At 48.5% G+C, this 115,343-nt stretch carries 94 protein-coding genes (2 of these 94 cut by a window edge); 61 read left to right on the top strand and 33 right to left on the bottom strand.

All coding sequences use genetic code 11. The features are described from left to right. Positions 1–890: the 3' end of a methyl-accepting chemotaxis protein gene (locus JQX58_RS04925; RefSeq protein ID WP_204145683.1), read on the top strand. It extends 1,144 nt beyond the left edge of the window; only the last 890 of its 2,034 coding nucleotides appear in the window; its start codon lies off the left edge, out of view; the stop codon is at positions 888–890. Between the two features lie 7 nt (positions 891–897). On the opposite strand, the gene JQX58_RS04920 is transcribed toward JQX58_RS04925, so the two are convergent. The 3 genes from JQX58_RS04920 to JQX58_RS04910 all read right to left on the bottom strand — a co-directional run bounded on the left by JQX58_RS04920 (position 898) and on the right by JQX58_RS04910 (position 3,491). After that, entirely contained in the window at positions 898–1,794 is an 897-nt protein-coding gene (locus JQX58_RS04920; RefSeq protein WP_204145682.1) for a LysR family transcriptional regulator, read from the bottom strand. Between the two features lie 115 nt (positions 1,795–1,909). Beyond that, positions 1,910–2,263, bottom strand: a complete 354-nt coding sequence (locus JQX58_RS04915) for a cyclophilin-like fold protein (protein ID WP_204145681.1) — start codon at positions 2,261–2,263, stop codon at positions 1,910–1,912. Between the two features lie 37 nt (positions 2,264–2,300). Next, on the bottom strand, positions 2,301–3,491 hold the full coding sequence (locus JQX58_RS04910; RefSeq protein ID WP_204145680.1) for an MFS transporter: 1,191 nt from the start codon (positions 3,489–3,491) through the stop codon (positions 2,301–2,303). 377 nt (positions 3,492–3,868) lie between these two features. Here JQX58_RS04910 and JQX58_RS04905 point away from each other — a divergent pair, with 377 nt between their 5' ends. From JQX58_RS04905 to JQX58_RS04895, 3 genes are all read left to right on the top strand, one after another. Next, positions 3,869–4,630 (top strand): SDR family NAD(P)-dependent oxidoreductase, encoded by a 762-nt coding sequence (locus JQX58_RS04905; protein WP_204145679.1) that lies wholly within the window; start codon positions 3,869–3,871, stop codon positions 4,628–4,630. Next, positions 4,611–7,067, top strand: a complete 2,457-nt coding sequence (locus JQX58_RS15520) for a glycoside hydrolase family 3 C-terminal domain-containing protein (RefSeq protein WP_338040672.1) — start codon at positions 4,611–4,613, stop codon at positions 7,065–7,067. Before JQX58_RS04905 ends, JQX58_RS15520 begins: the two co-directional genes overlap by 20 nt. A gap of 158 nt (positions 7,068–7,225) precedes the next feature. Further along, positions 7,226–8,437, top strand: a complete 1,212-nt coding sequence (locus JQX58_RS04895; protein ID WP_204145677.1) for an MFS transporter — start codon at positions 7,226–7,228, stop codon at positions 8,435–8,437. Positions 8,438–8,493: 56 nt separating this feature from the next. Here the strand turns inward: JQX58_RS04895 and JQX58_RS04890 are convergent, their stop codons facing one another. Further along, positions 8,494–9,414, bottom strand: coding sequence for an AraC family transcriptional regulator (locus tag JQX58_RS04890; RefSeq protein WP_204145676.1), 921 nt, complete (start codon positions 9,412–9,414; stop codon positions 8,494–8,496). Between the two features lie 352 nt (positions 9,415–9,766). On the opposite strand from JQX58_RS04890, the gene JQX58_RS04885 reads away from it, so the two are divergent. From JQX58_RS04885 to JQX58_RS04875, 3 genes are all read left to right on the top strand, one after another. Then, on the top strand, positions 9,767–10,720 hold the full coding sequence (locus JQX58_RS04885; protein ID WP_204145675.1) for an alpha/beta hydrolase: 954 nt from the start codon (positions 9,767–9,769) through the stop codon (positions 10,718–10,720). 186 nt (positions 10,721–10,906) lie between these two features. Continuing rightward, a complete protein-coding gene (locus JQX58_RS04880) occupies positions 10,907–11,659 on the top strand; it encodes a carboxymuconolactone decarboxylase family protein (protein ID WP_204145674.1) in 753 nt (250 codons plus the stop codon). 53 nt (positions 11,660–11,712) lie between these two features. Then, positions 11,713–12,177, top strand: a complete 465-nt coding sequence (locus JQX58_RS04875) for a (R)-mandelonitrile lyase (RefSeq protein ID WP_239090142.1) — start codon at positions 11,713–11,715, stop codon at positions 12,175–12,177. A gap of 158 nt (positions 12,178–12,335) precedes the next feature. Here JQX58_RS04875 and JQX58_RS04870 read toward each other — a convergent pair whose 3' ends face one another. Together JQX58_RS04870 and JQX58_RS04865 are read right to left on the bottom strand one after the other, a co-directional pair. Then, positions 12,336–15,380, bottom strand: a complete 3,045-nt coding sequence (locus JQX58_RS04870; RefSeq protein WP_204145673.1) for an efflux RND transporter permease subunit — start codon at positions 15,378–15,380, stop codon at positions 12,336–12,338. A 2-nt stretch (positions 15,381–15,382) separates the two neighbouring features. Continuing rightward, positions 15,383–16,516, bottom strand: coding sequence for an efflux RND transporter periplasmic adaptor subunit (locus JQX58_RS04865; protein WP_204145672.1), 1,134 nt, complete (start codon positions 16,514–16,516; stop codon positions 15,383–15,385). Positions 16,517–16,744: 228 nt separating this feature from the next. Between JQX58_RS04865 and soxR the strand changes: the two genes are divergently transcribed. From soxR to katG, 3 genes are all read left to right on the top strand, one after another. Next, positions 16,745–17,200 (top strand): redox-sensitive transcriptional activator SoxR, encoded by a 456-nt coding sequence (gene soxR / locus JQX58_RS04860; RefSeq protein WP_204145671.1) that lies wholly within the window; start codon positions 16,745–16,747, stop codon positions 17,198–17,200. A 94-nt stretch (positions 17,201–17,294) separates the two neighbouring features. Continuing rightward, entirely contained in the window at positions 17,295–18,395 is a 1,101-nt protein-coding gene (locus tag JQX58_RS04855) for an MBL fold metallo-hydrolase (RefSeq protein ID WP_204145670.1), read from the top strand. A gap of 330 nt (positions 18,396–18,725) precedes the next feature. Further along, on the top strand, positions 18,726–20,912 hold the full coding sequence (gene katG, locus JQX58_RS04850) for a catalase/peroxidase HPI (protein ID WP_204145669.1): 2,187 nt from the start codon (positions 18,726–18,728) through the stop codon (positions 20,910–20,912). 81 nt (positions 20,913–20,993) lie between these two features. On the opposite strand, the gene JQX58_RS15625 is transcribed toward katG, so the two are convergent. Next, positions 20,994–22,298, bottom strand: coding sequence for a methyl-accepting chemotaxis protein (locus JQX58_RS15625; RefSeq protein ID WP_204145668.1), 1,305 nt, complete (start codon positions 22,296–22,298; stop codon positions 20,994–20,996). A 402-nt stretch (positions 22,299–22,700) separates the two neighbouring features. On the opposite strand from JQX58_RS15625, the gene JQX58_RS04840 reads away from it, so the two are divergent. Next, positions 22,701–22,973: a hypothetical protein gene (locus JQX58_RS04840; RefSeq protein ID WP_204145667.1), complete on the top strand. Its 273-nt coding sequence runs from the start codon at positions 22,701–22,703 to the stop codon at positions 22,971–22,973. 70 nt (positions 22,974–23,043) lie between these two features. Here the strand turns inward: JQX58_RS04840 and JQX58_RS04835 are convergent, their stop codons facing one another. The 6 genes from JQX58_RS04835 to JQX58_RS04810 all read right to left on the bottom strand — a co-directional run bounded on the left by JQX58_RS04835 (position 23,044) and on the right by JQX58_RS04810 (position 31,032). Further along, complete coding sequence (locus JQX58_RS04835; protein ID WP_204145666.1) at positions 23,044–25,326, bottom strand: bifunctional diguanylate cyclase/phosphodiesterase; 2,283 nt, start codon at positions 25,324–25,326, stop codon at positions 23,044–23,046. Between the two features lie 115 nt (positions 25,327–25,441). Then, on the bottom strand, positions 25,442–26,557 hold the full coding sequence (locus JQX58_RS04830; RefSeq protein WP_204145665.1) for a DUF1513 domain-containing protein: 1,116 nt from the start codon (positions 26,555–26,557) through the stop codon (positions 25,442–25,444). Positions 26,558–26,560: 3 nt separating this feature from the next. Then, a complete protein-coding gene (locus JQX58_RS04825) occupies positions 26,561–27,616 on the bottom strand; it encodes an imelysin family protein (RefSeq protein ID WP_204145664.1) in 1,056 nt (351 codons plus the stop codon). Then, positions 27,616–28,962, bottom strand: a complete 1,347-nt coding sequence (locus tag JQX58_RS04820; RefSeq protein WP_204145663.1) for a di-heme oxidoreductase family protein — start codon at positions 28,960–28,962, stop codon at positions 27,616–27,618. Before JQX58_RS04820 ends, JQX58_RS04825 begins: the two co-directional genes overlap by 1 nt. Positions 28,963–29,028: 66 nt before the next feature. Next, entirely contained in the window at positions 29,029–30,324 is a 1,296-nt protein-coding gene (locus JQX58_RS04815) for an imelysin family protein (RefSeq protein ID WP_204145662.1), read from the bottom strand. A 132-nt stretch (positions 30,325–30,456) separates the two neighbouring features. Continuing rightward, positions 30,457–31,032 carry a hypothetical protein gene (locus JQX58_RS04810; protein ID WP_204145661.1) on the bottom strand — a complete coding sequence of 192 codons (576 nt, stop codon included), beginning with the start codon at positions 31,030–31,032 and terminating at the stop codon, positions 30,457–30,459. Positions 31,033–31,331: 299 nt separating this feature from the next. Here JQX58_RS04810 and JQX58_RS04805 point away from each other — a divergent pair, with 299 nt between their 5' ends. From JQX58_RS04805 to JQX58_RS04780, 6 genes are all read left to right on the top strand, one after another. Continuing rightward, complete coding sequence (locus JQX58_RS04805) at positions 31,332–32,516, top strand: BaiN/RdsA family NAD(P)/FAD-dependent oxidoreductase (RefSeq protein ID WP_204145660.1); 1,185 nt, start codon at positions 31,332–31,334, stop codon at positions 32,514–32,516. Between the two features lie 164 nt (positions 32,517–32,680). Further along, positions 32,681–36,193, top strand: a complete 3,513-nt coding sequence (gene hsdR, locus JQX58_RS04800; RefSeq protein ID WP_204145659.1) for a type I restriction-modification system endonuclease — start codon at positions 32,681–32,683, stop codon at positions 36,191–36,193. Between the two features lie 228 nt (positions 36,194–36,421). Next, the gene (locus tag JQX58_RS04795) at positions 36,422–36,649 is read left to right on the top strand and encodes a hypothetical protein (RefSeq protein ID WP_204145658.1); all 228 of its coding nucleotides are present in this window, start codon (positions 36,422–36,424) and stop codon (positions 36,647–36,649) included. Beyond that, entirely contained in the window at positions 36,646–38,220 is a 1,575-nt protein-coding gene (locus tag JQX58_RS04790; RefSeq protein WP_204145657.1) for a class I SAM-dependent DNA methyltransferase, read from the top strand. Before JQX58_RS04795 ends, JQX58_RS04790 begins: the two co-directional genes overlap by 4 nt. Then, positions 38,220–39,557, top strand: a complete 1,338-nt coding sequence (locus JQX58_RS04785) for a restriction endonuclease subunit S (RefSeq protein ID WP_204145656.1) — start codon at positions 38,220–38,222, stop codon at positions 39,555–39,557. The genes JQX58_RS04790 and JQX58_RS04785 overlap by 1 nt, the downstream gene beginning before the upstream one ends. 215 nt (positions 39,558–39,772) lie before the next feature. After that, positions 39,773–45,076, top strand: coding sequence for a DUF4011 domain-containing protein (locus tag JQX58_RS04780; protein WP_204145655.1), 5,304 nt, complete (start codon positions 39,773–39,775; stop codon positions 45,074–45,076). 70 nt (positions 45,077–45,146) lie between these two features. On the opposite strand, the gene JQX58_RS04775 is transcribed toward JQX58_RS04780, so the two are convergent. Together JQX58_RS04775 and JQX58_RS04770 are read right to left on the bottom strand one after the other, a co-directional pair. Further along, positions 45,147–45,938: a hypothetical protein gene (locus JQX58_RS04775; protein WP_204145654.1), complete on the bottom strand. Its 792-nt coding sequence runs from the start codon at positions 45,936–45,938 to the stop codon at positions 45,147–45,149. A gap of 183 nt (positions 45,939–46,121) precedes the next feature. Beyond that, positions 46,122–47,351 carry a hypothetical protein gene (locus tag JQX58_RS04770; protein WP_204145653.1) on the bottom strand — a complete coding sequence of 410 codons (1,230 nt, stop codon included), beginning with the start codon at positions 47,349–47,351 and terminating at the stop codon, positions 46,122–46,124. Positions 47,352–47,688: 337 nt separating this feature from the next. Here JQX58_RS04770 and JQX58_RS04765 point away from each other — a divergent pair, with 337 nt between their 5' ends. Further along, complete coding sequence (locus JQX58_RS04765; RefSeq protein WP_204145652.1) at positions 47,689–50,529, top strand: aconitate hydratase; 2,841 nt, start codon at positions 47,689–47,691, stop codon at positions 50,527–50,529. Between the two features lie 97 nt (positions 50,530–50,626). Continuing rightward, positions 50,627–51,151, top strand: a complete 525-nt coding sequence (gene gloA / locus JQX58_RS04760) for a lactoylglutathione lyase (RefSeq protein ID WP_204145651.1) — start codon at positions 50,627–50,629, stop codon at positions 51,149–51,151. Between the two features lie 89 nt (positions 51,152–51,240). On the opposite strand, the gene JQX58_RS04755 is transcribed toward gloA, so the two are convergent. From JQX58_RS04755 to JQX58_RS04740, 4 genes are all read right to left on the bottom strand, one after another. After that, complete coding sequence (locus JQX58_RS04755) at positions 51,241–53,112, bottom strand: diguanylate cyclase (RefSeq protein ID WP_204145650.1); 1,872 nt, start codon at positions 53,110–53,112, stop codon at positions 51,241–51,243. Positions 53,113–53,337: 225 nt separating this feature from the next. Further along, the gene (locus JQX58_RS04750) at positions 53,338–54,606 is read right to left on the bottom strand and encodes a sensor domain-containing diguanylate cyclase (protein ID WP_204145649.1); all 1,269 of its coding nucleotides are present in this window, start codon (positions 54,604–54,606) and stop codon (positions 53,338–53,340) included. Positions 54,607–54,804: 198 nt separating this feature from the next. After that, positions 54,805–56,106 carry an SLC13 family permease gene (locus JQX58_RS04745; protein WP_239090141.1) on the bottom strand — a complete coding sequence of 434 codons (1,302 nt, stop codon included), beginning with the start codon at positions 56,104–56,106 and terminating at the stop codon, positions 54,805–54,807. 35 nt (positions 56,107–56,141) lie between these two features. Beyond that, a complete protein-coding gene (locus JQX58_RS04740) occupies positions 56,142–56,960 on the bottom strand; it encodes an amidohydrolase family protein (protein WP_204145648.1) in 819 nt (272 codons plus the stop codon). 163 nt (positions 56,961–57,123) lie between these two features. On the opposite strand from JQX58_RS04740, the gene JQX58_RS04735 reads away from it, so the two are divergent. Then, positions 57,124–57,858 carry a GntR family transcriptional regulator gene (locus JQX58_RS04735; protein ID WP_204145647.1) on the top strand — a complete coding sequence of 245 codons (735 nt, stop codon included), beginning with the start codon at positions 57,124–57,126 and terminating at the stop codon, positions 57,856–57,858. Here the strand turns inward: JQX58_RS04735 and arsB are convergent, their stop codons facing one another. Further along, positions 57,859–58,875: an ACR3 family arsenite efflux transporter gene (gene arsB, locus JQX58_RS04730; protein ID WP_204145646.1), complete on the bottom strand. Its 1,017-nt coding sequence runs from the start codon at positions 58,873–58,875 to the stop codon at positions 57,859–57,861. Positions 58,876–59,039: 164 nt separating this feature from the next. Between arsB and umuD the strand changes: the two genes are divergently transcribed. After that, on the top strand, positions 59,040–59,483 hold the full coding sequence (gene umuD, locus JQX58_RS04725) for a translesion error-prone DNA polymerase V autoproteolytic subunit (protein WP_204145645.1): 444 nt from the start codon (positions 59,040–59,042) through the stop codon (positions 59,481–59,483). Then, the gene (gene umuC / locus JQX58_RS04720) at positions 59,480–60,751 is read left to right on the top strand and encodes a translesion error-prone DNA polymerase V subunit UmuC (protein WP_239090140.1); all 1,272 of its coding nucleotides are present in this window, start codon (positions 59,480–59,482) and stop codon (positions 60,749–60,751) included. The genes umuD and umuC overlap by 4 nt, the downstream gene beginning before the upstream one ends. A gap of 3 nt (positions 60,752–60,754) precedes the next feature. On the opposite strand, the gene JQX58_RS04715 is transcribed toward umuC, so the two are convergent. Continuing rightward, on the bottom strand, positions 60,755–61,531 hold the full coding sequence (locus JQX58_RS04715; RefSeq protein ID WP_204145644.1) for an SDR family oxidoreductase: 777 nt from the start codon (positions 61,529–61,531) through the stop codon (positions 60,755–60,757). Between the two features lie 269 nt (positions 61,532–61,800). Here JQX58_RS04715 and JQX58_RS04710 point away from each other — a divergent pair, with 269 nt between their 5' ends. The 10 genes from JQX58_RS04710 (at position 61,801) to JQX58_RS04665 (ending at position 72,491) form a co-directional block, all read left to right on the top strand. Beyond that, positions 61,801–62,805 (top strand): ABC transporter permease, encoded by a 1,005-nt coding sequence (locus JQX58_RS04710; protein ID WP_204145643.1) that lies wholly within the window; start codon positions 61,801–61,803, stop codon positions 62,803–62,805. 75 nt (positions 62,806–62,880) lie between these two features. Continuing rightward, entirely contained in the window at positions 62,881–63,813 is a 933-nt protein-coding gene (locus tag JQX58_RS04705; RefSeq protein ID WP_204145642.1) for a sugar ABC transporter substrate-binding protein, read from the top strand. A gap of 54 nt (positions 63,814–63,867) precedes the next feature. Next, positions 63,868–65,361 carry a sugar ABC transporter ATP-binding protein gene (locus JQX58_RS04700; protein ID WP_204145641.1) on the top strand — a complete coding sequence of 498 codons (1,494 nt, stop codon included), beginning with the start codon at positions 63,868–63,870 and terminating at the stop codon, positions 65,359–65,361. Between the two features lie 53 nt (positions 65,362–65,414). Beyond that, positions 65,415–66,203, top strand: coding sequence for an SDR family oxidoreductase (locus JQX58_RS04695; protein ID WP_204145640.1), 789 nt, complete (start codon positions 65,415–65,417; stop codon positions 66,201–66,203). A gap of 143 nt (positions 66,204–66,346) precedes the next feature. Further along, positions 66,347–67,177 (top strand): transketolase, encoded by an 831-nt coding sequence (locus JQX58_RS04690; protein ID WP_204145639.1) that lies wholly within the window; start codon positions 66,347–66,349, stop codon positions 67,175–67,177. Further along, on the top strand, positions 67,170–68,111 hold the full coding sequence (locus tag JQX58_RS04685; protein WP_204145638.1) for a transketolase family protein: 942 nt from the start codon (positions 67,170–67,172) through the stop codon (positions 68,109–68,111). The genes JQX58_RS04690 and JQX58_RS04685 overlap by 8 nt, the downstream gene beginning before the upstream one ends. A gap of 21 nt (positions 68,112–68,132) precedes the next feature. Next, on the top strand, positions 68,133–69,611 hold the full coding sequence (locus tag JQX58_RS04680; RefSeq protein ID WP_204145637.1) for an FGGY family carbohydrate kinase: 1,479 nt from the start codon (positions 68,133–68,135) through the stop codon (positions 69,609–69,611). A gap of 47 nt (positions 69,612–69,658) precedes the next feature. Continuing rightward, positions 69,659–70,306, top strand: a complete 648-nt coding sequence (locus JQX58_RS04675) for an HAD family hydrolase (RefSeq protein WP_204145636.1) — start codon at positions 69,659–69,661, stop codon at positions 70,304–70,306. 141 nt (positions 70,307–70,447) lie between these two features. Continuing rightward, positions 70,448–71,395, top strand: a complete 948-nt coding sequence (locus tag JQX58_RS04670; RefSeq protein WP_204145635.1) for a sugar-binding transcriptional regulator — start codon at positions 70,448–70,450, stop codon at positions 71,393–71,395. Between the two features lie 79 nt (positions 71,396–71,474). Next, on the top strand, positions 71,475–72,491 hold the full coding sequence (locus tag JQX58_RS04665) for a lipoate--protein ligase (protein ID WP_204145634.1): 1,017 nt from the start codon (positions 71,475–71,477) through the stop codon (positions 72,489–72,491). A gap of 53 nt (positions 72,492–72,544) precedes the next feature. Here the strand turns inward: JQX58_RS04665 and JQX58_RS04660 are convergent, their stop codons facing one another. Next, positions 72,545–73,708, bottom strand: a complete 1,164-nt coding sequence (locus JQX58_RS04660; RefSeq protein WP_204145633.1) for an alpha-hydroxy acid oxidase — start codon at positions 73,706–73,708, stop codon at positions 72,545–72,547. A gap of 123 nt (positions 73,709–73,831) precedes the next feature. On the opposite strand from JQX58_RS04660, the gene JQX58_RS04655 reads away from it, so the two are divergent. From JQX58_RS04655 to JQX58_RS04615, 9 genes are all read left to right on the top strand, one after another. Continuing rightward, a complete protein-coding gene (locus tag JQX58_RS04655) occupies positions 73,832–74,458 on the top strand; it encodes a DUF6933 domain-containing protein (protein ID WP_204145632.1) in 627 nt (208 codons plus the stop codon). A 220-nt stretch (positions 74,459–74,678) separates the two neighbouring features. Beyond that, positions 74,679–74,927 carry a hypothetical protein gene (locus tag JQX58_RS04650; RefSeq protein ID WP_204145631.1) on the top strand — a complete coding sequence of 83 codons (249 nt, stop codon included), beginning with the start codon at positions 74,679–74,681 and terminating at the stop codon, positions 74,925–74,927. An 86-nt stretch (positions 74,928–75,013) separates the two neighbouring features. Continuing rightward, positions 75,014–75,250: a hypothetical protein gene (locus tag JQX58_RS04645; protein ID WP_204145630.1), complete on the top strand. Its 237-nt coding sequence runs from the start codon at positions 75,014–75,016 to the stop codon at positions 75,248–75,250. Positions 75,251–75,266: 16 nt separating this feature from the next. Continuing rightward, on the top strand, positions 75,267–75,698 hold the full coding sequence (locus JQX58_RS04640; RefSeq protein ID WP_204145629.1) for a hypothetical protein: 432 nt from the start codon (positions 75,267–75,269) through the stop codon (positions 75,696–75,698). 70 nt (positions 75,699–75,768) lie between these two features. Beyond that, entirely contained in the window at positions 75,769–77,067 is a 1,299-nt protein-coding gene (locus tag JQX58_RS04635; RefSeq protein ID WP_204145628.1) for a TolC family protein, read from the top strand. Then, complete coding sequence (locus JQX58_RS04630) at positions 77,064–78,581, top strand: efflux RND transporter periplasmic adaptor subunit (RefSeq protein WP_204145627.1); 1,518 nt, start codon at positions 77,064–77,066, stop codon at positions 78,579–78,581. Before JQX58_RS04635 ends, JQX58_RS04630 begins: the two co-directional genes overlap by 4 nt. Before the next feature lie 9 nt (positions 78,582–78,590). Next, the gene (locus JQX58_RS04625) at positions 78,591–81,716 is read left to right on the top strand and encodes an efflux RND transporter permease subunit (RefSeq protein ID WP_204145626.1); all 3,126 of its coding nucleotides are present in this window, start codon (positions 78,591–78,593) and stop codon (positions 81,714–81,716) included. 62 nt (positions 81,717–81,778) lie between these two features. Further along, a complete protein-coding gene (locus JQX58_RS04620) occupies positions 81,779–82,198 on the top strand; it encodes a copper resistance CopC family protein (protein ID WP_239090139.1) in 420 nt (139 codons plus the stop codon). A gap of 90 nt (positions 82,199–82,288) precedes the next feature. Further along, a complete protein-coding gene (locus JQX58_RS04615; protein ID WP_204145625.1) occupies positions 82,289–82,849 on the top strand; it encodes an LOG family protein in 561 nt (186 codons plus the stop codon). Between the two features lie 69 nt (positions 82,850–82,918). On the opposite strand, the gene JQX58_RS04610 is transcribed toward JQX58_RS04615, so the two are convergent. Beyond that, entirely contained in the window at positions 82,919–84,790 is a 1,872-nt protein-coding gene (locus JQX58_RS04610) for a methyl-accepting chemotaxis protein (protein WP_204145624.1), read from the bottom strand. A 354-nt stretch (positions 84,791–85,144) separates the two neighbouring features. Here JQX58_RS04610 and upp point away from each other — a divergent pair, with 354 nt between their 5' ends. Together upp and JQX58_RS04600 are read left to right on the top strand one after the other, a co-directional pair. Further along, positions 85,145–85,771, top strand: a complete 627-nt coding sequence (gene upp, locus JQX58_RS04605) for a uracil phosphoribosyltransferase (protein WP_204145623.1) — start codon at positions 85,145–85,147, stop codon at positions 85,769–85,771. A 19-nt stretch (positions 85,772–85,790) separates the two neighbouring features. Next, positions 85,791–87,098 carry a uracil-xanthine permease family protein gene (locus tag JQX58_RS04600; protein ID WP_239090138.1) on the top strand — a complete coding sequence of 436 codons (1,308 nt, stop codon included), beginning with the start codon at positions 85,791–85,793 and terminating at the stop codon, positions 87,096–87,098. Between the two features lie 44 nt (positions 87,099–87,142). Here JQX58_RS04600 and JQX58_RS04595 read toward each other — a convergent pair whose 3' ends face one another. From JQX58_RS04595 to JQX58_RS04580, 4 genes are all read right to left on the bottom strand, one after another. Further along, on the bottom strand, positions 87,143–87,610 hold the full coding sequence (locus JQX58_RS04595) for a phosphatase domain-containing protein (protein WP_204145622.1): 468 nt from the start codon (positions 87,608–87,610) through the stop codon (positions 87,143–87,145). 177 nt (positions 87,611–87,787) lie between these two features. Continuing rightward, entirely contained in the window at positions 87,788–88,393 is a 606-nt protein-coding gene (locus JQX58_RS04590; RefSeq protein WP_204145621.1) for an OmpA family protein, read from the bottom strand. Positions 88,394–88,513: 120 nt separating this feature from the next. Then, complete coding sequence (locus JQX58_RS04585) at positions 88,514–88,936, bottom strand: VOC family protein (RefSeq protein WP_204145620.1); 423 nt, start codon at positions 88,934–88,936, stop codon at positions 88,514–88,516. A gap of 88 nt (positions 88,937–89,024) precedes the next feature. Further along, the gene (locus tag JQX58_RS04580; protein WP_204145619.1) at positions 89,025–89,348 is read right to left on the bottom strand and encodes a hypothetical protein; all 324 of its coding nucleotides are present in this window, start codon (positions 89,346–89,348) and stop codon (positions 89,025–89,027) included. Between the two features lie 77 nt (positions 89,349–89,425). On the opposite strand from JQX58_RS04580, the gene JQX58_RS04575 reads away from it, so the two are divergent. Further along, positions 89,426–90,454, top strand: a complete 1,029-nt coding sequence (locus JQX58_RS04575) for a nucleoid-associated protein (RefSeq protein WP_204145618.1) — start codon at positions 89,426–89,428, stop codon at positions 90,452–90,454. Here the strand turns inward: JQX58_RS04575 and JQX58_RS04570 are convergent. Both JQX58_RS04570 and JQX58_RS04565 read right to left on the bottom strand, forming a co-directional pair. Beyond that, positions 90,440–91,087, bottom strand: coding sequence for an HAD family hydrolase (locus JQX58_RS04570; protein ID WP_204145617.1), 648 nt, complete (start codon positions 91,085–91,087; stop codon positions 90,440–90,442). The genes JQX58_RS04575 and JQX58_RS04570 overlap by 15 nt on opposite strands. Before the next feature lie 128 nt (positions 91,088–91,215). Further along, positions 91,216–91,476 carry a hypothetical protein gene (locus JQX58_RS04565; RefSeq protein ID WP_204145616.1) on the bottom strand — a complete coding sequence of 87 codons (261 nt, stop codon included), beginning with the start codon at positions 91,474–91,476 and terminating at the stop codon, positions 91,216–91,218. Positions 91,477–91,602: 126 nt separating this feature from the next. On the opposite strand from JQX58_RS04565, the gene JQX58_RS04560 reads away from it, so the two are divergent. Further along, positions 91,603–92,079 (top strand): DUF2947 family protein, encoded by a 477-nt coding sequence (locus JQX58_RS04560; RefSeq protein WP_204145615.1) that lies wholly within the window; start codon positions 91,603–91,605, stop codon positions 92,077–92,079. Positions 92,080–92,083: 4 nt separating this feature from the next. Here JQX58_RS04560 and JQX58_RS04555 read toward each other — a convergent pair whose 3' ends face one another. Together JQX58_RS04555 and JQX58_RS04550 are read right to left on the bottom strand one after the other, a co-directional pair. Next, entirely contained in the window at positions 92,084–92,359 is a 276-nt protein-coding gene (locus JQX58_RS04555; RefSeq protein ID WP_204145614.1) for a hypothetical protein, read from the bottom strand. 107 nt (positions 92,360–92,466) lie between these two features. Next, positions 92,467–93,174, bottom strand: coding sequence for a tRNA-uridine aminocarboxypropyltransferase (locus JQX58_RS04550; RefSeq protein ID WP_204145613.1), 708 nt, complete (start codon positions 93,172–93,174; stop codon positions 92,467–92,469). Positions 93,175–93,375: 201 nt separating this feature from the next. On the opposite strand from JQX58_RS04550, the gene JQX58_RS04545 reads away from it, so the two are divergent. Continuing rightward, positions 93,376–94,143 carry a DUF1499 domain-containing protein gene (locus JQX58_RS04545; RefSeq protein WP_204145612.1) on the top strand — a complete coding sequence of 256 codons (768 nt, stop codon included), beginning with the start codon at positions 93,376–93,378 and terminating at the stop codon, positions 94,141–94,143. 70 nt (positions 94,144–94,213) lie between these two features. Then, positions 94,214–94,801: a TetR family transcriptional regulator gene (locus JQX58_RS04540; RefSeq protein ID WP_204145611.1), complete on the top strand. Its 588-nt coding sequence runs from the start codon at positions 94,214–94,216 to the stop codon at positions 94,799–94,801. A 4-nt stretch (positions 94,802–94,805) separates the two neighbouring features. Here JQX58_RS04540 and radD read toward each other — a convergent pair whose 3' ends face one another. Beyond that, a complete protein-coding gene (gene radD / locus JQX58_RS04535) occupies positions 94,806–96,545 on the bottom strand; it encodes a DNA repair helicase RadD (RefSeq protein ID WP_204145610.1) in 1,740 nt (579 codons plus the stop codon). An 83-nt stretch (positions 96,546–96,628) separates the two neighbouring features. On the opposite strand from radD, the gene JQX58_RS04530 reads away from it, so the two are divergent. The 10 genes from JQX58_RS04530 to JQX58_RS04485 all read left to right on the top strand — a co-directional run bounded on the left by JQX58_RS04530 (position 96,629) and on the right by JQX58_RS04485 (position 106,235). Beyond that, positions 96,629–97,282 carry a 2OG-Fe(II) oxygenase gene (locus JQX58_RS04530; RefSeq protein WP_204145609.1) on the top strand — a complete coding sequence of 218 codons (654 nt, stop codon included), beginning with the start codon at positions 96,629–96,631 and terminating at the stop codon, positions 97,280–97,282. A gap of 91 nt (positions 97,283–97,373) precedes the next feature. After that, complete coding sequence (gene trhO / locus JQX58_RS04525) at positions 97,374–98,357, top strand: oxygen-dependent tRNA uridine(34) hydroxylase TrhO (RefSeq protein WP_204145608.1); 984 nt, start codon at positions 97,374–97,376, stop codon at positions 98,355–98,357. Between the two features lie 190 nt (positions 98,358–98,547). After that, on the top strand, positions 98,548–100,644 hold the full coding sequence (dnaX, locus tag JQX58_RS04520) for a DNA polymerase III subunit gamma/tau (protein WP_204145607.1): 2,097 nt from the start codon (positions 98,548–98,550) through the stop codon (positions 100,642–100,644). 20 nt (positions 100,645–100,664) lie between these two features. Continuing rightward, complete coding sequence (locus tag JQX58_RS04515; RefSeq protein WP_204145606.1) at positions 100,665–100,991, top strand: YbaB/EbfC family nucleoid-associated protein; 327 nt, start codon at positions 100,665–100,667, stop codon at positions 100,989–100,991. Between the two features lie 9 nt (positions 100,992–101,000). Continuing rightward, complete coding sequence (recR, locus tag JQX58_RS04510) at positions 101,001–101,594, top strand: recombination mediator RecR (protein ID WP_204145605.1); 594 nt, start codon at positions 101,001–101,003, stop codon at positions 101,592–101,594. A gap of 1 nt (position 101,595) precedes the next feature. Then, the gene (gene rnd / locus JQX58_RS04505; RefSeq protein WP_204145604.1) at positions 101,596–102,735 is read left to right on the top strand and encodes a ribonuclease D; all 1,140 of its coding nucleotides are present in this window, start codon (positions 101,596–101,598) and stop codon (positions 102,733–102,735) included. Between the two features lie 25 nt (positions 102,736–102,760). Continuing rightward, complete coding sequence (locus JQX58_RS04500; RefSeq protein ID WP_204145603.1) at positions 102,761–103,051, top strand: YcgL domain-containing protein; 291 nt, start codon at positions 102,761–102,763, stop codon at positions 103,049–103,051. Beyond that, positions 103,051–103,530, top strand: coding sequence for a YcgN family cysteine cluster protein (locus JQX58_RS04495; RefSeq protein WP_204145602.1), 480 nt, complete (start codon positions 103,051–103,053; stop codon positions 103,528–103,530). The genes JQX58_RS04500 and JQX58_RS04495 overlap by 1 nt, the downstream gene beginning before the upstream one ends. 46 nt (positions 103,531–103,576) lie before the next feature. Further along, a complete protein-coding gene (locus JQX58_RS04490) occupies positions 103,577–105,448 on the top strand; it encodes a vWA domain-containing protein (RefSeq protein WP_204145601.1) in 1,872 nt (623 codons plus the stop codon). After that, a complete protein-coding gene (locus JQX58_RS04485; protein ID WP_204145600.1) occupies positions 105,441–106,235 on the top strand; it encodes a class II glutamine amidotransferase in 795 nt (264 codons plus the stop codon). Before JQX58_RS04490 ends, JQX58_RS04485 begins: the two co-directional genes overlap by 8 nt. Positions 106,236–106,261: 26 nt before the next feature. Here JQX58_RS04485 and cysK read toward each other — a convergent pair whose 3' ends face one another. Continuing rightward, positions 106,262–107,227, bottom strand: a complete 966-nt coding sequence (cysK, locus tag JQX58_RS04480; RefSeq protein ID WP_204145599.1) for a cysteine synthase A — start codon at positions 107,225–107,227, stop codon at positions 106,262–106,264. A 240-nt stretch (positions 107,228–107,467) separates the two neighbouring features. On the opposite strand from cysK, the gene hrpA reads away from it, so the two are divergent. The 4 genes in view from hrpA to JQX58_RS04460 are tightly spaced (at most 26 nt apart) and all read left to right on the top strand, a layout consistent with a single transcriptional unit that may run on beyond the window. Next, positions 107,468–111,376, top strand: a complete 3,909-nt coding sequence (gene hrpA, locus JQX58_RS04475; RefSeq protein WP_204145598.1) for an ATP-dependent RNA helicase HrpA — start codon at positions 107,468–107,470, stop codon at positions 111,374–111,376. A 19-nt stretch (positions 111,377–111,395) separates the two neighbouring features. Then, entirely contained in the window at positions 111,396–112,229 is an 834-nt protein-coding gene (locus JQX58_RS04470) for an MlaA family lipoprotein (RefSeq protein WP_204145597.1), read from the top strand. 26 nt (positions 112,230–112,255) lie between these two features. Continuing rightward, complete coding sequence (locus JQX58_RS04465; RefSeq protein ID WP_204145596.1) at positions 112,256–113,296, top strand: extracellular solute-binding protein; 1,041 nt, start codon at positions 112,256–112,258, stop codon at positions 113,294–113,296. Continuing rightward, on the top strand, positions 113,283–115,343 hold the 5' portion of the coding sequence (locus JQX58_RS04460) for a putative bifunctional diguanylate cyclase/phosphodiesterase (protein ID WP_204145595.1). The gene runs 270 nt beyond the window's last position; 2,061 of the gene's 2,331 nt are visible here — the first part of the coding sequence; the start codon lies at positions 113,283–113,285; its stop codon lies beyond the right edge, outside the window. Before JQX58_RS04465 ends, JQX58_RS04460 begins: the two co-directional genes overlap by 14 nt.

Here is a 115,343-nt window from a genome sequence, read left to right as displayed (position 1 = left end):
GTGACTTGGCTCACGAGTTTGATGACTTTGTAGAAAAACTGCGCGGTATGATAGCCAGTATTCGCGTGCAATCTGAGGCGCTAGGCGGCACCACAACAGAGCTTAAGTCCGCATCAGATCAGACCAAAGATATAACGCAATCCTTGGTGACGTCGTCTGAGTTTATTGTCAGTGCAGGGCATGAGATGAACATGTCCAATCAGGAAATGGCGAGTGTCGCCACCAATACCGCACAAGAAGCGGCCGATTCTAATAGGCTGACCCAAAACGGTATTCAAGCGGTCAATGCTTCGCATCGTGCTGTATCAGCGCTGGTAAGCGAAATCGAAAATTCCCTCAATCATTCCCGTGAACTGGAGAAAAGTTCGGAAGCAATCGCTTCTGTCTTGGAAGTGATTCGTAATATTGCTGAACAAACCAATTTGTTGGCGCTCAATGCGGCCATTGAGGCGGCACGCGCGGGTGAGCAGGGGCGTGGTTTCGCCGTCGTGGCCGATGAGGTGCGCACCTTGGCAACGCGAACTCAAGACAGCACCGATGAAATCGAAACCATGATCAGTCAGCTCAACACCAGCGTGAAGGCGTCTTCTGCGTCTACGCAAAGTAGCCGTGATAATGCTCTGACAACCTCAGAGAACTTTGATCAAGTGATCAGTATCTTTGATGCTTTGCATGAATCCTTTGCCAAAGTGGAAGGTATGGCCGCCCAGACGGCCCAAGCGACTAATGAGCAGTCGCAAGTGGCCAATGATATCAACGAAAGCCTAGTGTCACTCAAACATCAAACCGATGCGGTGCAAACGGTTTCCACCACGATCAACCAGCAGTCCAAGAAAGTGTCTGAGCTGTATCAAGCACTTCAGTCACATGTTGGCAGTTTCAAAGTCTAAGAGCGAACTATGGTGATTGGTGTCTTAGGGCATCAATCACAATATCAAACGCTGGCGATGAGCGCATGCGATTCGGGAAGTATAAATGGTAGCCGGTAAACGGCGGACACCAATCCTGTAGTACTCGTACTAATTTGCCCTCGGCAAAATCTTGCGCAAAGATATCTTCTGGCAAAAAGGCGATACCAAAATCGGCCAAAGCAGCGCGGCGTATTTGCTCAACGCTGTTGAAAGTCATCTGGCCATCCACGTTGACGTTTAACGAACGATCGCCTTTTTCGAACTCCCAAGCGTAGAGTCCACCATAGGTAGGTAGACGCAGATTAATACACTGATGCTCGAGTAAATCATGGGGCTCTTTAGGTTTGCCGTGTTGAGCAAAATATTGTGGCGTCGCTGCAGCCGCCATGCTGATGTCGGGACCAATACGAATGGCGATCATATCGTTGGCAATGGCTTCTCCAAAGCGCACCCCAGCGTCAAAACGGCGCTCGACGATGTCGGTAAAGCCGTAATCGACACACAGCTCAATGCGGATATCAGGGTACTGACGTAACATCGGTTCAAGTTTTGGCCAGAGTAGCGAATCAATTGCGTGGTCACTAGAGGAAATACGAATAGTGCCCGCAGGCTTGTCGCGCAATTCACTTAGAGAAGAAATTTCGGCATCGATTTCTTCAAAGCGTGGCGCAATCTTTGTCAATAAACGTTCGCCTGCTTCAGTAAGGGATACACTGCGAGTAGTGCGTGTTAACAAGCGAATCCCAAGGCGCTTTTCTAAGCCTTTTACCGTATGACTTAATGCGGATTGAGTTATGCCAAGGTGTGCTGCAGCGCGAGTAAAACTGCTGGCTTTAGCGACTTCTATAAAGGCAATCAGTTCGTTGTAATTTTCTCTCGACATAAATGAATTCTCCACATTAATGTGGTGTTTTTATCAATTCAGTCTAATAAGTACAACGATATTAAAAGGAATAAACAAGACTCTTACAGAAGAGTCTTGTGAAGGGGCGGTCTGATTACGAGGCCTTGCGGATCGTCACTGGGATATCCCCAGCCGCATTAAGCAACTCAAGTCCTTCGTGGACTTGGCCCAAAGAGACAAGGCCGCTAGCAAACTTGAAGTCTTTGATAAAATAGGCAAGGTTGCCCCAAGGGGCGTAGTAGGTTAAATCGCCGGCCTGAGCTGCGACACCTAGAGGCTCACCCTTAGTGTTGAGTTTGCTTGGCAAATCACTTACTTTTTCGATCCCTGCATAATCGCCTAAGGTCAATTCAAGAGGCAATAGCTGGTAAAAATCCTTGGCTGCCGCGCTATTGTCGTGCAATGTAGCACGAATGGTTTGCTCTGCCACATCAATTAAAATCTTCATAAGGTCTCCTACAGCAAATGGGAATATTAAGTCCTAATTAGGCATATGCTCGTTTACGGGTTTGATGGCGCAGCCCCAAGATTACAATAAGACAACCCACTGCCGCCAATACGCCATAGGCGCACGCAATTTCAAGTAAGGTAAAATGACTTGAAAACTGTCCCGCGAGCAGAGTCGGAACCGCGGCTCCAGTGTAAGAAGTAAAATAAATAATGGAAAACGCACCGGCTCTTTGCTCGGTAGTCAGCTCAGCCACCATCGAACGAATACTGCCCGTTAAAATGGCCCCTTGAGCGGTACCGGCTAACACACTGGCAAGCAGAAATGCGCTTAATGTACCGAGTTTCAAGGACAACAGTAATCCTCCTAGGCACAAGGTAAACGCCAACATACCAAATACTTGTACTTGGCGAGGTTTGAAACGACCAGCAATAGAAGCCCCGATAAAGCTGGGTGCCATCACCGACGCAAATACCAATGCCGCCGCCACGGCGCTATCAGAATGCAATTGTTCACGTGCCATCGCTGGGCCAAAGGCCTGGAAGAACCCACCTAGCGCCCAAGTGCAGACAAACGTGACTGCGGCAATCGGGAAGGCCTTACGTGCAGGTTCTGGCAATGCAATGTCAGGTTTGAGCGATTGCACAACGCCGGATACACGCTCAACGGTTTCTTTGCCAAATGCCACCATCAACATGATCAGTGCCATCAAACCAATGGTGATAAAAAATGGAATATGTCGAGGATCACCCGTATGGTCCACTAGCAAACCAGAGCCCACGCCGCCGATGGTTAGTCCTGTCATCGGACCGCAACCCACGATAGCCGGTGCCACCCATTTGGGGATGCGATCTGAGGTATCCACGATCCAAGAAGCCACTGCCGAGGACGCTAAGCCACAAGAAAGGCCTTGGAAGAAACGCCCAATAAGCAATGGCGTTGCATCATGGATAAACAGCATCGAAGCACAGCCGATGATCCCAAGTAGTAACGCAAACAGTGTGGTCCAGCGACGGCCCCAGTGATTGGACAGGCGCCCCAAGATCATCAGTGATGTAAGTGCTCCGACGAAGTAGACCACAGAGCTTAGCGAGAGGTCTTGGTAAGTCAGACCGTCTACTTCTCGGTATAAACCATATAAGGGAATAGGCGTCGCTGAGGCGATAAATAGAGCGATTAAAGCCAGGCTGCTGCCGACAAATGAATAGACCGATGCTGATGATTTCATGGTGAGATCCTTAACAAATTGCTCCCTAGACGATGACAAAAATGGCTTCTTTAGGTCACAGCGGGACACTGGCGCTTCTAGGGTTAAGTGAGCCATTGTAGGAAGGTCAGCCTTTTAGGCAATGTCATAAACGCCATAGGTCTGATGAGTCATATTCATCAATCAATTTTGTGACATTTGCTTGTTCACTTTAAATATTGAAATTTCATTAATTAACAATAGCTTACAGGCTCTTCTGATAGGCGTTAAAAATCTTCTTGGCCCTTTCTTGCATAAAGCTAGGGATTAAGGAAGTTTGCTCAGGTTATAAGCCCGCCCGCACTATGATAGAAAATTAGGTCTATTTGAACATGAAGACTTAAACCTAGGAGGCTGATATGGCTCACGATTTTACAAACCACGTTGCACTAGTGACAGGTGGCGCATCCGGTATGGGGTTGGCGACAGCCAAAGCCTTTGCAGAGTCTGGTGCTGCGGTAGCGGTTGCGGATATTAATGGTGAGGCGGCGCAAAAAGTCGCGGATGAATTAGTAGCCAATGGTCACCGTGCGATCGCCATCGAGTGTGACGTGACGGATGAAATGGCGGTCAAAGCCATGGTTGAGAAAACCGTTGCCACTTATGGTCGCCTCGATGCAGCGTTTAACAATGCTGGGGTACAGTCCATCGCCACCGAAACGGCCGATCTTGAGTCTCAAGAATTTGATCGCGTGCTGGATATCAACCTTAAAGGGCTATGGAGCTGCATGAAATATGAGCTTCAAGTGATGCGCGAGCAGGGCAGTGGCGCCATCGTTAACTGTTCATCGCTGGGCGGCTTTGTGGGCGTACCGGGGCGTGGTGCTTACCATGCAGCGAAACATGGCGTGCTAGGACTGACTAAAACCGCAGCGCTTGAGTACGCCGACCAAGGCATCCGTATCAACGCTGTCTGCCCTGGCATCATTGATACACCGATGGTCGCCGGTATGAAAACCGAAGAAACGGAAGCCATGGATTTACTAATGCAGCAAGTGCCTGCGCGCCGCTTAGGTACCGCCGAAGAAATCGCGGATCCAGTGCTTTGGTTATGTGGACCTGGCTCTACCTTTGTGATGGGTCATGCACTAGCGGTCGACGGTGGCTACACCGTACGCTAATTCACCCAACTCAGTAACACATTCACAGGAAAAGGAGAGCATGATGCAAACTGAACAAATTGCCGAGCTATTGGCAGAGCTAACCAATGAAGAAAAAGCCCAACTGTGTGCAGGTAAAGACTTCTGGAGTCTGCACGGTATCGAACGCTTGGGCTTACCATCGATCATGATGACAGATGGGCCTCATGGACTGCGCAAGCAAACCGGCGCAGGCGATCATGTGGGCTTAAATGGTTCAGTGCCTGCGACTTGCTTTCCGACCGCGTCGGCCACCGCTGCGACTTGGAATCCTGCGCTTATTAAGAAAATGGGGCAGGCCCTTGGAGCAGAATGTCGCGCGCAAAATGTGTCTGTGTTACTGGGGCCGGGGACCAACCTCAAGCGCCATCCTTTGGGAGGTCGTAATTTTGAATACTTTTCAGAGGATCCACGCTTGGGAGCGGATTTTTCCTCAGCATGGATTGACGGCGTACAAAGCCAACAGGTTGGTGCCAGTTTAAAGCACTTTGCGGTTAACAACCATGAATCTGGTCGTATGACCGTCGACGCCATTATTGATGAACGCACTTTACGTGAACTGTATTTACCTGCCTTCGAGCAGGCTATTAAAGCCAGTCAACCGTGGACCGTGATGTGTTCATACAACAAAATCAACGGCACTTATGCGGCAGAACATAAGCAATTGCTACAGGATATTTTGGTGGATGAATGGGGATTTGATGGCATTGTGGTCACCGATTGGGGGGCCAACAATGATCGTGTGGCAGGCTTAAATGCGGGACAAACCCTAGAAATGCCAGGCTCGGGCGAGCGTCATCAGCAGCAAATCTTAGCGGCCCTTGAGCATGGTGAGTTATCGCAAGAGGCATTAGATTTTGCCGTTTCAAGGCTGCTTGGGCTGTATTTGAAAGCGCAGCAAGCACTTGAAGCCAAGGCCCCTAAAGTGGATCTTGAAGCGCATCATAAGCTTGCACGCCAAGTGGCAGAAGAGGCGTGTGTATTACTTAAAAATGACGCCCAGCTATTGCCTGCTAAAACTGGTCAAAAGGTTGCCGTGATTGGTGCTCTGGCTGAGCAAACCCGTTATCAAGGGGCAGGTAGCTCGAAAATCAATCCGTCGCAGCTAGAGCAACCCTTAGAGCAAATCCAGGCACGCTTTGGCGCCGACCAAGTCAGTTTTGCTCCTGGCTATGCTTTAGACGATCAAGCCGATCAAGCGGCTATTGATGAGGCCGTTGCGCTCGCTGAAGCAGCAGAGGTTGTCTTTGTTTTCGCTGGTCTCACGCCTCGCTACGAATCGGAAGGCTTTGACCGTGAGCACCTCAATTTGCCGCAAAATCAATTAGATTTAATTGAAGCTCTCGCTGCAGAACATCACAAAGTTGTGGTCATTTTGCAAAATGGTGCGCCCGTGGCGATGCCATTCGCCGAGTCAGTGGGCGCTATTTTAGAGAGTTATTTAGGTGGTCAAGCGGGAGCCTCTGCGGTCACCGCTATACTGGCTGGGGATGTGAATCCGAGTGGTAAGCTGGCCGAGACATTTCCATTAGCGTTAGAGGATATTCCAAGCACGCCGTATTTCCCGGGGAATGGTCGACAAGTTCAGTATCGTGAAGCTATTTGGGTGGGCTATCGTTACTTTGATAGCGCCGATGAGCCAGTATTATTCCCATTTGGGCACGGCTTATCTTATGCCGAATTTGAGTATTCTGATTTATCTGTCGAAGTACTTACCACACAAGCCCAAGTCGATCAGCCTCTGGTAAAGGTCAGTTTCACCTTGACCAATACTTCAACAGTCGCTGGCGCAGAAACGGCGCAAATCTATATCGGTCAATCTAAACCCAGTGTGCCAAGGCCGAAAAAGTCGTTAGCTGGCTATGAAAAAGTCTGGTTAGAGCCTAGTGAAAGTAAACAGGTAGAGATTCTGCTGGATGGTCGTGCCTTTGCTTATTGGGATGTAACTGAACACAACTGGAAGATTGAGCAAGATGGTTATCAGATCATGCTTGCGTCGTCTGTGGCGGATGTCCGGCTTAAGCAGTCGGTCATTCTAGCGACTGGCGTGACCAATCCAGCCGCCAAAGCCGCCTTAGCGCCTTATTTTACCCCTAGAAATGGCGACTTTGATGAAGCCGCTTTTACTGCTTTATTAGGGCACGGCATTCCTCAAGAAACTCCCATTCAGCCTTATGGTATGAATTCAACGGTGGCAGATATCGCTAATACAACGGTTGGCAAAGAGGTCTATACGCACTTATTAGAAGCTTTTGGCGCCATGATGGGAGGAGACCAAAACAGCGGTGCTGCAGAAGCGGACCGGCTGATGGCCGAGGCCATGGTAAAAGACATGCCATTGCGTAACTTGGCGGTCTTTACGCCCAATTTATACAACGAAAATGATGTGATGGCTTTGATCAATCGCCTAAATCAATAATCCTAGATGCAGCCTTTATCACCAAAAGGCTGCATTTTTTAAATAAAGAGCATTAGGCAATGATTTAGGAGTCTATGGTTCTACTCTTGCGCGTTTGTCTGCTTCAATAGGCGCCCTCTAAGAGACCTTAATTAGACAAATCATAACAGGACTAGGAAATGTCAGAATTTAATGAAACTCAGGGTGCCGCCGCACCAGAGGTGAGCGCCAACTGGAGCGGTGTCTTTGCCATGACGCTGTGTGCATTTTTGATGGTGGCCGCAGAGTTTATGCCGGTCAGTTTGCTGACGCCAATGGCCGCTGAGCTGATGGTGACCGAAGGTGCAGTAGGGCAAGGCATTGCGATTTCTGGCCTATGTGCTCTGTTGGTAGCGCTTAGCGTATCCTCGCTGACACGCAAACTGGACCGCAAGTTAGTGCTGTTAGGGCTGACTGCGGTGATGTTTGTCTCAAGCTTGCTGGTTGCGCTGGCCACCAATTACATCATGTACATGGCGGGGCGCGCGTTAGTTGGTGTGGCTTTAGGCGGTTTTTGGTCTATGTCTGCGGCGGCGGCCATGCGATTGGTGCCAGCGGAGAAAGTGCCTAAAGCGTTGGCGGTATTTAATGGCGGTAATGCCTTAGCCATGGTCTTGGCCGCACCTTTGGGCAGTTTATTAGGTGCGCTGGTTAGCTGGCGCGGAGCGTTTTTCTTCTTGGTGCCGGTGGCACTGGCGGCGTTTATTTGGCAATGGGTCAGTCTGCCAAGCATGGCCTCGGATGGTAAAGCGACTAAGCTGCATCATATTTTTCGCCCGATGAAGCGCCTAGAAGTCGCGGTTGGCTTTTGTGCCACAGCGTTATTATTTATGGGGCAGTTTACGCTGTATACCTACATTCGACCTTTTCTTGAGATCGAAACCGGTGTCAGTGAAAGCGTGCTGACCGTCGTACTCCTGATGATCGGTGTAGCAGGTTTTATCGGTACCACCTTGATCAGCCGTTTCTTGGGTAAAGGTTTATTTTACACGCTGATGATTATGCCCATTATTTTGGCTATTTGTGCGGTGCTTTTGATTGAGCTGGGGGCGCAACAATGGGTAGTAATGCCAGTGCTGTTCGTCTGGGGCTTAATCGCCACATCGGCACCTGTTGGTTGGTGGACATGGGTCGCTAAAACCATGCCTGATGACGCTGAAGCAGGCGGTGGCCTCATGGTCGCAATCGTTCAGTTGGCCATTGGCCTTGGCTCGACCGTGGGCGGTGTGCTATTTGACCTATGGGGTTATGAAACTGCGTTTGCGGTTGCAGGCCTGTTGTTACTGATGTCTGGCGTGATGGCGCTTGGGGCGCGATCCATTAATCACCGTCAAGTGCAGCAGCCAGCCTAAGCATGGTTGCCTAGTTATACAAAGCCACTCAACTGAGTGGCTTTTTTTGGACGCTATTAAGATGCTTTGGCGGGTTGGCGCAGTGCTTCGATGTCTTTTTTGGGGGGCAAACCAAAGAAACGCGCGTATTCTCGTGAAAATTGCGATGGGCTCTCGTAACCCACTTGGTAGGTGGCTTCAGAGGCATCTAAGTGCTCAGTGAGCATTAGGCGTCGTGCTTCATTAAGGCGCAGTTTCTTTTGGAACTGTAGCGGTGTCATCGAAGTGATGGCGCGAAAATGGCTATGAAATGCCGACTTGCTCATGCCGCAATATTCTGCCAAATCACTGACACTCAAAGGCTCTGCGTAGTGGCTGTAGAGCCAATCGATGGCGCGCGAAATCTGGTTGCTGTGACTACCAGCGATGGCAATTTGGTACAGCAATTGACCTTGATGAGTTTTGAGCAGACGATAAAAAATCTCACGCTTGATGGCTGGGGCCAAAATCGCAATGCTGTCTGGGTCATCACACAGCTCGATCAAGCGGGTAAAAGCATTCAAAATGGGTTCGTTTAATTGCCCGAGTGCAATCCCTGCCTGCGACTGTTTGCTCTGTTTAAAGCGCAAATCGCTCTCAACGATTAGCTGTGAGATCTCTTTCAGATCCAGTTCCAGCACAATACCGACATAAGGCTCTTCTTCAGAGGCTTCCATAATGTTGGCCGTGACGGGTAGATCAACCGATGAAATCAAAAACTGGCTGGCATCGTAAACATAAGTCTCTTCGCCGAGTAGCACTCGTTTGACCCCTTGGGCGATCAAGCAAATACTAGGCTTCAGCGAATAGTTAGTGGAATCTGTTGGGTGTGTCCAATAATTGATCACCAAACCATCAATTGGCGTCACCAGTTGATTGGCATCTTTGGTAAGAGCGCGGGCAGACGTGGCTAAGCGCTCAAGACCGATAGCGAGCTCTTTGGGTTGAGTAGAGGTCATTTAACTACCTAATCTGTTATCTTCTAATGCTTGCATCATACCCTTTAAATTGTTTTTGTTTCAATTCTATTAGGCAAAAAAATAAGGACGTTAAAATGGCCTTATTTGCATGTTTTTTGATCATTTTATTTGGCTCAAATATAGATTTAGAATTAAATTAATTAAAAATCATGAGGTTATGTCAATATTTTTTTGTGTAAGAAAAAGTCTTAAATCGACATACAGCAACATTCATGACAGGGTTGTGTACAAATAGGCAATAACCCTAGAGGAATAGGCTAACGCTTGATTTGCTCCGCTGGCTATAGTGAATCTCGTTAAACGAAAACACCTATTCAAAAGGAGATTCCGAATGCCAGCGACAGATAACTACATTTTCGAATTAAGCGAAAACGTGACACGTACACCCGTATCCTACAGCACGCGTTATGGAATTTACCTATCTGCAGATTTGTACCTACCAGCAGACTTTGATGAAACCAAACAATATCCAGCCTTGATCGTAGGTGCGCCATACGGCGGTGTAAAAGAGCAGGGGCCTGGCATTTATGCTAACGAACTAGCTCAGCGCGGTTTTGCCGTTTTGGCCTTTGACCCATCTTACAATGGCTACAGCGAAGGTGAGCCGCGTCATCTATCTTCACCAGAAATGTTCTCAGAAGACTTCAGCGCCGGCGTCGACTTTATGGGCACACGCCCGTTTATTGACCGTGATCGCATCGGTGCCATTGGTATTTGTGGCAGTGGTGGTTTTGCCCTCAGCGCAGCTCAAGTGGATCGCCGTTTAAAAGCCATCGCTACAGTCAGCATGTACGACATTTCTCGTATGCATAAATACGGCTTTGGCGACTCTCTGTCAGATGAAGATCGTATTGCTTGGTTGGACCAGCTAGCAGAGCAGCGTTATGAAGATTTTGAAAATGGTCAGCCAGCATTGACCGATCGTGGTGCGCCGCTTGAATGGGATGCTGAAGAGAACCCAATCGGTGCAGAATTTGGTGGCTTCTACTCACGCCCAGTGGGCTACCACCCAAACTCGATCACCCAGTTCACCATGAGCAGTGCTATGTCATTTGTGAACTACGCATTGCTTGATAACATTAAATGGATCAACCCACGTCCGATTCTATTAGTGATCGGTGAGCATGCACATTCGCGTTACTTCAGTGAAGACGTTTACGAAGCGGCTGGCGAAGCCAAAGAGCTACATGTGGTGCCAAATGCCAACCACGTGGATCTTTACCACAAAACAGATTTGATTCCGTTTGATAAGTTAGAAAACTTCTTCAATAGCAGTTTTAACTAATTGTTGCATTAAAGCCCGATCTCAGTGACTGAGTCGGGCTTTTTTGTATGGGCATCGATAAGAGCTCAGCTGTGACAACAGAAGTTCAGAAATTATTAATGAGTATGGCTCATAAGTCTTATTAAGCGTATTTCGTTTCAGATTGTAAATAGATCGTATAGCGTTAACTTTCTTTAGGAGGATGTGATGAACAAAAAAACATTAATAGGATTAGCGTTTTCACTCGCAGCGTCTGCAGGCCATGCAGATTCTATTCAGGAAAACTTGAAGCGGGCCGTGCCAGCGCTAGCACATTACAACGAAAATGTTTTAGAGAAGGATTTATGGCAGCGTGAAGGTCTAACGCCGCGCGATCGCAGTGTGGTATCAGTAGCCACTTTGGTAGCAGCGGGCAAAACAGAAATGTTACCACAAGAGTTTGCTCGCGCTTTAGATAATGGCGTAGAGCCATCTGAGCTGTCAGGCATCGTCACACACTTGGCCTTTTATGCAGGTTGGAACAATGCTCTAGCGGCTGCGGATGAGTTGGCGGATGTGTACGAAGACCGCGATATTGATGCTGACGACCTACCAGGTGCAGATGTTGAGCTGCTACCAATGGACGAAGAATTTGAAGCCGCCCGTGAAAGCAACGTACAAAAGAATTACGCACCAACATCTCAAGGTGTTGCGGATTACACCCGCGAACCTTTGTTCCGCGACGTTTGGCTACGTCCAGACCTAACGCCACGTGATCGCAGCTTGGTCACCGTGAGTTCTTTAGTGGCAAACGGCCAAGCCGAGCAGGTACCATTCCACTTGAATCGCGCACTAGATAACGGCCTGAAGCAGAGCGAAGCGTCAGAAGCGTTGACACAAATGGCGTTTTACGTGAACTGGCCAAATGTCTTCACGGCGATGCCGATCTTCCAAGAAGTGTTTGATAAGCGCGGCAACTAAGCCTGCACGACAGAATTGTTTAACCCTTACGTTAATTTTCAATGGAGCATGATATGAAAAAGCTGATTACCGTCACGATGGTTACCTTGATGGCAGGTTCTGCCTTAGCCGCTGATGTTGAAATCACTCGCGCTGGCACACAAAAAACCGTGATTGGTTCTGACGATCTATTCACAGGCACGTCGATTATCAACCCGGTATTTGCCCCAAATGAGCATCGTGATTTCAGTGCTGGCGAAGTGACATTCCACCCAGGTGCGCGCTCAAATTGGCACACGCACCCAGAAGGTCAAACGCTGGTCATTACCAGTGGAACAGGCTGGACCCAACAAGAAGGTGAAGCTCGCCAAGTGATCAAAGCAGGTGACGTAGTGTGGTGTCCACCAGGTGTTAAGCATTGGCACGGCGCGACCGACACGACGTCTATGACGCACTATGCGATCCAAGCGCAAAACGATGAAGGTTCTGTGGTGGACTGGATGGAGCCAGTGACGGACGAGCAGTACCTAGGCGAATAACATCCGCTTAAGCTTTTTGTGTAGTATTAAATGCCGGTCAAAAGATTTGATCGGCATTTTTTATGAATAAAAGCCCTTGCTGGAGAGAAGTCAGCAAGGGCTTTTTTTGTCAGCACGTGTTGTCGTCAGTACAGCGCTGACCTGTCTAGGCGAAATGCCTATTCAGACTGGGCTTGGCCGCGGTGACGATGATCGCCCGCTAACAAGCAATAGAAGGTGGGTAGCACAAACAAGGTAAATAGCGTACCAACCAACATCCCCATCACCACTACTACGCCAATAGCAAAACGACTGGATGCACCGGCGCCAGCGGCGAGCAACAACGGCACCAAACCCGCTACCATCGCAGCAGTGGTCATCAACACTGGGCGCATACGTACTGCAGCCGAATGACGAATGGCTTCCAGCTTACTCATCTGTTGCTGGATCTGAAGATCATTAGCAAACGACACCATCAAAATACCGTGCTTGGAGATCAGGCCGATCAGCGTGACCAGACCAATCTGAGTGTAGATATTGAGCGTGGTAAAGCCTAAGTAAATCGGGGCTAACGCACCACAGATCGCCAGCGGCACTGTGATCAAAATCACCAGTGGGTCGCGGAAACTTTCAAACTGCGCCGCTAACACCAAGAAAATCACGATCAATGCAAACGCAAAAGAGATCGTCAGTTGATTGCCTTCTTGGACAAACTGGCGGCTGTTGGAAAGCCAATCGACAGTCGTGCCTTCTGGCAGTGGCTGGGATTGCAAGAACTCCACCGCTTGGCCCATGGTGACGCCAGGCATCAATACCGCCGACAAGGTCGCCGAATTCATCTGGTTAAATTGCGGCAGCATATTTGGCTGGGGTTTGACCTCAACCTCAATAACCGTCGACAGTGGCACTAATTCTCCCGAGCCTGTACGGACATAGTACTGGCCTAAGTTATCCGGTGTCAGACGTGCGGATTGTGGCACCTGCGTGATGACATCGTAAGAGCGATCAAACCAGTTAAAGCGGTTGATGTAGTTTTCACCCACCAGAATCGCCAAGGTATCGGCGATCTCGGACATAGAAACACCCATGTCGCCGGCTTTGGCACGATCAATTCGGATATGTGCCTCGGCGCTATCAAACGCTAAATCACTGTCGACAAAAGCAAATAAGCCGCTGCCCCAAGAAGCGCCGACAAGCCCCATGAGTGTTTGATACAGACTGTTAAAATCATCCGTAGAACGAATCACCATTTGCACCGGTAAGCCGCCACTGCCGGCCGGTAACGGGTTATCTTGGAACAGTGAGGTATACACGCCCGTGACGCCGGCAGTTCTGCCTGCTAGCTCATTTTGAATATCATCGGCAGTGCGCTCACGTTCGGCCCATTCATCCAAAATAATACCGCCAAAGCCAATGTTGGCGTTGGCGCCACCGATGGCAAAGAAACTGCCGCTAAATTCGGGGATTTGCGCAAAGATAGCATCGACCTCGGCGCTGTAGCGTTCGGTGTAATCGACATTGGCGTATTGTGGCGCTTTGGTTTGGGCAAACACATAGCCCATGTCTTCAGGTGGGGCCAGCTCTTGCTCCGAGCCCAAAAACAGCATCACGATGCCTGCCATGATGGCGATGCCGGCAAACACGATCGCCGTTCGCGCTTTAAGCGTTGCATCCAGTAATCTACTATAGCGACGCGTTAGGCCGCCCATGTAGCCTTCTACCCACTGCGCAAGCTTAGCTTCGGATTGTTTAGCGCTTAATAGCTTACCGCTCATCATCGGCGATAAGGTCAGCGCGACCACACCGGATACAATGACGGAACCTGCAAGGGTAAAAGCAAACTCACGGAATAGCGCACCCGTAAGACCGCCCATCAAGCCAATCGGCGCATAAACCGCCGCCAAAGTGATGGTCATCGAAATCACGGGGCCGATGATTTCACGGGCTCCGACAATGGCCGCTTTCATAGGCTTAAGCCCTTCTTCGATATGGCGGTGAATGTTTTCCACCACCACGATGGCGTCGTCTACTACTAGGCCAATGGCTAACACCATCGCCAGCAATGTCAGTAGATTCAAAGAGAAACCAAACGCCAACATTAAGGCAGCGGTGCCTAACAAAGATAACGGAATCGTGATCACGGGAATGATCACCGCGCGGAAGGTGCCTAAAAATAAGAAGATCACCACGATTACAATGATCACCGCTTCGATTAGAGTGTGTTCCACTTCTTCGATCGATGCGTTGACAAAGTGCGCCACATCAAAGCGGTTAATGACTTCAAGGCCTGGTGGCGCCGCTTGTTGAATATCCGGAAGCAGGGCGTTAATGGTGTCGACGATCTCCAGCGGGTTGCCATCTGGCGTCGGCGAAATAGCGATAAATACCGCGCTGGTGCCATCGGCAATGGCCGCAGAGTCATAGTTTTGGGCTCCAAGCTCAATAGTGGCCACGTCTGACAAGCGCACGATACCTGCTTCGCCATCTTTGATCACCATCTCGCGAAAGGCATCCATATCCTGCAAGTCAGTGGCGGCGGTGATATTAATGGCGGTATTGCTGCCTTTTAATTGGCCTGGCGACGCTTGGATATTATTGCTACGCAGTACGGCGGCAATATCGCTGGCGGTCATGTTGCGTGCTGCAAGCTTAACTGGATCGACCCAGATACGCATGGCGTATGAGGCGCCACCGGTCATCTGCGCCGATGCCACCCCCGAGACAGACGTGATCAACGGCAGTGCCACACGGTCGGCAAAGTCGACAATCTGCGATGCATTTAACGCATCGCTTTTAAAAGCAATGTATTGAATCGCTGAAGCGCCATCGGTGATTTTGGCGATCACGGGATCGGCCACGCCTTCGGGCAATCGGTATTTAACGGTCTGAACTTTGGACAAAATCTCGGTCATCGAGCGGTCCGCGTCGGCGTTCAGCACCAGTTTGGCTGAAATATGGCTTTTGCCCTGTTTTGACGTAGAAGTAATGTACTCAATGCCGCTAGCGGTCGAGATCGCTTGCGCAATGGGCGTGGTGACAAACCCTTGCATCATATCCTGAGTGGCACCAGGCAACGCGGTATCGATGGTGATGGTCGCGCTTTCCATCTTGGGATACTGACGGATTTGTAGGTTATACGCTGCGCTTAAGCCGATCAGCAAAATCAGCAAGCTGACCACCACCGAAAGGATAGGGCGGTTAATAAAAATGTCTGTGAAGCGCATGCTTATTGCTCCTCACCCTGAATAAGCTCAGTCACGGTCACTTCGGCCCCCGGCTGCAGACGGTTTTGTCCGACGGTGACAATCACATCATTGGCTTGTAAGCCTGAGCGAATCAAAATTTGCTCGCCGATGCGCTCGCCCACTTCGACAGGAACGACCTCGGCGTTACCTTGTTCAGTAGCGTTGTCACCGCGCACTACCGTTACCATATGACCTTGAGCGGACGTTTGCACGGCGGTATTGGGCACAACAATGGCGGCCTCGCGGGTATCGATGGCGAGCGCTACATTGACGTACATGCCAGGGCGAAGCGTTTGTTCGCGATTGTCCAACAGTGCCTGCACGCGGATGTTACGAGTATTGGCATTCACCTGTGGTTCGACCGCATTGACGTATGCGGTGAAGGTTTGCTCTGGATAAGCGTCTGAGGTGAGCGTCACTTCGGCGTTTTGCTGTAACGCCGCAAGATGTTGCTGTGGAATGGAAAACTCCACATAGAGCTTATCTAGAGCGGTTAACGATACCACGGCTTCGCCAGGGTTAATGTACTGACCTAGATTCACTTGGCGAATGCCAAGCTCTCCGGTAAAAGGCGCGACGATTTGTTTTTGGCGCAATTGCGCTTCTAGGCGTGTGACTTCGGCGGCGGCTTGATCATAAGTAGAGCGGCGCATTTGCAAAGCATCGAGTGGTTCAACGCCAGTACGATTAAGCTTCTCGGTGCGCTGTAATTGGCTTTGGGCAAAGCGCACATTGGCTTTGGCGGAGGCGAGCGCCGCTTGCTCAGGCGCCGAGTTAAGTTGCAGCAATAATGCGCCTTGGTCGACGCTTTGCCCCGATTCAAAGTTGATCGCCTGTACTCGTCCTGCCATTTCAGGTGACAGCATGACTTGTTGTACTGCGGTTAGGGAGCCAATCGCTTCAAGGGTTAAGGGCAGGGCTTGTGGTGTGACTTGCATGGCCGTCACGGGGACTGCTTGCGGCTGCCAGCCAGAGGCTTGGCTTTGTCCAGCGTGCTTAAAATAATAAAGGCTGCCAAATACTCCCAGTACAATCACAGCGACGATCACAAAGGCTATTTTGGGCGTTGAGCGGTTGATTTCCAGTGGCTCATTGTTGCAATCATGTTGACTCACAATGCACCTCCTGACGCGGCAATAGCGGCTTTGCTGTACGACTTAACTAACGCATCCAAGCGAGTCGACCGTTGTAGAGGGCGTATTACAACGCGTATGAATAAAGGAGAGATAAGGCGTTTCACGTCGGCTCCAAATGTAAAAAATAAGCAATAAAATGCACTTGCCAGTGCAAGCCGACAGCAATAATATGACCTCAAGTATACTTGAGGTCAATAGGTTTTTTTCATGTCTGAAGATAAATCTTTAAGTGTTGGCGAAGTCGCGAAACGTGCGGGTGTAAACGTCTCGACGCTGCACTTCTATGAACAAAAAGGCTTAATCGAAAGTCGCCGCAATGCCGGTAATCAAAGGCGCTATGACCGTGGTGTACTGAGGCGCATCGCGATTATCCGCATCGCCCAACGAGCCGGTATTTCGCTGGCACTAATCAAAACCCATTTGGACAGCTTGCCTAAAAAGCGCATTACCGTAGAAGAGTGGCGTGTATTGAGTGCCGAGTGGCAGGCAATGCTGACCGACCGTATTCAAACACTGACGGCGCTGCGGGATGAGATGGAGAGCTGCATTGGCTGTGGCTGCTTGTCGCTGGATGACTGTCCATTGCGTAACCCAGATGATATCTATGCCGCGCAGGGCGCTGGGGCACAGTTACTATCGTTACCTGAGGCGCCAGACTCATGAGTTTGAGTCATAAGTTTGTTCTGTCTTTTCACATTATCGCCCAGACGAACTTTGCTATCATCGCCGCTTCTAAAACGGATATTAAAGTTATGTCATGCGTCGATTAAAGCGTACCCTAGTTCTCTTAGTTGTATTAGTAGCTGTGTTAGCCGTAGCAGTGTGGGGCTATCTGCAGCAACCACAATTTGTCGATCCCATTGTTCCAGCACCTGAAGCCAGTGAGCACTACGACGATGGGCTGTTTCATAATCACCCAGAGGTGCCAGTCTCAACGTCGGACCAAAGTCAGTTTGAGCTGTTTTACAATTTTCTGTTTAACGAAGTCAAAGATGCGGTGCCGAGTAAGCCGTTGCCTTCTGATAAAACCGACTTAAAAGCCTTGTCACCAGACGCTAACGTGATCGTGTGGATGGGGCATTCGTCCTATTTCATGCAGTTCGATGGGCATACGTTCTTAATTGATCCTGTGTTTAGCGACTATGCTTCGCCTGTGCCGGGTACGAATAAAGCTTTCCCTGGAACCAATATTTATGCTGCTGAAGACCTTCCTGAGATCGATTATTTATTGATTTCCCATGATCACTGGGATCACTTAGATTTACCGACCCTTGAAGGCCTGCGCGATAAAGTTGATCAAGTAATAGCACCACTTGGTGTTGGCTCGTATTTAACCCAATGGGGCTTTAACGAAGCGCAAGTGTTCCAAGGCGACTGGTACGACACCTTTAGTGATGGTGCGGTTGACATTCACCTAGTGCCATCAGTGCATTTCTCTGGTCGACTATTGCAGCGTAATCAGACGTTGTGGGCCGGTTTTGCCATTATGACGCCAGAGCGAAAGCTGCTTTACAGTGGCGATACGGGGTATGGCGATCACTTTAAAGAGATTTATGAGCGCTTAGGCGGTTTTGATTTGGCGATCTTAGAAGATGGCCAATACGACCCGAATTGGGCCAATATCCATATGTCTCCTGAGCAAGCGGCACAAGCGGCGCTTGATGTCGATGCCCAAGCGGTGCTGGCTGCACACAACAGTAAGTTTAAGCTTGCCCACCATAGCTGGTACGACCCGCTAGAGCGTATTAGCCAAGCCTCACAAGACAAGCCTTATCGCATGCTAACGCCCATGATCGGTGAACGTGTGGATCTAGATAATGACGCGCAAACTTTCCAAGACTGGTGGCGCCAGCGTTAACGCGCAAGACACTTAGCAAGCACTTCTTAAAACGCCCATTTGGGCGTTTTTTTTGTTTTCTGTCATCAAAGGCGATGCCAACTGGTGTTAGAAATGTGTAGGAAAGCACGGATTGTTGAAGCTTTGTGGTGGTAATTAGAAATACCTATCAAAACTATATGAAATGGATATTTTATTAATTTTTTCCAAGGCACTATGTTTAAAAGACTGAAACAGCAAAGCTAAGTGATCTTAGTGTTGCTTCATAGCGTACACACATGAATGATCTATATTGAATAGATCGATGGTGAGTGGAAGCCATAACATTATAAAAGTTAAAGGAGTCTAGACGTGAGCCAGAATAACGCACCAGCAGGAAAATGTCCGGTCATGCACGGTAGCCATACTGAAACGGGAACGTCCGTTATGGAGTGGTGGCCAAAAGCTTTGAATCTTGACATCTTGCACCAGCACGATCGCAAAACCGATCCCTTTGGTGAAGACTTCGACTACGCCGAAGAATTCAAAAAAATTAATCTTGAAGAGCTGAAAGCAGATCTTAAGGCCTTGATGACACAGAGCCAAGATTGGTGGCCAGCGGACTGGGGTCACTATGGTGGCTTAATGATCCGTATGGCGTGGCACTCTGCAGGTAGCTACCGTGTCGCCGATGGCCGCGGTGGTGCCAATACCGGTAACCAGCGTTTCGCTCCGCTAAATAGCTGGCCAGATAATGGCAATTTGGACAAAGCACGTCGCTTGTTATGGCCGATTAAGAAGAAATACGGCAATAAATTGTCTTGGGCCGATCTGATGATCCTTGCCGGTAATATGGCCTACGAGAGCATGGGCTTTAAAACCTTTGGTTTCGCGGGTGGCCGTGAAGATATTTGGCATCCAGAAAAAGACACCTACTGGGGCTCTGAGCGTGAATGGCTGGCGACGTCAGACAATGAAAATAGCCGCTACTCAGGCCAACGTGATCTTGAAAACCCACTGGCGTCAGTGATGATGGGTCTAATCTACGTTAACCCTGAAGGTGTTGATGGTAACCCAGATCCACAAGCCACGGCGCACGACATCCGTGAAACGTTCGGCCGTATGGCAATGAACGATGAAGAGACGGTTGCTCTGACTGCGGGTGGCCACACGGTTGGTAAAACCCACGGTAATGGTAATCCAGATGACTTAGGCCCAGAGCCAGAAGGTGCAGACCTTGATGAGCAAGGCCTAGGCTGGAACAACAAAGTAGGTCGCGGGATCGGTCGTGATGCGGTGACCAGTGGTCTAGAAGGTGCTTGGACGACTAATCCAACACAATTCGACATGGGCTATTTTGATATGCTCCTAGACCACGAGTGGCAAAGTGTTAAGAGCCCTGCGGGCGCTTGGCAGTGGGAGCCAGTGGACATCAAAGAAGAAGACAAACCTGTCGATGTCGAAGACCCAAGCATTCGTTGTAACCCAATGATGACGGATGCGGACATGGCGATGAAGGTCGACCCAGAATATCGCAAGATCATGGATCACTTCCGTGCCAACCCTGAATACTTCAAAGATGTCTTTGCACGCGCTTGGTTCAAACTGACGCACCGTGATCTAGGGCCAAAAAGCCGTTATTTAGGTGCTGATGTACCTGCAGAAGACTTGATCTGGCAAGATCCGATCCCAGCACCAGAATACGTACCGAACGAAACAGATGTGCTAGAGCTTAAGCGTAAAGTTCTCGATGCAGGCTTGCCGATCGAAGAGTGGGTAGCCACCGCGTGGGACAGCGCACGTACCTTCCGTGGCTCAGATTACCGTGGTGGTGCCAATGGCGCGCGAATTCGTTTAGCACCACAAAAAGACTGGCCTGCTAACGAGCCAGAGCGTCTTGAAAAAGTACTATCGGTACTGGAAGGCATTCGCAATGATTTCGGCAAGCCAGTAAGCATGGCGGATATGATTGTCTTAGCGGGTAGTGCAGCCGTAGAGAAAGCAGCGCGTGATGCAGGCTTTGATGTGGCGGTTCCTTTTACACCAGGCCGTGGTGATGCAACACAAGAAATGACCGAAATCGATTCGTTTGAGTACCTAGAGCCACAACATGATGGTTTCCGTAACTGGCTAAAAGCCGATTACGCAGTGCAACCAGAAGAAATGTTGTTGGATCGTGCTCAACTTATGGGTCTAACGGCTCCAGAGATGACCGTATTGATCGGTGGTATGCGTGCTTTGGCGACAAACCACGGTGCTAGCCATCATGGTGTATTTACTGATCGTCCTGGCCAGTTAACCAATGATTTCTTCGTCAACCTAACGGACATGAATTACACATGGAAGCCAACGGGTAAAAACTCCTACGACATCTGTGATCGTAAAACCGGAGACAAGAAGTGGACAGCTACTCGTGTTGACCTAGTGTTTGGTTCAAACTCTATCTTGCGTGCTTACGCTGAAGTGTATGCACAGGACGATAGCCAGGAGAAGTTTGTTAAAGACTTTGCCAAAGCTTGGGTCAAAGTTATGGATGCAGATCGCTTTGATGTGAAATAAGCGTAACCTGCTTTAAAGCAAAAAGCCCCAGCATTGCTGGGGCTTTTTTATGGGCAACTCTTATGAGCTATGTATTAAGTGTTAAAGCTTAGTTTTAAACTCTTCCACCGCGTCCACGACTTGCTGTGCACCGCGTTGAATCGCGTGAATCACCACGCCTGCTTCGCTAGACAGCTCGTGACCTTCACGTGCTTTCTTCAGATTGCCTTCGATGAGTCCGACAGCTTGTTCGGTAAGCTGTTTGTTCTCAGAAACGACCTCAATAATTTGCTCGGTCGCCGTGCTGGTACGTTGTGCTAATTGTCGTACTTCGTCGGCCACCACCGCAAAGCCACGACCTTGTTCGCCGGCACGCGCCGCTTCAATGGCAGCGTTCAATGCCAAAAGGTTGGTTTGATCAGCGATACCGCGGATGCTTTCCACCAGTTCAGCGACCTTGATAGATTGCTTCTCTAATGCGCCGATGCCTTCGCTGGCTTTAGTCATCTGTTGCTGTAGCTCTTCCATCTTGGCGATGGTGGAGTTAATGACCTGAATGCCTTGCTTAGTCTGAGCGTCAGTTTCTTGCGATACGTTGTAAGCGATATCAGATGCCTCGGCGATCGCACGCTCACGCTGCACTTCTTCTGTGATTACGCTGGCAAATTTGGCAACTTTATACAGTTCGCCATCGTCGTCGTGAATCGGGTTGTAAGTTGCCTCAAGCCAGACGGTGTTGCCGTGGCTATCAACGCGATGCACGCGACCAGAGAAAAACTTACCAGATCTTAATGTGTGCCAAAAATGCTCATAGTCTGGAGAGTTGACTTCTTCAGGCGTGCAAAACATACGGTGGTGTTTGCCTAGGATTTGGTTTTTCTTATAGCCCATGCCTTTGAGGAAGTTATCGTTGGCATCCAAAATGACGCCATCTAGACTGAATTCGATGACGGCTTGAGAGCGATCAAGTGCCGCCAACATATCTTGTTGTTGGCGTGACTCGGTGATTGTGCGAGTAAGCTCTGCAGCATAGACATGTAGGCGCTTACCATCGTTGTATGGCGTCGGTTGCATGATAATGCGGTACCATTGTTCAACGCCTTGTTTGTCGGTTAGCTGCAGGGCACCATGCCAGTGTTTGTTTTGATGTAGGGCGTTAATGAAGTCCTGTGTGTGTTTACGGCGTTTGGCCTTTGGGTCGACCAATCGCTCAATGTTTTGTAATTCTGATTTGGTGAAACCAGAAGAGCGAAGAAACAAGTCGTTACATTCGAGAATAGTGCCATTCGCATCAAGTGCGATAAAAAGCATCTCATTTTCAAGATCTTGTTGGGCGTCTTTAAACCCTTTGAGTTCCGACTCAAGTTGGGCTATTTGGTCTTTCATCTTACTAGAACGGAATAGCATATATGGTTCCTAGGGTGCGCTCAGCACGGTAAGTTAACAACAGACTCAATCCCTGACATATCTCTTATTATTAAAGCGTATATATACCTTAAAATTCCGATAAATCATCAAAAATTGTGCACTCGTCCTTGTGCGTTTTACAAAAAACAACATTCCTGTTTTTGTCAGTTACATATTGATTCAATTTTCTAGCTTCTATATACGTAGCACAGCTAGACTTGGATCTCCAAGAACTATAGGTAAATTTTCTGGCTGATTTCGAAGTCGCGTATTCTAAACATAGATGCCCAAGCAAGTTTTGATCTAAATTAAGTCGGCTTGCATAAGCTGGCAGTGAGAGTGGGTGCAGATTGAAGCGGGCTGTGTTTTAATAGCGTTGCTCGCTGTATGACTGAGGTAATAATGAACAATCGTTTACTAACCCATGTACCGAAATTTGTAGGCTTTGTCGTGTTGCTGGCGTCGGTCAGTCACGCCCAAGCCCAAGTAGAAGATGAGTGCACGGCAAAGCTTGAAAAGTATTTAACGACGTTGCGTGACAATGTGGCTTCTGACTATATCTCGCCACGTCAGCAAGAAGCCTCGCAAAAGCTGATCGATAAAGCTGCACGTTTGCGTGCGAATGAAGAGTACACCTACACCGACTGTGCGGTGTTTGATAAGTTGCTGTTTTAGAATAAACGAACGGTTAAAACGAAAAAGCTGGCCTGGCGCCAGCTTTTTTTATGCCTGTATTGTTTGATGTCTAGTACACCATGCGCAGTTGCTTGGCTTTTTCATGGCTGTTAGCGGTCCATTCGGTGATGGGGCAGGGCTTACCGAAGTAATAGCCTTGTAGAGTGTCACAGCCGAGCCCAAATAAGAGGTTGGCTTGTTCGCGCGTTTCAATGCCTTCGGCAATGACATTCATATTGAGCGACTTGGCTAATTGAATGGTCGATTTAACGATGTCTAAATGGCGTGAATCATCTGGCAACGGGGCTACAAAACGGCGATCGATTTTCAGAATATTAGCCGGGATATCGATCAGTTGACCAAGCGACGCTTGCCCAGTGCCAAAGTCGTCGATGGCGATCGAGTAGCCATACTGAGACAAGGTGCGCAAACGCTTATGAATCAGTGGATGCGTCATTACGGCGCTGGTCTCTGTGATTTCAAGCTCCAGCATATCGCTTAGCCAAGGGTGCTCTGAGGTCATCGACATTAAAAGCGCGAAAAAGGCATCGTTCATCAACTCTTGCCCAGCCAAGTTAAAGGCAATCGGCGTGCGTATTTGTTCTTTGTGCCATTCGGCCAAGACATCGACCAGTTGACGTATTAAGCCTTCTGCCAATTTAGGTAGCAAACCAAGTTCTTCCGCCAGCTTGATAAACACAATCGGAGAAACATAAGCGCCGTCTTTAAGCTGCCAGCGCGCCAGGGCCTCAAACGAACGGATCTCGCCACCGCCAATCACTTGTGGCTGCAGCCACAGCTGAATGTCTTTATTTTTCACCGCTTCGCCCAACGCTAGGCCGAGCTTATGTTCTTGGATAAGTTTGGATTCAAGCTGCTGATCAAAAAATGCAATACGCTCAGCGGAAGTCGAATACTCGAGCGCCATTTCACAATGCTCAAGTAGCTCTTCGGCCGTTTCATTGGCATTTTGGTAATAGCTGATGCCGATCTGATAGTCGATGTTGAGTAAGTCTTGGCCGATGCGGATTTGGTCTGGTAACACGTTTTTGATCAGCAGGCGTAAATTACGTTGGATCAAGTGCGTCTGACCAATCGGCATAAAACAGGCGAACTTCACACCGCGCAAACGACTGGTAATGGTCTGATCTGAAAGACGCGCTTGCAGAGTCTTAGCAAAATTTAGAATCACACGGTTGGATTGCTCACGGCCGTACTGTTTGTTCAGCAATTTAAACTGACTGATACGGATGATAAACATCGCGCCAGTGTAGTATTCACTGGCTTCACGCAGTTGGCGGTTGACCAACTTACAAAAGTTCTGGTGATTAGGTAGGCGCGTCAACGAGTCAAAGTGCGCCAGGCGTGAGTTAGTTTGCTGGGTTGTCTCTAGCTCTTCGGTCAAGGCGCGTAAGTGGGTCACATCTTGTAGATGCAAAACATAATAGCCATGAGTGGTCAGCGCAGAGCGGTGCACTTCTAAAAAGCTGCTGGCGTTATCTTTAAAAACACACTCTGAGGCGTTCTTTTGCCAAAAGAAGCGGTTGTTCGTATCCGACGTAGAGTGGACCCAGTCATTAATTCTTGTGCCTTCAATACGCTGGCGAGCATCTTCTGGGAACAACTCTCGAGCATGCTGGTTAAGCTTTAAAATCTGCCCTTTACGGTCACACAATAACGTCGGCGTGCCCGTATGCTCAAAGATTTCTTCGTATAGCGCGGAGTGATGATTAAGTTGCTCTGCCAAGCTTTTTAAGCGCGCAATGGTGATGTGCAAGGTATTTAACACGCGTGAAAAGGCCAGCGGCAAGGCGACATTGAGCAAGGCGAAAGCGGCGAAGTGATAGTGCAGTGAGGTAATTTGGCTAGGATCCGTTAGATATTGGCTCAAGGTGCCTGTGTCATGTAAGCCTAATGCCAAGGCACCGACGTTGGCGCCGCTGGCGATCATCGAGGCTTTGAAGCTATAAAAGATACGGATAATCAGCGGGATGGAATACAGCGCCAATAGAGCGAAGTAATAACCGTTGGTGTTGTCTGAAAGACACAACAAACCAACGCCTGTGACGGCTAACACCCCACAAAAGGCAGCCGCCACCCACTTTAGATAGTACTGACTTAATAGCAGTAATACGCCACATAATATGACATAGGACGAGCTGATCAGAGAAATCAGTAGATGTGACTCACTGCGACCGATGAAAAACAGGCTATGCAGGGCAAATGCGCTAAATGCCAGCAATGCAATCGCCAGCATAATACGCAAAGCGCTGGTGCGGAATGGCTCCGCATCAGCGCTTTCATGTTCGGCATCATCGATCAGAAAAAAATGTCTTAAAAGGTTTAAAAACATCAAACTACTACAATAAGAATGAAAAAATAGGTTGCATCAATTGTGCACCTATTGTTTCAACCATACCTAAAAAAAAGGCGTCTTACCATCCTGATAATGATGCATTTTTGTTAAATTATATAGCTAAATCAATGCGTCGCAGATGATTGTCCCACTTCACCTCAGCTAATTGATTTAGCATGCTTATTTGGTGATCACGTGGACGACTCAGTAGTTGCTTACCGGTACCGCTGGTCATGACAAATTCACCGGTATTGGCAGTGGCGACTAGGCCACATACATCGCGGCAATTATCCACCCGCAGGAACGCACCGCTGGCGACATCCCAATAAGCGACAAAGCCACCCCGTGGTGTGCTGATCGCTAAGGTCTCACCGCTTTTATCAAAGCAGACGCTGCCGCAGTACTGCTTAAAGCGCATGCGCACGGGCTCGGGCATGTCCAGATAAGTAAACTCGTTTGAATCCTGGCGCGAAAGCGCTACCAGAGGTACGTTTTCCCACAGTTCCCCTTGGTACTGAAAGCCAAGTGCCACGACGCCATCTTGATTGACGTCCAAGTGGCGCACACTCAGCTTATGCAGCTCTGGCGCATGGTTCACTTGCTGTAACACGCGGCCATCACTGAGCGATAAATAGGTCGCATTAGGTGCCATGGTTTCAAGGTTTAGAATCTCGCGATCGTTATCTGGGTGCGTTTTAAGCCCGCCATTAGCAATCACCAGAGTGTCTTGATTCATCAGCACTGACTCGTGCGGACCGATACCACCGCTGTCGTACTCGGCCAAAATCTCGGCGCTCGGCCAAGCACGAATCACGATTTTGCCTTGCCCGGTCGGGTAGTGGTTTTCTTGTGTGATCAGCTTGTGACCATCTTGGGTAAACACCGCATGGCCGTAGAAATGATGCTCTTTGGTCGGCTCAATACGCTTCACTTGTTCGCCGTTAAGTGGATTAAAGAAATCCATGTAAAAACCAGGGCGACGGGCTACCGCGCCGACTACCGAGTGTGTCGGATGTACCACTGGCGCATGAGCGCGCTTAGGTAGCGCCATAGACCACAGCATCTTACCGTTGGCCGCAAACGCTCCGATAAAGTGCTCCGTTTGGCTTTTAGAAAAAGCTGAGAAATACAGTTCGCCCTGTGCGGCCACAGGCACTGCCGATGCCCAAGTAGGGATCGACAGTGCCGCCAAAGACGAAGCCAAAAATGCGCGTCGACTTAAGCCCATACATTAATCTCCATCTCGGCTGTTAAAGCCGATCTGAAAGCCCATCGCCGTCACTAAGTTGGTAAGCTGAGTTTGGCTATTGGAAATAGCTTTCACTAACGGTTTAGCCATGTCGACGCGCTGCTCTTGGCTATAGTCGCCAGTGAAGTAATCATCGGGTAGTTGCAGCGCAATTTTTAAGCTATTGGCCAAAGCTTGCTCAAGCGCTTGGGCCTGCTCAGGTTGTAGTTCCATAGCCGTATCGTACAAAGACGGCGAGCCTACATGGTACAGCTGACGGTACGCTTTGAGGTTGGTCTCGATGGCGTCTAAAGATTGCTCGCTGCGGTAGAATTCTGCCAATTTAAGGTTAGGGCGATCATTGTAGCCAATCGGCGTTTCAAGCTTCGCGTCTTTAACCACAGACATGTGCTCAAGCCACTGCTGTACCATTTGTTCGATCACCAAATGCTCCGCTGAGACAGTGCTGCCTTCTTCTGGGAAAATCCAGTCGGTCGCTTGGCTGTCTTGCCATTGGCTCAAAATGTCTTGGGTGGTTTGTGCGTGATGGCGACTCACTGCTTGCAGTACTTCGCAGTTGCTGCGGCGTGACATGACATCAAAATCACCGTGGTACAGCAGCGATTCGATGGCGGTCATGCCGCGTACGGCGATACTCGCCGAGGTCCAAAACTTCGGCGCGTCCATCATCTCTGGCTGCGCGCTCAGTGAGCGCAATTGACGCTGCGTCACGCCTTTTTTATCAGGCCAGTACTCGTAAGCGTAATAGCGCATAAAGTAAGTGATCGGGCCGAAGTTCAACCACTGCAGCTGCTGCCAGTCGTCGACATTGTCTAAAAATGCTTGCTTGGCATCGGCTAAATGTGCCTCGCTCGGCTGTGCACACAGAGCTTGGGTCGCCTCGGCTAGGTGATTCGCGCTTTGGCTAAATTGGTCATATTTCGGCACAATGTACTGTGTCTGGATTTGCTCAAGCGTTGCGTCCCATGGATTAGCAAGTGCCGCATTACCAGTGAGTAAGGCAAATGCGGTGGTCAGTACTTTTTTATTGAATGACATTAGAGTGACTCCAAAAAGCGAATAAATAAGGTACGTTGGTTGGCGTTGAGTTGCTTATACGCCTGTTTACTGGCTTGGGCTTCTCCGCCATGCCAGAGAATGGCTTCTTCGATCGTTTGCGCTCGGCCATCGTGCAAAAAGCCGTTGCGTCCTGACACTTGCTCTGACAGACCAATGCCCCACAGTGGCGCCGTGCGCCATTCTTGCGGATTGGCGTGCAACACGGGAAAACCGTTGGCAAGCTCTGGGCCCATATCGTGCAGTAGCATATCAGTAAATGGGTAAAACTCTCTATTCGACAAGGCACTAAAAGTCGCTTCGCCGGTGGTCAGTTTGGGACGATGACAGCTGCCGCAGTTAAGCTCGTCAAAGGTCTGCTTGGCTTCTCTAAACCAAGCTTGATCCAGATTGCGCATCGCGGGCGGTCGGCTTAGAGCGACGTAAGTGTCGACTAAGCGGGTTTGTTCGTGTCCCACTTCAAGATTATCAATATGGGCACTGTTGCCATTGGGCGCGATCATGCAGTCTTTTTGCGCTACGGTGCAATCGCCGCTCGGTGCCGGGAAGAGCGGTGTCGATAGCCCCAAATCCCCATTAAAGGCAGATTGATTCTGCGCTGTGAGCGACGGCATGCTGGCTTTGTGGCCAAACTTACCCAGCTTTGGCTCACCGTCGATCTCGATCCAATTGGCTTTGCCGCTGATGCCATCTTGATCAGCATCGTCAGGATCGGCGTATTCTAAAATCGTTGCCGTCGGTACAGCGTCAAGTAACCCCATGCCTACCAATGGCGGCGACACACGCATGGAAAAGCCGGTATCGTCGGCAAACTCGCCATAGTTCAGCGTTTGCCAGTCTAATACAGGTTTGCGCAAGGTGACTTGATAACCATCAGGGAAGACTTCTTGTTGGGTTTCCCAATGTACGCGGTAATCGCCTTCTGGCATGACATTGGTGGCGCTCAATGGATGAAACTGTCGGCCATACATAAAATCGCCGACCACGCCATCTTTGGTGTTACGGGTCTTACTGCCTAAGCGAATAAAAAAAGACGGGACTTCACTGCCGAGTTGATCGGCTCGGGGCGCATGGCCGCGACCGCTGTTGACATGGCAGCTGTGACAAGAGCGGGCGTTAAAAAGCGGCCCAAGGCCATCACTGGCGGTGGTCGAAGAGGGCGAGGGCACCCAAAAACGCTCAAACACGCCTTCGCCCAAAATAAACGACTGCTTCTGTTCAGCGGATAAGTTGCTAAAAGGTTGGTTGTAGGCATCACTGCTTGCAACCCCTTCCATTGCTAAGCTGGCGCTTATTAGAGCAACGAGTGTACGGATTGATAAAGCCATGGTGTGTGATCTTCTTAAACGACAAAAGGGGTGACTGAGTCACCCCTTTTTAGACAATCGAATAACTTATTCGAATACCGCGCCTGGGTTGTCCAAGCTATCAGAACCTTCAAGAGCGATGCCTTGTAGGTCTAATGTACGGATGATTTCTTCTGTAGTACGGGTTTGATCTACCAAAGAATCAACGAAGTTTTGCACCAATTGGTTGCCTTCGGCGTTGTTCATCGCGATCAATACGTCAAATGTTTGACCTTGTTGCGCTGCATCAACCATCGCTTGACCCGCATCTTCCGTCGCGTTTAGATCAGATTTCATCTCTTTGTCTAGCTCAGCATTTTGCTGTGCAACTAGACCAGATAGAGAAGGACCTTTAACCCAGCTGCCGTCTACACGTTGGTATTCACCTAGGTATACGTTTTCGATGCCTTTCGCGTCGTAGTAGTGTGACCAGTGCGTGTTGTCAGAGAAGCAATCATGCTCTTCTTCTGGATCGTGTAGCATTAGGCCAAGTTTAGTACGTTCGCCACCTAGCTCACCGTACGCCAAGCTGCCCATACCCGTTAGGATAGTGCTTAGGCCTTCGTCAGTTGATTGGCTAAGTAGAGCAGAGCGTGCTTCACCGCCTTGTTTCCAAGCATCGGCCATGTACTTAAGGTCATCGACTAGTAGCTCAGTTGCTGCCGCTAGGTATTCGCGACGACGTTCACAGTTGCCATTGGTGCAGTTGTCTACATCAAAGTCAGTCGCTGGGCGTTCACCAGCACCAGGCTCAGTACCGTATAGATCTTGGCCCCATAGTAGGAATTCGATCGCATGGTAACCAGTTGCAACGTTGGCTTCGATACCGTCAGCTTCTTGTAAGTGATCAGCTAGTAGTTCAGGAGTGATGTCAGAAGCATCGATTTCTTGGCCACCCACAGTCAGTGATTCATTAGCGATCACGTTTGCTGTGTACAGTGGGTTGATGTCTGATTCTGAGCCGTAAGAAGTCGCTGATACGTAATCGATCAGACCTTCGTCTAGAGGCCAAGCGTTAACCTTGCCTTCCCAGTCATCTACGATCGCATTACCGAAGCGGTAAACTTCTGTTTGCTGGTAAGGAACACGTGCTTCGATCCAAGCATCTTTTGCTGCTTGTAGATTCGCTTCGGTTGGCGCATCTAAGAACGTGTCGATAGCTTCTTGCAGTGTCACAGCCGTCGTGTATGAGTCACCGTAAGCGGCTTCAGCGATGTCTGCATAATGAACAACAACGCTTTCTGGCGTTACTGCAACAGCATCTTGTTTAACTGCTTGTGAGCCACAGGCTGTTAAAAGACCAGCAGCAACCACTGCTGCGATAGGGGTCAACACTTTTTTCATTATTTACTGCTCCTTATGCAAATTGTGAAAGCATTCTAGTAAAAATGAAAATGATTATCAATAGTCAATATTAGACAGAGATCAAAGGCATAGCGCACTTTGATCTCTGCACAATATAAGGCTCAGCGACAGTTATTCACAGTTTACACCGAATTGACTCAGTGATTCTGTGGGTAACTTATATTGGCAACTGGCATCGCGCAGCTTAGGGTCCGTTTCCCATGAAATCGACACCGTCTCAGGCATGCTCTGCTGGTAGCTTGGGATAAAGCGGTAAGAGGCCAGTACTGTTACTTCGCTATTGGGGCCAAGCTCCACTGAGCGGCCGATTAGGCGCTGGCGTGTCGCAGGGTCATAAAGCGTGTAATCCGTGGTGTACTCACGATTGCCATTTGGATGTTCAAAGTAGAGCCAGATTTTACGGTATGTCACCGCTTCGTTACTTGGGTTCTTTAAGGTGAACTTAGTAAAGATTTCTTGCGGTGCGCTGAGCGATTGGCTAGCGCGCACATAAGGGCTGTGATCGTTTTGACTTGACCAAGGGCGATTGCCGCCAAACGAGATCGTCGTCAGCTCGATTTGGGCGGATGCGACCGACTGGCTGGCAAAGGCCAATAAATCTTTGGCTGGCGCGTACATCGCGATGACCGCCGCCGTGAATGCAAAGTAGAAGGTTTTGTTGCGTAAGTAATCAATCAGGGTGCTCATTTGATTTACCTTTACTGTATGGATTAACAGTACTGTATATCCAAACAGTATAAATGTACAAGCACTTTCTTTACAAAAATGTGCGATCGTGCGCTTTTTGACCTACGACCATGGTCTGAAAGAATTTATAAAAAAATGCTTGATTTAAAAAATACCGTTGATTTTTAAGGAAAAAATAGATCTTCCCACAGTCTTTTTCACGGTTTCTGTGGAAATAAGCTGGCAGGCCTTTTGCGTAAAGGGATACGTCTGTGACACGGCTCAGGTATAATGCCGCCTTGCTTAAAAAAGGGGTAACCATGCAATCTTTTGACGTCATTATTATCGGGGCCGGAGCGGCCGGTTTGTTCTGTGCGGCGCAAGCGGCTTATCGTGGGCGCAGCGTGTTGGTGCTTGATCACGCCAACAAAGCAGGCAAAAAAATACTGATGTCAGGGGGCGGGCGTTGTAACTTCACCAACCTTGATGCGGCGCCTAAGCATTACTTATCCCAGAACCCTTATTTTTGTATCTCTGCCTTAAAGCGCTACACGCCCCATGATTTTGTTGAGTTAGTGGAGCGTCATGGATTGGAGTATGTAGAAAAAGCCCCAGGGCAATTTTTCTGCCAAGACTCCGCCAAAGATCTACTCGCTATCTTGCTGACCGAGTGTGAATGGTCTGGCACGACCATTCAGCTGGATACTCATATCGCTTCGATCGAGCAGCAAGCAACCCAGGGCTTCAAGCTGAAAACCTCTGCTGGCGATTACAGCTGTGAGTCGCTGGTGGTCGCCACCGGTGGCTTATCGATCCCGACTTTGGGGGCAAGTGGCTTTGGTTATCAGATCGCTGAGCAGTTTGGCTTATCCGTGCTGCCTCGTCGTGCGAGCTTGGTGCCGATCACCATCCAACCGGCCATGAAAGAGAAGTTATCCACACTCTCGGGTGTCAGTGTGGACATCGAAGCCAGCGCCAACGGCATGAGCTTTAAAGAACCGATGCTGTTTACCCATCGTGGTATCAGTGGCCCAGCAATCTTACAGATCAGTAACTTCTGGCAACCAGGGGATGAGCTACAGCTCAACCTACTGCCTGATATCGAGCCAGAGAGCTACTTCAAGACACAACGCCACGACAAACCTAAACGCGCGTTAGAAACTGAGCTCAACAACCTACTGCCCAAGCGCTTGGTCGAAGTCATCAAACAAGACCTACCATGGATCAGCAAACCTATGGCCGAGCTTGGCAACGACCAACTCAACCAACTGATCCAATACCTAACGCACTTTGATGTACAACCCAACGGCACCGAAGGCTACCGTACCGCCGAAGTCACCCTTGGCGGCATCGACACCGACCAAGTCAGCTCCAAAACCTTTGAATGCAACGACGTCAAAGGGCTGTATTTTATTGGCGAAGTACTCGACGTCACCGGCTTCTTAGGGGGCTACAACTTCCAGTTTGCTTGGTCTTCAGGATTCGCTGCAGCCCAGTATGTATAAGGGATTGAGCTACACTAAGGTTTGTTGGCGATAGTGCCAAACTTTACTTGCTTACACGTTCCTTACAAGTGTTAGTATGTGGTAAATTCAGACTTATTTTCTCAAGCTTAGCCACGAGTCGCTAAGCTAGGATGACTCGTTAGCGGAATGGAAGCAGTAGAACAATGCAAACATCATCAAACTTTTTCTTTCTCGAAGAGCATGATCCTCTTTTTGTAGAGCTAGCCGCTGGCGCTGAGCGAGTCTTTGCTAGTGATCCGAACACGACTTTGATTAAGTTACGCCAGTTGGGGGAAGCCTTAGCGCAACACATTGCGTCGTTAGCTGGTGTTGAGTTTGATGACAAGACCACTCAAGTCGATTTAATTTTTCTGTTAAACCGCGAGTTAGATTTTGAACCCGCTGTGCGCGAACTTTTTCATACTTTGCGTATAGAGGGCAATAAAGCAACACATCAATTTAAAACACGCCACAAAGAAGCGCTCAACGGATTAAAAGTCGCTCGCGAGTTAGCCATCTGGTTCCATCGGTCGTTTGGTAAACAAGGCACAGCTTTTAAACCGGGGCCATTTGTTGCGCCTGCCGACCCGAGCACCCAGCTGCGTCAGCTCCAGATAGAGATCGAAAATCTTAAAAATGATTTATCCAAGGCCAGTGTTCAGCTTGATACGAGCGAACGGTTTAATGACTTAATCAAACAAGAGAAAGCAGAATACGAAGCGCTTGCTCTGATGATGGATGAAGAATCTAAAGGGTTGGCCGAGCTTGCTAAAGCACATGAGCAAGCTTTAGATTCGCAGCGCAAAGAGTACGAGCAAAAACTACGAACCTTACAACAACAGCTTACGCGACAAGGTGAACAAGCGATTGCTCAACAGAAGCAGCAAGTCACCAACAATACGCGCGCAGCAGGGCAAAATATAGCGCTTAGTGAAGAGTTAACTCGTATTATTATTGACCAGCAGTTACAACAAGAAGGCTGGCAAGCGGATACCCAAGAGCTCACCTACAAGAAAGGTGTTCGCCCTGAAAAAGGTGTCAACAAGGCGATTGCAGAATGGCCTACCAAAGATGGGAATGACAAAGGTCGAGCGGACTATGTGCTATTTCGTGGTTTGACGCCCATCGCTGTCGTAGAAGCTAAGAAAGAAAATACCAATGTGGCAGGTAAAATCCCTCAAGCGGAGTTTTACAGTAAAGGCTTCACTTTAGATGAAACCATGCAGCCTGCCTGGGAGCTTGCAGGGCGAACTATTGCTTGGGCGGATGATAGCGAAGGTCACTACAAAGTTCCGTTTGTCTATTCCTGTAACGGACGCCCCTACATTCGACAGCTAGCCGAGCAATCCGGTACCTGGTTTAGAGATGTGCGTGAACCCAGCAACACCAAACGAGCGCTGCCAAAGTTCCACACGCCAGATGGTCTATATAACTTACTGACACGTAACAAAGAAGAATCTGAGCGCAAACTTCATCAAGAAAGCTTCACTTATCTAAAACTGCGTGACTACCAAGTAAAAGCGATACAGTCGGTAGAAAATGCCATAGAGCACAATGCCCCAAACGCTCTACTAGCCATGGCGACGGGTACAGGTAAAACACGAACTATTATTGGTCTGATCTATCGTTTTCTGAAAGCAGAGCGTTTCAATCGTATTTTGTTTTTGGTCGACCGTACCGCCTTAGGTAAGCAAGCAATTGATGCCTTTAAAGAAGCGTCACTTGAGCAAAACCACACACTTGCGCAGATTTACAATATTGCTGAGTTTGGCGATATGGCATCTGAAGCCGCAACGCGTATTCAGGTGGCAACGGTGCAGGCCATGGTCAAACGTATCTTTATGTCAGACGCTCCACCGTCTATCGATCAGTTTGACTGTATCATTATTGATGAAGCCCACCGTGGTTATACGCTTGATCAGGAAATGACCGAGGGTGAGCTTGCTACTCGTGATTTTAGTCAATATGTGTCCAGCTATCGTAGAGTGCTTGAATACTTCGACGCTAAGAAAATTGCTTTAACCGCGACGCCAGCCAAACATACATCAGAAATCTTCGGCCATCCAGTTTATACCTATTCCTATCGTGAAGCGGTTGCTGATGATTGGCTGATTGATCACGAGCCGCCTATTCGCTACGAAACCTTATTAACGCAGCAGGGTATCAAGTTCGAAAAAGGCGAGAGTGTTGAGTCCATTGATACGAAAACGGGTGTTATCAATACCGCAGAGCTAGAAGACGAGCTTAAGTTCGATGTGGATGGTTTTAATAAGCGTGTTATCAATGAAAGCTTCAACAAAGTCATTTGTGATGAGCTGGCAGAGAAAGAGCTAGACCCGTTTGGCGACGAAAAAACCATGATTTTTTGTGCCACGGATAGCCATGCCGATATGGTTAAGCGCTTGCTGGATAATGCTTTTAAAGCATTCTATGGTGATCAATACAATCAAGCCGCGGTCGAAAAAATTACCGGCCAAAGTCACCATGTCGATACATTAATAAGCCGTTATAAAAACGAGCGTTACCCTAATATAGCGATCACCGTTGACTTACTAACTACAGGTATAGACGTACCTAAAATCTGTAACCTTGTATTCTTACGTCGAGTTAAGTCTCGTATCCTATATGAGCAAATGATCGGCCGTGCGACACGTCGTTGTGATGAGATCGGCAAAACAGTATTTCGCATTTACGATCCTGTTGATATCTATGCAGCCTTAAGCGATGTGAATACTATGAAGCCGCTGGTGAAAGATCCTAATGTCACCATAGAGCAGCTAGTAGACGAATTAAGCAATCCTTATACGCTAGATCAAGCACTGAACAGCCCAGGTGATACGCCGGATGAGAACCATGCTCAAGTAATACTGAGCCAGCTCAGTCAAAAGCTGATGCGTGTACTACGTAAAGCGGATAAAGCATCCGAATCAAAGCCAGCGCTCAAAACTAAGCTAGACGAGTTGCAACAACTCTGGGGTGTAGAGCCAAAAGAGCTACATAAACATCTGCAGAATTTAGGCCCGCAGCGTGCGGCGGATTTTGTCACCCAGCACACGGGGCTATTAAACCAGTTATCAGAAGTAAGCATGCTCGTGGGTAGTGATCGTATGCCCGTGATTTCGACGCATCAGGATGAAATCCGTGATCGTCGACAAAGTTATGGCGCGCACGCACGACCTGAAGATTACCTAGAAAGTTTCAATGCATTTATCAATGAGCAAATAAACCAAAGCGCTGCCTTAGCTGTAGTTGTTAATAAGCCACGTGACTTAACTCGCGAGCAGCTAAAAGAGGTGACTCTTTTGCTAGATAGTCAGGGCTACTCTGAAGCTAATCTCAGAACGGCAGTGCGCAATCAAACGAACCGAGATATCGCGGCGAATATTATCGGCCATATTCGTCGTGCCGCACTGGGAGAGCCACTACTGTCATTTGAGACGCGCGTTGCTCAAGCCATGGAAAACATTTACATCAGTCACTCATGGTCAAGTCAGCAGCGCAAATGGCTCGACCGCCTTGCGAAGCAGCTGGTCCACGAAGTCATTATCGACAGAGAGTTTATTAATCAGCGCTTTGCCGATCAGGGTGGCGCTAAGCAATTTGATAAAGTGTTGGATGATCAACTAGACACTGTGCTGGATGAATTAAGTGACGCTCTTTGGCCCAAGCTAGGCTAATCGCGATATGTTTGTTAAAGATAAGACGTTGGCCATATTTTTATTATTTTTCAGGCTATTAAGCGGTGCGAATACGTCTCAATTAAGTGCATCAGCCTTGATTAAGCCAATCAGTATACCTATAATTCGCCATAACATACCCGCCAAGCCTATGGCTCTTGTAGCTACGCTCAAATCGTGCGGGTTTTTTATGTCTACCATCTGCCTAAATGTAAGTGAGAGACGGCAATGATGGCTTTCGCTAAACCTGCAATTACTCCAGAACAACAGCTTACCTTACTTGAAGGGCGTGGCTTAACAATCGTTGACCGCTCCAGAGCTCCGCATGCGAGTTGGAAACAGCGCTTAACAGAGCTGTTTCAAGAATTTCCCAATACGCCACTAACACCCATGGGTTTGCCGCAAGATTGGCAACACGACCCATTTTGGCAAGACAACCTACGAGATGAATTATGACCAACAACGATATCGTACAAAAACTCTGGAACCTGTGTGATGTGCTGCGTGATGACGGCATCAACTACAGTGATTACGTGACCGAGTTGGTACTGCTGTTATTTATCAAAATGGTGCACGAGAACACGGAAGCGGGCACATTAAAAAAACACCCGTTGCCAGAAGGTTGTCGTTGGACGGATATCAATGAAAAGTCTGGTATTAACCTGCTAGACGACTACAAACGCATCTTGCTTAGCTTGTCATCTGGCAAGGATGCACTTGGTAACTTCGTACACGAAGACCCATTAATCAGTGCAATTTACGCCGATGCCCAGACACGTCTGCGTGAGCCGCGTCACCTAGAGCAAATGATCAAAACACTGGATCAAATCGACTGGTTTAGCGCACAAAAAGATGGTCTAGGGGATCTTTATGAAGGTCTACTAGAGCGCAACGCCTCTGAAACCAAATCTGGTGCAGGTCAGTACTTCACACCCCGTTCACTGATAAACAGCATGGTGCGCTGCCTTAAGCCGCAAACTGGCGATGTGATTCAAGACCCAGCAGCGGGAACCGCAGGGTTCTTGGTCGCTGCTGATCAGTATATGCGCGAGCAAACCGATGACTACTTTGACCTCAATAGCAAAGAAGCGGCATTCCAAAAGAACAACGCCTTTGTTGGCGTAGAGTTAGTTCCGAATACACGTCGTTTAGCGCTGATGAACTGCCTGCTTCACGGCATGGAAGGCGATGATGAAGGTGTGGTTCACCTCGGTAACGCGTTAGGCGAAGCCGGCAAATCCCTTAAACAAGCCGATATTATCCTAGCCAATCCACCGTTTGGTACCAGTAAAGGTGGTGAAGCGTCGAATACCCGTGATGACTTGACCTTTAAAACCAGTAACAAACAGCTGGCGTTTTTACAGCATATCTACCGTAACCTTAAGCCTGGTGGCCGTGCGGCGGTGGTATTACCGGATAACGTGTTATTTGAAGCAGGTGTCGGCACCGATGTGCGCCGCGACCTAATGGACAAATGTAATTTGCATACCATTTTGCGCTTGCCGACGGGTATTTTCTACGCGCAGGGCGTGAAAACCAATGTGCTGTTCTTTACCAAAGGCTCGCCAAGCGATAAGCATCAAGAAGAAAAATGCACCGAAAACGTGTGGGTATATGACCTACGCACCAATATGCCAAGCTTCGGCAAACGCACACCATTTGGTGATTCGCACTTAGTGCCGTTTGAGACTGTTTACGGTGATAACGCCGATGGTACCAGCCCCCGTAGCGAGGGCGAATACAGCTTTGGCTCAGAAGAAATCGAAGTTGAAAAAGACGATATCGAAGAAAACCAAGGCATTGATGACCGTCTAGTACACTCACGTTGGCGCTGCTTTACCCGTGAATGGATCGCTGACACCAAAGGCGATTCACTCGATATCAGTTGGCTAAAAGACAAAGACAGCATCGATGCGGCGGATTTGCCAGAGCCCTCCGTATTAGCCAATCAAGCCAAAGATGAGTTAGAAGCCGCGTTAAGTGAGTTGGATAGCTTATTAAAGGCTTTGGAAGGGGGAAGTAAGTGATGTCTGATACGCCAATTCCAAAAGAGTGGCTAAAAGTTAAGTTAACAGCCGTTGCTGATTTAAATATGGGGCAATCACCTTCAAGCGCCGATGTAAATGAAACGGGTGATGGTATTGTTTTTTTCCAAGGGAAAGCAGATTTTGGAAAGCTATTTCCGACAGCTAGAAAATACTGCTCAGCACCTAAAAAAATAGCGCAAGAAAACGATATTCTTCTGTCTGTCCGTGCACCAGTTGGACCAACAAATCTTGCTGACCGTGAAACAGCTATTGGACGTGGTTTAGCTGCAATTTCAGTTAGTAAGGAAAACTTTAGTTATAAATATTTATTACAATTCTTCAGACACATTCAGCCATGGTTGAGTGAGCAAGGTACCGGAACCACTTTTAAGGCAATTTCAGGACAGTTCTTAAGAGAACTTGATTGTATTATTTCTCCACTCGCCGAACAAAAAGTCATTGTGGACAAGCTCGATTCAATGCTGGCGCAGGTAGAAACCACCAAAGCCCGCCTAGAGCGTATCCCTGAGATCCTTAAAACTTTCCGCCAGTCAGTACTTGCCTCCGCAGTGAGTGGGAAATTGACGGAGGAGTGGCGTGGAGGAGAGCCAATAGAGTGGGATGAAAAAAATTTAGAAGATGTTTCTAAGTACATAGTTGATTGCCCGCATTCAACTCCTAAGTGGAGTGAAGATGGCGTGCTATGTGTAAGAACAACAGCATTTAAACCATTTCAATTGATCTTATCGAATCAGGGTTTTGTAAGTGAGCAAGTTTATAAAGAGCGAATTCAGAGGTTGGAGCCAAGAGAAGGCGATATTCTTTATAGTAGGGAAGGTACCGTAGGTATTGCATGCCAAATCCCAAAAGACGTACAACTCTGTTTAGGGCAGAGAATGGTCTTGATTCGTTCAGATGATACTGTTGATGCCAAGTATTTAACAATTGTTCTGAACTCTGAATTAATTTTAAAAATAGTAAAGGCTAAAACAATTGGTAGTACCGTTCCAAGAGTTAATATGAAGGATATAAGAAGCTATCCAGTACCACTGCCCTCTCTAAGTGAACAGAGAGCTATAATTCGCCGTGTTGAAGAGTTATTTGCATTCGCAGAGAGCGTGGAAGAAAAAGCCAATGCGGCCTTGGAGCGAGTGAATAAGCTGACTCAGTCTATTTTGGCAAAAGCCTTTCGTGGTGAGCTGACTGCTGACTGGCGTGCTGAGCATCCTGATTTGATCAGTGGTGAGAATAGTGCTGAAGCCTTGTTAGAGCGGATCAAAGCAGAGCGAGCGGCGCTCTCGAAAAAGACGACGAAAAAGAAATCAGCCAACACATAAATTAAGAAAGACGCTTAATTGCATCAAGTATCTCGTTACTTGAAGGAGGTGTGTTTTGAAGGGTATCGAAACAATCTTTATCTTCGCAGTCACCAAGTTGACCGCATCATAATCGCTGTTATGCAGACGTAACATCCCACATCGCTTAGTAATCATCAAAAGACTGATGGGTGTATCGCACCTGATACACCCAGTTAAAGAGTTAGGTAATCGTAATGACTGTAAAATCCATAGATGACAGTATCTGCCAGTTATCCGTTAATTTGGTTGATAAAATCAACTTCGCTAGCCACCAAAGTGCGTTCTCAGTGCTACGTGAATTACGGGTAGAAAACACATCAGATACCACGTTAGAAAATATTGAGATTCGTCTTACGTCATCGCCTAGTTTTTTAAAGGGCAAGACTTGGACGATTGATCGATTAGCCGCTAGTGGCGCATTGCCGATCAAAGATCGTGATCTAGAGCTAGATGGCGGTTTTTTAATGGGGTTGACGGAGTCGATCTCGGGCAGTGTTGCCATTGAAGTGCGCAAAGGGGATGAGGTGCTGGCAGAGAGCGAGCACAAGATTGAGCTGCTGGCCCACAATGAATGGGGCGGTTCAGAGTATATGCCTGAGCTTTTGGCTGCGTTTTGTATGCCGAACAACAAAGCCGTGGATCGTATTTTAAAAGATGCGAGCCGTGTGTTACGTAATGCTGGCAAAGCAGACCAAATCGATGGTTATGTTTCAAAAAGCCGCGAGCGTGTTTGGTCGATTGCATCGGCGATTTATTCGGCCATTGCCAACCTTCAGCTAAGTTATGCATTACCTCCTTCAAGCTTTGAGCGAAACGGCCAAAAGATTCGTTTCCCTAACCAAGTATTAGAATCAGGCCTTGGTACGTGTTTAGACACGACCATGTTATTTGCCGCAGCGTTTGAGCAAGCTGGCTTAAACCCACTAGTCGTCCTAAAAGAAGGGCACGCTTTAGTGGGTCTTTGGCTGCACCCAGAAGAGCTGTCTGCGATCAGCACAGACGAAGCGGAAGTACTGCGCAAGCGTTTACCTGATCATGATTTGATTTTGATCGAGACAACGCTGGTGACCAATCACCCAGCCGTGTCGTTCTCTAAAGCCATCGAAAAAGGTAATCGAGCGGTCGCGATTGAAGAAGAAAGCCAATTCAATATGGCGATTGATATTCGCCGAGCGCGAGCGCATCAAATCAGACCGTTAGGTTTTGTGCAAAAAGATACCAGTATCGATGCTGGCGAAGACGCTACTGAAGTTTATGAAACGGCATTAGAAGAAGCGCCGACGTTACCTGATTTTGCTGACGAGTCGCTCGAAGACGAGGTCGAAACCACGCCAGCAGGGCGCTTGGATCGTTGGCAGCGTAAGTTGCTATCACTTACGGCTAGAAATCCACTGCTTAGTCATAAAGACAGTAAATCAAGCCTGCCATTTGTGGCCACTGATGCGGGTGTGCTGGAAGATTTATTAGCCAGTGGCGATAAGCTTACGGTTGAGACATTTCCCAAACTATCGTCCAGTAGCCAAGACGCAGATATCCATGAACAGCGCACAGGCGATGATATTAAGCGTGAATATGCGTTAAATGCTTTGCATAAAAAGCAGCTGTTGGTGAACCTAACCGAAGAAGAATTAAATAAGCGCTCCGTTGAAATTTACCGCAAGACGCAAACCTCGATGCAAGAAGGCGGCTCGAATACGCTGTTTTTAGCGATTGGCTTTTTGTTGTGGAAGAAGGACAAAAAGGATGATAAGCGCTATCGTGCGCCGCTGATTTTATTACCGGTATCATTGGAGCGAAAATCGGTTCGCAGTGGTATTAAGATAACGGCTTCAGATGATGAGCCGACTTTTAACACCACTTTGATCGAAATGCTAAAGCGCGATTTTGGTATTGATTTAGGTAATCTTGAGAGCAATTTGCCCAAAGACGAGGCGGGGCTAGATGTGCCGCAAATCTTTGCATTGATCCGCTCTGCTGTGAAAGATGCACCTGGCTTTGAGCTGATAGATGAGGTGGCATTAGGGCATTTCTCATTTGCCAAATACCTGATGTGGAAAGACTTAGTCGATCGTGCGGATCAGCTTAAACAAAATAATGTGGTCAAGCATTTACTGGAAACGCCGCGCGAGCGTTATGAGTCAGACATTGATTTTGTCGAACCAAATCAGTTGGATTATCAGTATACCCCATCAGATCTGCTCACACCGCTGCCTGCAGACTCATCGCAAATGGCAGCCGTTGCCACGGCAGATCGCGGAAAAGACTTCGTCATTATCGGACCACCAGGCACGGGCAAGAGTCAGACCATCAGTAACTTGATCGCTCATATGTTAGGTAAGGGCAAAAAAGTACTGTTTGTGTCTGAGAAGACTGCCGCGCTTGAGGTAGTGCATCGTCGTTTAAAAGATATTGGTCTCGGCTCATTTTGTTTGGAGCTGCATTCGAACAAAGCCAAAAAAGCGGATGTCTTGGCGCAGCTCAATCAATCTTGGACTCAAAGCGGTACGCAGACGGCTGAAGCTTGGCAGGCGAAGTCAGAGCAGTTAAAACGCAGTCGAGATATGCTTAATAACTTGGTTGAAGCGCTTCATCGCAAACGCTCCAATGGTATGACTGCTCATTATGCAATGGGTGTGAAAGTTCGTGATACCGATCTACTGGAAAAAGTGGAGCTGTCTTGGCCAAGTGCGGACCAGCACAGTGTTCAAGATTTGCAGCATATGCGCGAAGTCGTTGAAAATCTTGCGGTACAAGCTCATGCCATTGGCTCTGTAAGCCAGCATCCTCTCGCTTACATCCAGGCTGATGACTGGGGACCTGCTTGGCAAGATGGTCTACTCAACAGTGCTCAAAGTTTGAAAGTTGCGTCAAATGATGCGAAACAGGCTGTCGAAGGTTTTGTCGGTGCGCTTGGGTTTGATTTTGGTGAGATCTCTATTAATCATTTACCCCAACTAGAAGAGCTTGGCCAAGTGCTTCTGGATTCTTACAGAACTCAATCTGGTTACGCTTTAGAGCCTGATGGCCAAGATTTGATCGAAGCCTTAGAGCAGGCCGTCACACTACTACAAAGCTATATTCGCCTACAAAGCGAGCTAAGCTGTGATTACTCGCCATTAACTTGGCAAGCGATTGATCCAGTTTCGCTGAAGTCTGAATGGCAAGCGGCTAATGAAGCTTGGTTTTTAAAGCGCTTTTTTACTACGCGCAAGATCATTAAGGGTGTCAAAGCAAAGGGTGCTCAAGGTGAACCAAACCTAGATCAAGACATCGCTATACTGGCGGAACTCAAAGAGAAGGGTGAAGCCATTGCTGAGCTTGATAAACAACTGTCTAACTTAAAAGATTGGAATAGCCACGATACCAACCCTGAAGTCGTTGCAGCATTACAGCTGATTGGTGTGCGTGCGCGTAAAGTCGTTAGTCAGTTGGCGGCGGATACTGAAACACTGATGGCACTGCGTAGCAAGGTGCGTAGCTTACTTCATGATGGTAATGATTTATTGGCACCTGATGGGCCAGTTGGTATCGCCATTACACACATGCTAGAGAAGCTTTCGCAGTTCGATTTGGCGTTTAAAGACTTTAAGATGAGGGCTGCTTCTGAAAGCGTGGATGCATTAGATAGCTTTGATGCCATCGCTGACATGGTAGATGTCATTTTGTCTAAGCAAGTCGAGCTGAAGGCTTGGTGTGCATGGAATAAGCGTAAGCATGCTGCTCAAGATCTCCAGCTTGGGGCGCTTGTTACCGCGATCGAGAGTGGCGCTATCACTCCTGAAGAGATCGAAGATGCATTCGAAGCGGCTTACTGCGCTTGGTGGTCAAAAGCGCTTATTAATGAAGACCAAGTGCTACGTGAATTTTCGTCGCCTGAGCATGAGCAAACGATTCTTAATTTCCAAACCTTGGATAAAGAGTTCTCTGATCTTACGGCTCAATATATTGCGGCCAAATTATTAGGGCAAATTCCAAGTAAAGATACTGGGACGAAGGCAAGTTCTTGGGGCGTGTTGCGTCATGAAATACAGAAGAAAACGCGTCACAAGCCTGTCCGCCAATTACTTCAAGAAGCCCCTGATGCCGTAACGACATTGGCTCCATGTCTAATGATGTCGCCACTCTCTATTGCGCAGTTCCTGGGTACGGAGCAAGCGTTATTTGATGTGGTGATTTTCGACGAAGCTTCTCAAATTACTGTATGGGATGCTGTTGGTGCACTGGCTCGCGCTAAACAGGTGATTGTCGCTGGTGACCCAAAACAGATGCCGCCATCCAATACCTTCGAGCGTTCTACCGAGGATCCTGATGGTGACTACGATACCGAGGGTGATCTAGAAAGTATCTTGGATGAGTTGCTAGGTGCCTCCATCCCGCAACGCTTGCTTAACCTTCACTATCGTTCACGACGCGAAAGCTTGATTGCGTTTTCGAACAGTAATTACTACGACAGCTCGTTGATTACCTTCCCGGCACCAGTGCACCCTGATAATGGCCTCAAGCTTGTACGGCCAGAGGGGTTTTATGGCCGTGGTAAGTCACAGCAAAACCATGGCGAAGCAAAAGCAATCGTGGCTGAAATTGTTCGTCGTTTAACCAGTGATGATGAAGATGAGCGCAATCGTTCGATCGGTGTGGTTACTTTTAACCAGAAGCAACAAAACTTGATTCAAGATCTATTGGATGATGCACGAAGAGAAGACCCGAGCATTGAGTGGGCATTTTCAGAAGATCATTTGGAGCCAGTGTTTGTCAAAAATTTAGAGTCTGTTCAGGGTGATGAGCGCGATGTCATCTTGTTTAGTATTACCTTTGGTCCTGATGAAGGCGGCCATATGAAGATGAACTTTGGACCGCTGAACAATACCGGCGGTGAGCGTCGTCTTAATGTCGCTATGACGCGTGCGCGCTCTGAAATGGTGGTGTTTTCGACGCTAAGTCCTGACCTGATTGACCTTAACAAAACGTCAGCTCGTGCAGTAGCAGATCTTAAGCACTTCTTAGAGTACGCTGAGCGTGGGCCTAAGGTACTGGGTACGCAAACACGAGGTTCGCAAGGTGACTTTGATTCACCTTTTGAAGTGGCTGTAGCACGAGCTCTGCAAAATAAAGGCTGGCAGCTTCACCCACAAGTAGGTGTCTCTGCTTATCGTATTGATATGGGTATTGTTCATCCAGATTTACCTGGTCGCTACCTTGCAGGTTTGGAATGCGATGGCGCGATGTACCACAGCTCAGCTTATGCCCGTGAACGTGACAAGATCCGTCAGTCCGTCTTAGAAAGCTTGGGTTGGTCTATCGTGCGCGTTTGGTCCACCGACTGGTGGGTCAACAAGCAAGCGTCATTACAGCTACTTCATGATCGCCTTACGGAGCTACTTGAAGAAAGCAGAGCAAAAATCGCTTTAGAAAAAGCCAAACAAGAAAAGGAGAAAGGTCAAACTGACGGGGCTGAAGTTGAAGACGCTGAGTTTGTAGAGCATGAAGAAATAGATTGATAATTAGACTGCCATAAGGAGGTAAACGTCTCCTTATGGCGTATCTGAGTTTGTCTCTAGATCTTCACCCCTATCGCTGGTTATTTAGCGTCAAAGTGCTAGAAAATACCTCTAGACCTCTTATGACAGGATCATAAAAGGTCTCTTTATGAGACTTAACCGCTGAGAAGTGGTACAGATCCATAACTGGTATTTCTCGATCAGAGCATCTCAAAGAGCAATAGCCTGCATTAGGCTCATAGCCAATTACTGTAATCTCGCCTAAAAGGTCCAACCGGCTTTCTAAGTTCATAGTGATAATGATATCTGGATCGATTATCTCAATTTGTTTGTTGAAGAAGTTTGTCTTTTCATCTTTAAATGCGCTAGTGAAGCTATCAATCAGTGGCCAGTCAGCTTGGTAGCTGTCTTCAGATTCATTACTCAATTTTGAGAGATTCATAAACGCGAAGCTAGTGCCACCTGACTCTGCGAAGTCTTGGGCTATGGTCATTGCATCAGGTACATCTTCCCACGGGATATTTGTGTTTAATGCATAGCTTATCCGCAGCATTAGAGCATGAAATTGAGACTGGTTAAGTGATTTGTCGCCTATTCTCATTTCAGTTTTATAGAGATGGTGCATCAGGTTTATGTAGTTTGTGCCTGATATGCCAAGGGACTCTCTACCAATGAACAATATCTTGACTGGCTGTGCTGTGAAGTATGGGTAGAAGCCATCAAAAACCAGATTATCAGCTTTAAGACCATTTATAAAAGTTTTACTTTTAGCTGTTTCATACCATTCCGTAAGCAACGTATTCAATTGAGAAAGTTTGTTTTGTTCATGTTCTGGGTAGTTTTTAAGATCAGCATTTTCCATAATTTTATCCTTAGTCATTGAATTAGAGATCAAAATTAATCTCTCATCCTAAAGGGGTTGGCTTCCTGGGGTAGGACGGCTGCCATTTATATTTATTCCGTCTAAAGATATTCTTGTTAGCTTTTAAATGAGGCACTTATGGGCAGCCTGTATTTAGGAGAGCTGCCCATAAGTGGCCTAAATTTAATTCTCAGGCAGTCTATCAACAGATATTTGCTTCTCAATTACCGAACCACTGCTCGTTGCTTTGGCTTCATCTCTAAAACGCTTGACCGAAGACTGCGGTGTCATGCCCCATAGTTTTACGAATATCTTGTACATGATGGCTAAGAAGACCAGTGGAATAATTACTGTCTTAAGAACAAATAGTGCGATCAGGTTTAAGAAGTGATCCATCGATTGGTTTAGAGAGCTCACGAAACCTGTGACTTTCTTCTTCGCTGCCATGGTGATTTGGTTGAAGCCATTCTTAATCGCTTCAAGTGTACTGATGTCACCATTTAATCGGTCTTGTAAGTCAGCAATGTCCTCATTGATGTCTTCCAAGTCTTCTTTGGATTCTTCTATATCATCTTGGATTCTTTCAAGTTGAGAAAGTAGAACGTCACGTTGTGCTTCTAACGTTTTCTGCTCTTCGGTATCTGCTTCAAAGATAGTGCTAAAGCTTGAACGGCCTTTATTTAACTCGGCTAATTTCAAGTTAATGTCATCAACTTGTTTCTGTTTATCATCTTCATCCAGCATGAGACTTTGTTGCTGCTGTTCCAGTAGCTGGTACTTTGTCTGACTTGTTTGTAGCTCGACGGTCATTTGCTCCCTGATTTCACTCGTTAGATCGATGGCCTCGTCTAGTTGATCAGGAGAAGTCGGGAACGCTTCTAAAGTAGCATTTTCGCGCTGCACAACGTCATCTATAAATGCGCTATCTACCCAGCTACTCGCTACAGCAACGGCTGCAATCGAAAACTTGCAAATAACGGCGAATAGAAAGGTCTTGTAGGCTATCAGTCGAAAGTTGGTAAAAGCATATTTAGTAAACAGGTAAGCAATACCTGATAGCGTCAGGAAGATCTTGAAATGAATGGTTTGCAAAATCTCTACTAGGAACTTCTGAATCAGCAGAGAAGAGATTGCGTACTTCATGACAGAAGAGAAGTCTTCCACTAGGTCATTAAGCGGGTCTAACAACTCGCCAATTTGGATGGAGCCAATGACAGGAACATTCAGTGTAATCGTTGATAGAACTGAGACCGTCGCATTGAACAGTTTAGCTATCCCAAAAGAAGCGCCTGCTGATACCAATGATGAGTTTATGTAGGCTTCAGCATATCGATCAATAAAGCCAATCCATGCAAATAGGATCAAGGCGAGCACAAGAACAATGTCTTTGTTCTTATCGAAAAAGTTAGTCATTAGAACTACATCCTGTTGTTTTAGATAACCACTAAGGGCCTTAAGCGGGGTCAATATACAGAACCTATCTATTAATTTGAATGACATACCTTAATTAGTAATTAACTTACTATTAAAAGCTAGTGGGTATTTCTATCTGCTCACGTACTTCTTAGCCACTTTTCCTAAGCATACTCGCTATCCTTTTAACCTCCGCTTCCTCACCCCTTCTTTACAAGTTGCGCTTGATTTACCCATTTCGTCACACACTGTGCATCTATCTTTATGGTGTGATGTCATCTACATAGACACATGTTGGTCTATGTTTAAGTCCAGTCATAATGATAAGGAAGCTGCCATGAGTGATACGTTTAATGTCAAAGATACGATCTCGGTCGCTGGTAAAGAGCATGCCTATTACAGTTTGCCCAAGTTGAGCGAGACTTACGAAAACATCAGCCGATTGCCGTACTGCATGAAAATCGTGCTAGAAAACCTGCTACGCAATGAAGACGGTGGGCAGTCGGTAGGTAAAAACCATATCGAAGCGGTGGCCAATTGGGATGCCAAAGCAGAGGCGTCACAGGAGATCGCTTTTATGCCGGCGCGTGTGGTGCTGCAGGATTTTACTGGTGTGCCGTCGGTGGTGGATCTAGCCGCGATGCGCGATGCGGTGGTGAAGCTTGGCGGTCAAGCAGAGCAGATCAACCCTTTTATCCCCAGTGAGTTAGTGGTCGACCACTCGGTGCAAGTGGATGCGTATGGCCGTGAAGACTCGTTGGATTTAAATGAAAAAATAGAGTTTAAGCGCAACCAAGAGCGTTATGAGTTTTTGAATTGGGGCAGTAATGCCTTTAAAAACTTTGTCGTGGTGCCGCCTGCGACTGGGATTGTGCATCAGGTCAATTTAGAATACTTGGCGCGCGTGGTAATGGCCTCCGAAGTAGACGGTGAGCTCACCGCATATCCAGATACAGTGTTTGGTACCGACAGTCATACCACCATGATCAATGGTATCGGTGTGCTTGGCTGGGGCGTGGGCGGTATCGAGGCAGAAGCTGCAATGCTGGGTCAACCGTCTTCGATGCTGATCCCGCAAGTGGTGGGATTTGAGCTGACCGGAGAGTTGAGCGAAGGCGTGACCGCTACCGATTTGGTGCTGCGTGTGGTTGAGATGCTGCGTAAGCACGGTGTGGTGGGCAAGTTCGTTGAGTTCTTCGGTGAAGGCCTACACAACATGCCGTTGGCCGATCGTGCGACGATTGCCAATATGGCGCCAGAATACGGTGCGACCTGTGGCATTTTCCCGATTGATCAGATGGCGATCGATTACTTGCGTTTATCCGGTCGCGATGAAGCGCAAATTGAGCTCGTCGAGCAGTATGCCAAACGCCAAGGTCTATGGCATGACGCTGACACGCCTGCGGCCACTTACTCTAGCAAGTTGACGCTGGATCTTTCGTCTGTTGAGCCAGCGTTGGCGGGGCCTAATTTGCCGCAGCAGCGCATTAATCTTTCCGATATGCATCAGAAGTTTGGCGACACCATTGCCGAAATGGCCAAAGGTCGTAACGCGGATAACGACGCTAAAGAGCGCTTTGATCAAGAAGGCGGTGAAAAAGAACAGGCCGAGGATCTGGCCGCAGAACCCAACATAGAAGTCGATACCAAAACCGAACACGGCAGCGCCTATCAACCAGCCAATAATGTATTTTCTAGCGTAAGCATCGATGATAAGAAGCATAAGTTACGCGACGGCTCGGTGGTCATCGCGGCGATTACATCTTGTACCAATACCTCTAACCCGGTGGTGATGATAGGCGCGGGATTGGTCGCTAAAAAAGCCGCTGAAAAAGGGCTAAAAGCCAAGCCTTGGGTGAAAACATCCCTAGCGCCTGGATCTAAAGTCGTCACGGATTACCTTGAAAAAACACATCTGATGGATGAGTTAGAAAAAACCGGCTTCTACCTCGTCGGCTACGGCTGTACCACCTGTATCGGTAACTCGGGGCCACTCCCTGAGGCGATCGAGAAGGGCATCGAAGAAAACGATCTGGTCGCGGCGGCGGTGTTGTCCGGTAACCGTAACTTTGAAGGCCGTATTCACTCACATGTGAAGGCGAGTTACTTGGCGTCGCCACCGCTGGTCGTGGCGTATGCACTAGCCGGTACGGTCGATATTGATATGACGACTCATCCGGTCGGCCAAGATCAAAACGGCGAGGATGTGTACCTCAAAGACATCTGGCCGACCTCGGCTGAGATCAATGAACTGATCGCCAATAACATCGATGCAGAAATGTTCCGTAAAAATTACGGTGAAGTCTTTGCCGGTAGTGAAGCCTGGAATGCCATCAGCTCACAAGACAGCCAGCTGTATCCGTGGAGCGATGAGTCCACCTATATCAAAAATCCGCCATTTTTCGATGGTATGACGCTTGAGCCGGAAGGCATCCCCGATATCGAAGGCGCGCGCATCTTGGGATTGTTTGGTGACTCGATCACCACGGACCATATTTCTCCGGCGGGCAATATCGCGCCAGATTCTCCAGCGGGGCAATATTTGCAAGAGCGTGGCGTGCTGAAGGCAGACTTTAATAGTTATGGCTCACGCCGCGGCAATGATGCGGTGATGACCCGTGGTACCTTTGCCAACATTCGTATCAAAAACACTATGCTGGGTGGTAAAGAAGGCGGCTACACCTATTACTTCAAAGGTGACAAAGCGACGCTGCAAGAGGGCGAAGAGATGCCGATCTACGATGCGGCGATGAAGTACAAAGTCGAGCAGCGTCCGCTTGTGGTACTGGGCGGTGCGGCTTATGGCTCTGGCTCGAGCCGTGATTGGGCCGCCAAAGGTACGAGCTTGTTGGGCGTTAAGGCAGTATTGACCAGCTCATTTGAGCGTATTCACCGCTCCAACCTTGTGGGCATGGGCGTATTGCCACTGACCTTTAAAGACGGCGAGAACGCATCTACGTACAAGCTAGACGGCTCTGAGGTGCTAAGCATTACCGGTCTTAATAATGGTGAGAGCCAGACCGCAACCGTCACGGCGACTCGTGCGGATGGTTCGACCGAAACGTTTGATGTGAATGTGATGCTACAAACGCCGAAAGAGCGTGAGTACGTACGCCACGGCGGTGTGCTGCATTATGCGTTACGCCAATTGGCCAGTAAAAGTGGCGGTGCCGAATAGCGATTTTGAGAGGCGGGGCAGTGGGTTCGCGCCCGCTGCCCATTGATTTTCAGCGCTTAACCCCCACCTTTGTTGTAACAGTAAAGGAGGTATACATATGAGTCGTCATTTTGAGCAAGCCGAAGGTTTGTGTGAAGAAAAAGATCCCGCAACGAATGGGTTTGTCTTTAACCAGACGATGCTGCGTATCGCTGATCCGGTGCGTTCGCTAGATTTTTACACGCGTGTGATGGGCATGACGCTGTTGCGTAAGTTGGATTTCCCAGAGATGGAATTTAGTCTGTACTTTTTGACTTACGGCGAAGATTTTTCAGATATCAGCAGCGATGATGCTAAGCGCACCGCGCAAACATTTGGTCGCCCAGCCGTGCTGGAGTTGACTCACAACTGGGGCGATACCGCCGACACCGTCGAGTATCACAACGGCAACAGTGACCCTCGTGGCTTTGGCCACATCGGCTTTCATGTGCCAGATCTAGAAGGTGCGTGTCAGCGCTTTGATGATCTAGGTGTGACGTTTCAAAAACGCCTGTCTGATGGCAAGATGAATTACATTGCCTTTATCAAAGACCCAGATGGCTACTGGATTGAGATCTTTGATGCCAATCGCGTTAAGAGCTAAATCCTCGCAGAATCAGGGGCAATGGCTTCACGCTGTTGCTCCTGATACGCATTTAACGATACAAAGCTAGATTTTTCCTTCCCTAACATTCATTTCATCACACAGTTTCGACCATTGTTTTTAGCCCGATAGAGTGCTTCGTCTGCGTATTTTAAGAATGTATCCCGTTGCTTGATTTCATGGGGAATGTCGGCGTAAACGCCAATGCTCGTTGTTACACGAAAGCTTTGTTGCTCGTAGTGTATGTCTGTGTTGGCGACCGCACTTCTCAGTGTTTCAGCCATGTCTAAAGCGTAGGGCAATTCTCTCTTTGGTAAGATTATACAAAACTCTTCTCCACCGTAGCGGGCGCAGACGCCTGTATGTTGGTTGGTAAGCTGAGCTAAGACACTGGCTATTTGTCGCAAGCATTCATCGCCTGCTTGGTGACCGTATTGATCATTCACTTTTTTGAAGTAGTCGATGTCAAACATTAACACCGCAATGGCATAGTGCTGTTGTATTGCATCTTCAAACGCAGCTGTGAATATGTCATCAAAAAAGCGTCTATTATTAAGCCCTGTTAGACCGTCTTTATGACTCACCCTTTCTAGCTCAACGTTGGTTTTAAAGAGCTCTGCCATCGTTTCTTGTAGGTCACGTGTCTTTTCATGAACTTTTTGCTCTAGCTCTTCTCTGGCCTGGCGCTCCACATTGAGCGCATGTTGTTGTGCCGTCAGCTCTCTGTGCCGTGCGTCTAGACTGCGTTGCTTGTAGTAAAGCGACTGTGACTGCGCCTCGGTTTTTGCCGCTTTTTCTCTATTGATGCGTTCTGCCAAGGCGATGGACAGTAATAAGACTTCAATGGTGAAGGTGATGTTTTGCAGATAGTAAAGGTCCATTGAAAATGGAATGATATCGGTCATCCCTAGCATCAAGACAAACGTCGCTACCATCAAAGGCGACCAGGCAATGGTCAGATATTTGCCAGAAGGATTTCCTTTGTACCAAATGTAGCCTGATATCCAGAGGCCGATTACGCTACTAATGTAGGCGCTGATTTCAATCAGTTTTATGTGGGCTTCAGTGGGGGCAAATGGACTGGTGAGAAGCAAGATTAGCCACGTTGAAATCGCTAAGTTACTGACTTTGAGTACAATGCCGCCATGGCTAGGGATAGATAAAAATTTTCGGATAAAGATAGAAGCGCTTAAAAACGCAAGCGGGACCGACACCCGGTAGGCATGATCATTCAGCCATGCGGCATCGTGCCATAAAAACGTTATGTAATTACTCGAGCTGCTGAGCGTGTAGTAAATGATAGACAGTACATACAGGCAGTAAAATGCGTAGTTGGTATCTCTTAAAAAAATATAGAGGAATAAGTTGTAGCCCAGCATGGAAAACAGCACACCGTAGAACAGCCCCGTAAACAGTGTTCTGACATGCGTCTCCATGTTGTGTGCCTCGGGGGTCATCAATTCGATAGGCAGTATCAGCTTTTCGGCGCCTGAGACAAACAAATAGAGGGTGTAGCTTCCTTGAGTAGAAAATTCTATGGGAAACGATAGTCTGTCGTTTTCAACTGAGTGGGCAGGGTCTTGCTGTTTAACAAGTCTCCCAGTCTCATTGTTTTGTAAATACCAAGAAACACTCGATAGGTTTGGCCAGCCTAGTTCTAAAATCCAGTCCTTCGAATGGTCGCCTGAGATTTTTATCGGTATCTTGAGCCACACAGAAGTATCGATGCCTAAATGTGCGGGTGTGCGCTCGATTGATTGCCACTGGTTAGATGGGGTTTGTAAAACATCTTGTAGTGTTTGGGCTGAGTCTTGCGGAAGATGTAACGCCTTATCGCTCAGTAGGTAATGATCTTGGCGACCCTCTAATACAATCAGTTTGCTTGGCGCCGAAGCTTGTAGTGTCGTGCAAGCGAACAGGCAGAGATGTAATAGTAAAAAGGAACCTAGCGAGCGCCACATGTTGGAACATCCGTGTAATGATTTATTCTCAATTAGAAATATCTAACATAAAGAAAATGACATAATTTGAATGCTCTAACAAGTAAATTAATGTGTGAACTAGAAAGTCACCCCACAAAAAAAGTCTGAAGAAACATGTTCATAGCTTTTATAGTATGCGAAGTATTTTGGGGTAAGTCAGAAAAGGTTGCCTGAGTTTCAAGCAACCTTTCTTTTTAGGTTTAATCAGTGTGTTTTTTGCTTATCAGCGTACATGCGCTCGTCGGCAATGTCGATCAGTTGTGTGAGGCGTAAACCGTCGCTTGGGTAAGCCGCAAGGCCGAGGCTGATGCCCAGTTTGAGTTTGGGGTAGTCTTGGCTGATGTGGCTGATATCTCGTTTGATTGCTTGTATCAGTTCCGCTTGATCGATCGGGTCGTGATGAATATCGATGACGCCGATAAATTCATCGCCGCCGATACGACACAGTAGGCCGTGCTCATCAAAATGCAAAGCAAGGGCGTCGGCGACGCGGCACAAAAACTGATCACCTTCGTAGTGGCCGTAGGTGTCGTTGAGACTTTTGAATTGATCAAGGTCCATGAAGGCCAGCAGTAGGCCAGTGTGTTGGCGCTCGGCTTGGTGCAAGCGTTGACTAAGCTCTTGGTCAAAGGTACGACGATTAGGCAGGTTGGTGAGCGGATCGCGACTGGCGAGCTCTAGTAGCAGCTCCTGCTTTTTCATCAATTCTGAGATGTCGGTAAAGGCGCCGATGTAGTGGGTGATGTGCCCGTGTACATCTTTGAGTACGTCTATGGTCAGCAGCTGAGGGTAGATTTCACCGGATTTGTGACGGTTCCAAATGGTCCCTTGCCAATGTTGAGCGCTGTTAAGTTGCTGCCACATAGATTGATAAAACGCTTGGTCATGACGGCCCGAAGCAAGGATAGAAGGCTTGTGGTCGATGACGTCTTCTGCTTCAAAGCCGGTGATGCTGCAAAAGGCTTGGTTCACTTCTTTTATGATGACATCGGCATCGGTGATCATGACACCCTGATGGGTGGTATCGACGACGGCGGTCATCAGGCGCAAACGTTCTTGTTGTTGGGTTTGTTCGGTGATGTCCATGTGCACGCCAAACGCCCACAGTGGCGCGCCGTGTTCGTCACGCACCAGCAGTGAGCCTTGGTCCATGATGTCGACCCAGTGGCCGTCTTTATGCTGCATGCGTACGTGGTAATTGTAGGCGTCGGTTTCACCACGAAAGTGAGCCTCTAAAGCGGCATTAGATTCGGCTAGGTCTTCGGGATGTACTGCGTTGAGCCAGGTATCAATCGAAATAGGCTCAAGTTCGGACAGTTGGTAGCCAATGATGCGTGCCCATTCTTCATTGAAGTAGGCCGCGCCAGTTTGAATATTCCATACCCATGTGCCGAGACGACTGGCTTTTAAAATAAGTTCGGCAATCTTGGGCGCGCCATCCACGGGCAGGGCAGATCGTGTATTTTCATCCATAAATATAACTATCGTATAAGCGGTATAACAGTGCTTTGTGGTGTTCGCCACAAGCGCAACGGCCCCATTTGTGACATATTCATGGGGGCAATACAACTATTATATGACCGATCGGGCAGAATAGCGCGGAGAGTTTTACTAAAACAAAAAACGGCACTCGTAAGTGCCGTTTGTGAAGAGGTGAGCGTTGGTGCAGGATTACAGCACAAACGTGATCAGTAGGTTAAACAACAAGGCTGCAGCAAAGCCTAATGGCGCGGCTTTAAACAGCAATTGTGGGAACAATTTGGCGCGTGTTTCTTCATTTGGACAGGCGCCTAAGATCAAGCTTCCGCCAGAAGAGAATGGTGAAATAGCAGTGGCTTGCGCGCCGACAACGATACAAATAAACAAGATCATTGGGTCCAGCGACAAGCTTTGTGCTAGTGATGGCACGATCGGGAATAAGGCCGGTGTCACGACCCCTAGTGTGCTGGCAAACAGCGACATAAATGCAGCCACGATACCAATCATGACAGACACCAAGACACTTGGGATTGAGCTACCCATCCAAGAAGCGAGGGCATCGATAGTACCGGCTTTGATCGCCACCGAAATCAACATGCCCACACCACAGATCATGATCAAGGTCGGCCATGGCACACTGGCGATGGCTTTACGCTGGTCGCCCAGTTTCATCAATAACGCAATCACCGAAAACACGCTGGCGATTAGGCCGATGTTCATTTTGCTGTTAATAAAGGCAATGGTGTCGTTGGTGGGCGCGATCAGGCTGGCAATCGGTGCAGCAAGCACCAGCAGCATCATCAGTAGTGTCAGGCCCAAGGTCTGGCGTTGTTCTTTGTTAAGCGGTGTAGGGGCTTCGATTTCGGCGGTATTGGTCGACATCTGGCGGCGGTGACCGGTGAAGAAAACAAAGATAGAGATCACGATCAAGGGAATGATGGCGGTACTGATAAAAATTGCGATGGAGTTGATAAACGCTTGGTTTTCAGAAATGCCGGCGTTGACCATGATGCTGCGGAAAATAATGCCACTTTGGCTGGCCATAAAGTTCGCACCAGTCAAGGCACCGTAGCCGACTGACATGGCGCCCAAGATCGTGCTCATGCCTGTGCGCTGGCACAATAGCAAGGTGATCGGAGCCATAAATGCCAATACGGTGTAATAGCCTGCGCCCAACGCAGAAATCAGCGTTGTCGTTAGGAAAATCGCATACGGCATTAAATGGGGTACGCGGCGACAGCGGTACATGAGCTGTTCAGCGAGCTTTTCTAGGGTGCCATTGATGATGGCAAAGCTGTAAAACAGCGACACAGCGAAGATAATAAAGAAGATCTTCAGTGGCCACATTTTAATGACGTCATTTGGGCTGAGACCGAGTCCAAAACAACCAATAAGGTAAGCGAAGGCGATGGCAAACAAGCCAATGTTAATACGGGTTTTGTAACCCAAGATGATCGACAACAGAATCGCGCCGACAACCAATAAACTCATCATAAGAATGGTCCTTATTATTTTTGTGACACAGGCGGTTAAAGGTTAAACAGTACTTTTGGATTTTCGATCAGCACTTGTTGGCGGGTGGCGTCGTCTAATAGCGCGCACAAGGTTTCAAACTGCTGATTATAATCGGTCTGATGTTCAAATTGCGTATGTGGCCAGTCACTGCCCCATAGTAGGCGTTGGCTGTGGCCATAGGCTGCTTGCAGCGCGTTTAGAGAACGTTGTGATTGAGCTAAATCCGCATGACAACGATAGGGCGCTGAGATTTTGGTCCAGATCGGCGCGTCTTTTAGTAAGTCTAAAAACGCTTTGTGAGCGGGGTTACTAGGGTCGATCTCACCTTGATTGCGGCCATAATGGTCAATCACTACTTCGACGCCAGCGGCCAAGATGTCTGGTACGAAGCTTGCCAGATCATCGATCTCTCGTTGGATCTCAACGCTCCAGCCTCGGGCTGCTAAAGCCTTAAAGAAGCGCTGCCATTCGGGCGCACGGTAATCTGCCAGAGGTTTTTGAATCAGGTTAAGGCGAATACCAACAATGCCAGCCTGATGTAGCGCATCGAGCTGTGTCTCACTGATGGTGTGCTCTACCACGGCAATGCCACGTAAACGCTCGGGATAGCGTGCTAGGGCCTCAAGCAGATATTGGTTGTCTGTGCCCAAGAAGCTTGGCTGTACTAATACGCCATGGGATAAACCGTGAGCGTCTAGATGCGCGAGGTAGGTTTCGACGAGGGCGTCGTACTCGGGAGCGTAGCGACGCTCAGAGGTCAGTGGCAGGTCCGTTGCGAAGATGTGCGCGTGCGTATCAACCCCTGAGATTGACGCGCCGTGTAGGTCTTTCATGTGTGTATTTGCCTATTTTATGGTTATGTCTTCAGCAAAATTCATATATATGAATAGATGTCTGGTGGAATATATTGAGTTTGGTAACTTAAGTCAACCACAGTGGATGGACGCGTTATCGCTGGCGCACTAGAATAGCCGCTCGCAAATAAGAGGATTGAACATGGCGCAATTCAAGCAGGGAAGGGATGAACGACTGCCCCTTTATCAGCAAGTTCGTGATGAAATCTTGGACAATATCCGCGCTGGTGTCTGGTTGCCCGATACTGCCATCCCGACGGAAACAGAGCTAACCAAACGCTACGATGTGGCCATCGGCACGGTGCGCAAGGCGGTGGATACACTGGTGGCAGAAGGGCTACTGTATCGCAGCCAAGGGCGTGGCACGTTTGTGAAGCGACCGACCTTTGATGATGCCTTGTTTCGTTTTTTTCGCCAGACGGCGCTATCGCAGCAGAGCGTGCCGCAAGGTAATGTACTGGCCAACACACTCGCGCCTTTGCCTGATGTGGCGGCGCAAGCGCTGGCGCTCCAGGCCGGTGAGTTGGCGATCCAGTTACAGCGTACTCGTTTGCTTGATGAGCAAGTAGTGTTGGTGGAAGAGATTTGGTTGTCGCGTATGCTGTTTGCGCCGCTTGAAGCCATTGCACCGGCTGATTTTGATAATCTTTTATACCCGCTTTATGAACGAGTCTGTGGTCAGCGTGTGGCGTCGGCGACCGAAACACTGACCATCGAAATGGCCAGTGCGTCAGTGGCTAGCGCGTTAGGGATTGAGGAGAAGTCTCCCGTCGCGGTGATCGAACGTGTGGCTTATGGCTATGATAAAACGCCGCTTGAGTACCGTGTCTCTAAAGGTGCGGCGCAAACCTTTCGTTATCAGATCGATATTTCCTAATCACTCAAACCAGTGGCGCGTACGGTTGGCAAACCAGACTAAACTGAGCATCACAGGGACTTCCACTAGCACGCCGACCACTGTTGCTAGTGCTGCGCCGGAGTGCAGGCCAAATAGCGAAATCGCCACCGCCACGGCAAGTTCGAAGAAGTTAGATGTGCCGATCATGCAGGCAGGTGCCGCGACAGCGTGAGATAAACGCAACTTCTTCGCCAAGAAGTAGGCGATCGCAAAGATGCCGTAGGTTTGAATCATCAGCGGAATGGCGATCAGCACGATGGCTTCAGGTTGCGCCAAAATGGTGGTGGCCTGAAAGCCAAACAACAGCACGACGGTGGTCAGTAAGCCGACGATCGACCAAGGCTTTAAGGTGCTAAGCAAATGCTCGAGGGCGTGCTCATCGTGTTTGCGATTGGCCCAACGGCGCGTCCAAGCCCCCGCAAGCAGCGGAATCACCACATACAAAACCACCGATAGTAACAACGTGTCCCACGGTACGGCGATGTCAGTGATGCCCAGCAAAAAGCCTGCAATAGGCGCAAAGGCAAAGATCATGATCACATCGTTGACCGATACCTGCACCAAGGTGTAATTCGGATCCCCTTTGGTTAGCTGGCTCCAGACAAACACCATGGCCGTACAGGGTGCGACGCCTAATAAGATCATGCCTGCGATGTATTCATTGGCGGTTTGTGGGTCGACCCAGTCGGCAAACAGGCCTTTGAAAAACAGCCAACCCAGCAAAGCCATGGTAAAGGGTTTAATCAACCAGTTGATCACTAAGGTGAGTACGAGGCCTTTAGGTTTGGTGCCGATGTCTTTTAGTGACGAAAAATCGATCTGCACCATCATCGGATAGATCATTAACCAGATCAGTACGCCGACCACTAAGTTTACGTGTGCCAGCTCTAAGGCGGCGATCAGCTCAAACAGACTGGGTGCCAAGTTGCCAAAGACGATGCCGGCAATGATGGCGAGTCCTACCCAGATACTTAAATAACGTTCAAAAATTCCCATGGGGTGTCCTTACGGTTGTACAAAAACGTGTGCGCATCATATATGGAAATTAGTATATATGGAAATGTGCATGTTTGTGCCTGTAAAAGCGTGTTTTTGACTTTGCCAAATGAAACAACTTGTAGGATACTGTATAAATATACAGTTTTGGTGTAGGTGTTACGATGCAAGTCACATATTTGGGGGCAGTGGACCCTGCCGTCTTTCAATCATTAGAACGTCTTCAAATCCCGTTATACAGCGATCTGGTGTCAGCAGGCTTTCCTTCGCCCGCGCAAGATTACGTCGAGCGTAGTTTGGATCTTAACGAGCTGTGCATTCAGCATCCGAATGCAACGTTTTTTGTGCGCGCCCAAGGCGACTCGATGATTGAGGCGGGGATTTACTCTAATGATGTGTTGGTGGTGGATCGTTCATTGACGGCGAAACACGGCGATATTGTGATCGCGGCGCTGTTTGGTGAATTGACCGTTAAGGAGCTGTGTTTGCAACCAAGTGTGGCGCTGCGCCCGCGCAATCCTCAGTATCCTTTGATACCGGTGTCGGAGGATGCTGCATTTGAAATCTTTGGTGTGGTGACGGGCGTGGTGAGGAAGTTTACCCGATGAAACCAGTGTTTGCCTTGGTCGATTGCAACAATTTTTACGCCAGTTGCGAGCGGGTATTTCGCCCTGATTTACGCGACCGGCCGGTGGTAGTGTTATCTAATAATGATGGTTGCATTATCGCGCGCTCTAAAGAAGCCAAAGCCCTTGGCATCAAGATGGGCGCGCCTTTTTTCCAAGTGCGCGAGCAACTGGCTGAGCAGGGCGTGGTGTGTTTTTCGTCTAACTATGCGCTGTACGCCGATATGTCGAGCCGCGTCATGGGCATCTTGGAGCAGGAAGCGCCGCGCGTCGAAATCTACTCCATTGATGAAGCATTTTTGGACTTATCCGGTATCGAAGGATGTTGTGATTTGACCGAGTTTGGGCGCCAAGTCAAAGCTAAAGTAGACCAATGTACAGGCATTACCGTCGGCATCGGCATTGCGCCGACTAAGACGCTGGCCAAACTTGCCAATCACGCGGCCAAGCGTTATCCCGCGACAGGCTCGGTGGTCAATCTAATGGACAGCGCTCGTCAGCGACGCTTGATGGCGCTGGTGGATGTGGCAGAAGTTTGGGGCGTCGGCCGACGCTTAGTCAAAAAGCTCAATCAACGAGGGATATTTACCGCATTAGACTTGGCCGATGCTAACCCGAAAATGCTGCGCAGCGAATATTCGGTGGTGTTAGAGCGCACCATTCAAGAGCTCAATGGCTGGTCTTGCCTGGCGCTGGAGCAGGTGCCGCCGACGAAGCAGCAGATCGTCGCCAGTCGCTCGTTTGGTGAGCGTATCACTGATCAAGCCTCATTACGTCAAGCCATCACTATGCATATCAGTCGTGCGGGGGAGAAGCTGCGCGCCGAACAACAGCTGGCCAAAGTGCTACAGGTGTTTATCCGTACCGGAGCGTTTAACGAGCATGATCCTTATTATGCCAATGCGCTGAGCTGCGAACTGCCCACACCCACCGATGATACGCGTGTACTACAAAAAGCCGCTGATGAGCTGCTGAGCAAACTTTACCGCGCCGGCTATCGTTATGCGAAAGCGGGCGTCATGCTGACCGACTTCTACCAATACAACACGCTGCAAGCAGACTTGTTTTACGATGCTAGTAGTCACGCCAAAGCGCAAACCCTGATGGGCGTAATGGATCAGATCAACCAAAGTGGCCGCGGCCAACTCTACCTCGCGGCCCAAGGCCATGAGCAACATTGGGCGATGAAACGCGAACGCCTATCGCCCGCGTATACCACCGACTGGCAGAGCCTACCGCTGGTTAGGTAGGGGTTAGGACATGATTAAGCCGCCATCCACGTTGATCGATTGACCGGTGATATAGACGGCATCAGGGCCTGCCAGAAACGCAACCAAACCTGCAACTTCACTGGGCGTTCCGGCTCGTTGCATAGGGATATTGGCTACCCATTCTTTCATCAAAGCGCCAGGCTCGTAATCACCTAATAATTTGCCCCAAACGCTGTCGTTGTAATCCCACATCTCTGTATGAATGATGCCAGGACATATCGCGTTGACGGTAATACCATCGCGAGCGACTTCTTTGGCGAGACTTTGGGTGAGACCAACAACACCAAATTTGCTGGCGGCATAGTGTGGGGTATAAACAAAACCTTCACGAGATTGACCTGACGCGGTATTAATAATGCGTCCGGCATTGCCATTCTTACGCATCAGTTTGACAGCCTCGGCACAAGAGAAAAACATGCCTTTTGTATTGACGTCCATGGTCAGATCCCAATCTTGCTCAGTGACGTCCTCAAGCTTTGAGATTCTGATAACGCCGGCATTATTCACCACTACGTCGATCTGGCCTAAGACCTCATAAGCTTCTTGATAGAAGGCCTTAACGGACTCAAGGTTGGCAATATCGCAATTAAGAACACGGATGGTTTGATCTGTAAATTCGCTTTCGAGAGCGGCTTGGGTGTCGCTGAGATTGGCATCGTTAGTACCGATGACCACGTTAAAACCATCGTTTAAAAAGCGCTTGGTGATCCCCAATCCGATCCCTTTATTTCCACCGAGTATGACAAGATTATTTGGCATTCTTATTCTCCTTCATCTGTCTTTGAATAAATATCCATAGATATATAAATATTCATGAGGCGTAAAGCTAACGCTATTTGAAACAGAGATAAACCCTTTTTACGTCAAAAAATGCACCACATTGAAGCAAGATGTCTTTGCTATTGTGGTTTACGACCAAAGTCGTGCGTAGATTTTGTGCAAAAGGTTTGACAGAGAAAAAATGCGGTGCTTGAATATATACATGATCGAATAAATATTCAAAAATAATAAATTATGAGGTAGTTCTCATGTCACAAGTTAGTGAGTCAGGTGTGGTCTCAACGACGCCTACCAATCATCTTCGCAATCGCATTGTGTCGCTTTTTTCTGGGCATGGGGCTACTGGCCCTTTGATCGGGTTAATCGCACTTTGTATCTTCCTTTCGTTTGCCACCGATTCGTTTTTTACGCTACGTAACTTTCTCAACATTCTCGACCAGATCACTGTATTAGGGATTATGGCGGTCGGTATGACGTTTGTGATTATGATCGGCGGCATTGATTTGGCTGTCGGATCGGTACTTGCCTTAGCCATGATGGTGATGGGCTATCTCACCAATTATGCAGGCATTCCTTTACCTGCTTCTATTCTGATATCGCTGGTGGTGGCAGGGATGTGTGGTCTCGCCTCAGGGGTCATGATTACTCGCTTCAATGTGCCTGCGTTTATTGCCACGTTAGCAATGATGTCGATCGCACGCGGCTTGGCCAATATGATTACTGACGGTCAGCAAATCGTCGGGTTCCCTGCGTGGTTTAACTTATCCGCTATTATTCGCCATGGTGGCTTTTTGACGATTACCGTCGCCATCATGCTGGTGGTGTTTCTGGTGGCGTTTCTTTATCAAAGATACCGTGCTGGCGGTCGCTCATTATATGCCATTGGCGGTAATGCTGAGGTGGCGCGCTTAGCGGGTATTAACGTTAAGAAAGCTACTATCTGGGTCTATGTGACAGCGAGCACTCTGGCAGGCTTAGCTGGTGTGGTGATGGCAGCGCGCTTGGATTCTGTTCAGCCTAGCTCAGGTTTTGCCTACGAGTTGGATACGATTGCCGCTGTGGTTATCGGTGGCACCAGTCTGACAGGTGGTTCAGGCGGTATTGGTGGCACCATCATTGGTGTGCTGATTATCGGTGTGCTACGTAACGGATTAAACCTATTAGGGGTGTCACCATTTATGCAGCAAGTGATCATTGGTCTAGTGATTGTATTGGCCGTGGCCGCAGAAGCTCTTAAGAAAAAACAAGCATAATCATCGTTTAGCGTTAATTCAAAGACCTATGCCAGCCTAGGCGCGGCATAGGTTGACCAAACCAAGGAGAATGACATGAAAAAAATGATAAAAACCATGTTGGCAACAGCGGTAGCAACGGCATCTCTTGTGCCAATGACGGCCTCTGCGGAAGTAGAGAAAGTAGGCTTGGCTGTAGCGAACCTTCAAGCGAACTTCTTTAATCAGATTAAGCAGTCAGTTGAAGCCTATGGTGAGGAAAAAGGAATCGAAATTATCACGGTGGATGCCCGCGGTGATAGTGCGACACAGGTCAGCCAAGTACAGGATCTGTTAACGCAAAACATTGATGCATTGATTTACATCCCAGCAGGGGCGGCAGCTGCGACTGTGCCAGCTCGCTTGGCACGAGCTGAAGGCGTGCCGATTATCAATATCGACCGCAACCCAGCCGGTGCACCAGGGGATACATTTATTACCACTGACAGTGTGAGCTCGGCGTACCAAGTATGTAAGCACATTATTGAGCAAGCGGGTGGCGAAGGCCAAATGCTGATGATCCATGGTCAAAAAGGTACCACGCCTGAGATTGAGCGTAGCGAAGGCTGTAATAATGCGATTGCCGAATACGACAAGGTCGAAGTGGTCGAAGAACAATGGTCTAACATGTGGTCCCAAGATGAAGGCTTCCAAATCACGCAGAACCTACTGCAAGCACACCCTGATGTCAGCATCATCTTTGCTCAAGCCGATGGCCTAGCACTGGGTGCGGCACAAGCGATTAAAGTTTCTGACATGCCGCAGCGCATTTATGTCGGCGGTTTTGATGGTGACACCGCAGCATTAGAAGCCATCCGTGATGGTGTGTTTGATGTTACGGCAACACAACAAACGCAGTTGATGGGCCGCTTGGCTGTCGATTCAGCTATTAAATTGGTAAATGGTGAAGACGTCGATGCAGAGAATCGTCTGGATGCTACGTTGACCACCAAAGAAAACGTTGAGGCCTTTATCGCAGAACATCCATAACTGCGATGGCTAACAAATTAACGTGTCAGTAACCAATAATAAAAAGGTGATGTTATGACTTCTCAATCTAAAGCGCCCATTCTATCTCTGAAAAACATACGTAAAACCTACGGACCTACCGAGGTGTTGCATGGGATAGACTTGGACTTGTATGCGGGGGAGGTCATAGCATTGCTAGGGGAAAATGGTGCGGGCAAGTCCACCTTGTCTGGCATTATCGCTGGCTCTAAGAGTCCGACGGTAGGTGAGATGATGTGGCTCGGTAAAGCCTATTCCCCTAGTACGCCTCGAGAAGCGATCGATCTTGGGGTGGGTCTTATCCACCAAGAGCTCCGCTTGCTACCGCATCTTTCGATTGCCGAGAACGTGTACGTGGGTCGCTATCCGATGAAAAATGGTCGTGTAGACCGCGCGACTATGGAGGCCAAAGCAACGGAGCAACTGCAGCGCTTAGGTTTGGATCTGCCCGCTTCACGCAAAGTGGAGGGGTTATCAACAGCGAATCAGCAATTAATTGAGATTGCCAAAGCGCTAGCGCTGAATGCCAAAATGCTCATTCTAGATGAGCCTACGGCGTCACTGGGTGTGGCGGAATCTGAGTTGCTATATGACCAGATCGACAAACTTAAGAGCGAAGGCGTTGGCATCATTTACATTTCTCACCGACTTGAAGAGATCAAACGTGTCGCCGATCGAATCGTCGTTATGCGTGACGGTGCCAAAGTAAAAGAATTCCCGAATGCCGATTTGCCAGTCAAAACCATTGTCGAAAGTATGGTCGGCCGCAGTCTAGAGCAAATGTTCCCAGCTATTCCGACACCGCAAGATGAGGTGGTGTTAGAGGTGAAGAATCTATGCTCAGCGGAGCAAAAGTTTCGCGATATCAACTTCCAAGTCCGTAAAGGCGAAATCCTAGGTATTGCTGGCCTAGTGGGCTCAGGCCGTACTGAAGTAGTCCGTGCGATTGCCGGTGCAGACAAAGTCAGCCAAGGGCAGGTTTTGCTCAATGGCGTTGATGTCACGCCCAAGTCGCCATGGCAGTCGATCCAAAATGGTGTGGTATTAGTACCAGAAGACCGCAAGCTGCAAGGTCTTGTGTTAGAGCACAGCATTGCGGAAAACATTGGCTATTCCAATATGGAGTCCGTAGCACAGGGCGGCTGGATTCGACGCTCTAAAATCTTAGAGTTTGCCGAAGAGAACATTCGTAAGTTTGGCGTTAAAGGGGCGGCTAATCAGCACGCCGATGAGATGTCAGGCGGTAACCAGCAAAAGGTGGTGATTGCGAAGTGGTTAGCGCGCAACCCACAAGTTGTGCTGCTTGATGAGCCGACGCGCGGTATCGATGTCGGCGCACGCTCTTCGATTTATGAAATTATCGTAGGGCTGGCGAAGAAAGGTGTCAGCGTGATTGTCGTTAGCTCAGATTTGGAAGAAGTATTGGGGGTTTCTAACCGTGTCATGGTTATGGCGCATGGGGAGCAAACCGGGATCTTAGAGCAAGATCAAGCGAACGATGTCTCAGTGATGGAACTGGCCACCGCTTAATATTCATGAAAGGCCGCTACAGGCTTAAGTAATTACACCAGAAGGTGAACGATATGAATCTTGATAATTTAAATACGCCTGAATTATTTAATTTAACAGGTGATGTTGCATTGGTAACGGGCGCGGGCAGTGGTATCGGTCAGCGCATTGCCATTGGCTTGGCGCAGTCAGGTGCAGACGTAGCCTGTGTCGATCGTCGCGAAGACGGTGGGCTACAAGAAACCATCGAACTGATTGAATCATTGGGTCGCAAAGCGATTGCGATTTGTGCGGACGTGACGTCTAAAGACTCGATGACCTCCGCGGTAGCCAAAACAGAAGAAGCCCTTGGCGCTTTAAGTATTGCGGTCAACGCGGCGGGTATTGCTAATGCCAATCCCTGTGAAGAGATGGCAGAGGATCAATACCAAACGCTGATGGACATTAATATGAAAGGTGTCTTTTTGTCTTGCCAAGCGGAGGCCAATGCCATGATTAAAAATGGTAAGGGCTCGATCATTAACATCGCCTCGATGTCTGGTGTGATCGTTAACCGTGGCTTGGAGCAAGTGCATTACAACGCTTCCAAAGCAGGCGTGATCCATATGACGAAAAGCATGGCGATGGAGTGGGTTGGCAAAGGTATTCGCGTCAACTCGATTAGCCCAGGCTATACCGCCACACCGATGAACACACGACCAGAGATGGTTCATCAAACGAAAGAATTTGAATCTCAAACGCCAATGGGGCGCATGGCTTCGGTGAATGAAATGGTAGGTCCTGCGATCTTCCTAGCCAGCGATGCGGCGTCTTACTGTACAGGCGTTGATCTGTTGGTAGATGGTGGCTTCTGCTGCTGGTAAGCCAAAGCAGATGACTTGAGGCGTCATCATTACGCGATGAGTGCGAGGCCATTGCTACGCACTCATCATGACCCAAACAACTATTTTTTTTGCCTCCATAGAATAAATATTCAGTTTGGAATAAATAATCATTGGGAGGGTTTATGAATCCATTCTCGTTGTCTATTGAAGAGCTAGAGCGTAAAGCCAAAGCTGTTCGTCGCCAAATCATCAAACTCAATGCCAACAGTCCAGCTGGTGGGCACACTGGTGCAGATCTTTCACAGGTCGAAATCGTAACGTCTCTGTACTTTCGCATTTTAAACTGTGCGCCAGATCGCTTAGATGATCCTGAGCGCGATATTTACATTCAGTCGAAAGGCCATGCGGCAGGCGGGTATTACTGTGTGCTAGCAGAAGCGGGCTATATCCCGACAGACTGGTTACCGACTTATCAGCACAATGACTCAAAACTACCAGGCCATCCTGTGCGTCAGAAAACACCGGGCGTTGAGCTGAATACGGGCGCTTTAGGTCACGGTTTGCCTGTTGCGGTTGGACTTGCCATTGCCGCTAAGAAATCTGGCAGTCAGCGTAAAATCTACGCGGTCACCGGAGATGGTGAGTTAGCCGAGGGCAGTAACTGGGAAGCAGCATTAGTCGCGGCGCATTACGGCTTGGACAACTTAATTATCATCAATGATAAAAACAAACTTCAGCTGGCCGGTGCGACCTCTGAAATCATGGCGACGGATCCGCTGGATAAAAAGTGGGAAGCGTTTGGTTTAAGTGTGTCTCACTGTGAAGGCAACAATATCGCCTCAGTGGTGGAAACGCTAGAAAACCTACCAAAGAACGGTAAGCCACAGGTGGTGATTGCCAATACTGAGAAGGGTGCTGGGGTGTCATTCATCCAAGGTCGACCAGAATGGCATCACCGTGTGCCAAAAGGTGAAGAAGTTGATTTGGCGTTAGAGGAGTTGAAAGATGAGTAAGTCAGAGCACCTAGCAAATGTCATGGTCCAGTGTTTCATTGAAGCAGTGGAGAAAGGCTTGGATGTTGTGCCTGTGGTAGCAGACTCGACGTCTACTTCCAAAATCAAACCCTTTGAAGAAAAATTCCCGCAGCGCCTGGTCAATGTCGGTATTGCCGAGCAAGTGATGGTAGGTACGGCTGCCGGGTTAGCCTTAGGCGGTAAAATTGCGGTGACCTGTAACGCGGCGCCTTTCTTGATTTCGCGTGCCAATGAGCAGGTCAAAGTCGATGTTTGTTACAACAATACCAACGTTAAATTATTTGGTTTAAATGCTGGCGCAAGTTACGGACCACTTGCCAGTACGCACCACAGTACCGACGATATTTCTGTGATGCGCGGCTTTGGTAATATTGAGATCTACGCGCCATCTTGCCCAATCGAATGTCGCCAGATCATTGAATATGCTTTGCAAAAAGAAGGGCCAGTTTATGTACGCATGGATGGTAAAGCCTTACCAGAGCTGCACGATGACAGCTACACTTTTGCGCCAGGTAATGTAGATCGACTGGTCGACGGCAGTGATGTGGCGTTAGTCGCTATGGGGTCAACGGTTCATGAGGCGGTTGCTGCAGCCGAGCAGTTGGCAAAGCAAAAAATCTCTGCGCGAGTGATCAACTTATCTTCGATCAGACCTCTAAATAACGCAGCGCTAGCGAGTCAGCTAGAGGGCGTGAAGCAGGTGTTGACCGTGGAAGAGCATAATATCAATGGCGGTGCGGGCTCGGTCGTGGCCGAAGTGATGGCAGAATTTGGTGTGCCAGCACGCCTTACTCGCTTAGGCATTGCCGATGGTCAGTATGCGCCGGCAGGCGACCGTCCGTACACTCGCAAATGTCTTGGCATAGACAGTGAGAGTATTGCGCAAAGCGTTGTTTCATTAATCAATCAATAAGTACAACAAGAGTAAGACAATATGGCACAGCAAGTGATTTTAGCAATTGATGAAGGTACGACGAATGCTAAGGCCGTCTGTATTAACCAAGATGGGCAAATCATTAGTCATGGTTCTCATCCTGTGGGGATTGCTTATCCACGGTCCGCTTGGTCGGAGCAGGATCCGATGGAGATCATTGCTGCTGTGCGCGCTGCGATAGAGGCAGCGCTCAGTTCTACTATTGTCGATGTGCAAGCCATTGCTATCAGCAATCAGCGTGAGTCGGTATTGATTTGGGATCGCCAAACAGGCGAGCCCTTAACGCCGGTGGTGAGCTGGCAGTGTCGTCGCTCGGCTGGTTTTTGTAGCGAGCTTTCAAAAAGTGCTAAAGCCGATGTGGTTCAAGCGAAAACAGGTCTTCCGATCGACCCTTTGTTTCCCGCAGCGAAAATTCACTTGCTGCTCAATGATATCGAACAGGGGCGTGAAAAAGCCCGCCAAGGACAACTGTGTATTGGCACAGTGGATACTTGGCTAGTGTGGCAGCTAACCAATGGTCAGGAGTTTGTCACCGATCCTGCTAATGCGTCGCGCACGCAGTTGTACAATATCCATCAGCAAGCATGGGATGCTGAGTTGCTGGAAATCTTTGATATTCCAGAGCCTGCACTTGCCAAAGTGTTGCCATCTGCTGCTGAGCGTGGCCATACTCAAGGCTTTGCTGGTGTGCCCGATGGGGTGCCAATCTTGTCTCAAATCGGTGACTCGCACGCAGCGCTCTATGGCCAAGGTGGCTTTATGCCGGGGGTTATCAAGGCGACTTACGGTACCGGTAGCTCACTGATGACGCCAGTCACGGATATCTCAGGGGAAGACTATCGACTCGGAAAAACCATCGCTTGGCACGATGGCATCCTGACCTATGCACTGGAAGGCAATATTACTCATACTGGTGCTGGCGTGGCGTGGATGTCACGCATGCTGGGGATTTCAGACTTAGATCAATTGACTCACATGGCGGCATCAGAGCCTGATAACAGAGGTGTCTATTTTGTGCCTGCTTTATCTGGTTTGGGAGCCCCTCATTGGCAATCAGAAGCTCGAGGGCTCATCACGGGTCTAACGGATTATTCAACCCCAGCAACCCTTGCTAGGGCAGCGCTCGAGTCGATTGCTTATCAAATAGCGGATGTTTTTTATTTGATGGAAAATATGTCCGGTAATTCCCTTGAAGCCTTATTGGTAGACGGCGGTCCGACAAAATCTAAGTGGTTGATGCAGTTCCAAGCCGACTTGCTACAGCGTCCTGTAATACGCAGCAAAACAGCAGAGGTGTCGGCTTTAGGTGCCGGTTATTTAGCGGGTAAAGCGCTCGGATGGTGGCAAGATAGGGCACAACTGGCGGCGCTGGTGCGTAATGTAGAAATCATTGAACCTAAAGGTGATATGGAAACACTTCGTGCAGCATATGATGGCTGGAAGGATGCGATCGCTCGCACGTTATACACACCTCAATAAAAACTAACGTTAATAAGCCTTAACCAACGGATAATGGAAGGTGCTTTATGTTGAACTGTATTTTTGACATGGATGGTACGCTGATCAACAGTGAGGCGATATGGCGCCAAACCGTGCAGGAAGTTACGGGCGCTCTTTATGGTTGTCATGTAAGAGATGAATGGATTCAATCATATACTGGTTGCACAACGCTGACAGTGTGTAAAAGAATTGCGCAACAGTTTGCCCATGAACCGATTTCTGCGGTGGGCTTAAGTGAACAAATCACCATTCTTATGCAGGAGCGATCGCCTAAGGCCGCACTCATGCCAAGTGCCAAGGCACTGCTGGAGTACATCGATCGCAATGGCGGACGGCTAGCCATTGCATCCTCTTCCTCATTGTCGGTCATTGATCGAGTAATTGCGGCGCATGATTTGCCGATTAGTATTCGAGCCTCCAGTTATGAAGCATCGCGTAGTAAGCCGCATCCTCATGTATTTGAGTTAGCGGCACAGCGCTTAGGGGTGATGCCACATGAGTGTATTGCCTGGGAAGACAGCTTAAATGGTGCGATCTCAGCGTATTCTTCGGGGGCACAAGTCATTGTCGTACCTGAAACAATGCAGCACGCAGAGCAGAAATTCTCGTTTGCATCTGAAATTCATGCCTCTTTGGCACAAAGTCTCGATTGGTTGAAGCAAAGGCATCATTAGTCACAGTTCTAAGTGCTCAAAATCGATTAAAAATCCTCATCTTGGATATATATTCACACTAAAATCCTTTAACCTATGACTTCACCGTAGCAAGTGACTGAAAGCTTGTGGCCGTAAATACGACCGATTGAAGAGCGCTTAATGAATACAAATTACAATGAACTAAGACTACTTATTAAAATTGCCACTCTTTATTACTCAGATGGTTTGAAACAGGCGGATATTGCAAAGCTGTTAAACTTGTCGCAATCACAAGTTTCCCGCGCGATTAGCCGCTGTTTAAAAGAAGGCTTAGTGAAAATCAGTGTTGTTCAACCGCAAAACATCTTTGTCGATTTAGAAAAACAGCTGCAAACGAAATACGGTTTTACTCAGGCTGTTATCGTAGATGTGCCAGAAGAAGCGAGTAACGAACAAATTCGTGTGGCGATCGGAGCTGCTGCGGCGCACTATATGCAATCTACTTTGCAAAAAGATGATTTAATTGGTGTGTCCTCTTGGAGTGAAACGATTCGCGCCATGGTCGATAGCATGCATCCGCAAACCACCAAGGCCAGTGGCGTTGTGCAGATCTTAGGCGGGGTCGGGCAAAATGGTAACCTACAAGCCAATATGCTAACGCATTCCTTGGCAAGAATGTTGGGGTCAGAAGCCTTCTTACTGCCGGCATCAGGCGTTGACCGTTCCATTGAAGAAAAGTCACGCATGATGAGCAGCCCCGAAGTGGCCGAAGTTGTGGCCATGTTTGATGATATTACAGTGGCAGTGATTGGGATTGGCTCGATGGAGCCGTCCACCTTGCTACGTAATTCGGGTAACTACTACAACGAGGAGAAAGCTTCCGAGTTACTGGATCGTGGGGCCGTGGGCGATATCTGTTTACATTACTACGATCAGGCGGGACAACCTGTTTTGCAGGAGACAGAGGACCCTGTGATCTCGATGACGCTTAAACAGCTACGTGCCTGCCCACGTGTCGTCGCATTGGCAGGTGGCAGCGACAAAGTTGAGGCGCTGCGAGGAGGTCTACTGGGTGGCTACATTGATGTGTTGATCACAGATCGTATTACGGCACAAAAGTTAGTATAACCACTAGGTTACGCTCCCGCCTTGGGTTAATCTGTTGTATATCAATTAATTATCTATCCGATTCATAAGGAAGCGAGCCATGAATAAAACGCGGATCCTGATCTCAAATACCTATGACCCTTGGTTTAACTTGGCGGTAGAAGATACGATTTTTCGCTCTTTGCCGGCGGATCAGCGCGTGCTGTTTTTATGGCGTAATGCCGATACGATTGTCATTGGACGAGCGCAAAATCCGTGGCGTGAATGCGATACCGAGCGTATGCAGCAAGATAATGTGAAATTAGCGCGTCGACAAACTGGTGGTGGCGCGGTGTTTCATGATTTAGGTAATACCAATTTTACTTTTATGGCGCCCAAGCCTGAGTACGATAAAGACGTGTCGACCAACATTGTGTTGGCGGGGCTTGAGACATTAGGCATTAAGGGGCGCGCCAACGGCCGCAATGATCTAGTTGTAGACGATGGCGAGGCGGTGAAGAAGTTTTCTGGCTCTGCCTATCGCGAAACGGCGGATCGTGGCTTCCACCACGGCACTTTATTGTTAAGTGCTGATATGCAGCGTTTGGGGGATTATTTAAACCCAGATGAGAAAAAGCTGCAGGCTAAAGGCATTACCTCGGTACGTTCACGGGTGACCAACTTAGATCAGATTCGCCCTGATATCGATCATGATAAGGTATGCAACGCTATTATGGCGGCTTTTTCTGTGTATTACGGCGAGCAGGTCGAGGCAGAATACATTTCCCCAGAGCATTTCCACAATCTGCCAGGTTTTACTGAGCGCTTTGAAAAGCAAAGTAGCTGGGCATGGAACTATGGCAATACGCCACCGTTTACACATAGCCTTGAAGAGCGTTTTGAATGGGGTGGCGTGCAGATCCTTTTAGATGTAGATAAAGGTGTCATTAAACAAGCGACTGTTTATACAGACATGCTGGAGCCGGCACCGCTGGAAAATCTCGCGCCGCGATTAGAAGGGCTGCATTACAATGCGGCTAATGTGGTAGATGGCGTAGATCAATTAAAAATAGCGTTTCCGACGTATGAACACTGGCTGACAGAGCTGAGCGACTGGCTGTCACAAGAGTTAGCATAAATTAAATAAATTATTTACTAAAAAGGCACCGCTCGGTGCCTTTTTTGTGCTGTCTAGCGCACACCTTGAAAGCTCTCGTGCTGGAAGACAATATCGTCGCGGGTGATTTGATGAATATCCCGGTGGCCGATAAAGGCCATGGTCAGTTCCGCTTCTTGGTGAAATAACTCCAGCATTTTGCTAACACCGGCTTTGCCCATCGCACCTAAGCCATACACCAGCGGTCTGCCGACCATCACACCTTTGGCTCCCAATGCTTTGGCGCGGATGATATCTTGACCACTACGGATACCGCCATCTAGCCATACATCAACTTGATCACCAACGGCGGCAACGATTTCAGGTAAGACACTGATCGAAGAGCGTGCGCCGTCTAGTTGTCGACCTCCATGGTTAGAGACCACGATGGCATCGGCACCGAGTTTGACGCACTCTTGGGCGTCAGCTATTTCCATAATGCCTTTGATAATCAAAGGGCCTTGCCAAATCTCACGAAAGTAACGAATGTCTTCCCAGCTTAACTTGGTATCAAAGGAACTGGCCGTCCATTTCATGAGGTCATTCATATCGTCGACACCAGTGGCACAACCTTGGATATTGCCAAATTGGCGATGAGAGGTTTGCAGCATGTTAAACGCCCAGCGCGGGCGACGAGCGATGTCGATTAGATTCGGGATAGTCAGTTTTGGCGGTGCAGTCATACCGTTGCGATGATCGGCATGGCGACGTCCGATCATTTGTAGATCCAAGGTGACAACCAACGCAGAACAGCCTGCGGCTTTAGCGCGTTCGATAAGCTTTTTGGTGAATTCACGATCCTTCTGCACATAGAGCTGAAACCAAAAGGGCTTAGAGGTTTTTGCCGCGACCGCCTCGATCGAGCAGATGCTCATGGTTGATAGAGTAAAGGGTACGCCAAACTCCTCGGCTGCTTGTGCGGCAAGGATTTCACCATCAGCGTGCTGCATGCCAAGTAAGCCAACAGGCGCCAGCGCTAAGGGCATTTTTGCGTCCTGGCCTACCAATTTTGTCGCCAGTGAGCGCGGTTCTAAATCGCGTGCAACCCGCTGACGAAATAAGATCTGCTGAAAATCTGATTGATTAAGGCCAAGCGTTTGTTGCTGCCAAGAGCCGGACTCAGCATACCCTTGAAACATCTTTGGCACACGCTTGTGGTAAAGGCGCTGCAGATCGCTTAGCTCACATATCAGACTCATAGTCATACTCCTTCAATGGTGTCGTCGTGGCGATCAAGCATCATAACAGCTCAATGCAAGGCTGTTGTATTAGACCAAGCGCTGATACTATGCCAAGCATCACTTTCTCTTATATGAGGCGCTATGATTCGCTTACAGGTTACCAAAAAGTTGTTGGCAAAATTGCCGATCAACGCGCAAGGAAGATTACCGACTCGGTCTTCTTCAAATTCGGCAGCTAGTACGCTTGAAGCCTTGAATCCGCTCAGTGATTGGTATGCAACTTTATACTTGATGCAGCATCGTAATTGTCTGCTGATGGTGCATGCTAAAACGCGCTTTGCGCTCTTGCTTCCGTGCCTGACGAAGCCTGATTTTGGCAAGCTCAATGAGCATTTTCAGTCACAGTGTTTAGCCACACTCGAAGCCTTGGGTGCCAATGATGCGCAGCTTGGTTGTGCGCGTCAGTTTCTACAGTCCTTAGTGATCGAAGAGGGCGTCAGTCGTGCCCACAGTGAAGCGTTAAACCTGCATAAAGGCATGGTGGAGCGTTTGTTGTGGGATGATAATGCATCGCTGATGGATCAGGACGCTACGCGTCTTAATGTTGAGCTGAATAAACTCACCGAAGCACACAGCGATTTATTGGCGGTGCTGGACAGCGCCAGCGTCACACTTGAGCGCAGTGCAAACCGCACGGGTGCGTCGTCTGCTCAGCCAGCCAAAGACAATAATGTCGTGGCATTTGCGGATTTTCAAAAGCCGCGTTAGCTATGGTTGAACTTGCAAGTTACGCATGTTTTCATCGCGTTGCTGGTGCATTATTGCTCAGCAAGGAAGTTATTTTTTATGCCACATTTGGCGCAGGGAGTCGAAGCTTAGACATAGAGCAATAATTTGGTCACTGTAACAGTTTGTCATCATTGGATGCGCTATAACGTGACTGGGCGCTGGCCTTATTACTCACACAATCCTATTTGGGGAGGTTGCTATGTCTGTTCATTCTATTGCGTTTGCGGGATCCGATATTCGTGTTGCAGAGTTGCAAGCAGGGCGTTATTTCAACAAGGCTGATCTATTACGTGTGGCGGGCAAGTCGCCGCAAAGCGAAACAGAATGTCAGTACCTCGATATTTTAGAGGCTAGCAAGCTAGTTGGGGCTGAGCGCGAGCAGTTGCTTGAGGCCATGCAATTATGGGCACCGCATTTGTGCCCACAGAGCGTTGTCGAGCTACATTAACTTAGCCTGTAGCACTGAATCTAAGGTAAAAAGCGCATTAATCAATGCGCTTTTGTTGTAGCGACGCCACGGTCAGGATCAGTGTGATGAACATCACAGAGCCGGTCAGTGACATATTAGAACTGACACCAAAATGGTCGATGAAAGTGCCACTTAAAGCATGGCGACACCAGCGGTTGTCGAGATCATTTGCCCAGCAATACCCGTTGAAATTGTTGTGGTGGGGCTGGATTCTGTTTGCTCTATTGTATACAGCCAGCGCAAGAGGTGTTGAAAGTGATAAACATTTTGCACGCAGCTTGAAAATATTTGCTTTTAGCTAAGATCTTGATTAGCGTAATGAAACTTATCTTATATCAGGCACTGATCAATACCATGCTCAACACTCCTGTGTTTAACCAAGTCACTCCAAAGCGCGGCTATCTATGCCTGTGTTTGTTGTTGCTTGCGATGGTGTTTTCCTCCGTTGCTTCGATTCAAATGACGCTTTCTATGTTGCCGGATACCAGTGCTGAGCCCAGTATGAGCATGGCGAACATGGACGATGGTGCGCATCAGCACTGTGACATGGACGGCGCAAACAGCTGTCATGGCAGTGATGCCAGTCATGATCATAAAGGCTGTAGCCAGGCCCACTGCAGTACCTTGCCTGTCTTAAGTGGCGTATTTGAGCTGACAACCTTCACGCTCAAAGTGGCGGCACAAAGTTACCCAGTGCCGACTTTGTTGGCAGGCCAACCTGAGACACCCTATATCCCTCCGATAGCTTAAGCATTGACCCTATTTGTGCCTGTTGCCTTGGTGTAACAGGTAAACAGTAATCAATGTATGAGCACATTCTATGTTTTTTATACCGATGTCGGCGCGCCGTATGACGGGTGCGCTAACTATGGCGCTGTTGGCAAGTACTGCCAACGCCGAAGAATTGACCCTGGCGCAAGCGGTACAAGCGTCACTCAAACAAGATGCTTGGCTGGTCGCCAATCAAAAACAACAGCAAGCGGCAATCGCGCTAAGCGAAGGCGCTACAGCGCTACCCGATCCTAAAATCACGCTGGGGCTATTGAATATGCCGACTGACAGCTTTGATTTTGAACAAGAGGCCATGACGCAGCTAAGCTTACAGGTGACGCAGATGTTACCCGTTGGCGATACCCTAGAAATCAATCGCCAGCAACATCGCGTGAGTGCCCAGCAAGCGGTGTGGCAGCGACAAAATCGTGTCGCGCTGATCAAAAAACAAGTCACACAGCTTTGGCTTAAAGCCTATCAAGCACAGCAAGCACTGCGTATCGTCGAGCAAAGTCGCCCGCTGTTTGAGCAGCTTAATGATGCGGTCGCAGGTCATTACCGTGCCTCTTACGGAGCCACTCGACAGCAAGACTTGGTGCGCGCTGAGCTAGAGCTTGGCAAGCTTGAGCAGCGCTTAATGACGCTTAAACAGTCTCGTGACGAAGCTCTCAGCCAGCTAAAGCAATATTTGCCTGAGCAAGCGGCAGAGGAGATGACCCTTCCTCAAGAGCGGCTCGCTCAACCAGACACTAGCATGCAAGCGATGCAAACGGTCGATCTAAACAAGCAGCTGGCACAACACCCCTTGGTGAAGTTGATGGATGAGCGCACTCATGGCGCTCGTCTTGAGCAGTCTTTAGAAGAGCAAAAATATAAGCCACAATTTGGCGTTTCACTAGGCTATGGCTATCGTGGCGAAGCGCCCAATGGCGATGATCGGGCGGATTTGGCCTCGCTGGCGGTGAGCGTCAGTATGCCGATTTTCTCATCTAAGCGCCAAGATGCCGCCGTGTTGGCTGCACGTTTACAGGCCGAGTCATTATTGTCGGATAAGACCTTATTACTCAATGAACTGCAATCACGCTACCAAGTGATCAACAGTAACTGGCAGCAGCTACAACAACGTGAAGCCCAATATCAAACTCAACTGTTGCCACAATACCAGGCCAGCAGTGAGGCTGCGCTCAATGCTTATACTCGTGACGATGGACCGTTTGTCGATATTGTCCAAGCCCGTATAGCCGAGCTAAACGCCCGAGTCGAGTTACTTAACATTCAAGTCGCACAACACCAGCAAGCCGCTGAATTAAACTATTTGCTAACCAGTAGCGAAGGAGCGCAATCATGAAAGTTTTGCCATTAATTGCCGCCATGGCTTTGGGCGGCGCATTGACCTACGGCGCGCTACAGATAGCGCCAAGTGAGACCGAGTCAACAGCCACGAGCAGTGAAAAAGAGCCACTTTATTGGGTGGCGCCGATGGATCCTAACTATCGTCGGGATGAGCCAGGTAAATCGCCGATGGGCATGGACTTGATTCCGTTTTATGGCGACGAAGGTGGCGCGCAAATGGGCGCAGGCACAGTGTCTATCGCGCCAGAAGTGGTCAATAATTTAGGCGTACGTACGGCGCTTGCTGAGCGCGGTCAGTTAAGCACGCAAATTCGCTCCGTAGGTTACTTGGATTACAACGAAGAACAAATTTCGCATGTGCATCCGCGCGTCGAGGGCTGGGTTGAAAAGAGTTTTATCAAAGACAATGGCGCACAAGTGGCCAAAGACGCCCCTTTATTTGATCTGTATTCACCGACGTTGGTGAATGCGCAAGAAGAGTTTGTATTCGCTTTGAATCGGCGCGACAGCCGTATGGTCAAAGCCGCACGCGAGCGTTTGCAGGCGCTGCAGGTGCCACAGCGCTTTATTGAGCGCTTAGAGCAAACGCGAAAAGTGTCTCAGGCCGTGCGCTTTTATGCGCCTCGCGCGGGCGTGGTGGACAACTTATCAATTCAAGATGGTTTCTATGTCACGCCCAGTAAAACCTTGATGTCGATTGCAAACTTATCTGAGCTCTGGCTTGAGGCAGAAGTGTTTGAGCGTCAGGCGAGCTGGGTCAGAGTCGGTCAGCCAGTGACGGCTAAGTTGGATTTTTTGCCTGGTCAAAGCTTTCAAAGCGAAGTGGACTTTATCTATCCAACCTTGGATCCGACTACTCGCACCTTAAAAGTACGAGTGCGCTTGGATAACCCTGAAGGGCGCTTAAAGCCCAAAATGTTTGCCCACATTAACATTGCTGCCAAGGGGCCAGCGGATGCTTTATTAGTGCCGAAAGAGGCGGTGATTCGAGGCGCGGATCAGCAGCGTGTGGTATTGGCGCTGGGAGAGGGACGCTTTAAATCGATTGCGGTTGAAGTAGGCGCTTTCAGCGAAAGCCAAGCGCAGATCTTATCGGGCCTAAAAGATGGCGATCGAGTGGTGACCTCCGCGCAGTTTTTGTTGGATTCTGAGTCGAGCAAAACGTCGGACTTCAAACGCATGGCAAGCTCAAGCGAGCATGCCGAAATGTCGGATATGGAGATGGCTGAGATGGCGCAGACTGAGCAACAAGCTGATGTCGAGACGGTGCCAGAAAACGTTTGGGTCAAGGCAAGTGTCAACAGCATCGATACAGCGAACGGTAAGCTAAATGTCAATCATGGGCCCATACCAGAATGGGACTGGCCAGAGATGACAATGGACTTTTATGCCGCCGAATGGCTTGAGCTTGAGGCCGTGCCGCTAGACACGCCTTTGCAGCTAGAAATCATTCGCGAAAGTAGCACGCGCTATAGCGTAAGTGATTTTTATGCCACCGATGAGCTGTAAGGAGCGCTTATGATTCATGCCATTATTCATTGGTCAATCCATAATCGCTTTTTGGTGTTACTGGCCAGCTTGATGATTGTCGGACTTGGCCTGTATTCGGTCAAGCAAACACCGGTGGACGCGATCCCCGATTTGTCTGATGTACAAGTGATCGTCAAAACCAGCTACCCCGGCCAGGCGCCGCAAGTGGTCGAGGATCAGGTGACCTATCCGCTGACAACGGCCATGTTGTCAGTGCCCGGTGCGCAAACAGTGCGCGGCTTCTCATTTTTTGGGGATTCCTATGTCTACGTCATTTTTGATGAAGACACGGATATGTATTGGGCGCGCAGTCGTGTGCTGGAGTACTTGAGTCAAGTCGCTCCAGAATTGCCTAACAATGCTCGGCCGCAGCTTGGTCCTGATGCTACGGGCGTGGGCTGGGTGTACCTTTACGCCTTGGTCGATCGCACTGGACAGCACGACTTGAGTGAACTGCGCTCACTGCAAGATTGGTTTTTGAAGTATGAGCTGCAAACCGTGCCTGGTGTGTCCGAAGTGGCGCCGATTGGCGGCATGGTGAAGCAGTACCAAGTTCAGGTTAACCCAGAAAAGCTGCGCGCTTTTGATATCCCGCTGAGTCATATCAAAACGGCGATTGAGCGTGGTAACCAAGAAGTCGGTGCGTCTGTTATTGAGATGGCTGAAGCCGAGTATATGGTGCGTACTTCTGGCTACATACAAAGCGTTGCGGATCTTGAAAACATCCCTTTAGGGGCCAGTGAGCGCGGTGTGCCGATCTTGCTTAAAGAAGTGGCCGATATTGTGATCGGTCCACAAATGCGCCGCGGCGTCGCCGAGCTTAATGGCGAAGGGGAAGCCGTCGGTGGTGTGGTGGTGATGCGTTTTGGTGAAAACGCGCAGCAAACCATTGATGGTGTCAAAGCCAAATTAGAAACGCTTAAAGCCAGCTTGCCACCAGGGGTTGAGGTGGTGACGGTGTACGATCGATCAGGCTTGATTGAAAGTGCAGTCGATAATCTTTGGTCGAAGCTGATCGAAGAATTTATTGTGGTTGCCTTGGTGTGTGTGCTGTTTTTGTTCCATGTGCGCTCGTCATTAGTGGCGATCATCAGTTTGCCCGTGGGAATCTTGGCGGCATTTGTGGTGATGCACTGGCAAGGCATCAATGCCAACATTATGTCCTTGGGCGGTATTGCAATCGCTATTGGTGCGATGATCGATGGCGCCATTGTGATGATCGAAAACCTCCACAAACATATGGAAAAAACCCCGCTAACTCGCGAAAATCGCTGGCAAGTGGTGGCCAAAGCCGCTTCTGAAGTCGGCCCCGCGCTGTTCTTTAGTCTGCTGATTATTACCGTGAGCTTTGTGCCGGTGTTTACCCTCGAGTCCCAAGAAGGGCGCATGTTTGGACCGCTGGCGTACACCAAAACCTATGCTATGGCGGCCTCTGCAGCGTTAGCGATTACCTTGGTGCCAGTGCTGATGGGCTATTTTGTGCGCGGTAAGGTGTTGCCTGAGCATAAAAACCCCGTCAACCGTGGTCTGACGGCACTGTATTTGCCGGTGTTAAAGCAGGCACTTAAATACCCTAAGGTCACCATAGTGGCGGCGTTGTGTGTGTTTGCCGTAGGCATGTGGCCATTGGACAAATTGGGCAGTGAGTTTATTCCGAATTTGGACGAAGGCGATTTAATGTATATGCCGACCACCTACCCAGGGATCTCAATCGGTCAAGCGCGCCAGACTTTGCAGCAGACTAATAAGTTGATTGCGACGGTGCCAGAAGTAGAGACGGTATTTGGTAAGGTTGGGCGAGCTGAAACCGCGACGGACCCCGCACCGCTGACGATGATTGAGACCTTTATTCAGTTAAAGCCTCAATCTCAATGGCGCGAAGGCGTGACGACTGAATCACTTAAACAAGAGTTTGATCAATTGGTACAACTGCCTGGCGTGACCAATGCTTGGGTTATGCCAATCAAAACCCGTATCGATATGTTGGCGACAGGGATCAAAACGCCTGTGGGCGTCAAAGTGGCTGGGCCGGATTTGGCGGTGATCCAAGATATTGGCCAACAACTTGAGCAGGTCATTGGCGAGTTAGAGGGGACAGCTTCTGTGTACTCCGAGCGCGTCGCGGGCGGGCGCTATATCAAGGTGGATATTCAACGCGCCAAGGCGGCACGCTACGGACTTAATATCCAAGATGTGCAACAGCTGGTGGCCTCAGTGGTCGGCGGCATGAATGTGGCAACCACGGTAGAGGGCTTAGAGCGCTATCCGATTAATATCCGTTACCCGCAATCGTATCGTGACTCGCCAGAGCAGTTGGCGTTGTTACCAATCGTGACACCAAGCGGTCAGCGAATCGCTCTAGGTGATGTAGCAGACATCTATTTAGAGTCAGGCCCGCCAGGGATTAAGAGTGAAAATGCACGTCTGAACGGGTGGACCTTTGTGGACATCGATGGCATGGATTTAGGACGTTATGTGGAGCATGCCAAGGCGGTTGTTGCAGAACAGATTGACCTGCCTGCGGGCTATTCGCTGAACTGGTCGGGACAGTATGAATATATGGAACGCGCGAAACAAAAGCTCACCTATGTGGTGCCACTGACGATTGCCATCATTGTTTTGCTGCTATACCTCAATTTCCGCTCGGTGATGGAGGTGGCCATTATTATGGGTACCTTGCCGTTTGCCTTAGTGGGCAGTGTCTGGCTGATGTACGTCTTAGGGTTTAATTTCTCGGTCGCGGTCGGCGTGGGCTTTATCGCGTTGGCAGGTGTGGCGGTAGAGATCGGTGTGATTATGTTGGTGTATCTCAATCAGGCGTGGCAGAGCTTACTGGAGGAGCTGCCGAATTTGAGCAAAGAAGCTCAATTTGAACGCTTAAAAGAGGCGGTCGTGCATGGTGCAGGTCTGCGCGTACGTCCGGTGATGATGACGTCCGCGTCGATTATTCTAGGGTTGTTGCCTATTTTGTTTGCCAGTGGCACAGGCTCTGAAGTGATGAGTCGGATTGCTGCGCCTATGGTGGGCGGCATGATCAGTGCGGTGGTGCTGACCTTGGTGGTATTGCCGGCAGTGTATTACCTCTGGAAGCGTTTTGAGCTGGCCAGACGTTAACGAATTCAGGACGCAGTTGATGTGTCCGTCATATCAAGACAAGTAAGGATAGGAGAAAGAGTATGAGCGTAATGAAAATGTCTGTAGCAGCGCTAGCGGTCGTGGTATCGAGCGTGACCATGGCGCAACAAGCGGATCACGGTGGTATGGATCACAGTGGTATGGATCACAGCAAGATGGCGCATAGCTCTGGCGCACACAGTATGATGCACAGCACGTATCCTAAAGATGGTGCCATGATGATGGAACCTGTTGCGCAGTTATCAATGCACTTCAAACATCCAGTGCGCGTGATGAACGTTAAGTTGATCGGTTCCGACGGCAAGCCAGTGGCGATAAAGTATAAGCGCGGTGGTGCTGCGAGTGAGGAGTTCAACGTTAACTTACCAAGCCTTGAACCGGATACTTATCAAGTGCATTGGAAAGCCAAGGGTGAGGATGGTCATATGATGGACGGGTCATACGGCTTTATGCAGCACTAACAGCGTCATAGGTGCTCTTAATACGCTTGCCAAGGACGGCAAATTAAGGGAGGCTAGCGTTTTATTTAATCATGCAAGGATCAAATCTGTATGAAGATTGCAGTCTATTGCGGCTCAAGTAGCGGCAATCATCCAGAGTACACCGCCGCAACCAAGGCGTTGGGTAAGTTTTTCGCTGAGCAGGGCATTGATATCGTTTATGGCGGTGGCAAAGTCGGTCTGATGGGGACCATCGCTGATGCGGTCATGGAGAATGGTGGCCGAGTCTACGGTGTTATCCCACAGCATCTGAAGCATCGTGAGATCGGCCATGAAGGTATCACTGAGCTCAAGATTGTCAAAGACATGCATGAGCGTAAAGCCGCCATGGCTGAGATGGCAGATGCCTTTGTCGCACTGCCTGGCGGTGTGGGTACACTGGAAGAAATCTTCGAGGTGTGGACTTGGGCGCAACTTGGGCATCATCAAAAGCCGTGTGCTTTTTATAATGTCGAAGGCTTTTATGAGCCATTGTTGGCAATGGTCCAAAATATGAGTGATGCGGGCTTTGTCAAACAGCAGTACGTCGATATGGTCTTGCGGGTAAATACGCCTGAGCAGCTGATCGATGGTATTAAAGCGTATGAGCCGCCACAGCAAAAGTGGACGTAAAGTCTTAGCGCTTGCGCTGCCGATACAAAAAACGCGACCCAAGGTCGCGTTTTTTGTGATGGCTAAAAGTTAGACTTTAAAGCGATCGAGTAGAGCTTTTTGCGATTCCATGCTCTCTTTTTGCTTATGCATAGAGTTGCTAGAAGACTCCGCCAGCTCCGAGACAGTGGTCGAAAGATCTTTGATCTTCACGGCATTGGTGCTGATGTCTTCTGCCACATTGCTCTGCTCTTGGGCTGATGAGGCGATTTGAATGTTCATATCGCTGATGTGCTCGATGGCGCTACTGATTTTGCGCAACGCTTCATCGGCGTATTGCGCTTTTTCAACGGCTTCACCTGCGGTGTTACGGCTTTGCGACATGGCCACCGACACTGCTGCAGAGCCTTCCTGAAGCTTCTCAATCATGCCACGGATCTCAGTGGTAGATTCTTGCGTGCGTTGTGCCAGTGTACGTACTTCGTCGGCCACCACCGCAAAGCCACGCCCCGATTCACCTGCGCGGGCGGCTTCGATCGCAGCGTTAAGCGCAAGAAGGTTGGTTTGATCGGCGATGTCGTTGATGACGCTCAAAATCGTTTCGATATTTGACGTGGCGCTTTCTAGGTTTTGTACCTGTTCCGCCGCTTGCTCAAGGCGTTGTGATAAGCCTTCGATCGATTGTGACGTTTCGGTCACGATCTTAGAGCCTTCGATTGTGTTGCGGTCGACTTCTTGAGCGGCTTCAGAGGCGCCTTGTGCACTTTGCGCCACTTCATTGGCAGCCATAGCCATTTCGTGAATGGCGGTTGCGAGCATGTCCAGCTCGTGCATTTGCTTACGGGTGGCATCCGCTGACTGCTTAGAGTCTTCTACGGTTTCATTACTGCTGGCGACGATTTCATTGCCAAGTTGCTTGAGTTGCTGGATTTCACTTTGTAGGTTTTGCGTGAACGTATTAAAGCCTGAAGCAAGACTTGCAAACTCAGGTGTGTTGCTCACTTCAATGCGTTTGGTTAGGTCGCCTTCGCCGCTTGAGATGTCTTGAATCGCAGTGTTTAAGCCTTCTAGCGGGCGCAGTAGGGTTTTGATCATAAGGGTTAATACGATCAAGCTGATTAATAGGCCCAGCGACGCAAAAATAATGGCATTGTTACGTAAGCTAGCAATGGCAGCAAAGGCTTCCGCCTCATTGATAACCGCGACGATGTACCAACCTTGCTGTTGATCGCGTGTTACATTGACTAGGTGAGTTTCACCATCAATTTCCAGTGTGTGCTCACCTTCTTGAAGCTGCAGTTCTGGCAGTAATTCTGACAGCTCTTTGCCGTTGGCTTGTTTATCCGGGTGGGCGATGGCTGTGCCATTACTGGTGACGATAAATAGGTAGCCGCTGTCAAACAAGTTTACTGAGTTTACTAGGTCAGACATACCACCAAGGTCCATGTCATAAAACATGGTGCCGACGAATCGTTGATTATCATACACGGGGTTAACGATCGAAATGACGATGTTGCCTGAGGCCAAATCTAGGTAAGGTTCGGTAACTTGTTGGCTGCCGGCATTTTTGGCTAAGTTAAACCAAGGACGTTGACGTGGATCGTAATCCGCACCTGGCGTCCAGCTATCGCCGTTCTCAACCATGCTGCCATCTTCTTGGTAGCCGAAACCTGTCAATAAGAAGCTATTTTTCAGGGCTGGCTTTTCAAATACTTGCTTGACGTAATCACGATTGGTTGGATCTAGCTCGACCGTTTCGGCCATGGTTTGGGCAAGATTCTTTCTGTTGCTCATTTCGGAGTTGATGGTGTTTTCAACGCCTAATACCAATTCTTGGATGCTACTGCTAACGAGGCTTTTGACCTCATCACGTACAGTGATCAGCTGTTGTATGCTCAATAAACCGACTGTTAGTAATAACAGCAACGTTGAGGCCGCTACAATCTTATGGCTAAAACGCATTCTTTCTTCCTCTATGGATGAGATAGGAGATTACAAATAGTTACTTTTTGGTTTTGTGTGTAATTCAATGTAAACATTAACACAGCAATATGACAAAAATCACAAAAGTTATGACCTGTGTCACTATTTATTTGTGGTGTTTGGTCTTGAAGGGTTGTATCGGCGCTGGCCTACAAAGACCGCTGCGTTGAGTCAAAACAAGGTATGACACTTGTGTTACTGGATTATGACGAGCGGGGCAATGAAAGGCGTGATAAAAACAACGCAAAAATTAGGCCATTTTCGTCGATTAAAACGGTTGATTATGAGAAAATAACCAAATAGTCAAGAACAGTGCCATTTAAAGAGGTTTCCATGAGCGTTTATGAAATTCGTCACCCTTTGGTTCAACATAAAATCGGTCTGATGCGTAATCAGGCGATGAGTACGCGCGGGTTCCGTCTGTTGGCCGCTGAGGTGGGTAACTTGCTAACTTATGAAGCCACAAAGGATCTTGAGCTTGAAGATTATGAGCAAGACGGATGGTGCGGACCGACGACTTGTCAGCGCATTCGCGGTAAGAAAATTACTGTCGTGCCGATATTACGCGCAGGAATCGGCATGCTAGATGGTGTGCTGGAGCTTATTCCGAGTGCCAAAATCAGTGTTGTGGGCTTATATCGCGACGAAGAAACCCTCGAACCTGTCAGCTACTTTGATAAGCTTGCTAGCGATATTGATCAGCGTATGTCGCTGGTAATTGATCCAATGCTGGCAACCGGTGGCTCGCTGATTGCGACCATCAATCTACTCAAAGAAAATGGTTGTACATCGATTCGTGTACTGGTTCTAGTGGCGGCGCCTGAGGGCATTAAGAAAGTTCAAGAAGCGCACCCTGATGTAGACATTTACACCGCGTCTGTGGACAGCCATTTAGATGAAAATGGCTACATTGTGCCTGGTCTAGGTGATGCGGGTGATAAGATCTTTGGTACCAAATAATTAAGAGCAAGCATTTCCTATGAATACATCAACCAATACGCAAGCTGATAACTTGATGAGTGGCTGGCGCTTGATACTGGCGGGCGCACAAATGCTATTTGTGGCATTTGGCTCTTTAGTGCTGGTGCCTTTGATTACTGGGCTGGATCCGAGTGTGGCGTTGTTTACCGCTGGGCTTGGAACCTTGATCTTCCAATTGACCACCAAGCGCTCAATGCCGGTGTTTTTGGGGTCATCGTTTGCTTTTATCGCGCCGATTATTTTTGCGGTAGAAACCTGGGGGCAGGCTGCCACCATGGGAGCGCTGTTTTGCGCGGGTCTAGTTTATGTGCTGCTGTCCGTTTTAGTTGCTTTGCGCGGTCCTGGCTTCTTGCATCGCTTATTGCCTCCTGTGGTCACGGGCCCAATTATCATGGTGATTGGACTAGGCTTGGCGCCTGTCGCCGTCAACATGGCGCTTGGTAAAGCAGGGGATGGCTCAGCACAATTATTCCCTTATGCGGATGCGATTTTAGTCTCTATGCCTGCGCTGGTGACCACCTTGTTGGTGGCAACCTATGCTAAAGGTGTGTTTCGCTTAGTGCCTATTATTGCTGGTGTTGTGGTCGGTTATGTGGTGTCTTTGTTGACTGGGTTGGTAGAGTTTGGTGCGGTGCAATCTAGCGACTGGGTCAGTGTGCCAAGCTTTGTGATGCCTGAATTCCACTTGGCGGCGATTTTGTTTATGTTGCCAGTGGCCATTGCACCTGCGATCGAGCACGTGGGCGATGTGCTAGCGATCGGTAGTATTACCGGTAAAGACTATGTACAAAAGCCAGGCTTACACCGTACTTTATTGGGTGATGGCTTAGCGACGTCTGCGGCGTCATTATTTGGTGGTCCACCGAATACAACTTACTCTGAAGTGACGGGCGCCGTGATGCTAACGAAGGCATTTAACCCTGTGATTATGCTTTGGGCAGCCGGTTTTGCTATTAGCTTGGCCTTTATTGCTAAGTTTGGTGCTCTATTACAGACCATCCCCACGCCTGTTATGGGCGGTATCATGATTCTGCTGTTTGGTTCGATTGCCGGTGTCGGGATGAATATCTTGGTCAAAGCGCGTGTTGATTTAGCTGCGCAGCGTAATTTGGTCATCGTGGCGGTAACGCTGGTATTTGGTATCGGTGGTATGACGCTGGGTAATTCAGATTGGCACTTACAAGGTGTGAGCCTGTGTGGTCTGGTGGCGATTGTATTGAACTTAATCTTGCCTCATGCAGATAACACACAAGACTTGCATGAAGAGCAGGAAGTGGTAGAGGATATCGTGCATCATCACGACTAATTGCTACTGAGTAGACGCAAGTCCTTTTGCGAACTCAACATTTGTTAAGAGGCTGACGGGCTAGGGTGTAACCACTCTAGCCCGTATTTTTTCCAAGAGCGGGTGACATGCTCTTGTTCATCCAGTACTAACCATGGCTCATAGCCATCGGCTTTGATGCGCGCAACAATGCTTTGCTTGCATTCTTCATAGGGCAGTTTGGCGGCTTGGCTGGTAGGCCAGTAAATAGCATCGAAGGCGATATTGTTATTGAGCATCCACTCTAACGAAGCGTGATAGTGGCTGGCTGGCAAGCTCGAGAACAGTAGTATTTTCTCACCAATCTTTTGTAGTTGATTAGCAAGCTTATAAATCCCTTCAATCATCGGGGCGATATTATTGTGTTCCTTGGCTGTTGGTAAGGCGTCACCGTCCTGGTGTAGATGCTGAAACAGCTCAGGCTTAAATGCTGCCAGAGTACCGTCCAGGTCTATGATTACGGCGCTGTGCTTCATGGTGTCGGTTTCACTCATAAGAATCGATTGTGAGCCCACACCATACGGGGATTATTTGACGTTTTGATGACAAGTGTTTCGTTTGAAACTGCTGTCATTTCGTTTGAGTGTTTTTCAATCAGTTTGCCAAAAAAAGACCCAGCCTAAGCTGGGTCTTTTTTTGGCGATGGCGATAGGCGAGGAGGTTGGCAGGTCTCACTCGGCTGAGTAAATATCCCAGCGTTGTTGCTCTTCAACAGTTTGCGCAAAGATATCCGCCACTACGCGACGGTTTTGTTCGCGGCCATTAGCAGTTTCATTCGGTGCAATCGGCTGGGCTTCGCCATAACCAACGCTTTCAATGCGGCTAGGATCGATGCCAAATTGCTGAGTCAATACTAATGCCACTGCATCGGCACGACCTTGGGATAGGTTTAGGTTGTAAGTGCTTTTGCCTTGGTTGTCAGTGTGGCCTTCGATGACCGCGTTAGAGCCAGGGTTTTGTTTTAGAAAATCAGCGATTTTCTTTACTTCCGAATAATAAATCGGTTTTACATCGGTTTGATTGACGTCAAAGTAGATTTCCAATTTAGCTGACATCAATACGTTGTCTTGTCGTGAGCAGCCGTCATTGTCAACAGCTGCACCCAGCGTTGTGTTGGGGCAAAAATCACGGACGTTTACGACGCCGTCTTGGTCTTGGTCGCCGATTTTATCCTGAATACTGTCTTTGTTTTGATAAAGTTCATCAGCATACAAGGTGCTGCTCGCAACCATGGCTGCAAGAGCAAATGCGGAAGCTTTAAGAGGGAAAAGTGGCATGGTGAATTCCTTCGAATAGTTAACTGTTAAATAAACTATAGAGCGGAAGCGTCCGTGCCTCTAGGCAGGAATTGTAGCGCAAGCGTACGCTACAAACCTTTTTGTAAACAAATGTAAACGTTACCAGCTGCCTGTGTTTTCCATTGAAGCCCATGGTTCTTTTGGCTCTAGAGAGCCGTCTTGTTGCAGTATTTCGATTGAGATGCCGTTAGGATCTTTAACAAATGCCATGTGGCCATCACGCGGTGGACGCAGGATGGTAACACCCATATTTTGTAGGTTTTCACACACCGCATAGATATCGGACACAGCAAAGGCAAGGTGGCCGAATTGGTCGCCGCCAGTGTAGCTTCTATCATCCCAGTTGTGGGTTAATTCAACTTCTGGTGCGCCTTGTTCTGCGGCGTAGTACATCAGTGAAAACTGGCCCTTTTCACTGTCATAACGGCGAGTTTGAATAAGATTAAGGCCTTTGGTGTAAAACTCATGACTTGCTTCAGGATCGGCGGTGCGAATCATGGCATGTAGATAGCGAATGCTCATTTGGATGTCTCCCCTTGGTAAATTCTGCTTATATTATTGGAACTTACGGGTAGGGGCAAAACACTGGATGAGGTTACAGAGACTTTCCTCAATCTTCCCAGACGTAGCGAATTGGCTCGCCAAAGTCGTCGTAGATCACTTTCTTTTTGGGGCCGCTATTGCGCTTGATTTTTGGAGCGGGTTGTTTTTTATCTGCTTTGCGTTGCTGAATGGCGGCGACGATATGATTTAATGGCGTTCGATCTTTTTTGGGCTCGATAAACCCCATGTGGCTCGTGTTATACTTGCCATCTTGCAAACCGGAAGCGCCCATTTCGACTTGTTCAATTTCGCCTTGTTGGCGAATGAAGCTCTCGATCTGAGATTCGATTTCCTTTCGAGTTTGTGCCTTTGTTTTCGTTGGTTTTGTCATAACGTTTCAATCGTATCGGTCGTCGTGACGGTTATTAAGTGCCACAAACCATTCATACTAATAGCAAGAGGTCGCTAGTGTCTATTGTCAATTTAATTGTTCATGAAGTTCAAAAAGCAGAAGGTGAGTCCAAGGCGCTATTGATTGCGCGCCCCGACGAGAACCCCATCGACGTAGAGGCGGAGCAGCTAGCAGCAAAGGTTACCAATCTGTTTAACCGTTCGGGTATGAATACGGGTCAGTTTTCTAACCCAGAGGGCAGCGCTGAAGGCAGCAAATTACCAGCGTTATTGCATCAGCACTTCAACGGCGAAGGGTTCGATGATTTTGCCGCTTTTACTAAGGCTTGTGCTGCGGAATATGTGCGTTTTCTTGAGCCTGTGACCGATGCCGAAGGTGGTTTGCTGTGGTTTAACCATTATGAGCTTGGCGGCGCGCACTTCTTATTTATCGTATTGCTTAAGCGTAAAGCCGGCATCACCTTGGGTGAAGACTTAAGTTTTGCTCAGGTGAACCAGCTGGAAACGGATAAATTACATATGGCAATGCGCGTGAATTTGTCGGCGTATCATGATCGTGACGATACACGCTATATCGCTTTTCGCTTTGGTAAAGCGCCTAAGTGGGAGAGTGAATATTTCACTCAATTTATTGGTTGTGATGAGCCGAAGGTGGCAGCTAAAGAGACGCGTAAGTTGGTAGAAGCGGCTTCGGCGTTTTGTCAGTCACAGTCTATGCCAGCTAAAACAGCAAACGAGTTTAAAAAGGCTGTTGCAGAGCAATGTCTTGAAAAAGCGGAAGAGCGTGAGCCGTTAGAGCTATCAGATATCGCACGCCAGATTGAATCTCGCTTTTCCCCTGAGCAAGCATCGCAGTTTATTGAAATTGCGGAGTCAGATGCCTTTCAGGTCGAAAAAGAGATCTTTGTGGAAAAAGCAGCACTTAAAAAGCTCACTCGTGCGTCGGGTTCAAACCGCTCCTTGACGCTAAGTTTTGATACAGAGCTACTAGGTGACAGCATTGAATTTAATGCCGACACCGGTGAGCTCAAAATTAAAGAGTTGCCACGCAGCTTACTTAAGCAGCTTATGTCACTTGAGGGCTAATAACGCCTCGAGTTCTTTCATGGAGTTAAAGGTCGCACTGGCGCCTGCCGCTAGCTGAGCGTCGCGACTGATCACATCGCTGTAGGCCAGTACTGTGGCGCCTGCCGCGACACCCGCACGAATGCCAGCGACAGAATCTTCGATGACAATGCAGTGTTCTGGTGCCACATTAAGTGCGGCGGCGGCTTTTAGATAGAGGTCCGGTGCTGGTTTGCCGTGTTCGACATCGTCAACAGCAAAGCGCGTGCTGAAGGTTTCGGTTAGCCCGATCAGCTCAAGCTTTAGGTTCATTTCATGGCGATTTGCATTGGTTGCCATGGCGATGGGCTTGTCGATTTTGCTCAACAGTTGGCGCACGCCTTGAATGGGTTCAAGATGGCTTAATATGCTGCTGTGGAAAGCTTGGCGGTATTGCTCCAAAAAGCCGTTGGGGACTGAGCGCCCCAGCATTTGCTCGACCAACTGCATGTTTTCGGCGGTGGTGAAGCCTGCAAATTGGGTGTGCATGGTGTGATCGTCCAAATCAAGCCCAATTTCGCGTAGTTGCTGCTTAAGAATTTGTGACGATAGCGATTCGGTGTCGACGATGACGCCATCACAGTCAAATAGTATCGCTTCGTAGGAATAGGTCATGATCTCTCCAGCAAGTAAGTGGAGGAGTCAGTTTAGCGGCCTTAGTGAAAGAAAGGGAGGGGTGTTATTTTTTTTCTCCCCTAGTGCAATATTCTTGTGCAAAATAGTAAATAACGGTCACACATAAGTTAAACGATGTGTGAACTCACGCTGTGTCGTTTGGCAAGCAGTGCTGATGCATTGACTAGACTGAAGCTCGCCTTGATCGTTTTGACGATTTTTTTGGCAACATTTGTAAGTTTTTTACGAGATGCGCTTGGTTTGGTTGCATAGCCCCATTTTGCTAATGTCGCTTCGTATTGCTCTTGTGAGTCCAGTGTTTTCTTAGGTGAGCCGGTGTAGTGCAAGTTGTAAAGTGCGCTAACGTTGACGTCTTCTGATGTATACATAGTGTGCTCCTTAGGGTTTAAAATGTAGTTTTATTACAACATTTTTAGATTATCGCGTTGTGTCGTTTTAAGCAAACGATGCTTTTTCATCAAATAGGTTAGTTTTTTTCAACAATTAGGGTGTCTATGTCTCAATATCGTTCACTGGCTCAGGTAGGAAAAGAGTGGGTCTTTCGTCGCGAAGAGCCATTTGTAAGTGAGGACGATCGCGCTGCGATTTTGCTGTTGAGTGAAGTGGGTGGTGCCAACATTTGGCGAGACTATGTCTCAGCAGATTTTCTGTTTCCAGATCAATTCAGCCGTGAGGTATGGGTGAATACGCATATTCAAGATACTGCTGAGTGGGAGTCTACTTGGGAATCGGATGCAGCGGCTTTGCCTGAGGCTGTGTTGGAGTATGTCGGCTCTTGGGGAGTGGATACGAAAGTCTATTTTTGCTGTCATTCAGATTTGGTTTTAGAGACCACGTGGGGTGTCTTCCAGCGTGCTTGGAAAGCCTTTTTATTTCTCGATAGTGATGCCATTTTGATCGGACGTAAGAAAAAGCAGGCACTGCAGTTCTGTGAAAATGGGCTGGTGTCGTTGCTTCAGCGTCCGGCTTAATTGGTTATTTGCTTTCATCTAAAATGGCAAAAGACAGGCAGGTGCTAAACAGCACCGCGCCACCCCAAATAGGCGGTGTTGGGAATAGTACTAATATGCCGCCTGTGGCAGTCCAGAGGCTGCGCACAAGACGTTTCTTAGCTCGGTAGCGCTTGCTGATACGACGGTAATGAGCGTGGGATTCTAGGCGGTCTAAAAAGACAAACTCTTTTTGCTGCCAATCAGGCAGGATTCGTTGCAGGCTGCTGTGCCAATAAAAGTATAACAGTAGGCTTGCCATAGTCGCCTCCAGAGAGTGTGAGTCGCCTTGATAAAGTAGTAATGCAAGCCTTAAGTGTAGGTGTTTATACTGCTTTTGCTGTAAAAGTTATGTTGCGTTTAGTTGTGTTAACGTGAGTTAGGGTGACGCTTACGGCTCATTAGACTGTGTTCATTAAATGTCTGGTAATACTGTGCCAGCACTTGGCTCTGTGATGTAAGACCCGCTTGGGCGAGCAGCATGGCCATGACTTCGGCTGTGGCAAATTGATTGTCATGTTTGGCGTGGCGAACCTTAAAGGATCGTTGCGTATCATCGCTTATGGCAAAGGTGGCCAGCGGGTCTAGCCAGCGACTTTGATGGAGCATTTTGCTTGCTAAGCGCCATGTAGCATCCAGCACAATAATATGGAGTGGGTCTTCTGCGCTAGCATTTGGTAGCGCCTCTAAGTGGCGTCCTTGTTCAAGGCGTCGTTCGGTAGCGGGATACAGTACTAGGCTGCGCTCCTTAAATGTCTCAATACGCTTGAGTAAGCCTGGGTCAGGCTCGGTCCGAGACCAGAGGTAAGCTTGTGTCTGCTCTGGAAATAGATCGGCAATTAATCGACCGCTGTTGGTTGGCTTGTGGATCTCGGTATAGTGGTACAGCAGAGTAATTTCAATGTCGCACGATTGTACTTGGCGCTGATCACAATAGCAGGCAAATTGTGCCATAAGACATGACGGGCAGCGCTCGGCATTGGCGCCACGCGCGACAAAAGCTCTTTGGCTGTTTTGTTTGGCTTGTTGGCGCAGGTTATCCACGCAGTGCAGAGGGTGTTTAAGATGGTTAGTCATGTCTTTTTGCTAAGCTGAACGGGTCATTTTTAAAGGAGGCAGTGTGACGCTTTGTGCGGCAATAATCCATTGAAAATCAGGTGTATTTACGAAAAATATGCAAATTTGGTGGAATCAAGAGTCATGCTGTCATCGTGCTCTATGCTGTTTTAAAAACTCCAGCTAAGGTGGCATCAGTAGAGTTTTAAAAATGAGTAGTCTATGAGTCGTTACATCTCGCCGGTCCTGTATGTGCTTTTAATGTTACTAGGGTGTGCGGCGTTTGTTTCTATAGCGGGTGTACGCGTTGGGGTGTTAGAGCCAGCGGCCGCTTTTTCTTTATTGCGAAAAACCGTTTTCGCAGCCTTTGCTTTATCCCTGTTAACGGTTGTTGCTTTAATCGTATGCCGTAACGAAAGCAGTGCTGCCAACAGTCGACGTTTTTTTATATTGGTCGGTGTTGTGTCGTTTGTTTACAGTGCTATGTGGGCGATGCTGTACCTGCAAAAGTCTAAACTCCCCGATATTTATGATGTCACGACAGATCTACAAAATCCTCCTGTCTTTATCAATGTCGGCTTTTTGCGTAACGCTGACGAGCATCCTCTGACGTATAATCGTGCTTGGGCTGAATTGCAGCAAGAGGCATACCCTGATGTGCAACCACTTCTGCTTGAGCAGAATTTTAAGCAAGCTTACGTTGAGACGTTGGCGTTAGTGCGTGAGCGTGGTTGGGACTTGGTGGCGCAGTATCCAAGCGCTGGCGTCATTGAGGCGACCGCTCGTACCCCCATTTTTGGTTTGCGCAATGATGTCGTGATCCGTATTACGCGCCAGCAACGCAATGAGGTGCGTATTGATATGCGCGCATGCTCTCGGGCTGGTAAATCTGATCATGGTTACAACGCTGAATTGATTAAAAGTTTTATGGGCGACCTAGAGCGACGCTCGGCGCCTAATTCGCCCTTAGCGATGAATTTGCGTCGTTAAGGTTGAGCGCTATTTAATCAGGCGAGGCTTTTCGCTAGACTAAGCGATCATTATCTAGGGAGTGATGATTGTGAACCGTCGAGCTCAACAAAAAACTGCGACGCGTGCCAAAATTAAGCAGGTGGCGCAACGGGCCTTTTTCGAACACGGCATTGAGCCGACCACTACACGTGAAATCAGTCGCTTAGCGGGTGTAGCTGTGGGCACATTTTTTGTCCACTTTGCCGATAAGCTTGAGCTAGTCAGAGAGATCTATTTTGATGCAATGGACGGCGCCCTTAAAAGTACCGTCGGTCTTCATTCTCCAACACCTTCCCCCACCGAATACATTCAGCAAGTTGCCAAAACCCTGTTTCCTTTTTATGGCCAGTACGGCGAGTTTACCCGCCAGATAATGCTCGATAGCGTTATACAGGGCGGTTTTCACCATCAACAGACAGCCTCTATGAAAGAGGGTGTGGTTAATCGCTTTATGGAAGTAGGGGTGGATCAGAAAACTGCCAATATCTTTGCTGAGAACATATTGGCCAATTACTGGTTGGTATTTATGGAGTGTTTGCCTGAGAACCGCTTTGCGGACGCTCAGGTACTGGCACGACTAGAGACGTTGAATTTGCCTTTTACCGTGTCGTTTAACAATGCTCTTGCAGCGCGTTAGGGCTTTATCTGAGCGCGTTGGCCTTGCGATAAGGGCCTTGGTAATCAAACAGTAGCTGGGTCACGCGCCAATGCTGCTTCACTTGCTCGGCGATGACAAAGTCGGGGCAAGGTAAGTGCTCAAAAAATGGTTGTACTTGTGTGGCGCGTTCAAATTCTAGCGGCTGACTGCCTTGGGCAATGCGTCGGCCAAATTCTTCATTGAAGCGAGTCAGCTCTTTTTTGTAATCAAAATTAAAGCGTTGCTTGAGCTCCTCAGCGTCTTCATCATGATAGCGAATCGTCAGTACGTTGCCTTGGATTGTGGGGCTAATGGCTTGGCAGCGCAGGACTTTGTGACCTTTTAGGTTGAGTGCTTTTTTCAAGATGTCATCAGGGTCGATCAAGCGCTCATGACAGTGTTGGCAATGCCGCGCTGCGATATCGTTTTCTTCATTGCAGTGCGGGCAACGCTTGAATACAAAGCGGTAGTCGCATTGGAATTCGCCGTCGGGCGTTTCTACCAGCCCTTGGCAACGTCTACCGTAATGTTCCAGTAGCGTTCCGTCACTGGCTTTTTTGCCCCAGAACATATTTTGAAAGCTGCATTGGGGGCATTCAACCTGCACTAACTGACTTTGAGGGTTAGGTTTGCTGCTGCCTATTTCGGGCTGAAAAATATCGTAACCACTGTTGGTGTAATCGAGTACTAGGCAATCTTTTTTTTCCGGTGCCAGACGCAAGCCTCGGCCCACCATTTGCTGAAACAAGCTGACCGATTCAGTGGGTCTAAGTAGTGCAATAACATCCACATGTGGGGCATCGAAGCCTGTGGTAAGCACCGATACGTTGACCAGATATTTCACCTGCTGAGCTTTGAAATCACAAATGATCTTATCGCGCTCTTGGTTGCTTGTGTTGGCGGTGACAAGGCGGCTTTCTGCTCGGGGCAGGTAGCCCATAATCTCTATGGCATGCTCGACGGTACTGGCAAATATCATCACACCTTTGCGCTCTAGTGAGCGTTCGATGATTTGCTCGCAGATGGCTTGGGTGACGCGAGGATGTTGCTTGACCAGTTCGTTGAGTTGTTGCTCTCTGGGCTGATCGGCGTCCTGATGAGATTCTAGTCCGCTAAAGTCGTAATGGGCGATGGCGGCATCAAATACCTTAGGTTCGGTCAGATAGCCGTCTTTCACAAGGCGTCTTAGAGGAAGTTCGTAGATGCATTTTTGGAAAAAAGGAGTGTCTACGTCGCGGAAAAAGCCCCAGTAATGTTGCTTGTAAATCCAGCCGCTATCAAGACGGTAGGGAGTTGCAGTCAGGCCGAGAACTTTGAGTTTAGGATTAAGTGCTTTGAAATGCGCAATCGCCTCGTGATACTGACCTTGCTCAGCTTTCGGGATGCGGTGGCATTCATCAATGATCAATAAGGAGAGCGGGGCTTGATTGTCCTCCAGGCCACGCGCCAAGCTCTGAATGCTGGCAAACGTCACTTTGTGCTCAAGGTCTTTGCGCTTTAATCCCGCAGAGTATATGCCAGCATCGACACCCAGCTCTGTCAGTTTTTGGTGGTTTTGCTGAACCAGCTCCTTGACGTGGGTTAAGCAAATCACCTTATGGCGTGCTAAGCGGCAGATTTCGGCGATTACTAAGCTTTTGCCGGCGCCGGTGGGTAAAACAATAACGGCTGAGTCATCGCTACCGCGAAAGTGCGTGAGCGTGGCATCGACGGCTTCTTGTTGATAGTCACGAAGTTGATACACGGCAAAAGTTCCACAAAAAGACTGTACAGCGCGGCACGCTACAGTATCATCTGTCGGTTTACAATGCTTCTAAGGTTTCATCTATGAGCGCCATTGCTCCTTTTACCAGTGACACGCCCTTTGACCAAGTGGTAAGCGATATCCGCGAAAAAGGTTGGAGTGTCACCGACGGGTTCTTTTCACCTGCTTTGATTGACGCCTTGATGGCGGATGTAGAAGAGCTTGATAATGCTTATATGCATCAAGCGGGTGTAGGGCGCAAAACCGATCATCAAGTCGCTCTTGATCGTCGCCGTGATTACATTCGCTGGATCGATCCAGAAACACCTGCTCGTACGGTATTTTTAGATGCTATGCGGGATTTAAGGGTAGAGTTTAATCGCCGCTTGATCTTAGGTTTGTGGGATTATGAAGCGCATTTTGCGCGCTACGAAGAAGGGGCATTTTACGAAAAGCATTTAGATGCTTTTAAGGGTAAAAGCAACCGAGTGCTGTCCACCGTGCTGTACCTTAACGAAGATTGGCAAAGTGATGATGGTGGCGAATTAATTTTATTTGATGAGCATGATCATAATCAGGCGGTAGGTCAGTACGCGCCGCTGAAAGGGCGTCTTGCGGTGTTTCTAAGTGAGGCCTTTCCTCATGAGGTGCTTAAAGCCAAGCGAACTCGTCACAGCATTGCGGGCTGGTTCCGTGTGAACAACAGCATCCAAAATATTGTTGATCCGGATCAATAAAATTCGCAAAACATGCCTGTTTTCTCTATAATGCGCGCCTTCAATTAAAGGCTCTGGTTTTACGTTCCAGATCGCATTAGGAGAGAATAACGTGTCAAAAGTTGTAGTATGTGCCCTGTACAAATTCGTGCAGTTAGATAATTACCAAGAACTGCGCGAACCGCTGCGTCAATTACTGGAAGACAATGGTGTGCGTGGTACTTTGTTGCTCGCCAACGAAGGCATCAACGGTACCGTTGCTGGCAGTCGTGAAGGCATTGATGCCATGTTAGCTTGGTTGGCGCAGCAGCCTGGCCTTGATAACATTGGTTACAAAGAATCGTACGACGATGAAATGCCGTTTTACCGCACCAAAGTAAAACTGAAAAAAGAAATCGTGACCATGGGCGTTGAAGGTGTGGATCCACGTAAAGTGGTCGGCACTTACGTTAAGCCAAAAGATTGGAACGCACTGATTTCTGATCCAGATGTTGTGTTGATCGATACCCGTAACGATTACGAGTTCCAAATCGGTACGTTCGAAAACGCGGTCAACCCAAAAACCGATACCTTCCGTGAATTCCCAGACTACGTTAAAGAAAACCTAGATCCTGAGAAAAACAAGAAAGTAGCGATGTTCTGTACCGGCGGTATCCGCTGTGAAAAATCGACTGCTTACTTGAAAGAGCAGGGTTTTGAAGAGGTGTATCACCTTGAAGGTGGCATTCTTAAGTATTTAGAAGAAGTGCCTGAAGACGAAACCATGTGGCAAGGTGAATGCTTTGTGTTTGATAACCGTGTATCGGTTAACCACAAACTGGAAAAAGGCGAATACGACCAGTGTCATGCGTGTCGTATGCCAATCACTGAAGAAGAAAAGCAAGATGAGCGCTTTGAGCAAGGCGTAAGCTGTCCGCATTGTTTTGATAAGTACACTGACGAGCAGCGCCGCCGTTTTATCGAGCGTGAGCGTCAAGTGCAATTGGCGAAACAGCGTGGCGAAGCCCACATCGGTGCTGAAGTGGTTGATGCGGTTGAGAAGCATCGCCGTGAAAAAGAAGAAGAGCGTGAGCGCCAGCGTCAAGCAGGTCAATAAGCTTTCTCGCAACGATAAGATGCGATAGCTAAAAGGTCAGCCCGTGCTGGCCTTTTTTGTTTATTTCTTTTCTGACTGAAAAAGCTTAAAATTCAAAACATTACCAAGTTGTCCTAAGAGTCGCTTTTGAGCATACTCCAGGCTCTAAACTGCTGAATTCAGCCCAACAAAAAGTAACGATACTGTCCGCATGAGCTACCAAGTACTCGCACGTAAATGGCGTCCGCAAACCTTCCTAGAAATGGCAGGTCAAGATCACGTACTCCAAGCACTGGTTAACGCATTGCGCCAGCAGCGTTTGCACCATGCCTATTTGTTTACCGGTACCCGCGGGGTCGGTAAAACCACCATCGCACGTATCTTTGCCAAATGTCTAAACTGTGAAGTGAAGGGGATTTCGCCGGAGCCTTGTGGTGAGTGTGACAGTTGTCGTGAAATTGCCGAAGGGCGTTTTGTCGATTTGATCGAGGTCGATGCGGCCTCGCGTACTAAAGTAGAAGACACCCGTGAACTACTGGAAAACGTACAATATGCTCCGACACGCGGTCGTTTTAAAGTTTACTTGATAGACGAAGTGCACATGCTCTCGAGTCACTCGTTCAATGCGCTACTAAAAACGCTGGAAGAGCCCCCAGAGCATGTGAAGTTTTTGTTGGCGACCACGGACCCACAAAAATTACCGGTGACCATCTTGTCACGTTGTCTGCAGTTTAACTTAAAAAATATGTCGCCACAGCGCGTGGTCGACTACCTGCAGACGATTCTGACAACTGAACAAGTGAGCTTTGATCAGCCATCTTTATGGCAGATCGGTCAAGCGGCTAATGGCAGTATGCGAGATGCGTTAAGTCTAACGGATCAAGCGATTGCTTTTGGTGACGGTCAAATTACCGAAACCGGTGTCACCTCGATGCTGGGTTTGGTGAATCAAACTCAGATTTTATCGTTGCTTGAATTGGTGGCTGCCAAAGATGCGGCCGGCACATTGGCCAAGGTTGAGCAACTGGCGGATTATCAGCCAGATTTTCAATCTATTTGTGGCGCCTTGCTCGATGCATTACACCGCATAGCGATCGAGCAACAAGTGCCGGGCGTATTGGTCGATCAAATGGGTGACTTGGCGCGTATTCAGCAATTAGCGCAATCCATCTCACCGGAAGAAACTCAGGTGATGTACCAAAGTTTGTTGGTGGGTAAACGTGATTTGCCATTGGCGCATACCATTCGCTCAGGCTTTGAAATGTTGATGCTGCGCTTAATTGCCTTTCGTCCTGCGGGATCAATGGTGCCAAGCTATCAAGCACCAGCACCAGCACCAGCACCAGCGCCTGCACCAGCACCAGCACCAGTTTCTCCTGCGCCAGAAATGCCAGCACCAGAAGAAGCCGCTAGTGATGCTTCTCCTGAGCCAGAAGTAAGTCCTACAGTCGCTATGCCAGCACCACAAGTCTCGCCTCAAGCGCCTGTTGCGCCTGCACAACCTGTGGTAGAAGAGCATCCGCCTTGGGAAGACGCGCCGTCAGAGCCAAGTATTCAACCGTCGGCGGTAGAGCCTTTACCAGTGAACAGCATGCCTGCGCCAGAAGTGCTCGCTGCAGATGAACCGGCGCCAGAAGAGGTTGTTTCAGAAGTGGCTGCTCCAAAGCCCACCAAGGACTCGGCCAAACGCTTATCAGATATGCTCACCAGTGCAGACAGTGCGGTGGAAGAAGAGAGCGATGAAGAGGCCGATGAGCGTGCCATTGCTGAGACCGAAGACCCTTATGCCATGTCAGCAAGCTTAATCGATGCGGTATCAGAAGAGGCTGCGCCAGCGTCGCAAAAGCTGCAGCCAATTCCAGATACGGTGGCTCAGCCAGCATTAGGTATGGCGTTACCTGAGATTAACCACTACCAAGAGATGACGATGAATCTTTGGTGGTTGGTGGCGCCGCGCTTGAAATTAACAGGATTGGTCCAAAATATAGCCATGAACTCCTGTTTGATCGATGCGTCAGAGCAGGGGATTAAGCTTCAAGTGCCGCTAGAGTACGGGCACATGCTCAATCAAGCGCGTTACGAGCAAATTAAAAACGAATTATCTGACTTCTTCCAGATGCCGGTACCTTTGATTATTGATACCTTGGCAGAAGTAGAAGGGGTCACAGCAGAAGAATTCGCTGCCAGCAAACGCGCCGAAGCATTGCAGGCAGCAATCGATCATTTGAATACTCACCCGCTGGTACAAGCCTTAGCGCAGACCTTTGGTGGGCAAGTACTGTACGATACTGTAAAAGTAAAAGCTTAGACTCAATATTGGAGAGAGATATGTTTAAAGGTGGTATGGGCAACATGATGCGCCAAGCGCAGAAAATGCAGGAAAACATGCAGAAAGTCCAAGAAGAAATCGGCAATATGGAAGTCGAAGGCCAAGCCGGTGCCGGTCTTGTGAAGATCACCATGACGGGCCGTCACGATGTTAAACGCGTTTCGATCGATGACTCTTTGTTTGAAGACGATAAAGAAATGCTAGAAGATCTCGTTGCAGCGGCTATCAACGATGCAGTACGCAATATCGATGCGACATCAAAAGAGAAAATGGCAGCAGCGACAGACGGTATGCCAATTCCTCCTGGCTTTAAAATGCCATTCTAGGAGCTTTGTTTGTTTAGCCCATTAATTAAAGAATTGATTGATTCATTGCGCTGTCTTCCCGGTGTCGGGCCCAAGTCGGCGCAAAAGATGGCGCTTTACCTGCTCGAACGTGATTCGCAAGGCGCTGATCGCCTTGCGCAATCATTACGTGAAGCACTGGACAAAGTTGGGCGCTGTAATCAATGTCGCACATTGACAGAAGATAATCTTTGTCAAATTTGTGCTGACGAGGATCGTAACCGTTCGCGTCTATGCATCGTAGAAACCCCTGCGGATGTCATTGCGATCGAAACCACGAAACAGTTTGATGGCATCTACTTTGTGTTGATGGGGCATTTGTCGCCCATAGACGGCATAGGCCCAGAAGAATTAGGTCTTGAGCGTCTGGACAGTATTACCGCCCAAGAGGGGGTAGAAGAAGTCATTATCGCAACCAATAGTACCGTAGAAGGCGAAGCAACCTGCCATTACATTGCAGACATGCTTAAACCTAAAGGTATCGACGTCAGCCGCATCGCCCAGGGCGTGCCCATGGGTGGCGAATTAGAATACGTTGACGGCAATACGTTAGCGTTGGCATTAGAAGGCCGGAAAAAACTCTAACATGGATATACAAAATCAAACCCTAGACATCGTCTGGGTCGATACTGACAGCGCTTTACGCAAGTGGTGTGAGTATTGGTCAACACTTTCTTTTATCGCCGTGGACACGGAGTTTGTACGTCGTACTACTTATTACCCAGTGACTGGTTTGATTCAAGTGTCTGAGGGTCAGCAAGCGGTGCTGATTGACCCGCAAACGATCAGCGATTGGGCGCCATTACGTGAGCTGATGGTCAACCAAGATGTGATGAAAGTGTTCCATGCTTGCTCTGAAGATTTAGATGTATTCGATCGTTTAGTCGGTGTATTACCAACGCCGTTTTACGACACTCAGATCGGCGAAGCTTTTGCTTCGGCACAGTGGTCATTGAGCTACGTCAAACTGGTAAAAGAATACCTTGATATCGATGTTGCGAAAGACGAAACGCGTTCGGACTGGACTTTACGACCGTTAACGGATGCCCAAAAACGCTACGCTGCTCTAGACGTGATTTACCTCGCTGAACTCTATCCGATGCAAATCGAGCGCTTAACTACCAAGCAAATGCTTGATTGGGTGTTAGAGGACTGCGAAAGCCTTAAATGGCAATATCAGCAAAACAACGATCCAGAGCAAAACTGGGACGGTGTCAAAGCTGCTTGGCGTTTAAAACCTAAGAGCTTAACCTTGTTACGTCGTTTATTTATTTGGCGTGATGAAAGGGCTCGCGAAAGCGATGTGCCTAAAGGTCAGATTTTAAAAGACCGCACCTTATGGTCACTGGCGAAAACATTGCCTGATAATGCTCGAGATGTGGGACAAGCAGAAGACATTACCCCGAAGCAAGTCCGTCTCTATGCCAATACAGTGATTGAGCACGTCGCTCTGGTCAATGAGTTGAGTGCGGACGAGTATCAAAACGCTCTTCCAGCACCACTGCCTTCAGACGCAGGGGATTTATCCAAAGCCATGCGCAGTCACCTAAAAGCACTCGCGCAGCAGCTTGAAGTGGCGCCAGAGGTGGTGTTAAAACGCAAACTTTTGGATCCGCTGATGCGACATATTTATGAAGGTTCGCCAATGGACTGGTCAAATCCTGTCTTTAATGGTTGGCGTAAAGAAAAGGTTGTCGCGCCTTTGTTAGAAAAATTTGCTAACTGATTATATGACCCATTGAGTATCGACCATGAAACACATGATTATTGAGATTTTTCGCTCATCAAAGAAAGACGAAATGTATCTCTACGTAGAAAAGCAAAAAGGCTTGAAAGACGTTCCTGAGGCGTTAATGGAACGCTTTGGTGAAGGCGTCAGCGTGATGACCATGCTGATAAAACCGGAGCAAAAGCTCGCCCGTGCCAATGCCAAAGATGTGATGGATTCTATTGTAGAAAAAGGCTTCTACCTACAAATGCCACCTGCACGTGAAGAGTACCTGCTGGATTTGTATAAAGCCCCAACGGAAGCGCGTTACTAATGATCGCTAAGCGTTATGAACCGTTTTGGAAAACCACACCCATGGCACAGATGACGACCCAAGAATGGGAGTCACTGTGCGATGGCTGTGGTAAGTGCTGTTTGCAGAAGCTTGCCGATGATGAAACAGACGAGGTGTACTACACCAATCTGTCGTGTCATCAGCTCGACATTGGCGCATGTCGCTGTAAAGTCTATGACAAGCGTTTAGAAAAAGTTGAAGGCTGCTTGTCATTGACGCCAGAAGACGTGTCTAAGTTTGATTGGCTGCCGGATACTTGTGGCTATCGAGTGCTGCATGAGACGGGTGATTTACCAAACTGGCATCCGCTGGTAGTGGGCAGTGACCGCGAAATGAAACGTCAAGGTCTTAACGTAAGTCACTATGCTGTTAACGAAAACACCGTTGACGAAGAAGACTGGCAAGAACATATTATTAAATGGGTACACGGAATGCCCGAGCCTTACGATCCCAGTTAGGGCCAAAACCTACCCAACAATTAAATCAGTGGCTGAGGAGTAGTCGATGTTTGTGAAAAAGTACGTGAAAGCCTGTATCGTTTCGACTCTTCTGCTGCTGTCCCCGTGGTCGGTTGCGGACACGCAATTTCGCTTAATTGTCGATGCGTCGGGTAGCATGCTGATCAATGACCCAGACAAGCTAACGGCCGAGGCGCTCAAGCTAATTTCAGACTTAGCGCCTGAGCAGCGTGCCTCTTTAGGCGTTTGGCTGTTTGGTGAGCGCTCCCGAGTGCTACTGCCCGAATCACTGATCAATAATCAAACCAAATCTAGATTAAACGATGCCATTGGTCGCTATGAGCCCGGTGATCTAAAGACCGACCTAGAATCTGTTATCCGTTTATTGCTGCAAACCCCTGATAGCGTTAAGTTGGCGCCTGACTATGATCGTCATTGGATCTTAGTGACGGACGGTATGGTTGATGTCAGTTTGGACGATGCGGTCAATGAAGCCTCGCGCAACCGTATCCGCTCAGATTTGGCGACCGAGCTCGCTGAGCGTGGTATTCATTTACATACCATTTCCATGACCGGCTATACCGACCAAGAGTTATTGCAGTCGGTATCGACCTTGACCGATGCGACCCATACGGAAGTCGCCACACCAGAAGCGCTGTTAGATACCTTTGATCGTATATTTTCACAAGCTGCGCCGTCTGAAGAGGTGCCATTTGATGGCAATACCTTTGCTATTGATGAGGCGATTGATGAAGCCACGTTGCTTATTTTTCATCAAGAAAATGTCGTTCCTTCGATTTATCGACCCAATGGTGAGCGTCTGCGCTTAGATGCCGCCAATGTTTCTGCGGTCGAAAATGAGCATTACACCCTAGCGACTATTACGAAGCCAAGTGTTGGTACTTGGCGCGTGGAAGATGTAGATCTTGAACGCAGTAGCGTGCGCGTCATCACAAATTTAAGTGCTCAGGCGACCAAGGTGGCGCCAGTATTATTTGTCAACGAGCCGATCTACTCCACCGTCGGATTGTTCCAAGATCGCGAGTTGATTAAAGATGCTGAGGTGTTGGATCTGGTGAACGTTGAGCAAAGACTGAACCTGCTCAGCGGCGAAGACTCGAAACAATTGATGCAAGCACAGTTGCCGATTGCCAACAGCCAGTTTAAAAATAAAGTGGAGCAGATCACTGCAGAAGGCAATTACGAGCTGATTTCTGAGGTAGACGGGCAAACGTTTGTGCGTCAACTGAGTCAGTTTTTTGCCGTACGAGCACCGATCACTTTTGAGGTGGAAAAAGAAAGTGAGAATTTGGTAGCCTTTTCGGCGAAACCGACTAACTTGCGCCTAAATCTGATGCGCAGTAATGCACGTTTGATCTTAACCTTCCGTGATGGTTCTGAAGAGTCTCTAGAAATGCCGATCATCGGCGAGGGTTACTGGCAAAAAGTGTATCCAGTACAGCCGAACAGTACGGTAAGAGCTCATGTTCGTTTAATCGGCATCACTCAAACGGGTGTGCGCTTTGAATACTCGACGCCCGAATGGATCCTGAGTCGCGAAGCCGCAGGTGCTGTTAACATTAGCCAAGCTCAGCAAGAATCGGGCGATCCCACGATTGCCGCCGCGGCGGTGGTGAACCGTGATTTGATGCCCGTGGTCGTGACGCCACAGATTTCAGTGGTGGAAGACCCAGAAGCGCCAGTAGAAGAAGAGCAGGCAGCGCCTGAAGAGGTCGAGACAATTGAGGCAACCGATGAGGCCGAGGCCGAAACCGAAGGCTTAGACAGCAGTGATTGGCTGCTTTATGGTGCAATCAATGGTGTGGGGCTTTTAGTGTTGATCGGTGGTTACTTAGCCTTTCGTAAAATTCGTAAAAAACGTCAACAGCAAAATGTAGTAGAAGACAGCGATGTGTGAGTTATTGGGCATGAGTGCCAATGTCCCGACGGACATTTGTTTTAGTTTTTCGGGTTTAAGAGCCCGCGGTGGGCGCACTGGCCCTCACAAAGACGGTTGGGGCATGGCCATGTACCGTGATGACCACGTTTGGGCGATCCATGATCCGCGCCCAAGTGCGGCATCGGATATGGCGTATATCATGAGCCAAACGTCGCTCAAGTGTCACATCGTCATTAGTCACATTCGCCAAGCCAATGTGGGCCATGTGTGTTTGCCTAATACACACCCATTTAGTCGTTTGTTATGGGATACCACTTGGAGTTATGCCCATAATGGCCAACTGGATACGCCGCAGAGTTTAGATATTTTAAGCCATTATCCGCTTGGTACGACGGATTCTGAGCGGGCTTTTTGCTGGATTATCGAGCAGTTGCTAGCGAAGTTTGGCGATCAAATGCCGCCAATTGAAGAGCTGACGCAAGAGCTAGGTCAATTGGCGGATCGTTTGCGTGAGAAGGGCGTGTTCAACATGATGTTGTCCAATGGCCAGTATTTATTTTGCTACTGCACAACCAAGTTACACTGGATCACTCGCCGAGCGCCGTTTAAACCGGCGACTTTGGCTGATGAAGACATGACAGTAGACTTTAAAGAAGTGACCAGTGATAAAGACGTGGTGACCGTGATTGCAACGCAACCACTGACACACGATGAAACTTGGCAGCAAATGCAAGCGGGTGAGTTGTGTGTGTTTGAGGCCGGTGAGTTAGTCGCGCATATTGAACCTAAAAAAGCCGACAGTTAGTCGGCTTTTGCTAGGCTTAGGGGGACTTACTGAACGGTTTCGTTATCGCTGAATTCACCTTCAAACAACGCCGTAGACAGGTAGCGCTCACCCGAGTCTGGTAAGACCACAACGATTTTCTTATCTGCAAACTCTGGCTCTTGGCTTAGTTTCTCCGCTGCGACGACGGCTGCACCACAAGAGATGCCACACAAAATACCTTCTTCACGCATTAAGCGCTTAGCCATGGCGATCGCGTCTTCGTTAGTGACCTGTTCGACACGGTCAATCACCGAAAGATCTAGGTTTTTCGGTACAAAGCCGGCACCGATACCTTGGATCTTATGCGGCGCTGGCGTTGGCTCTTCGCCATTAAGTGTTTGGGTGATGACAGGCGAAGAGGTTGGCTCTACTGCCACGCTAGTGATGGCTTTGCCTTGTACATTCTTGATGTAACGGCTGACACCTGTGATCGTACCGCCAGTACCGACGCCTGCAACAAATACATCGACTTCACCGTCCGTATCTTTCCAGATTTCTGGACCAGTCGTTTGTTCGTGGATCTCAGGGTTGGCTGGGTTTTCGAATTGCTGTAGCAATACAAAGTTCGGGTCTTCAGCAATTTCTTTGGCCTTTTCGATCGCGCCTTTCATGCCTTTGGCAGGTTCTGTTAGGACGATGTTGGCGCCCAAAGCTTTCATAACTTGGCGACGCTCAAGGCTCATGCTAGAAGGCATGGTAATCGTGATTGGGTAGCCACGTGCCGCTGCAACAAAACAAAGCGCGATACCCGTGTTGCCAGAAGACGGCTCAACGATGGCTTTACCTTCGGTGAGTAGGCCGCGTTTTTCTGCATCCCATACCATGTTGGCGCCGATACGGCATTTGACTGAAAACGCTGGGTTGCGGGCTTCTACTTTGGCCCAGATGTTGCCATTACCAACACGATTAAGACGCACAAGAGGCGTATTACCGATGGTCAGGGAATTGTCGTTGTATACATGTTCGGACATGTTGCTTCCTTTTCGTGTGATGGATAAATGTCTGTCTAGTCATTGTAGGGTGTCACTATAAACCTATCTAGGCAAACGATGTAAGAATTTAGAACTATAAGGTTAGATACCGCCATGGGTGAAGCTTATTCTTTGCCAAGGGCAGGACTCGATCAAAATAAATGATAGAATCTTAATCATATTAAACAGTTATCAGGTCAGCATGGCACAGTGCTGACGCAAAAAGGTATTCATTAGAGCATGCCAGAAGTACTCAATAGCGCACTATTAGACGCCTCACAACCTAACTTAATGACCCGTGACCGTCACGCCATCAGCAAAAAGCTGGATACGCTCAATAAGCGTCGTGAACAAGGTTTACCCGTCGATAAGCTTGAGCAAGAGTTGGCCCAGCAAGTAGCTGCTTCCAAGTCACTCTATGACGCGCGTTTAGCCCGTGTACCGACGCTTCAATACGATGAAGCACTGCCAGTATCGACGCGACGTGATGAGATTATTGGGGCGATCCGCGATCATCAAGTCGTCATCATTGCCGGTGAGACGGGCTCAGGTAAAACCACACAATTACCTAAAATGTGTCTTGAAGCAGGCCGTGGCATCGCAGGTCAGATCGGCCATACCCAGCCACGCCGTATCGCTGCGCGCAGTGTAGCGGAGCGTATCAGTGATGAAATGCAGGTCAAATTGGGCGAAGCGGTTGGCTTTCAGGTGCGATTCACGGATCAAAGTGAAGAAGAAACCCTTGTTAAGCTCATGACCGACGGTATTTTGCTGGCGGAAATTCAGCAAGATAAGTTCCTGCAGAAATACGACACCATCATCATCGACGAAGCTCACGAACGCAGCCTAAACATCGATTTCTTGCTTGGCTACCTAAAGCGCGTGCTGGACAGTCGCCCAGATCTTAAAGTGATCGTGACATCGGCAACCATCGATGTGGAGCGTTTTTCACGTCACTTTAATGATGCGCCGATTATCGAAGTCTCTGGTCGAACCTATCCTGTCGAAGTGCGTTATCAACCGCTTTTGAATAAGGCGGATGTTGAAGAGCTCGACGAAGACCAATCCATGGAGCAGGGCATCGCTGACGCTGTGTCTATGTTGATCGCAGAAGAGCGCGCGTCAGGCTATCGTGGTGCGGGCGACATCTTGGTGTTTTTACCAGGCGAACGCGAAATTCGTGAAACGGCGGAAATCTTACGCCGTGAGCAATTGCAGGGGGTTGAGGTATTACCTTTGTATGCGCGCTTAAGTAGCAGTGAGCAGCAGCGAATTTTCAAGCCGCACGGCGGTCGTCGCGTGGTGTTATCCACCAACGTCGCGGAAACCTCCCTGACCGTGCCCGGCATTCGCTATGTAATCGATCCAGGTTTGGCGCGTATCAGTCGCTACAGCGTACGCTCTAAGGTGCAACAATTACCGATCGAAAAGATTAGCCAGGCCAGTGCCAACCAGCGGGCGGGTCGTTGTGGACGTGTAGCGGACGGTATCTGTATTCGTTTGTACGACGAAGAGGATTTTAATAACCGCCCTGAGTTTACCGACCCGGAAATCTTTCGTACTAACTTAGCCTCAGTCATTTTGCAGATGGCCAATTTGCGTCTGGGGGCGGTAGAGAAGTTTCCGTTTGTCGAAATGCCGGACAAGCGTTTGATCAACGATGGCTATCGTGCCTTGACAGAATTGGGCGCAATTAAAAACGAGCGCTTGACGCAGATCGGTCGTCAATTGGCGAAATTACCGATCGACCCGAAACTTGGTCGTATGTTGATTGCGGCCCATGATCAGCATGTTCTTAAAGAAGTGGCGATCATTGTCAGTGCGCTATCGGTGCAAGACCCACGCGAACGCCCGCAAGACAAGAAAACCCAGTCGGATCAGTGTCACGCGGTCGACAAAGATGAAGATTCGGATTTCATGGTGTTGCTCAATCTGTGGCAGCGCTTTGAGACGCAACGCCAAGAACTGTCACAAAATCAATTACGTCAGTATTGTCGTAAGCAGTTTTTGAACTTCATGCGCATGCGCGAATGGCGCGATATTCATCGTCAAATCTTGATCGCTTGTAAGCAACTTGGCTTTAAAGAAGTCGAGCACGAAGAGCGCCAATACGAGTCGATTCACCGTGCCTTACTAGCGGGTTTGTTTACTCAGGTCGCTAACCGTATTGATGAGTCAAAAGAAATGCTTGGGTGCCGCTCGCGCAAATTGGCTATCTTCCCAGGCTCCATGTTGTTTAAGCGTCCACCGCAATGGGTGATGGCTGCAGAATTGGTGGAGACGTCCAAGCTCTATGCGCGCATTGTGGCTAAGATCGATCCTAAGTGGGTCGAAGACTATGCCGCGCCGTTTGTGAAACGCCAGTATTTTGATCCGCATTTCGAGCGTAACCAAGGGCGTGTTGTAGCCTATGAGCAAGTGTCTTTGTATGGCTTGATCTTGGTGGCTAAGCGTCGTGTGGATTATGGCCATGTGAACCCAGAAGATGCCCGTGAAGTGTTTATTCGCCAAGCGCTTGTAGAAACCGGTCTGCGTTCAAAAGCGGCGTTTTACCGTCACAACCAAGCACTGATCAAAGACGTTGAAACCCAAGAAGCGAAGCTGCGCACGCGTGACATTTTGGTGGATGATGAAGCGGTATTCCGCTTCTATGATGAGCGCTTGCCAGCCGATGTACGTAATCAGAAAAGCATCGAGTACTTTGCCAAGCAGCATCCTGACACCTTAAAGATGACGCGGGATGATTTGATCAATCAAGACGTCAATGTGGATGACTATGCGTTTCCTGATAACTACTCGCTCAATGGTGTGGCGCTACCGATTGACTACGCCTTTGCTCCAGGCAAGCAGCAAGACGGTGCGACGCTAAAAGTGCCAGTTGGCTTGCTGCGTCAATTGACGCTAGATGAGCTAGGCTGGGCCGTACCCGGTTATGTCAAAGAGCGTTGTGAGTCTCTGATCCGAGCTTTACCGAAGGCCTTGCGTCGCCGATTTGTGCCGATTCCGCAATTTGTTGATCGCATTTACCCGAATTTATCCAAAGATAAGGGCGATCTGTTGGAGCAGCTGTCGCTGCAGATTAAGCGTGAAACCTTGATTGATATCCCCTTGTCTGAATGGAGCGCAGAAAAGCTTGAAGGGCACTTGACCTTGAACATTGATGTGGTCGATGAGCGCGGTAAAGTGTTAGGCAGCGGTAAAAACTTGGCTGAGTTGCAACATCGTTTTGCCGACATGGTCGAGCAAAGCTTTGCTAAATTTGGTACCAAGCAACATGAACAAACTAAGCTGACACAGTGGCCAGAACAAGATGTACCTGAGCGCCAAGAAATCAAACAGGCGGGCATTCAGGTCACGGCGTTCCCAGCCTTGGTGGCGCAGCAAGACAGTGTCGCGCTAAAAATGTTTGATGATCCCAATACGGCTCAAGAGGCCCATCGTAAAGGGGTGATTGCATTATTTAAGCTAGCGCTAAACAAGGAGATGAAGTACCTTGAGAAAAATCTGCCTAAATTACGCGAGTCGATGTTGTTGTTCGCGCCTATAGGCAAAAAGGAAGTACTGTTAAACGATCTTTTAGACGCCATCGTGGAGAAGGTGTTTTTACAAGGCAAGACGCTACCGCGCACCAAACAAGAGTTTGAGCTACGCCTACAAGACAATCGCGCCCAGTTGGTAACGATCGGTAATGAGATGGCGCAACAATTACATGCGGTGTTATCGGCTTATCAGCATGTGGCTAAGCGCATGAAAGGCTCGATTCCGCTGCCGTGGACACGCGTTTATGGCGATATTAAAAAGCAGCTAGAAAATCTAGTGTATCCAGGCTTTATTGGCAGTACACCGCTGTTTTGGCTGGGCCAGCTGCCGCGCTACTTCAAAGGTGTGGAAGTACGTCTAGATCGTTTTCAAAACCATCTAAACAAAGAAAATGCGGCCGTTGGGCAACTGGAAACGTTATGGGAACAGTACGTGCGTCAGAAACAAGCGCACGATGAAAAGGGCATCTATGACCCGCAACTGACCAAATATCGTTGGTTGCTGGAAGAGTACCGTATTTCGATGTTTGCCCAAAACGTCGGTACGTTAGAGCCAGTATCAGAAAAACGTCTTGCCAAGCAGTGGCAGGAAGTCAAAAAACTTGTGTAAGTGAAAGGTATTTTTAACGATGAGAATTCAATGGATTGCGGTGGGATTAATGGCGCTATCAAGTGGTGTATCGGCTGAGACGCCAGAAGATCCTTGGGAGAGTGTTAACCGTTCGATCTTCAGCTTTAATGAAACCTTTGATAAATACGCGTTGAAGCCACTTGCGCAAGGTTATGATGCGATTACTCCTGAACCCGCACAAAAAGGCGTAAGCAACTTCTTTATGAATTTAGGGGAAATCCCTAACGCTTTTAATAACTTGCTGCAGGGCAAATGGGATGAAACGGCTTCGTCGACTTCTCGCTTTGTGGTCAATTCAACGATCGGTATTTACGGTCTGTTTGATGTAGCGGGCGCCATGGGCATGGAGCGTTATGAAGAAGACTTTGGTCAAACACTAGGCTACTGGGGCGTGGACTCGGGCCCTTATGTGATGTTGCCGTTTTTGGGGCCATCAACTGTTCGTGATACGACAGGGCTAGTAGTCGATTATTCTCTTTATGATGGTCTAGACTTAATAGACGCCAACGATGATGAGAAATGGATTGCGCTAGGTCTTGATGGCATCCAAACCCGTGCCAAGTTGCTCAATGCCGAGCGTATGATCTTCGGAGATCGTTACTCTTTTTTACGAGATGTCTACATTCAAACTCGTGAAGGTGAGGTAAAAGATAGTAATAACGGTCGTGATGATGAGGTACTGGACGCCTCTGAACAAGGCTCTTGGGGCGGTGATGGTGCCATGGAGGAAGGTGACTCGTGGGGCGATGATTCGTGGGGATCAGAAGACTCTTGGGGCGATGAAGATTCTTGGGGCGACGACCAAGGTTCGTGGGAGGAAGGCTCCCTCTAGGTCTTATTTTGAAAAAGGAAATGACTATGCGGCATTTTTCTAGTACAGCTTTGTGTATGTTGCTTGTTGCTTCAAATGCCGCAGCCGCTGAGCCGCGTCCTACCTTAACCTTTTTAACCTGGGAAGATTACATCAGCGATGAAGTCATTGATCAGTGGTATGCAAAGACTGGCATCCCCGTTAAACAGGTATTGTTTGATGATGAGGCACAGCGTAATTTGATCCTGACTGGCTCGACGGTAAGGCAGATTGATCTTGCGATCGTAGATCGTTCCAGCATGGATGTCTTGAGTCGCACCGGACAGCTCTATCCGGTCCGTAAGAGTAAAGGCCGTGAAGCTTTCTTCCCAGACGCATGTGGCACGTATGGTCAACAGTACGCTTGGGGCAGTTATGGTATCACTTACCGAGAGGATAAACTTGCCACACCGCCTACCAGTTGGAAAGCTCTATTGAATCCCACCGACGAGATGGCGGGTCATATCGGCATGTTAGGGCAAGCGGATGAGTTGTTGGCAGCCGCCTTATTTGCCTTGGAGCTTTCTCCGGTTTCTAATGAAAACAATGACTTAAAGAGTGCTTTTGAGTTGCTTAAACAGCAGTCTGCTAGTGTATATAGTTACGAATACATCTATACTTACATCTCTGACAATCCCAAACAAGACGATATCTGGGTGGCGCCTGCCTACAGTGGCGATCAGTTAGGCTTAAATGAATTACAAAATACCGATGCGTGGCGGTTTGTGGTGCCTGAAGACGGTTCAATGGTGTGGATCGACTGTTTAGCGATTCCAAGTAAATCCACCTTAAAAGAGCAAGCACAGCAATTTATTGATTTCTTGTCAGAGGCGAAGATAAGCGCCCTCAATAGTGAGGAGCTTGGCGTGGCCACACCGTTTAAAGATGCTTGGCAACTTCAAAGTGAAGACGTTAAGCAAGACGGTAGTGTGTATTTAACCGCAGAACAACTCGATGAAACACGTTTATTCTCGGGGTTTAAAGGGACTGAGATTCTGCAAAGAACTCGCATAAAGGATGCGTTACTAAGATACCATGACACTCACTAAACGCTTACTTCTATTGGTTGTGCCCATTTTGCTGGCCGGTGTGTTGCTAGCAAGCTACGGAGTGTTTCAAGTGCAAACTGAAACACTCAAAGAAGTAGAACAGAATCAACTTGACGTCAAATTGCTGCATGCCAAAGTCGGTTTTGAAAGCGAGTCGGTGGTCACTAGAAATTTAGTGTCTTTGCTGCTTGAGGGCGACGCTCTGGTGGATTTCACTCGCTATATCGGCCGTGATATACGTGAATATTTAGTGACGCAACGCCTAGATTATCTGATCAACGATGTGATCGAGGATAAACAAAGTCGTATTGCGCTCACTATTTTTAGCTCTGATGGTTCGGTCGTTTACCACTACGAACGCAGCGATAATCCCTTTTCAAGTGTACCAAGTTATCTTCCTACTTTTGCTGCGAGCATGTTTGCTAAAGGCGAGATGGAATCAGAGAAACTTATGTTTTTAGGTGATAAGAATCATGCTTATCTCTATGGACGTACCATTAATGCAACGACCTTTACTACCCCGATTCGAGGTGGCTTGGCAGACAGCCTTGCTATCGTTGCGACAGTTTATACCACCAAGTTTGATAATGAGCTGGGGCGTCTTGAGCAAGAATATGGCAATATGCCTTTGATTGTTAATCGCTCCCAAGGTCTATCAGTACCAGATGATGTGAGCTGGCGCTCGATTTCACTGATGAAAAATTATGATCTGGATATGCAACTCACTGATGAGTACCTATCGCAAACTCGTAACGAGTTGATCAATTGGATGATTGTGGCTGCTACGGTATTAGGTGGCGGTATGATTATCTTGCTATTGTTCTTGATTAAGCGCTTCATCATCCAACCTATCGAAACCTTAGACCGTCAGCTTAATTTGGTGCTTGAAGAGCAACAAGCCAATATTCAGCGCCCGGTAGGTCAAGACGAAGTCAGCAGTCTTGGTATCAAGTTTTATGACCTTTACGATCAATTGCACGCTAACTTACGTGAGTCGCGCACACTGGCGGTCACTGATGCGTTGACCAAATTGCCCAACCGCACGCGTTTCCAAGAGTTTGCCAAACGTGCCTTGGTCAAAGCCTGGAATCGCAACTCTCACGTCTCGCTGATCTACATCGATTTGGACAATTTTAAATTCGTCAACGACAGATTAGGGCACGAGGCAGGGGACGAGCTGCTGCAAGAAGCGGCGAGCTCGTTCCAGCATTTGCTACAAAGCGAACATCATCGTCAGAAAAGTGCCTTGGTATCGCGTCTAGCCGGAGACGAATTTGCCATTGTCTTGGCACACGATCATTTAGACGATCGTTTAGCCTTGGCGCAAGACGTGGTCAATCTATTTGAAGGTGGCTTTAAAACCAAGCGTTACATCACGCCAGTATCGGCCAGTATTGGTATAGCCAGTTACCCTAACGACGGTGAAGATTTACGCGAGCTGATCGCCAACGCCGATATGGCGATGTACCATGCCAAACGTACGGGTAAAAACCGTTTTGCGGCTTACTCACATACCATTGCTCGAGAAGCACGACGGGTCAAACTGATCGAAGATGCGCTTAAGTTCGTTAATTGTGATGATGAGTTCTCATTGGTGTTTATGCCTTTTGTCGACAAGGATTCCAATATTCGCGGTCTTGAGGTCTTATTGCGCTGGTATTCGCCGGAACTTGGTCAAATCACTCCTGATGAATTTGTACCGATTGCTGAGCAGACAGGTACTTACACTAAAATTGATGATTGGGTGTTCCGTAATGCCTTTAGTCAGCTGGAGACATTGCGTGGCTTCTTAGGCCAAGACATTGCCATTGCCATCAATATCTCTGCAGGTGAATTAGGGCAGGCGGACTTTGCTTCTAAATTGGTCCAGCTAAAACAAGAGTATAATGTGCCAGATCGCTCGGTAGAGCTTGAAATCACTGAGACCTTTGGTTACTTCGCGGTCGAGCAGGTGTTAACAGTGCTGCGTGAGCTGCGCAATGCAGGTTTTGGCATATCTATTGATGACTTTGGTATTGGTTATACGCCGCTGCTACAAATGATTGAT

The organism is Marinomonas ostreistagni, assembly GCF_016888445.1.
Taxonomy (GTDB): domain Bacteria; phylum Pseudomonadota; class Gammaproteobacteria; order Pseudomonadales; family Marinomonadaceae; genus Marinomonas; species Marinomonas ostreistagni.
Note: the sequence above shows the minus strand (reverse complement) of the source record. Positions and strands in the feature narration are given on the sequence as shown.

Bases quoted from the DNA above. Each gene is read 5' to 3' on its own strand.
- JQX58_RS04920 (WP_204145682.1), bottom strand. From the start codon at position 1,794: ATGTCGAGAGAAAATTACAACGAACTGATTGCCTTTATAGAAGTCGCT.
- JQX58_RS04915 (WP_204145681.1), bottom strand. From the start codon at position 2,263: ATGAAGATTTTAATTGATGTGGCAGAGCAAACCATTCGTGCTACATTG.
- JQX58_RS04910 (WP_204145680.1), bottom strand. From the start codon at position 3,491: ATGAAATCATCAGCATCGGTCTATTCATTTGTCGGCAGCAGCCTGGCT.
- JQX58_RS04905 (WP_204145679.1), top strand. From the start codon at position 3,869: ATGGCTCACGATTTTACAAACCACGTTGCACTAGTGACAGGTGGCGCA.
- JQX58_RS04895 (WP_204145677.1), top strand. From the start codon at position 7,226: ATGTCAGAATTTAATGAAACTCAGGGTGCCGCCGCACCAGAGGTGAGC.
- JQX58_RS04890 (WP_204145676.1), bottom strand. From the start codon at position 9,414: ATGACCTCTACTCAACCCAAAGAGCTCGCTATCGGTCTTGAGCGCTTA.
- JQX58_RS04885 (WP_204145675.1), top strand. From the start codon at position 9,767: ATGCCAGCGACAGATAACTACATTTTCGAATTAAGCGAAAACGTGACA.
- JQX58_RS04880 (WP_204145674.1), top strand. From the start codon at position 10,907: ATGAACAAAAAAACATTAATAGGATTAGCGTTTTCACTCGCAGCGTCT.
- JQX58_RS04875 (WP_239090142.1), top strand. From the start codon at position 11,713: ATGAAAAAGCTGATTACCGTCACGATGGTTACCTTGATGGCAGGTTCT.
- JQX58_RS04870 (WP_204145673.1), bottom strand. From the start codon at position 15,380: ATGCGCTTCACAGACATTTTTATTAACCGCCCTATCCTTTCGGTGGTG.
- soxR (WP_204145671.1), top strand. From the start codon at position 16,745: ATGTCTGAAGATAAATCTTTAAGTGTTGGCGAAGTCGCGAAACGTGCG.
- JQX58_RS04855 (WP_204145670.1), top strand. From the start codon at position 17,295: ATGCGTCGATTAAAGCGTACCCTAGTTCTCTTAGTTGTATTAGTAGCT.
- JQX58_RS15625 (WP_204145668.1), bottom strand. From the start codon at position 22,298: ATGCTATTCCGTTCTAGTAAGATGAAAGACCAAATAGCCCAACTTGAG.
- JQX58_RS04840 (WP_204145667.1), top strand. From the start codon at position 22,701: ATGAACAATCGTTTACTAACCCATGTACCGAAATTTGTAGGCTTTGTC.
- JQX58_RS04835 (WP_204145666.1), bottom strand. From the start codon at position 25,326: ATGTTTTTAAACCTTTTAAGACATTTTTTTCTGATCGATGATGCCGAA.
- JQX58_RS04830 (WP_204145665.1), bottom strand. From the start codon at position 26,557: ATGGGCTTAAGTCGACGCGCATTTTTGGCTTCGTCTTTGGCGGCACTG.
- JQX58_RS04825 (WP_204145664.1), bottom strand. From the start codon at position 27,616: ATGTCATTCAATAAAAAAGTACTGACCACCGCATTTGCCTTACTCACT.
- JQX58_RS04820 (WP_204145663.1), bottom strand. From the start codon at position 28,962: ATGGCTTTATCAATCCGTACACTCGTTGCTCTAATAAGCGCCAGCTTA.
- JQX58_RS04815 (WP_204145662.1), bottom strand. From the start codon at position 30,324: ATGAAAAAAGTGTTGACCCCTATCGCAGCAGTGGTTGCTGCTGGTCTT.
- JQX58_RS04810 (WP_204145661.1), bottom strand. From the start codon at position 31,032: ATGAGCACCCTGATTGATTACTTACGCAACAAAACCTTCTACTTTGCA.
- JQX58_RS04805 (WP_204145660.1), top strand. From the start codon at position 31,332: ATGCAATCTTTTGACGTCATTATTATCGGGGCCGGAGCGGCCGGTTTG.
- hsdR (WP_204145659.1), top strand. From the start codon at position 32,681: ATGCAAACATCATCAAACTTTTTCTTTCTCGAAGAGCATGATCCTCTT.
- JQX58_RS04795 (WP_204145658.1), top strand. From the start codon at position 36,422: ATGATGGCTTTCGCTAAACCTGCAATTACTCCAGAACAACAGCTTACC.
- JQX58_RS04790 (WP_204145657.1), top strand. From the start codon at position 36,646: ATGACCAACAACGATATCGTACAAAAACTCTGGAACCTGTGTGATGTG.
- JQX58_RS04785 (WP_204145656.1), top strand. From the start codon at position 38,220: ATGTCTGATACGCCAATTCCAAAAGAGTGGCTAAAAGTTAAGTTAACA.
- JQX58_RS04780 (WP_204145655.1), top strand. From the start codon at position 39,773: ATGACTGTAAAATCCATAGATGACAGTATCTGCCAGTTATCCGTTAAT.
- JQX58_RS04775 (WP_204145654.1), bottom strand. From the start codon at position 45,938: ATGGAAAATGCTGATCTTAAAAACTACCCAGAACATGAACAAAACAAA.
- JQX58_RS04770 (WP_204145653.1), bottom strand. From the start codon at position 47,351: ATGACTAACTTTTTCGATAAGAACAAAGACATTGTTCTTGTGCTCGCC.
- JQX58_RS04765 (WP_204145652.1), top strand. From the start codon at position 47,689: ATGAGTGATACGTTTAATGTCAAAGATACGATCTCGGTCGCTGGTAAA.
- gloA (WP_204145651.1), top strand. From the start codon at position 50,627: ATGAGTCGTCATTTTGAGCAAGCCGAAGGTTTGTGTGAAGAAAAAGAT.
- JQX58_RS04755 (WP_204145650.1), bottom strand. From the start codon at position 53,112: ATGTGGCGCTCGCTAGGTTCCTTTTTACTATTACATCTCTGCCTGTTC.
- JQX58_RS04750 (WP_204145649.1), bottom strand. From the start codon at position 54,606: ATGGATGAAAATACACGATCTGCCCTGCCCGTGGATGGCGCGCCCAAG.
- JQX58_RS04745 (WP_239090141.1), bottom strand. From the start codon at position 56,106: ATGATGAGTTTATTGGTTGTCGGCGCGATTCTGTTGTCGATCATCTTG.
- JQX58_RS04740 (WP_204145648.1), bottom strand. From the start codon at position 56,960: ATGAAAGACCTACACGGCGCGTCAATCTCAGGGGTTGATACGCACGCG.
- JQX58_RS04735 (WP_204145647.1), top strand. From the start codon at position 57,124: ATGGCGCAATTCAAGCAGGGAAGGGATGAACGACTGCCCCTTTATCAG.
- arsB (WP_204145646.1), bottom strand. From the start codon at position 58,875: ATGGGAATTTTTGAACGTTATTTAAGTATCTGGGTAGGACTCGCCATC.
- umuD (WP_204145645.1), top strand. From the start codon at position 59,040: ATGCAAGTCACATATTTGGGGGCAGTGGACCCTGCCGTCTTTCAATCA.
- umuC (WP_239090140.1), top strand. From the start codon at position 59,480: ATGAAACCAGTGTTTGCCTTGGTCGATTGCAACAATTTTTACGCCAGT.
- JQX58_RS04715 (WP_204145644.1), bottom strand. From the start codon at position 61,531: ATGCCAAATAATCTTGTCATACTCGGTGGAAATAAAGGGATCGGATTG.
- JQX58_RS04710 (WP_204145643.1), top strand. From the start codon at position 61,801: ATGTCACAAGTTAGTGAGTCAGGTGTGGTCTCAACGACGCCTACCAAT.
- JQX58_RS04705 (WP_204145642.1), top strand. From the start codon at position 62,881: ATGAAAAAAATGATAAAAACCATGTTGGCAACAGCGGTAGCAACGGCA.
- JQX58_RS04700 (WP_204145641.1), top strand. From the start codon at position 63,868: ATGACTTCTCAATCTAAAGCGCCCATTCTATCTCTGAAAAACATACGT.
- JQX58_RS04695 (WP_204145640.1), top strand. From the start codon at position 65,415: ATGAATCTTGATAATTTAAATACGCCTGAATTATTTAATTTAACAGGT.
- JQX58_RS04690 (WP_204145639.1), top strand. From the start codon at position 66,347: ATGAATCCATTCTCGTTGTCTATTGAAGAGCTAGAGCGTAAAGCCAAA.
- JQX58_RS04685 (WP_204145638.1), top strand. From the start codon at position 67,170: ATGAGTAAGTCAGAGCACCTAGCAAATGTCATGGTCCAGTGTTTCATT.
- JQX58_RS04680 (WP_204145637.1), top strand. From the start codon at position 68,133: ATGGCACAGCAAGTGATTTTAGCAATTGATGAAGGTACGACGAATGCT.
- JQX58_RS04675 (WP_204145636.1), top strand. From the start codon at position 69,659: ATGTTGAACTGTATTTTTGACATGGATGGTACGCTGATCAACAGTGAG.
- JQX58_RS04670 (WP_204145635.1), top strand. From the start codon at position 70,448: ATGAATACAAATTACAATGAACTAAGACTACTTATTAAAATTGCCACT.
- JQX58_RS04665 (WP_204145634.1), top strand. From the start codon at position 71,475: ATGAATAAAACGCGGATCCTGATCTCAAATACCTATGACCCTTGGTTT.
- JQX58_RS04660 (WP_204145633.1), bottom strand. From the start codon at position 73,708: ATGAGTCTGATATGTGAGCTAAGCGATCTGCAGCGCCTTTACCACAAG.
- JQX58_RS04655 (WP_204145632.1), top strand. From the start codon at position 73,832: ATGATTCGCTTACAGGTTACCAAAAAGTTGTTGGCAAAATTGCCGATC.
- JQX58_RS04650 (WP_204145631.1), top strand. From the start codon at position 74,679: ATGTCTGTTCATTCTATTGCGTTTGCGGGATCCGATATTCGTGTTGCA.
- JQX58_RS04645 (WP_204145630.1), top strand. From the start codon at position 75,014: ATGAACATCACAGAGCCGGTCAGTGACATATTAGAACTGACACCAAAA.
- JQX58_RS04640 (WP_204145629.1), top strand. From the start codon at position 75,267: ATGAAACTTATCTTATATCAGGCACTGATCAATACCATGCTCAACACT.
- JQX58_RS04635 (WP_204145628.1), top strand. From the start codon at position 75,769: ATGTTTTTTATACCGATGTCGGCGCGCCGTATGACGGGTGCGCTAACT.
- JQX58_RS04630 (WP_204145627.1), top strand. From the start codon at position 77,064: ATGAAAGTTTTGCCATTAATTGCCGCCATGGCTTTGGGCGGCGCATTG.
- JQX58_RS04625 (WP_204145626.1), top strand. From the start codon at position 78,591: ATGATTCATGCCATTATTCATTGGTCAATCCATAATCGCTTTTTGGTG.
- JQX58_RS04620 (WP_239090139.1), top strand. From the start codon at position 81,779: ATGAGCGTAATGAAAATGTCTGTAGCAGCGCTAGCGGTCGTGGTATCG.
- JQX58_RS04615 (WP_204145625.1), top strand. From the start codon at position 82,289: ATGAAGATTGCAGTCTATTGCGGCTCAAGTAGCGGCAATCATCCAGAG.
- JQX58_RS04610 (WP_204145624.1), bottom strand. From the start codon at position 84,790: ATGCGTTTTAGCCATAAGATTGTAGCGGCCTCAACGTTGCTGTTATTA.
- upp (WP_204145623.1), top strand. From the start codon at position 85,145: ATGAGCGTTTATGAAATTCGTCACCCTTTGGTTCAACATAAAATCGGT.
- JQX58_RS04600 (WP_239090138.1), top strand. From the start codon at position 85,791: ATGAATACATCAACCAATACGCAAGCTGATAACTTGATGAGTGGCTGG.
- JQX58_RS04595 (WP_204145622.1), bottom strand. From the start codon at position 87,610: ATGAGTGAAACCGACACCATGAAGCACAGCGCCGTAATCATAGACCTG.
- JQX58_RS04590 (WP_204145621.1), bottom strand. From the start codon at position 88,393: ATGCCACTTTTCCCTCTTAAAGCTTCCGCATTTGCTCTTGCAGCCATG.
- JQX58_RS04585 (WP_204145620.1), bottom strand. From the start codon at position 88,936: ATGAGCATTCGCTATCTACATGCCATGATTCGCACCGCCGATCCTGAA.
- JQX58_RS04580 (WP_204145619.1), bottom strand. From the start codon at position 89,348: ATGACAAAACCAACGAAAACAAAGGCACAAACTCGAAAGGAAATCGAA.
- JQX58_RS04570 (WP_204145617.1), bottom strand. From the start codon at position 91,087: ATGACCTATTCCTACGAAGCGATACTATTTGACTGTGATGGCGTCATC.
- JQX58_RS04565 (WP_204145616.1), bottom strand. From the start codon at position 91,476: ATGTATACATCAGAAGACGTCAACGTTAGCGCACTTTACAACTTGCAC.
- JQX58_RS04560 (WP_204145615.1), top strand. From the start codon at position 91,603: ATGTCTCAATATCGTTCACTGGCTCAGGTAGGAAAAGAGTGGGTCTTT.
- JQX58_RS04555 (WP_204145614.1), bottom strand. From the start codon at position 92,359: ATGGCAAGCCTACTGTTATACTTTTATTGGCACAGCAGCCTGCAACGA.
- JQX58_RS04550 (WP_204145613.1), bottom strand. From the start codon at position 93,174: ATGACTAACCATCTTAAACACCCTCTGCACTGCGTGGATAACCTGCGC.
- JQX58_RS04545 (WP_204145612.1), top strand. From the start codon at position 93,376: ATGAGTCGTTACATCTCGCCGGTCCTGTATGTGCTTTTAATGTTACTA.
- JQX58_RS04530 (WP_204145609.1), top strand. From the start codon at position 96,629: ATGAGCGCCATTGCTCCTTTTACCAGTGACACGCCCTTTGACCAAGTG.
- dnaX (WP_204145607.1), top strand. From the start codon at position 98,548: ATGAGCTACCAAGTACTCGCACGTAAATGGCGTCCGCAAACCTTCCTA.
- JQX58_RS04515 (WP_204145606.1), top strand. From the start codon at position 100,665: ATGTTTAAAGGTGGTATGGGCAACATGATGCGCCAAGCGCAGAAAATG.
- rnd (WP_204145604.1), top strand. From the start codon at position 101,596: ATGGATATACAAAATCAAACCCTAGACATCGTCTGGGTCGATACTGAC.
- JQX58_RS04500 (WP_204145603.1), top strand. From the start codon at position 102,761: ATGAAACACATGATTATTGAGATTTTTCGCTCATCAAAGAAAGACGAA.
- JQX58_RS04495 (WP_204145602.1), top strand. From the start codon at position 103,051: ATGATCGCTAAGCGTTATGAACCGTTTTGGAAAACCACACCCATGGCA.
- JQX58_RS04490 (WP_204145601.1), top strand. From the start codon at position 103,577: ATGTTTGTGAAAAAGTACGTGAAAGCCTGTATCGTTTCGACTCTTCTG.
- JQX58_RS04485 (WP_204145600.1), top strand. From the start codon at position 105,441: ATGTGTGAGTTATTGGGCATGAGTGCCAATGTCCCGACGGACATTTGT.
- cysK (WP_204145599.1), bottom strand. From the start codon at position 107,227: ATGTCCGAACATGTATACAACGACAATTCCCTGACCATCGGTAATACG.
- hrpA (WP_204145598.1), top strand. From the start codon at position 107,468: ATGCCAGAAGTACTCAATAGCGCACTATTAGACGCCTCACAACCTAAC.
- JQX58_RS04470 (WP_204145597.1), top strand. From the start codon at position 111,396: ATGAGAATTCAATGGATTGCGGTGGGATTAATGGCGCTATCAAGTGGT.
- JQX58_RS04465 (WP_204145596.1), top strand. From the start codon at position 112,256: ATGCGGCATTTTTCTAGTACAGCTTTGTGTATGTTGCTTGTTGCTTCA.